This is a genomic window from Ruegeria sp. BHSC037, assembly GCF_059613045.1.
The window spans coordinates 110,932-223,451 of sequence record NZ_JBXWRT010000002.1; the positions used below are offsets into that span (position 1 = coordinate 110,932).

At 63.1% G+C, this 112,520-nt stretch carries 101 protein-coding genes and 3 tRNA genes (1 of these 104 running past the window's edge); 63 read left to right on the forward strand and 41 right to left on the reverse strand.

The features are described 5' to 3' along the window. The 6 genes from AC2FMN_RS02360 to AC2FMN_RS02385 all read left to right on the forward strand — a co-directional run. Window positions 1-13: the final stretch of a quaternary amine ABC transporter ATP-binding protein gene (locus tag AC2FMN_RS02360; protein ID WP_496685945.1), read on the forward strand. Its footprint begins 1,040 nt before the window's first position; 13 of the gene's 1,053 nt are visible here — the last part of the coding sequence; its start codon lies beyond the left edge, outside the window; its stop codon occupies window positions 11-13. Then, window positions 10-2,076, forward strand: a complete 2,067-nt coding sequence (locus tag AC2FMN_RS02365; protein ID WP_496685948.1) for an ABC transporter permease — start codon at window positions 10-12, stop codon at window positions 2,074-2,076. The genes AC2FMN_RS02360 and AC2FMN_RS02365 overlap by 4 nt, the downstream gene beginning before the upstream one ends. A 103-nt stretch (window positions 2,077-2,179) precedes the next feature. Continuing rightward, entirely contained in the window at window positions 2,180-2,845 is a 666-nt protein-coding gene (locus AC2FMN_RS02370) for an NnrU family protein (RefSeq protein WP_496685950.1), read from the forward strand. Window positions 2,846-2,916: 71 nt separating this feature from the next. Continuing rightward, window positions 2,917-3,438 (forward strand): DUF2478 domain-containing protein, encoded by a 522-nt coding sequence (locus tag AC2FMN_RS02375; RefSeq protein ID WP_496678947.1) that lies wholly within the window; start codon window positions 2,917-2,919, stop codon window positions 3,436-3,438. A 90-nt stretch (window positions 3,439-3,528) separates the two neighbouring features. Then, window positions 3,529-4,776: a D-arabinono-1,4-lactone oxidase gene (locus tag AC2FMN_RS02380; protein WP_496685952.1), complete on the forward strand. Its 1,248-nt coding sequence runs from the start codon at window positions 3,529-3,531 to the stop codon at window positions 4,774-4,776. Further along, entirely contained in the window at window positions 4,773-5,894 is a 1,122-nt protein-coding gene (locus tag AC2FMN_RS02385; protein WP_496685954.1) for an alanine racemase, read from the forward strand. The genes AC2FMN_RS02380 and AC2FMN_RS02385 overlap by 4 nt, the downstream gene beginning before the upstream one ends. A 4-nt stretch (window positions 5,895-5,898) precedes the next feature. Here the strand turns inward: AC2FMN_RS02385 and AC2FMN_RS02390 are convergent, their stop codons facing one another. The 6 genes from AC2FMN_RS02390 to AC2FMN_RS02415 form a co-directional block, all read right to left on the reverse strand. Next, window positions 5,899-6,654, reverse strand: a complete 756-nt coding sequence (locus tag AC2FMN_RS02390; protein WP_093964811.1) for an ABC transporter ATP-binding protein — start codon at window positions 6,652-6,654, stop codon at window positions 5,899-5,901. Between the two features lie 9 nt (window positions 6,655-6,663). After that, on the reverse strand, window positions 6,664-7,419 hold the full coding sequence (locus AC2FMN_RS02395; protein ID WP_496685956.1) for an ABC transporter ATP-binding protein: 756 nt from the start codon (window positions 7,417-7,419) through the stop codon (window positions 6,664-6,666). A gap of 12 nt (window positions 7,420-7,431) precedes the next feature. Further along, window positions 7,432-8,637 carry a branched-chain amino acid ABC transporter permease gene (locus tag AC2FMN_RS02400; protein WP_496678790.1) on the reverse strand — a complete coding sequence of 402 codons (1,206 nt, stop codon included), beginning with the start codon at window positions 8,635-8,637 and terminating at the stop codon, window positions 7,432-7,434. Between the two features lie 3 nt (window positions 8,638-8,640). Beyond that, window positions 8,641-9,672 carry a branched-chain amino acid ABC transporter permease gene (locus AC2FMN_RS02405; RefSeq protein WP_170340251.1) on the reverse strand — a complete coding sequence of 344 codons (1,032 nt, stop codon included), beginning with the start codon at window positions 9,670-9,672 and terminating at the stop codon, window positions 8,641-8,643. 104 nt (window positions 9,673-9,776) lie between these two features. Then, window positions 9,777-11,123 (reverse strand): substrate-binding protein, encoded by a 1,347-nt coding sequence (locus tag AC2FMN_RS02410; RefSeq protein WP_496678792.1) that lies wholly within the window; start codon window positions 11,121-11,123, stop codon window positions 9,777-9,779. A gap of 406 nt (window positions 11,124-11,529) precedes the next feature. Then, a tRNA-Tyr gene (locus AC2FMN_RS02415) sits at window positions 11,530-11,613 on the reverse strand. Window positions 11,614-11,729: 116 nt separating this feature from the next. On the opposite strand from AC2FMN_RS02415, the gene rlmB reads away from it, so the two are divergent. The 4 genes from rlmB to AC2FMN_RS02435 all read left to right on the forward strand — a co-directional run bounded on the left by rlmB (window position 11,730) and on the right by AC2FMN_RS02435 (window position 14,031). After that, a complete protein-coding gene (rlmB, locus tag AC2FMN_RS02420) occupies window positions 11,730-12,503 on the forward strand; it encodes a 23S rRNA (guanosine(2251)-2'-O)-methyltransferase RlmB (protein WP_496685959.1) in 774 nt (257 codons plus the stop codon). A 12-nt stretch (window positions 12,504-12,515) separates the two neighbouring features. Then, window positions 12,516-12,806 (forward strand): hypothetical protein, encoded by a 291-nt coding sequence (locus tag AC2FMN_RS02425; RefSeq protein WP_496678949.1) that lies wholly within the window; start codon window positions 12,516-12,518, stop codon window positions 12,804-12,806. A 145-nt stretch (window positions 12,807-12,951) separates the two neighbouring features. Further along, entirely contained in the window at window positions 12,952-13,359 is a 408-nt protein-coding gene (locus AC2FMN_RS02430; RefSeq protein ID WP_496678798.1) for a YHS domain-containing (seleno)protein, read from the forward strand. A 201-nt stretch (window positions 13,360-13,560) separates the two neighbouring features. Then, window positions 13,561-14,031 (forward strand): CoA-binding protein, encoded by a 471-nt coding sequence (locus AC2FMN_RS02435; RefSeq protein WP_496678799.1) that lies wholly within the window; start codon window positions 13,561-13,563, stop codon window positions 14,029-14,031. Between the two features lie 4 nt (window positions 14,032-14,035). On the opposite strand, the gene AC2FMN_RS02440 is transcribed toward AC2FMN_RS02435, so the two are convergent. The 4 genes from AC2FMN_RS02440 to hisA form a co-directional block, all read right to left on the reverse strand. After that, complete coding sequence (locus AC2FMN_RS02440) at window positions 14,036-14,611, reverse strand: hypothetical protein (RefSeq protein ID WP_496678800.1); 576 nt, start codon at window positions 14,609-14,611, stop codon at window positions 14,036-14,038. An 85-nt stretch (window positions 14,612-14,696) separates the two neighbouring features. Then, the gene (locus tag AC2FMN_RS02445) at window positions 14,697-15,014 is read right to left on the reverse strand and encodes a phosphoribosyl-ATP diphosphatase (RefSeq protein ID WP_496685961.1); all 318 of its coding nucleotides are present in this window, start codon (window positions 15,012-15,014) and stop codon (window positions 14,697-14,699) included. Further along, on the reverse strand, window positions 15,011-15,772 hold the full coding sequence (gene hisF / locus AC2FMN_RS02450; RefSeq protein WP_496678803.1) for an imidazole glycerol phosphate synthase subunit HisF: 762 nt from the start codon (window positions 15,770-15,772) through the stop codon (window positions 15,011-15,013). Before hisF ends, AC2FMN_RS02445 begins: the two co-directional genes overlap by 4 nt. Window positions 15,773-15,895: 123 nt before the next feature. After that, complete coding sequence (gene hisA / locus AC2FMN_RS02455; RefSeq protein ID WP_496678804.1) at window positions 15,896-16,618, reverse strand: 1-(5-phosphoribosyl)-5-[(5-phosphoribosylamino)methylideneamino]imidazole-4-carboxamide isomerase; 723 nt, start codon at window positions 16,616-16,618, stop codon at window positions 15,896-15,898. Window positions 16,619-16,753: 135 nt separating this feature from the next. Here hisA and AC2FMN_RS02460 point away from each other — a divergent pair, with 135 nt between their 5' ends. Beyond that, complete coding sequence (locus AC2FMN_RS02460) at window positions 16,754-17,161, forward strand: DUF2147 domain-containing protein (RefSeq protein ID WP_496678805.1); 408 nt, start codon at window positions 16,754-16,756, stop codon at window positions 17,159-17,161. A 4-nt stretch (window positions 17,162-17,165) separates the two neighbouring features. On the opposite strand, the gene hisH is transcribed toward AC2FMN_RS02460, so the two are convergent. Both hisH and hisB read right to left on the reverse strand, forming a co-directional pair. Beyond that, window positions 17,166-17,804, reverse strand: a complete 639-nt coding sequence (gene hisH / locus AC2FMN_RS02465; protein WP_496685963.1) for an imidazole glycerol phosphate synthase subunit HisH — start codon at window positions 17,802-17,804, stop codon at window positions 17,166-17,168. Continuing rightward, window positions 17,805-18,392 (reverse strand): imidazoleglycerol-phosphate dehydratase HisB, encoded by a 588-nt coding sequence (hisB, locus tag AC2FMN_RS02470; RefSeq protein WP_496685966.1) that lies wholly within the window; start codon window positions 18,390-18,392, stop codon window positions 17,805-17,807. A 155-nt stretch (window positions 18,393-18,547) separates the two neighbouring features. Here hisB and AC2FMN_RS02475 point away from each other — a divergent pair, with 155 nt between their 5' ends. Next, window positions 18,548-18,787, forward strand: coding sequence for an Lrp/AsnC ligand binding domain-containing protein (locus AC2FMN_RS02475; protein WP_149774720.1), 240 nt, complete (start codon window positions 18,548-18,550; stop codon window positions 18,785-18,787). Between the two features lie 70 nt (window positions 18,788-18,857). On the opposite strand, the gene AC2FMN_RS02480 is transcribed toward AC2FMN_RS02475, so the two are convergent. After that, a tRNA-Gly gene (locus AC2FMN_RS02480) sits at window positions 18,858-18,932 on the reverse strand. A 34-nt stretch (window positions 18,933-18,966) separates the two neighbouring features. After that, window positions 18,967-19,041: transfer RNA gene (locus AC2FMN_RS02485), tRNA-Gly, on the reverse strand. A 413-nt stretch (window positions 19,042-19,454) separates the two neighbouring features. Between AC2FMN_RS02485 and AC2FMN_RS02490 the strand changes: the two genes are divergently transcribed. Then, a complete protein-coding gene (locus tag AC2FMN_RS02490; protein WP_496685969.1) occupies window positions 19,455-20,435 on the forward strand; it encodes a hypothetical protein in 981 nt (326 codons plus the stop codon). Between the two features lie 58 nt (window positions 20,436-20,493). Here AC2FMN_RS02490 and AC2FMN_RS02495 read toward each other — a convergent pair whose 3' ends face one another. Continuing rightward, a complete protein-coding gene (locus AC2FMN_RS02495; RefSeq protein WP_496685972.1) occupies window positions 20,494-23,931 on the reverse strand; it encodes a pyruvate carboxylase in 3,438 nt (1,145 codons plus the stop codon). Window positions 23,932-24,051: 120 nt separating this feature from the next. After that, entirely contained in the window at window positions 24,052-25,212 is a 1,161-nt protein-coding gene (locus AC2FMN_RS02500; protein ID WP_496685975.1) for an alpha-hydroxy acid oxidase, read from the reverse strand. A 161-nt stretch (window positions 25,213-25,373) separates the two neighbouring features. Between AC2FMN_RS02500 and AC2FMN_RS02505 the strand changes: the two genes are divergently transcribed. Continuing rightward, window positions 25,374-27,776, forward strand: coding sequence for an ATP-dependent helicase (locus tag AC2FMN_RS02505; RefSeq protein ID WP_496685977.1), 2,403 nt, complete (start codon window positions 25,374-25,376; stop codon window positions 27,774-27,776). 54 nt (window positions 27,777-27,830) lie between these two features. Beyond that, window positions 27,831-28,196, forward strand: a complete 366-nt coding sequence (locus AC2FMN_RS02510; protein WP_496685979.1) for a hypothetical protein — start codon at window positions 27,831-27,833, stop codon at window positions 28,194-28,196. Between the two features lie 94 nt (window positions 28,197-28,290). Here the strand turns inward: AC2FMN_RS02510 and AC2FMN_RS02515 are convergent, their stop codons facing one another. Then, the gene (locus AC2FMN_RS02515) at window positions 28,291-28,515 is read right to left on the reverse strand and encodes a DUF1127 domain-containing protein (protein ID WP_496685980.1); all 225 of its coding nucleotides are present in this window, start codon (window positions 28,513-28,515) and stop codon (window positions 28,291-28,293) included. A gap of 159 nt (window positions 28,516-28,674) precedes the next feature. Here AC2FMN_RS02515 and AC2FMN_RS02520 point away from each other — a divergent pair, with 159 nt between their 5' ends. The 10 genes from AC2FMN_RS02520 (at window position 28,675) to AC2FMN_RS02565 (ending at window position 39,122) form a co-directional block, all read left to right on the forward strand. Beyond that, window positions 28,675-29,040 (forward strand): hypothetical protein, encoded by a 366-nt coding sequence (locus AC2FMN_RS02520; protein ID WP_496685983.1) that lies wholly within the window; start codon window positions 28,675-28,677, stop codon window positions 29,038-29,040. Between the two features lie 388 nt (window positions 29,041-29,428). After that, window positions 29,429-29,932, forward strand: coding sequence for a division/cell wall cluster transcriptional repressor MraZ (gene mraZ / locus AC2FMN_RS02525; protein WP_496685986.1), 504 nt, complete (start codon window positions 29,429-29,431; stop codon window positions 29,930-29,932). A 4-nt stretch (window positions 29,933-29,936) separates the two neighbouring features. Continuing rightward, window positions 29,937-30,932, forward strand: a complete 996-nt coding sequence (gene rsmH, locus AC2FMN_RS02530) for a 16S rRNA (cytosine(1402)-N(4))-methyltransferase RsmH (protein WP_496678950.1) — start codon at window positions 29,937-29,939, stop codon at window positions 30,930-30,932. Beyond that, window positions 30,929-31,297 carry a cell division protein FtsL gene (gene ftsL, locus AC2FMN_RS02535; RefSeq protein ID WP_496685989.1) on the forward strand — a complete coding sequence of 123 codons (369 nt, stop codon included), beginning with the start codon at window positions 30,929-30,931 and terminating at the stop codon, window positions 31,295-31,297. The genes rsmH and ftsL overlap by 4 nt, the downstream gene beginning before the upstream one ends. Further along, window positions 31,294-33,081 (forward strand): peptidoglycan D,D-transpeptidase FtsI family protein, encoded by a 1,788-nt coding sequence (locus AC2FMN_RS02540; protein ID WP_496678824.1) that lies wholly within the window; start codon window positions 31,294-31,296, stop codon window positions 33,079-33,081. The genes ftsL and AC2FMN_RS02540 overlap by 4 nt, the downstream gene beginning before the upstream one ends. 21 nt (window positions 33,082-33,102) lie before the next feature. Beyond that, the gene (locus tag AC2FMN_RS02545; protein ID WP_496685992.1) at window positions 33,103-34,584 is read left to right on the forward strand and encodes a UDP-N-acetylmuramoyl-L-alanyl-D-glutamate--2,6-diaminopimelate ligase; all 1,482 of its coding nucleotides are present in this window, start codon (window positions 33,103-33,105) and stop codon (window positions 34,582-34,584) included. Continuing rightward, the gene (locus tag AC2FMN_RS02550; RefSeq protein WP_496685994.1) at window positions 34,581-35,975 is read left to right on the forward strand and encodes a UDP-N-acetylmuramoyl-tripeptide--D-alanyl-D-alanine ligase; all 1,395 of its coding nucleotides are present in this window, start codon (window positions 34,581-34,583) and stop codon (window positions 35,973-35,975) included. Before AC2FMN_RS02545 ends, AC2FMN_RS02550 begins: the two co-directional genes overlap by 4 nt. 34 nt (window positions 35,976-36,009) lie before the next feature. Beyond that, window positions 36,010-37,092 carry a phospho-N-acetylmuramoyl-pentapeptide-transferase gene (mraY, locus tag AC2FMN_RS02555; protein ID WP_496678829.1) on the forward strand — a complete coding sequence of 361 codons (1,083 nt, stop codon included), beginning with the start codon at window positions 36,010-36,012 and terminating at the stop codon, window positions 37,090-37,092. 150 nt (window positions 37,093-37,242) lie between these two features. Further along, entirely contained in the window at window positions 37,243-38,637 is a 1,395-nt protein-coding gene (murD, locus tag AC2FMN_RS02560) for a UDP-N-acetylmuramoyl-L-alanine--D-glutamate ligase (RefSeq protein ID WP_496678830.1), read from the forward strand. A gap of 110 nt (window positions 38,638-38,747) precedes the next feature. Then, window positions 38,748-39,122: a glycine zipper family protein gene (locus AC2FMN_RS02565; RefSeq protein WP_496678832.1), complete on the forward strand. Its 375-nt coding sequence runs from the start codon at window positions 38,748-38,750 to the stop codon at window positions 39,120-39,122. On the opposite strand, the gene AC2FMN_RS02570 is transcribed toward AC2FMN_RS02565, so the two are convergent. After that, window positions 39,119-40,300, reverse strand: a complete 1,182-nt coding sequence (locus tag AC2FMN_RS02570; protein WP_496678833.1) for a BaiN/RdsA family NAD(P)/FAD-dependent oxidoreductase — start codon at window positions 40,298-40,300, stop codon at window positions 39,119-39,121. The two genes, AC2FMN_RS02565 and AC2FMN_RS02570, sit on opposite strands and share 4 nt — an antisense overlap. 129 nt (window positions 40,301-40,429) lie before the next feature. Here AC2FMN_RS02570 and ftsW point away from each other — a divergent pair, with 129 nt between their 5' ends. The 9 genes from ftsW (at window position 40,430) to ftsA (ending at window position 49,004) form a co-directional block, all read left to right on the forward strand. Then, window positions 40,430-41,593 (forward strand): putative lipid II flippase FtsW, encoded by a 1,164-nt coding sequence (gene ftsW, locus AC2FMN_RS02575; protein WP_496685996.1) that lies wholly within the window; start codon window positions 40,430-40,432, stop codon window positions 41,591-41,593. Further along, the gene (locus AC2FMN_RS02580) at window positions 41,593-42,690 is read left to right on the forward strand and encodes a UDP-N-acetylglucosamine--N-acetylmuramyl-(pentapeptide) pyrophosphoryl-undecaprenol N-acetylglucosamine transferase (protein ID WP_496685998.1); all 1,098 of its coding nucleotides are present in this window, start codon (window positions 41,593-41,595) and stop codon (window positions 42,688-42,690) included. The genes ftsW and AC2FMN_RS02580 overlap by 1 nt, the downstream gene beginning before the upstream one ends. Next, a complete protein-coding gene (gene murC / locus AC2FMN_RS02585; protein WP_170371540.1) occupies window positions 42,687-44,096 on the forward strand; it encodes a UDP-N-acetylmuramate--L-alanine ligase in 1,410 nt (469 codons plus the stop codon). The genes AC2FMN_RS02580 and murC overlap by 4 nt, the downstream gene beginning before the upstream one ends. 75 nt (window positions 44,097-44,171) lie before the next feature. Beyond that, window positions 44,172-44,420: a DUF2484 family protein gene (locus AC2FMN_RS02590; protein ID WP_496686001.1), complete on the forward strand. Its 249-nt coding sequence runs from the start codon at window positions 44,172-44,174 to the stop codon at window positions 44,418-44,420. Further along, window positions 44,417-44,659 (forward strand): DUF2484 family protein, encoded by a 243-nt coding sequence (locus AC2FMN_RS02595; protein ID WP_170357288.1) that lies wholly within the window; start codon window positions 44,417-44,419, stop codon window positions 44,657-44,659. The genes AC2FMN_RS02590 and AC2FMN_RS02595 overlap by 4 nt, the downstream gene beginning before the upstream one ends. 55 nt (window positions 44,660-44,714) lie before the next feature. Further along, a complete protein-coding gene (gene murB / locus AC2FMN_RS02600; RefSeq protein WP_496686003.1) occupies window positions 44,715-45,641 on the forward strand; it encodes a UDP-N-acetylmuramate dehydrogenase in 927 nt (308 codons plus the stop codon). A 104-nt stretch (window positions 45,642-45,745) separates the two neighbouring features. Further along, entirely contained in the window at window positions 45,746-46,666 is a 921-nt protein-coding gene (locus AC2FMN_RS02605; protein ID WP_496686006.1) for a D-alanine--D-alanine ligase, read from the forward strand. Beyond that, entirely contained in the window at window positions 46,654-47,661 is a 1,008-nt protein-coding gene (locus AC2FMN_RS02610) for a cell division protein FtsQ/DivIB (protein ID WP_496686009.1), read from the forward strand. Before AC2FMN_RS02605 ends, AC2FMN_RS02610 begins: the two co-directional genes overlap by 13 nt. Window positions 47,662-47,669: 8 nt before the next feature. Next, a complete protein-coding gene (gene ftsA / locus AC2FMN_RS02615; protein WP_496678843.1) occupies window positions 47,670-49,004 on the forward strand; it encodes a cell division protein FtsA in 1,335 nt (444 codons plus the stop codon). A 6-nt stretch (window positions 49,005-49,010) separates the two neighbouring features. Here the strand turns inward: ftsA and AC2FMN_RS02620 are convergent, their stop codons facing one another. Continuing rightward, on the reverse strand, window positions 49,011-49,889 hold the full coding sequence (locus tag AC2FMN_RS02620; protein WP_496686011.1) for a LysR family transcriptional regulator: 879 nt from the start codon (window positions 49,887-49,889) through the stop codon (window positions 49,011-49,013). 152 nt (window positions 49,890-50,041) lie between these two features. Between AC2FMN_RS02620 and AC2FMN_RS02625 the strand changes: the two genes are divergently transcribed. The 6 genes from AC2FMN_RS02625 to AC2FMN_RS02650 all read left to right on the forward strand — a co-directional run bounded on the left by AC2FMN_RS02625 (window position 50,042) and on the right by AC2FMN_RS02650 (window position 57,888). Continuing rightward, window positions 50,042-50,305, forward strand: a complete 264-nt coding sequence (locus AC2FMN_RS02625; RefSeq protein ID WP_068347630.1) for a DUF4242 domain-containing protein — start codon at window positions 50,042-50,044, stop codon at window positions 50,303-50,305. Window positions 50,306-50,685: 380 nt separating this feature from the next. Beyond that, window positions 50,686-52,293 (forward strand): cell division protein FtsZ, encoded by a 1,608-nt coding sequence (gene ftsZ / locus AC2FMN_RS02630; protein WP_496686013.1) that lies wholly within the window; start codon window positions 50,686-50,688, stop codon window positions 52,291-52,293. Window positions 52,294-52,504: 211 nt separating this feature from the next. Further along, window positions 52,505-53,425 (forward strand): UDP-3-O-acyl-N-acetylglucosamine deacetylase, encoded by a 921-nt coding sequence (gene lpxC / locus AC2FMN_RS02635; RefSeq protein WP_496686016.1) that lies wholly within the window; start codon window positions 52,505-52,507, stop codon window positions 53,423-53,425. A 125-nt stretch (window positions 53,426-53,550) separates the two neighbouring features. Further along, on the forward strand, window positions 53,551-54,414 hold the full coding sequence (locus AC2FMN_RS02640; RefSeq protein ID WP_149774745.1) for an outer membrane protein assembly factor BamD: 864 nt from the start codon (window positions 53,551-53,553) through the stop codon (window positions 54,412-54,414). A 36-nt stretch (window positions 54,415-54,450) separates the two neighbouring features. Beyond that, window positions 54,451-56,100: a DNA repair protein RecN gene (gene recN / locus AC2FMN_RS02645; protein ID WP_496686018.1), complete on the forward strand. Its 1,650-nt coding sequence runs from the start codon at window positions 54,451-54,453 to the stop codon at window positions 56,098-56,100. A 102-nt stretch (window positions 56,101-56,202) separates the two neighbouring features. Continuing rightward, a complete protein-coding gene (locus AC2FMN_RS02650) occupies window positions 56,203-57,888 on the forward strand; it encodes a chloride channel protein (protein WP_496686020.1) in 1,686 nt (561 codons plus the stop codon). Between the two features lie 13 nt (window positions 57,889-57,901). Here the strand turns inward: AC2FMN_RS02650 and AC2FMN_RS02655 are convergent, their stop codons facing one another. From AC2FMN_RS02655 to cobS, 4 genes are all read right to left on the reverse strand, one after another. Continuing rightward, the gene (locus AC2FMN_RS02655; protein WP_496686022.1) at window positions 57,902-58,246 is read right to left on the reverse strand and encodes a DUF427 domain-containing protein; all 345 of its coding nucleotides are present in this window, start codon (window positions 58,244-58,246) and stop codon (window positions 57,902-57,904) included. Window positions 58,247-58,322: 76 nt separating this feature from the next. Further along, window positions 58,323-60,113 (reverse strand): aminopeptidase P family protein, encoded by a 1,791-nt coding sequence (locus AC2FMN_RS02660; RefSeq protein WP_496686024.1) that lies wholly within the window; start codon window positions 60,111-60,113, stop codon window positions 58,323-58,325. 85 nt (window positions 60,114-60,198) lie between these two features. Beyond that, window positions 60,199-62,076: a cobaltochelatase subunit CobT gene (gene cobT / locus AC2FMN_RS02665; RefSeq protein ID WP_496686027.1), complete on the reverse strand. Its 1,878-nt coding sequence runs from the start codon at window positions 62,074-62,076 to the stop codon at window positions 60,199-60,201. A 113-nt stretch (window positions 62,077-62,189) separates the two neighbouring features. Further along, window positions 62,190-63,176, reverse strand: a complete 987-nt coding sequence (gene cobS / locus AC2FMN_RS02670; RefSeq protein ID WP_496678859.1) for a cobaltochelatase subunit CobS — start codon at window positions 63,174-63,176, stop codon at window positions 62,190-62,192. A gap of 367 nt (window positions 63,177-63,543) precedes the next feature. Between cobS and AC2FMN_RS02675 the strand changes: the two genes are divergently transcribed. Next, window positions 63,544-64,329, forward strand: coding sequence for a Hint domain-containing protein (locus AC2FMN_RS02675; protein ID WP_496686030.1), 786 nt, complete (start codon window positions 63,544-63,546; stop codon window positions 64,327-64,329). Window positions 64,330-64,564: 235 nt separating this feature from the next. Beyond that, the gene (locus AC2FMN_RS02680; protein ID WP_496686032.1) at window positions 64,565-66,019 is read left to right on the forward strand and encodes an arylsulfatase; all 1,455 of its coding nucleotides are present in this window, start codon (window positions 64,565-64,567) and stop codon (window positions 66,017-66,019) included. Window positions 66,020-66,085: 66 nt separating this feature from the next. On the opposite strand, the gene AC2FMN_RS02685 is transcribed toward AC2FMN_RS02680, so the two are convergent. Continuing rightward, the gene (locus tag AC2FMN_RS02685; protein WP_149774752.1) at window positions 66,086-66,706 is read right to left on the reverse strand and encodes a J domain-containing protein; all 621 of its coding nucleotides are present in this window, start codon (window positions 66,704-66,706) and stop codon (window positions 66,086-66,088) included. 107 nt (window positions 66,707-66,813) lie between these two features. Between AC2FMN_RS02685 and AC2FMN_RS02690 the strand changes: the two genes are divergently transcribed. Then, a complete protein-coding gene (locus AC2FMN_RS02690) occupies window positions 66,814-67,068 on the forward strand; it encodes a BolA family protein (protein ID WP_490360767.1) in 255 nt (84 codons plus the stop codon). Window positions 67,069-67,165: 97 nt separating this feature from the next. Here AC2FMN_RS02690 and AC2FMN_RS02695 read toward each other — a convergent pair whose 3' ends face one another. Continuing rightward, a complete protein-coding gene (locus AC2FMN_RS02695; protein WP_496678864.1) occupies window positions 67,166-67,603 on the reverse strand; it encodes a DUF4177 domain-containing protein in 438 nt (145 codons plus the stop codon). Window positions 67,604-67,961: 358 nt separating this feature from the next. Here AC2FMN_RS02695 and AC2FMN_RS02700 point away from each other — a divergent pair, with 358 nt between their 5' ends. Beyond that, window positions 67,962-68,876: a calcium-binding protein gene (locus tag AC2FMN_RS02700; RefSeq protein WP_496686035.1), complete on the forward strand. Its 915-nt coding sequence runs from the start codon at window positions 67,962-67,964 to the stop codon at window positions 68,874-68,876. A gap of 234 nt (window positions 68,877-69,110) precedes the next feature. On the opposite strand, the gene gatB is transcribed toward AC2FMN_RS02700, so the two are convergent. From gatB to pepN, 4 genes are all read right to left on the reverse strand, one after another. Beyond that, on the reverse strand, window positions 69,111-70,622 hold the full coding sequence (gene gatB / locus AC2FMN_RS02705; RefSeq protein ID WP_496686037.1) for an Asp-tRNA(Asn)/Glu-tRNA(Gln) amidotransferase subunit GatB: 1,512 nt from the start codon (window positions 70,620-70,622) through the stop codon (window positions 69,111-69,113). 90 nt (window positions 70,623-70,712) lie between these two features. Then, complete coding sequence (locus tag AC2FMN_RS02710) at window positions 70,713-71,966, reverse strand: hypothetical protein (protein WP_496686038.1); 1,254 nt, start codon at window positions 71,964-71,966, stop codon at window positions 70,713-70,715. 143 nt (window positions 71,967-72,109) lie between these two features. Continuing rightward, on the reverse strand, window positions 72,110-72,553 hold the full coding sequence (locus tag AC2FMN_RS02715; protein ID WP_496686041.1) for a hypothetical protein: 444 nt from the start codon (window positions 72,551-72,553) through the stop codon (window positions 72,110-72,112). Further along, on the reverse strand, window positions 72,550-75,102 hold the full coding sequence (pepN, locus tag AC2FMN_RS02720) for an aminopeptidase N (protein WP_496686042.1): 2,553 nt from the start codon (window positions 75,100-75,102) through the stop codon (window positions 72,550-72,552). The genes AC2FMN_RS02715 and pepN overlap by 4 nt, the downstream gene beginning before the upstream one ends. A gap of 207 nt (window positions 75,103-75,309) precedes the next feature. Here pepN and AC2FMN_RS02725 point away from each other — a divergent pair, with 207 nt between their 5' ends. The 4 genes from AC2FMN_RS02725 to AC2FMN_RS02740 all read left to right on the forward strand — a co-directional run bounded on the left by AC2FMN_RS02725 (window position 75,310) and on the right by AC2FMN_RS02740 (window position 80,687). Next, window positions 75,310-77,445, forward strand: coding sequence for a malate synthase G (locus AC2FMN_RS02725; RefSeq protein WP_496686045.1), 2,136 nt, complete (start codon window positions 75,310-75,312; stop codon window positions 77,443-77,445). 36 nt (window positions 77,446-77,481) lie between these two features. Continuing rightward, complete coding sequence (locus tag AC2FMN_RS02730; protein ID WP_496678876.1) at window positions 77,482-77,907, forward strand: GlcG/HbpS family heme-binding protein; 426 nt, start codon at window positions 77,482-77,484, stop codon at window positions 77,905-77,907. Window positions 77,908-78,096: 189 nt separating this feature from the next. Continuing rightward, entirely contained in the window at window positions 78,097-78,876 is a 780-nt protein-coding gene (locus AC2FMN_RS02735; RefSeq protein WP_490360757.1) for a gamma-glutamyl-gamma-aminobutyrate hydrolase family protein, read from the forward strand. 179 nt (window positions 78,877-79,055) lie between these two features. Next, a complete protein-coding gene (locus AC2FMN_RS02740; protein WP_496686047.1) occupies window positions 79,056-80,687 on the forward strand; it encodes an autotransporter outer membrane beta-barrel domain-containing protein in 1,632 nt (543 codons plus the stop codon). 60 nt (window positions 80,688-80,747) lie between these two features. Here AC2FMN_RS02740 and AC2FMN_RS02745 read toward each other — a convergent pair whose 3' ends face one another. Beyond that, window positions 80,748-82,988, reverse strand: a complete 2,241-nt coding sequence (locus tag AC2FMN_RS02745) for a xanthine dehydrogenase family protein molybdopterin-binding subunit (protein ID WP_496686050.1) — start codon at window positions 82,986-82,988, stop codon at window positions 80,748-80,750. Window positions 82,989-82,991: 3 nt separating this feature from the next. Then, window positions 82,992-83,456: a (2Fe-2S)-binding protein gene (locus AC2FMN_RS02750; RefSeq protein ID WP_496686053.1), complete on the reverse strand. Its 465-nt coding sequence runs from the start codon at window positions 83,454-83,456 to the stop codon at window positions 82,992-82,994. 99 nt (window positions 83,457-83,555) lie between these two features. On the opposite strand from AC2FMN_RS02750, the gene AC2FMN_RS02755 reads away from it, so the two are divergent. Further along, window positions 83,556-84,134, forward strand: a complete 579-nt coding sequence (locus tag AC2FMN_RS02755) for a TetR/AcrR family transcriptional regulator (RefSeq protein WP_496686055.1) — start codon at window positions 83,556-83,558, stop codon at window positions 84,132-84,134. Here AC2FMN_RS02755 and kynU read toward each other — a convergent pair. After that, complete coding sequence (gene kynU / locus AC2FMN_RS02760) at window positions 84,127-85,320, reverse strand: kynureninase (RefSeq protein ID WP_496686057.1); 1,194 nt, start codon at window positions 85,318-85,320, stop codon at window positions 84,127-84,129. The genes AC2FMN_RS02755 and kynU overlap by 8 nt on opposite strands. Before the next feature lie 200 nt (window positions 85,321-85,520). Here kynU and AC2FMN_RS02765 point away from each other — a divergent pair, with 200 nt between their 5' ends. The 6 genes from AC2FMN_RS02765 to AC2FMN_RS02790 all read left to right on the forward strand — a co-directional run bounded on the left by AC2FMN_RS02765 (window position 85,521) and on the right by AC2FMN_RS02790 (window position 92,182). After that, entirely contained in the window at window positions 85,521-85,970 is a 450-nt protein-coding gene (locus AC2FMN_RS02765) for a methyltransferase family protein (protein WP_496686059.1), read from the forward strand. A 130-nt stretch (window positions 85,971-86,100) separates the two neighbouring features. Next, on the forward strand, window positions 86,101-87,669 hold the full coding sequence (locus AC2FMN_RS02770; protein ID WP_496686216.1) for a Re/Si-specific NAD(P)(+) transhydrogenase subunit alpha: 1,569 nt from the start codon (window positions 86,101-86,103) through the stop codon (window positions 87,667-87,669). Window positions 87,670-87,682: 13 nt separating this feature from the next. Further along, window positions 87,683-89,137 carry an NAD(P)(+) transhydrogenase (Re/Si-specific) subunit beta gene (locus AC2FMN_RS02775; protein ID WP_496678892.1) on the forward strand — a complete coding sequence of 485 codons (1,455 nt, stop codon included), beginning with the start codon at window positions 87,683-87,685 and terminating at the stop codon, window positions 89,135-89,137. A 98-nt stretch (window positions 89,138-89,235) separates the two neighbouring features. After that, window positions 89,236-89,592, forward strand: a complete 357-nt coding sequence (locus tag AC2FMN_RS02780) for a VOC family protein (RefSeq protein WP_496678893.1) — start codon at window positions 89,236-89,238, stop codon at window positions 89,590-89,592. A gap of 106 nt (window positions 89,593-89,698) precedes the next feature. Further along, complete coding sequence (locus tag AC2FMN_RS02785) at window positions 89,699-90,976, forward strand: DUF3422 family protein (protein ID WP_496686061.1); 1,278 nt, start codon at window positions 89,699-89,701, stop codon at window positions 90,974-90,976. Window positions 90,977-91,045: 69 nt separating this feature from the next. Next, a complete protein-coding gene (locus tag AC2FMN_RS02790; protein ID WP_496686063.1) occupies window positions 91,046-92,182 on the forward strand; it encodes an MFS transporter in 1,137 nt (378 codons plus the stop codon). A gap of 7 nt (window positions 92,183-92,189) precedes the next feature. Here AC2FMN_RS02790 and AC2FMN_RS02795 read toward each other — a convergent pair whose 3' ends face one another. The 3 genes from AC2FMN_RS02795 to AC2FMN_RS02805 all read right to left on the reverse strand — a co-directional run bounded on the left by AC2FMN_RS02795 (window position 92,190) and on the right by AC2FMN_RS02805 (window position 95,963). Beyond that, window positions 92,190-93,161, reverse strand: a complete 972-nt coding sequence (locus AC2FMN_RS02795; RefSeq protein ID WP_496678899.1) for an ABC transporter permease — start codon at window positions 93,159-93,161, stop codon at window positions 92,190-92,192. Next, window positions 93,154-94,161: an ABC transporter permease gene (locus AC2FMN_RS02800; protein WP_496678900.1), complete on the reverse strand. Its 1,008-nt coding sequence runs from the start codon at window positions 94,159-94,161 to the stop codon at window positions 93,154-93,156. Before AC2FMN_RS02800 ends, AC2FMN_RS02795 begins: the two co-directional genes overlap by 8 nt. Window positions 94,162-94,256: 95 nt before the next feature. Beyond that, a complete protein-coding gene (locus AC2FMN_RS02805; protein WP_496686066.1) occupies window positions 94,257-95,963 on the reverse strand; it encodes a peptide ABC transporter substrate-binding protein in 1,707 nt (568 codons plus the stop codon). A gap of 283 nt (window positions 95,964-96,246) precedes the next feature. On the opposite strand from AC2FMN_RS02805, the gene AC2FMN_RS02810 reads away from it, so the two are divergent. The 4 genes from AC2FMN_RS02810 to AC2FMN_RS02825 are packed head-to-tail and all read left to right on the forward strand — an operon-like array spanning window position 96,247 to window position 101,650. Beyond that, the gene (locus AC2FMN_RS02810; RefSeq protein WP_496678903.1) at window positions 96,247-98,067 is read left to right on the forward strand and encodes an ABC transporter ATP-binding protein; all 1,821 of its coding nucleotides are present in this window, start codon (window positions 96,247-96,249) and stop codon (window positions 98,065-98,067) included. Window positions 98,068-98,072: 5 nt separating this feature from the next. Continuing rightward, window positions 98,073-99,239: an acetylornithine deacetylase gene (gene argE, locus AC2FMN_RS02815; RefSeq protein WP_496686068.1), complete on the forward strand. Its 1,167-nt coding sequence runs from the start codon at window positions 98,073-98,075 to the stop codon at window positions 99,237-99,239. 57 nt (window positions 99,240-99,296) lie between these two features. After that, a complete protein-coding gene (locus AC2FMN_RS02820; RefSeq protein WP_496686071.1) occupies window positions 99,297-100,460 on the forward strand; it encodes a M20 aminoacylase family protein in 1,164 nt (387 codons plus the stop codon). Window positions 100,461-100,486: 26 nt separating this feature from the next. After that, window positions 100,487-101,650: a M20 aminoacylase family protein gene (locus AC2FMN_RS02825; protein ID WP_496686073.1), complete on the forward strand. Its 1,164-nt coding sequence runs from the start codon at window positions 100,487-100,489 to the stop codon at window positions 101,648-101,650. Window positions 101,651-101,689: 39 nt separating this feature from the next. Here the strand turns inward: AC2FMN_RS02825 and AC2FMN_RS02830 are convergent, their stop codons facing one another. Both AC2FMN_RS02830 and moaA read right to left on the reverse strand, forming a co-directional pair. Beyond that, window positions 101,690-103,000 (reverse strand): 3-deoxy-D-manno-octulosonic acid transferase, encoded by a 1,311-nt coding sequence (locus tag AC2FMN_RS02830; protein WP_496686075.1) that lies wholly within the window; start codon window positions 102,998-103,000, stop codon window positions 101,690-101,692. A gap of 1 nt (window position 103,001) precedes the next feature. Continuing rightward, window positions 103,002-104,009 carry a GTP 3',8-cyclase MoaA gene (gene moaA / locus AC2FMN_RS02835; protein ID WP_496686078.1) on the reverse strand — a complete coding sequence of 336 codons (1,008 nt, stop codon included), beginning with the start codon at window positions 104,007-104,009 and terminating at the stop codon, window positions 103,002-103,004. A 91-nt stretch (window positions 104,010-104,100) separates the two neighbouring features. Between moaA and AC2FMN_RS02840 the strand changes: the two genes are divergently transcribed. Beyond that, a complete protein-coding gene (locus tag AC2FMN_RS02840; protein ID WP_496686081.1) occupies window positions 104,101-104,514 on the forward strand; it encodes a hypothetical protein in 414 nt (137 codons plus the stop codon). Here AC2FMN_RS02840 and AC2FMN_RS02845 read toward each other — a convergent pair. Genes AC2FMN_RS02845 through glmU form a run of 3 tightly spaced genes read right to left on the reverse strand, consistent with a single transcriptional unit; the run spans window position 104,502 to window position 108,375 of the window. Next, window positions 104,502-105,188 (reverse strand): DNA alkylation repair protein, encoded by a 687-nt coding sequence (locus AC2FMN_RS02845; RefSeq protein ID WP_496686084.1) that lies wholly within the window; start codon window positions 105,186-105,188, stop codon window positions 104,502-104,504. The two genes, AC2FMN_RS02840 and AC2FMN_RS02845, sit on opposite strands and share 13 nt — an antisense overlap. Before the next feature lie 6 nt (window positions 105,189-105,194). Next, a complete protein-coding gene (gene glmS / locus AC2FMN_RS02850) occupies window positions 105,195-107,018 on the reverse strand; it encodes a glutamine--fructose-6-phosphate transaminase (isomerizing) (protein WP_496686086.1) in 1,824 nt (607 codons plus the stop codon). Between the two features lie 4 nt (window positions 107,019-107,022). Then, window positions 107,023-108,375 carry a bifunctional UDP-N-acetylglucosamine diphosphorylase/glucosamine-1-phosphate N-acetyltransferase GlmU gene (gene glmU, locus AC2FMN_RS02855; protein WP_496686088.1) on the reverse strand — a complete coding sequence of 451 codons (1,353 nt, stop codon included), beginning with the start codon at window positions 108,373-108,375 and terminating at the stop codon, window positions 107,023-107,025. Window positions 108,376-108,508: 133 nt separating this feature from the next. On the opposite strand from glmU, the gene AC2FMN_RS02860 reads away from it, so the two are divergent. The 3 genes from AC2FMN_RS02860 (at window position 108,509) to AC2FMN_RS02870 (ending at window position 111,732) form a co-directional block, all read left to right on the forward strand. Beyond that, window positions 108,509-109,180 (forward strand): HAD-IA family hydrolase, encoded by a 672-nt coding sequence (locus tag AC2FMN_RS02860; protein WP_496686090.1) that lies wholly within the window; start codon window positions 108,509-108,511, stop codon window positions 109,178-109,180. A gap of 40 nt (window positions 109,181-109,220) precedes the next feature. Then, the gene (locus AC2FMN_RS02865; protein ID WP_496686092.1) at window positions 109,221-110,411 is read left to right on the forward strand and encodes a DegT/DnrJ/EryC1/StrS family aminotransferase; all 1,191 of its coding nucleotides are present in this window, start codon (window positions 109,221-109,223) and stop codon (window positions 110,409-110,411) included. Between the two features lie 157 nt (window positions 110,412-110,568). Continuing rightward, a complete protein-coding gene (locus tag AC2FMN_RS02870; RefSeq protein WP_496686095.1) occupies window positions 110,569-111,732 on the forward strand; it encodes an isovaleryl-CoA dehydrogenase in 1,164 nt (387 codons plus the stop codon). 51 nt (window positions 111,733-111,783) lie between these two features. Here AC2FMN_RS02870 and AC2FMN_RS02875 read toward each other — a convergent pair whose 3' ends face one another. After that, window positions 111,784-112,389, reverse strand: a complete 606-nt coding sequence (locus tag AC2FMN_RS02875) for an OmpW/AlkL family protein (RefSeq protein ID WP_496686097.1) — start codon at window positions 112,387-112,389, stop codon at window positions 111,784-111,786. Window positions 112,390-112,520 lie beyond the last annotated feature (131 nt).

The following is a 112,520-nucleotide window of genomic DNA, read 5'->3' on the forward strand; positions in this document are numbered from 1 at the left end:
GGATGACGCATGACCGTTGCAGTTGATGTTCGCACGCCCGCGCGGGCGCACCTGACGGCAGGGGCACAGGCGGCGCTGATCACGCTGATCGTCGGAGCGCTGTGCCTGGCGCTTGAGCCGCACGCGCCCTGGCTGGTCAAATGGCCCGCGTCGTGGGAGGTCCCGGCCACGCAATGGGTGGGCGCCTTCCTCGACTGGTTTCTGAACGCAATCAAACCTGCGGCCCGGCTGTTTTCCGACCTGATGGCCTATCCGATGAACTGGGCCAATTTCGTGCTGGGCCACACGCCCTGGCCGATCCTGATCGGGCTGGTGACGGCACTCGGCTGGTATCTGGGTGGGTTGCCCATGGCGGCGCTGGGCTTTCTGGGCCTCAGCTTCGTGCTGGCCTCGGGCTATTGGGCCGAGAGCATGAACACCTTGGCGCTGGTGGCTGTTTCGGTCCCGGTCGCGCTGATCGTTGGCAGTGCAATTGGCATTCTGGCCAACGAAGTGCCTCGGGTGAAATCAGTGGTTCAGGCGGTGTTGGACATCATGCAGACTGTACCGACCTTTGCCTATCTGACGCCGTTGCTGCTGCTGTTCGGGTTTGGCCCGGTGGTGGGGCTGATCGCCTCGGCCATCTACGCGGCGCCGCCGATGGCGCGCAACGTGATGCTGGGGCTGGAGCGCGTGGAGCCCGAGATCAAGGAAGCCGCCATCATGTCGGGCGGCACTCGGTTCCAGCAGCTGTTCCAGGTGGAAATCCCGGCGGCGGCGACGCAGATCATGGTGGGTGTGAACCAGTGCCTGATGGCGGCCCTGTCGATGGTGATCATCGCCGCGGTCATCGGCGGGTTCAATGACATCGGTTGGGAGGTCCTGCTGACCATGCGCAAGGCGCAGTTCGGTGAATCTCTGCTGGCCGGCATGGTGATCGTTGTCTTTGCCGTGGTGATTGACCGCATGAGCGGCACCCTCGCCACTGAACGCAATCGTCACGACAACCGCGTTGTCTGGGCGGTTATTGGCTTTGCGGTCCTGTTTACGCTGCTGTTCTGGGCGCGGCTGCCCAACCCGTCCGAGCTGACGCTGCTGGATCCGGTCGCGCAGGCGGTGGACACCGGCCTGACAGCCTTTACCCAGGATAACGGGCCGTGGCTGGATTCGCTCAAGAACAACTCGATGTTCTATGTGCTGCTGCCGCTGCGGATCGGTCTGAGTCAGGCGGTTCTGCCCTTTACCTGGGGGTTCCAGTGGACCCCGGGCATGAGCTATGGCCTGTTCGCCGCCGGTGCGGTGATCACCTTGCTGATGGCGTGGCGTGGGCACCTGACCGGCGGTCTGGTCACGCTGATCCTGATCGGCATGCTCGAGACGGGCATCGCGAATCTGCCATGGCCCTTCGTCCTGACTGGCGCGGCGGCGTTGGGCTGGGTGGCGGGCGGTTGGCGTCTGGCGGCGCTGTCTGTGGCGCTGCTGAGCACGATCCTGATCTCGGGCCTGTGGGAGAGGGCGCTGCTGTCGCTCTATCTCAGCGGTGCGGCGGTGTTCTTCTGCGCCGTTGTCGGCGGGCTGATCGGCCTCGCCAGCGCGGTCTGGTCGCCAGTCTGGAGGATCGTGCGCCCGATCTGCGACATGCTGCAGACGATTCCCCTGTTCGTGTTCCTGATCCCGGTGCTGATGGTGTTCCAGATCGGCGAGTTTTCGGCCTTTCTGGCGATCTGCGCCTATGCGATCGTGCCGATGATCCGCTACACCCGTCACGGGCTGGTCAACACCCCGGACGAGATGATGGAGGCCGCGATCGCCAGTGGAGCGACCGAGTGGCAGATCATGCGCGACGTGCGTGCGCCCTATGCTGCGCCCACGATCCTTCTGGGGCTGAACCAGACCATTCTCTATGCCTTTGCTATGCTGGTGATCGCGGCGTTGATCGGCACGACCGGTCTGGGCCAGTCGATCTATCTGGCGTTGGGGCAGGCGGATGTGGGGCTGGGCATTTCGGCCGGGGCAGCGATGGCCATTCTGGCGCTGATCGCCGACCGCATGGTTCAGGGATTTGCCGAGGAACGCCGCAAGGCGCTGGGCCTGTAACCCCGGATCGGGGGCGGCGCAGCTGCCCCCGACCACACTTGATTTCGGACAAGGCGGGGCCGTTTTCCCCGGTATTCCGGGTGCAAAACAGGCGGATATGACCATGGCCGGTTGGGGCGCTTTTGTTGCTGCACTTCTGATCTTTCTGCTCAGCCACGCCATTCCGGCGCGTCCGGCAGTGCGCGGGCGGCTGATCGGGTTGATGGGGCGCGGACCCTATTTCGCGGTCTATTCCGCGCTGTCGCTGGCGGTTCTGGCCTGGCTGATCGTGGCCGCGGCCAGCGCGCCCTATGTCGAGGTCATCCCGCCGCTGGCGATCCTGCGCTGGGTGCCTCTGCTGGTGATGCCCGTCGTCTGCTGGCTGGCGGTGGCCGGGCTGGCGGCGACCAACCCGTTTTCCTTCGGCGGGCTGGGAGGTCGCCCGTTCAACCCCGAGCTGTCCGGTCTCCTGCGGACCACCCGCCACCCGATCCTGTTGGCGATAGTGTTGTGGGCGCTGGCGCATCTGCTGGCCAATGGCAGCTTGGCACATGTGGTCCTGTTCGGCCTGTTCGCGGGTTTCGCCCGGATGGGCATGGCCCTGATCGACAGGCGCAAGGCGCGCGAGATGGGGGCTGATTGGCCGCACCTGTCGCGCAACACAGCACGCCTGTCGCTGCGGCTGCCGCGCCCCTGGCCGAGGCCCTGGGTCTGGTTGGTGGCAGGGCTGGCCTATGCCGCGCTGTTGCACCTGCACGCGCCGGTGATCGGGACGTCTCCTCTGCGTTGATGCGGGTGCTGGAAGGGGCGCCCCATGCGTGCTAATTGGAACAACACGATGAAACCCAGAAAGGTCTGCCGATGCACCTGGCCTATGTCACCACTACCGATCGCGGCGCAACCGACCGCCTGCTGAGCGCGGTTGCCGAACGTCTGCTGGCCAAGGGCGCCCGTCTGGCCGGTGTGGTTCAGACCAACTCCGAATGCGCCGACAGCAGCAAATGCGACATGGACCTGCGCGTGCTGCCGGATGGCGAAACCATCCGTATCTCGCAGTCGTTGGGCAGCCAGTCGCGCGGGTGCCGGCTGGACCCGGCGGCGTTGGAGCAGGCGGTGGGCTATGTGACGGCGTCTTTGGCCAACCGTCCGCAATTGCTGATCGTCAACAAGTTCGGCAAACACGAGGCCGATGGCCGCGGGTTCCGCCCCGTCATCGCCGAGGCGCTGTCGCTTGACATCCCGGTGCTGGTCGGGGTCAACGGCCTAAACCGTGACAAGTTCGTGGAATTCACCGATGGTGCGGCGCAGGCGCTAGAACCCGATCTGGACGTCATCGAGGCCTGGTTCGACAGCGTCGCCAACCTGCGGCCTGCGGCCGAATAACAGTTTTCCCGACGTAACGTCCTGAAAACCGGTATTGTTCGGTTTCGCCCCGGCTGCAATCCTCTGCTCCGGATGGGAGGAGGATCAGCCATGTGGCAGAACTGGGCAGGCAACCAGGCCAGCCAAATACGGCCCAAGCGGCCGACCACGACCGAAGACCTTCAACAGTTGATCGCCTCGGCCGAAACCCTGCGTCCGGTCGGGGCAGGGCATTCCTTCACGCCGCTGGTTCCGGGCGCGCAGCATATCATTGACCTGACAGCCTTGAACCTGCCCCCCGTGACGCGGGTCGACGGCGAACGGGCTTGGGTCAACGCCAATGCCCGGCTGCGCGATCTGTCGCCGGCACTGGCCGAGCACGGCAGGGCCTTCCGCAATCTGGGTGATATCAATGTGCAGACCCTGGCCGGCGCGGCAGCCACGGCGACCCACGGCACCGGTCGCACCCTGCCGTGCCTGTCTGCCGAAATTACCGCGGCCCGGCTGATCGGCGCTGGCGGGCAGACCCTGACCACCGACGATATTCCGCTGAACATGGTGCAGGTTTCGCTGGGTCTGCTGGGCATCGTGACCGAGGCACAGATCAACGTCGTGCCGAAATACAATCTGCGCCGTCGGGTGCGTCTGTCCGACCTGCAGGACACACTGGAGCGCATGCACCAGCATTGGGACGAGAACAGGAATTTCGAGTTCTTCTACATCCCTTTCACCGGCAAGACCGTTGAAATCCGGCACGATATCACCGACGCGCCCAAGACCCGCGCGCCGCGCGATCTGGACATGATCGCCGTCAAGGTTCTGAAGCTGGCGCGCAATGCAGGTCGGTTCAGCCCCGGCTCGCGGCGCGCCCTGCTGCGTCTGCTGACGCTGGCCCAGTCCGACGAGGACTACGTCGGTGAAAGTTGGCGCGTTCTGTGCAGCGACCGGCACATCCGGTTCAAGGAAATGGAATACCACCTGCCGTCCGAAACCGCGGGGGACGTGCTGTCCGAACTGATCCGACGGTTGGAGTGCGACCATGGCAACATCTATTTCCCGATCGAGGTGCGGCAGACCGCAGGCGACGACGCCTGCCTGTCACCTTTCCAAGGGGGGCCGCGCGTATCGGTTGCCATCCACACCGATGCGAAGGAAGGCCATCTGCGCTATTTCGAGGCGATGGAGCCGCTGTTCCTGCAGGCTGGCGGCCGCCCCCATTGGGGCAAGCTGCACAGCCTGACCTATTCCGATCTGTCGCGCCTCTATCCCGATTTCGATGCCTTCTGCACATTGCGTGAACGGCTGGATCCAAAGGGCAAGTTCCTGACGCCCGCACTGGCCCGGATGTTCCGCCCATGACCGCAGAGTATTTCGAACATCTCACCCAAGCGCTGCGCGATCATGGCGTCGACCGGCCGGTGGCCGTCGTAGATCTGGACCGGGTCGAGGCGAATTGCGACGCTGCCCGCGCGGGGTTGGGCCACGGCTTGCAGGCCCGGCTTGTGGCCAAATCGCTGCCGTGCCTGCCTCTGCTGGACCATATTCGCGCCCGGATTTCTACAACGGGCCTGATGAGCTTTTCCGAATCCATGCTGTCGGCCCTGCTGGCCGCCGAGCCGGACACCGATCACCTGCTGGGCAAACCGCTGCCGGTCACCGCCGCCCGGCGGATTCTTGAGACGCACCCCGACGCCGCCCGGCGGGTGCAGTGGCTGATCGACACGCCACAGCGGCTGGACGCGTATCTGTCGCTGGCCGCTGACACGGACCAAACCCTGCGCCTGTCGCTCGAGATCGACGTGGGCCTGCACCGCGGTGGCTTGGCCGCCGATCAGGTCGCAGGCGTTGCGGCGCGGATCGCGGGTCATGCCCCTGCCGCTCTGTCGGGGCTGATGGGGTACGAGGTGCATTTGGCCAAACTGCCTGCGTTGCTCCGACGCCGCGCGCGGCGAGCCAGTGCGAAAGTCTATGAGCAGGCGGTCGCTGCGCTTGGGCAGGGGGCGCAGGGGCTGTGCCTGAACACCGGCGGCAGCCTGACCTTCCAAGATCCGGCCACGCGGAGCCTGGCGACCGAGGTCGCCTTTGGGTCGGTTTTGGTGAAACCTTCGGATTTCGACCACGCATCGACGCAGGCGTTTTCGCCCGCTCTGTTCCTGGCCACGCCGGTTCTCAAGGTGATGCCGCGCAACCCGGTGCCGGGGATCGACCTGCCCGGACTACGCCGGACCAACCTCGCCATTTCCGGTGGGCACTATCTGGCCAGCCCCGTCTGGCCCGACGGGTTCGGCTATTCCGGCGTGTTAGGGCGTTCAAGCAATCAAGAGGTCTGGGTGGGTCCCAAAACAACCAAGGCGCAGCCCGGAGATATCGCCTTGCTGCGCCCCAGTCAGAGTGAAGCGGTTTTGAACCAGTTCGGCACGGTTCTGGCCCTGCGGCAGGGGCAGGTCGTGGCCGAATGGGCCTGCCTGCCCAATTGACGGGTCAGATCGCCAGATATTCCTCCCGCAGCTGGGTGTTTTCCAGCACTTCGTCCGCGGTGCCGTCAAACACGATGCAGCCGGTGTCCAGAATGATTGCCCTGTCGGCCAGTTGCAGCGCGCGCACCGCGTTCTGTTCGACGATGATGGTTGTCATGCCCTGCTGCTTGATGTGGATCAGCGTCTTTTCGATCTCGTCCACGATCACCGGGGCCAAGCCCTCATAGGGTTCGTCCAGCAGCAGCACCTTGATGTCCCGGGCCAGCGCGCGGGCGATCGACAGCATCTGCTGTTCGCCGCCCGAAAGAGTCACACCCTCTTGCTTGCGCCGTTCGCCTAGACGCGGGAACAGCTCGTAGATCCGTTCCAGCGACCAGCCGATCGGGGGGGCGATCTGGGCCAGCTGCAAGTTCTCCTCGACCGTCAGGCCTGGGATGATCCGCCGATCTTCGGGCACAAGACCCAACCCGGCGGCGGCGGCCTCGTAGCTGGTCATGTTGTGCAGCGGCTTGTGGTCCAGCCAGATTTCGCCGTGGCGCACCTCGGGCTCGCCCACGCGCGCGATCGAGCGCAGAGTCGAAGTCTTGCCGGCCCCGTTGCGCCCCAGCAGGGCGAGGATCTCGCCCTCGTGGACGTTGAAGCTGACGCCTTGGACGATGTAGCTTTCGCCGTAGTACGAATGCATGTCCCACACCGACAGGAACGCGGGCGCGGTGCTGGCCATGTTGGCGTTTTTCGAAAAGTCAGGTTTCTCGTTCATAGCTTTTCCTCACGCCGCCTCGCCCAGATAGGCTTCTCGGACCTTGGGGTTTCCGCGGATGTTTTCGGGGGTGTCTTCGACCAGCGGCGTGCCCTGCGCCAGAACGGTGATCCGCTCGGCCAGACTGAACACCACATGCATGTCGTGCTCGATGATCGCGATGGTGATGTCGCGCTCATCCTTGATTTGCTTCAGCAGGTCGATGGTGTTGTTGGTGTCGGCCCGTGCCATACCGGCTGTGGGCTCGTCCAGCAGCAGCAGGCGAGGCTTCTGGCTGAGACACATGCCGATCTCGAGCCGCCGCTTGTCACCGCGCGACAGCGAGGCTGCATGCATGTGCCGTTTGTCGGCCATGTTCATCTCTTCCAGCATGACCTCTGCCTGTTCGACCACCTCTTTCTCGTTGGCGATGGTCTCGTAGGCGTGCATGCGGAATGCCCCGTCTCGCATCGCGAAGATGGGGATCAGCATGTTCTCCATTACGGTCAGTTCGCCAAAGATCTCGGGGGTCTGGAACACCCGGCTGATGCCCATCTGGTTGATCTGGTACGGCTCGCGCCCCAGCACAGACTGGTTGTCGAACAAGACCGAACCGGTATCCGGGATCAGCTTGCCCACCAGGCAGTTCAGCAGGGTGGACTTGCCCGCCCCGTTGGGGCCGATGATCGCATGGACCGAGTTCTCCTCGACGCTCAGGTTCACGTCCGTCAGGGCCTTGAGGCCGCCGAAGCGCTTGCTGACATCTTTTACTTTCAGAATTGCCATTGACGCGTTCCCTTATTCTGCCGGCTCGGTTTTGCCTTCGCGGGTGTCGTCCCCGCCAACGCTTTTGCGGCGGATCCAGTTCAGCAACCGCTGACCGCCCTCGACCAGCCCGCCGGGCAGGTAGATCACCACCAGCATGAACAGGATGCCCAAGGTCAGGTGCCAGCCCTTGCCGATGAACGGGTGGATGATGAACACCACCGCGTCCTCGAGCCCGTCGGGCAGGAAGGCGAACCAGCCGTGCAACACGTTGTCGTTGATCTTCGAGAAGATGTTCTCGAAATACTTGATGAAGCCAGCACCCAGAACCGGTCCGATCAGAGTACCGGTGCCGCCCAGGATGGTCATCAGAACGACCTCGCCCGAGGCGGTCCATTGCATCCGCTCGGCGCCGGCCAGCGGGTCCATCGCGGCCATCAGGCCACCGGCCAGGCCGGCATACATGCCCGAGATCACAAAGGCTGCCAGCGTGTAGGGCTTGGAGTTCAGCCCGGTATAGTTCATCCGCTGCTGGTTCGACTTCACCGCTCGCAGCATCATGCCGAAGGGCGAGCGGAAGATGCGGATCGCCAGGTAGAACACCACCATCATGATCACCGCGCACAGATAGTAGCCCGCGTTGAAGTCAAAGCTCCACGCGCCGACATCCATCGTGTAGGTCGCGCGCATCGGCAGGCCGAACAGATGCGGCAGATCGGGCGCATTGGCCCCCTGCAGGATCTGCGGGTCATCGGCATAGACCTGCAGGCCGGTTTCCCCGTTGGTCAGGTTGAACTTGGGGTTCGACAGCACCGAATAGGCCAGCGCAAAGCTCATTTGCGCGAAGGCCAGCGTCAGGATCGAAAAGTAGATCCCCGACCGGCGCAGGCTGACATAGCCGATCAGAACCGAGAACAGCCCGGCGACCACGACGCTCAGCGCGATGGCTGGAATGACGTTGTAGCTGAGCAGCTTGAACATCCACACGGCCGAGTAGGAACCCACACCCAGAAAGGCCGCGTGGCCGAAGGACAGGTATCCGGTCAGGCCGAACAGGATGTTGAACCCGATGGCAAAGATGCCGAAGATCACGAACCGCTGCATCAGGTCCGGATAGCCCGCGTTGAACTGCGCCATGGCGCTGTCAGTGGGGAAGGGGTTCAGGATGAAGGGGGCCAGCAGCGTCAGGATTGCGACGACGATCAGCAGGCTTGTGTCTTTCTTGTTCAGTCCCAGCATGGGTTATTCCTCCATCACGCCTTTGCGGCCCATCAATCCCCGCGGACGGGTCAGAAGAACGATGATCGCGACCAGGTAGATGATAATCTGGTTGATGCCCGGGATCGTGGTGGTCGCCCAGGTGGTCGAGGCAAAGCTTTCAAGGATGCCCAGAAGGAACCCGGCCAGAACCGCACCGGGTAGCGAGCCCATGCCGCCGACGACCACGACCACGAAGCTGAGCACAAGGAAATCCATTCCCATGTGATAGTTGGGCGGGTTCAGCGGCCCGTACATCACGCCCGCGAGGCCAGCCACCGCGGCGGCGATGCCGAACATGATGGTGAACCGGCGGTCGATGTTGATGCCCAAGAGGCCCACGGTTTCTCGGTCGGCCATGCCGGCGCGCACCACCATGCCGAAGGTGGTGAACTGCAGGAAAGAGAACACGCCTCCGATGATCACGACCGCGAACAGGAAATAGACCAGTCGCCAGATCGGATAGATGATGGCATTCGGGTCAAAGCCAAGCGCCACGCCCAGATCGACGGACCCGCTCAGCGCGGCAGGCGGCGGGGTCTGGATCGGGTTGGCGCCGAAGAAATACTTGATGATTTCTTGCAGAACGATGGCCAGGCCGAAGGTCACAAGGATCTGATCTGCATGGGGACGCTTGTAGAAATGCTTGATCAGGCCGCGTTCCATCACGTAGCCGACCATCAGCATGATCGGGATCGCGAACAGGATGGCCAGTGGCACGGACCAGTCGATGATGGTCGCGCCCAGCTCGGGGCCGAACCAGCTTTCTACATAGGGGGTCTTCACCTTCAGCGGGTTGCCCAGAAAGTCGGTCTGGGTCTCATCGACCACCTCGTAGCTGAGGTTGAAGATCTTCTGAAGCGTGACGGCACAGAAGGCGCCGATCATGAACAAAGCACCGTGGGCGAAGTTCACCACGCCGAGCGTGCCGAAGATCAGCGTCAGCCCCAGCGCGATCAGCGCATAGGCCGAGCCCTTGTCCAGCCCGTTCAGAATTTGCAGTAGGATTGCGTCCATTGTCCTTACCTTTGACTGGTCCCGGCAGCTCTCCCCGGTCGTCTGACCGGAGAGAGCCGTTTTGAGGACTCAGGGGTTTTCTTGCGAAAAACCGAGTGTCGGGATTACGCGCCCGGGTTGCACTTGCCCAGTTCGCCGCCGGCGAACATCGGGTGGTCGGGTGCGTATTCCACCTGCGCGCGCGGCGTGATCTCGACGATCTCGAGCGTGTCATAGGCGTTGGTCGGGTTCATATTGCCACGCACGACCAGCACGTCCTTGAAGCACTGGTGGTCGTCGGCGCGGTACAGGGTCGGACCATTGCCCAGCCCGTCGAACTCAAAGCCTTCCAGGGCCTCGACGACGCCGCAGGGGTTGAAGGTGCCGGCGCGCTCGCACGCATCCGCGTACAGCAGAACCTGTGCATAGCAGGTCTGGGCCGAGTTCGACGGCGGTTTGCCGTATTTCTCGCCGAAGGACTTCACGAAGGCCTTGGTGCCCTCATCCTGCAGCTGCCAGTTCCAGTTCATCGAACCCAGCACGCCTTTGATGTTCTCGCCCGCACCGGCGGCCATCAGTTCCGAATACAGCGGAACGACGATCTTGAAGTCCTTGCCGTTCACGACCTTGTCGAGCAGGCCGAACTGGATCGCGTTGGTCAGCGAGTTGACCATGTTGCCGCCGTAGTGGTTCAAAACCAGCACGTCCGCGCCCGAGTTCAGAACCGGCGCGATGTAGGACGAGAAGTCGGTCGATGCCAGCGGGGTCTTGACGGTATTGACCGTCTCCCAGCCCATCGCCTCGGTCGAGGCCACGATCGACTCTTCCTGGGTCCAGCCCCAGTTGTAGTCGGCGGTCAGGTGATAGGCCCGACGGTCGGAACCCATTTCCTTGGCCAGCACCGGCGCCAGCGCCGCGCCCGACATGTAGGCGTTGAAGAAGTGACGGAAGCCGTTCGCCTTCTTGTCCTTGCCGGTGGTGTCGTTGGCGTGGGTCAGGCCGGCCATGAAGATCACGCCCGCCTCTTGGCAGAGGCCCTGAACGGCCACGGCCACGCCCGAGGACGAGCCGCCGTTGATCATGATCGCGCCATCTTTTTCGATCATCGACTTGGCCGATGCGCGCGCCGCGTCCGACTTGGTCTGCGTATCGCCGGTGACGAACTCGACCTTCTTGCCCAGGATGCCGTTGCCTTTCAGCGCCTTCGACGTGAAGGTGTTCAGGCAGCCGCCGTCGCCTTCGCCGTTCAGATGCTCGACCGCCAGCTGCTGCGCCAGCAGTTCGTCATTGCCTTCTTCGGCATAGGGGCCGGTCTGCGGCACGTTGAAGCCCAGCGTGACCGATCCGCCCGTGGGTTCGTTGGTATAGGCCGCGGCCGACGAGGCGGTGAAGATCGTCGGCAGAGCCAGACCGGCGCTTGTGACGGCACCAGATTTCAGCACGCCGCGACGCGTGACAGATTTGTTTGACATGAATTCCTCCCATTTAGCGGGTTGCGCCCTCGGGCTCCTCTTCCGTCGGGTAAAACACAACCTCGCAAGCCGAGTATGGGGGGCAGAAGGAAAATTCCCCAACAAGTGGCTGGAAAGGAAATATTATTTTGTAAAAAAGTGAACTGTCCATCGAGGGGAGTTGTAAAGATCGGCAAGAGGATCCGGATTATCCCGCTGTTGCAAATCGGTTTCCTCGAAAACTTTTGTGCCGTCCGGCGACAGAACCGTCGGTGCCTTCCTACAAGCTTGGCAGGCATTTTGCGGTGTGCAACTGCATGCTTTGCCGCGGCGCGCATGTTTTCCCAGCCATTGACGCAATGTCGGGCGGATTCGCGTCATCCAGACGCGCGCCCCGGACACCATTTCCAACAAGCTCGAGTGGAGATGGTGGGCGACCCTGGAATCGAACCAGGCGTGCGTCTCCGCGAGGGAGTTACAGTCCCCTGCCACACCTTGCGGCCTGTCGCCCACTGTCAGGCGTTGCACCTGACGTGGAGGCGTGATTACTAGCGCTCAAAAGCAGCGTCAACAGGAAAATTTCGCGTTGGCGCAGGAAACATCCTTCCCGGCCCGGAGGCCAGCAAAATGAAGAAACCGAAGTGGGTGATCGAGAAAGAACAGGCGCGCAAAGCGGCGGCGTCCGAAACCGTCTGGTTGTTCGGATTGCACGCCGTGCGCGATGCGCTGATGAACCCCAAACGGCAGAAACTGCGCCTAATCGTGACCCGCAACGCGCAGGACAAGCTGGCGGATGCGATCTCGGAGGCCGGACTGCAGCCCGAGGTCGTCGACCCGCGCAAGTTCACGGCACCAATCGACCCGGGCTCGGTGCATCAGGGCGCGGCGCTTGAGGTCAAGCCGCTGGAATGGGGTGGCCTTGCCGAGAATTGCATCGGGCGCAAAAACCCTCGGGTGCTGCTGCTGGACCGCGTGACCGATCCGCACAATGTGGGCGCGATTCTGCGCTCGGCCGAGGTTCTGGGCGCCAGCGCGGTCGTCGGCACACGCCATCACTCGGCGCCGGAAACCGGTGCCCTGGCCAAGACCGCCAGCGGGGCGCTGGAGCGCCAACCCTATCTGCGGGTGCGAAACCTGGCTGACGCGATCGTCGAGTTGCAGAATATGGGGTTCCTGGTTCTGGGCTTGGATGGTGAGGCCGATCAGACCATCGAGGCGGCGCTGGACGGCCGGCGCGATCAGCCCGTGGCCCTCGTGCTGGGGGCCGAGGGGCCGGGGTTGCGGCAAAAGACCAAGGAAACCGTGGATGAACTTGTCAAAATCGATGCGGCGGGCGGTTTTGGTTCGCTGAACGTCTCAAATGCTGCGGCGATTGCCCTATATGCGTCTCAGCCGCACTGAAAGGAGACAGCCATTCCCGCCCCGTCCAAGATTGCCACATGCTGTTACTGCGGCACCCGCGCCGCACTGGTCCTGAAAGGCCGCGAGCGGCATGAGTTGAGCTGTTCCAGTTGCGGCGCCCCGCTGCATGAGCTCAAGATGCTGCCGCGCAAGAAAGCACCGGAACCCGAGCCGCGCAAGACGGACAGCGTGGCAGTGCGGCGCAACGTGCCGATCAAAAACAAGCGCCGAAAAAAGAAAAAAGGCCTGCTGTATCGTGTGCTCGACGAAGCCTGGGATGTTATCGAGGACGTTTTCGATTGAACGCAGCGTGACACGCGGCTTCACAACTGCGTCAAGGGGGTTTCGCGGCGCGAAAAAAGTTGCATCTTGAAGCGCCTATTGCCCTCAAACTGTGACTGCTATGCTGACTCGACGCTCTGTCCTTACCGGTCTTTCCCTAGCCTGCATGGCCCCGACCACGCTGTGGGCGCAAAAGCGACCGGTGTTCTTTGAAACTGCAAGCGGCGCGATGGCGGGCTTTGATACCGTGTCCTATTTCCGGGATGGTCGCCCCGTACGGGGCAAGCCAGACATCGTGGTGATGTGGAAGGGAGCGGCGTGGCATTTTGTTTCTCAAGAGAATCGAGAGGCGTTCGAAAGCAATCCACGGGCCTTCGCTCCGCGGTTTGGCGGCTATTGCGCCTTCGCCATGGCACACGGTCAGCTTAGCAGCACGGACCCGACAGCCTGGAAAATTGTGGACGGGCGCCTGTACCTTACACATTCACCCGAGATCGAGAGGGTATGGGAGGCGAACATGGCGGAATACATCCGCAAGGCCGAAGTGAACTGGCCTGACATCTTGTATCGATGACTGGAGAACGTGCGCCGAGATCAAGCTGTCATCACAAAGTTGCTCGCAGCCCCTTTTTTTTCCTCAACTCGTGCCTAAATGTCACAGTGACCGCGGAATGGAACTGCCGCGGGTCATTTCACTGTCCCTCGTTCCAACAACTGGCGCTCAAGGTATCCTTGGGCGCTTTTTTCTTTTCCGAGTCACGGCTAGGCTGCAGCCATGACTGACTATTCCGATGACTTCCTCAGATCCGTCCTGAAACGCACCAAGGTGGTAGCGGTCGTTGGCGTGTCGATGAATCCGGTGCGGCCCAGCTATTACGTCGCGCGCTACTTGTCGCTCAAGGGGTACAGGGTGATTCCAGTCAATCCCGGCCATTCCGGAGCTGATCTTTTCGGTGAAACCGTTCGGGCTTCGTTGGCCGAAATCTCGGAACCTGTTGACATGGTGGACATTTTCCGCAGGTCCGAAGCCGTTCCCCCGATCGTGGACGAGGCATTGGCCACTTTTCCCGACTTGCGCACGATCTGGATGCAGATCGGTGTCGAAAACGCCGAGGCCGCCGCGGTGGCGCAGGCGCGCGGGGTTGATGTGGTGATGAACCGCTGCCCCAAGATCGAATATCAACGCTTGTTCGGAGAGCTGCGTATGGGCGGGTTCGCCACGGGGATCATCTCGTCCAAGCTCTAGCTGCTCAGTTGACCGCCGCCGGTCTCAGCCGGGCCACCTGCTCTTGCCGTCGTTTCTCCAGCACGATGTCGCGCGGGACCCATTCGTACCGCGAGTCCTTGCGCAAGGGCGCCCAGAAAAGAATCCCGCCATAGCGCCAGGGGTCCAGGACGACTCCATCATACATCGAAGTGCCGCGGCGGCTGATGATCGCCGTGCTGTGATCTATTCGGAACGGGTTGTCGGCATTGGCGATCGCGCGGTGGAGGGTCAGCGTGTGAAACTTCTCTTGGTTCAGGCGGCGTTCCATGTCCTCGGCCCAGTGCCAGCACAGCCCGCGCGGCCGCAGCCCCTTGTTGACCTTGGCATTGTGGATCAGCGGCGGATCGGTGATCTGGTATTCCTGCGCCAGCTGCGCGGTGTAGGCGTAGGCGATTCGAGCCGCGCGCTGGGCCTCTTCGGGGTCCACCTCGGGCCCCAGCGCCCGGATCTGGGCTGCCAGACGCGCGACATCGTCGCTGCGGGCGGGCGGCGCGGACGTGCATGCGCCAAGCCCCAGAATGGCCAGCATCGTCATTGTCCAGATCATGGGTTTGAACATGCCTGCGTCCCTTGTCGACCCTGCGCCCGACAGGCGCTTCGGTCAACCAGTATAGGGCGCGGACGCTATTGGTGAAAGCCGGGTGTCAGCCCCGGTCGCGTGCGGCCTTTTCGGCGATGCCGCTGGTGCCTTGCCGCCTGGCAAGCTCGGCCAGAACGTCCTCCAGCGCCACGTCGCGCGCGGCCAGCATGACCAGCAGGTGATACAGCACGTCGGCGGCCTCGGATGTCAGCCGGTCGCGGTCGCCCTTCACGGCTTCGATGATCGCCTCCACGGCTTCCTCGCCGAACTTCTCGGCGCATTTCTCGGGGCCTTTGGACAGCAGCTTGGCGGTCCAGCTTGATTCGGGGTCGACGCCTTTGCGGGACGCGATCGTGGCGGCCAGATCATCCAGTATGCTCATGTCAGCCTCATGGGGATACCCGCAGCGGCCATGTGTTCCTTGGCCTCGCGGATCGTGTATTCGCCGAAATGGAAGATCGACGCCGCAAGCACCGCGCTGGCCCCACCTTCGGTCACGCCTTCGACCAAGTGGTCCAGATTACCCACGCCGCCCGAGGCGATCACCGGCACGTCGACCGCGTCCGAGATCGCGCGGGTTAGGGGAATGTTGAACCCCGCCTTGGTGCCGTCGCGGTCCATCGATGTCAGCAGAATTTCGCCAGCGCCCTTGGCGACGACGGTTTTGGCAAATTCGACGGCGTCGATGCCGGTAGGTTTGCGCCCGCCGTGGGTGAAGATCTCCCATTTGCCGGGGCTGACGGTTTTGGCGTCGATGGCGCAGACGATGCACTGGCTGCCGAACTGGTCGGCAGCTTCGGCGATCACGTCGGGGTTGGACACGGCGGCCGAGTTGAAGCTGACCTTGTCGGCCCCCGCCAGCAGCAGCGCGCGCACGTCATCCTTGGTACGCACGCCTCCACCCACTGTCAGCGGTACGAAGCACTGCTCGGCCGTGCGCTGAACCACGTCGAACATGGTGCCGCGGTTTTCGTGGGTGGCGTGGATGTCAAGAAAGCAGATCTCGTCAGCGCCGGCGGCGTCATAGGCCTTGGCCGATTCCACCGGGTCGCCCGCATCGCGCAGGCCGACGAAGTTCACGCCTTTGACCACGCGGCCATCGGCCACGTCGAGGCAGGGGATGATGCGGGTTTTCAGCATGGGGTGGTTATAGCCCTGGGGATTCTGTCGGCGCAATTTGTTTTGGAGGGGCAGGGGGCTGTCTGCCCCCTCTTGGCCTGCGGCCAATTCACCCCCGAGGATATTTCGGGCCAGATGAAGCGGTCAGTCGCGCAATGCTGCCAGCGCTTGGCGCAGATCCAGCGCTCCGTCATAAAGCGCGCGACCTGAAATCGCGCCGTTCAAGTTTGCGCCGCAGTCGCGCAGCGCGATCAGGTCGTCCAGCGAACTGACCCCACCGCTGGCGATCACCGGGATCGAGACTGCCCGGGCCAGGTCGGCCGTGGCCTCGACATTGGGGCCTTGCATCGCGCCGTCGCGGTTGATGTCGGTGTAGATGATCGCCGCCACGCCCGCGTCTTCAAAGCTGCGCGCCAGGTCGGTCACCATCACGTCGGTTTCCTCGGCCCAGCCCTTGGTGGCGACGCGTCCATTGCGTGCGTCGATGCCGACGGCGACCTGGCCGGGAAAGGCCTTGGCCGCCTGACGGACCAGATCGGGGTTTTCCACCGCAACCGTGCCCAGAATCACCCGGGCCAGCCCTTTGTCCAGCCAGGTCTCGATCGTGGCCATGTCGCGGATGCCGCCGCCCAGCTGGGCCGGTACCTCGCAGGACTTCAGGATCGCCTCGACCGGGGCGGCGTTCACGGGTTCCCCGGCGAAAGCGCCATTCAGGTCCACCAGATGCAGCCATTCGCAGCCGGCTTCGACAAACGCGCGGGCCTGGGCGGCGGGGTCTTCGTTGAAGACTGTGGCCTTGTCCATCTCGCCGCGCAGAAGGCGCACGGCCTGGCCGTCTTTCAGGTCGATTGCGGGGTAGAGGATCATGTCGGGCGGCCTTCTCGTGACTGGTACTGGCGCGGCATATGGCACAGGCGGGGCAGGGGATGCAACGCGACGCAAAGTCAATCTTGCCGGAACGGGTGCCGGCGGTCAGACTGCCTGCAAAACAGGGAGGACACCATGAACAAACTTGCTCTGGCCGCTGCTGCGGCGCTGGTCACCATGGCCACTGGCGCACGTGCCGATGACCCGGTCGACGGGCTTTGGAAAACCCAGCCGGGGGATACCGGCGGATATCTGCACGTTTCGATCAGCCCTTGCGGCAGCGCCGTTTGCGGCATCATCGACAGCGCGTTCGACAAGGACGGAAACCAGCAGCTGGATTATGAGAACCTGGGCAAGAACATCATCTGGGACATGGTCGCGGATGGCGGAGGCAGCTACAGCGGCGGCAAGATCTGGGCACCGGACCGGGACAAGACCTACAACTCCAAGATGTCGCTGGACGGTCAGAACAAGCTGACGGTCAAGGGTTGCGTTGCGGGCGGCCTGATCTGTCGCGGCCAGGCCTGGACCCGCGTGCAGTAACCGGTCAGGGGGCCCAAGTCAGGAAGTTTCCGATCATCCTCAGGCCCACATCCTGGCTTTTTTCAGGGTGAAACTGCATCCCGATCATCGTGTCGCGGCCGATTACGGCCGTGACCGGCCCGCCATAGTCCACATGGGCCAGACGTTGCGCCGGATTGGCGACGCGGAAATGGTAGGAGTGGACGAAATAGACGTGATCGCCTGAGTTGACGCCGTCGAACACCGGGTGCTCGCTCTCGATCACCAGATCGTTCCACCCCATATGCGGAACCTTAAGCGCTCGGTCCGTGGGCTCGATCCGCACCACGTCTCCGGTCACCCAATTCAGGCCTGGCGTGTCGGTATATTCGCGGCCCGTGGTCGCCATCAGCTGCATGCCGACGCAGATACCTAGGAATGGGCGGCCTTTCTGCTCGACCGCTTCGACCATCGCATCGTGGATGCCCTTGTGCCCGCGCAGCTCGGCCGCGCAGGCGGGAAAGGCGCCGTCGCCGGGCAGCACCAGCCGATCGGCGCGCGCCACCACATCGGCGTCCGAAGTCACGACGACCTCGCCCGCGTCCAGCTCGCGCGCCATGCGTTGAAACGCCTTTTCCGCCGAGTGCAGGTTGCCGCTTTCGTAGTCGATGATCGCGGTCAGCATCTAGAGCGCGCCTTTGGTGGACGGAATCGCATCCCCTTTGCGCGGATCGGTCTCGACCGCTTGGCGCAGGGCGCGGGCGACGGCCTTGAACGCCGCCTCGGCGATGTGGTGGCTGTTGAGGCCGTGCAACTGGTCGATATGGAGGGTGATGCCGCCATGGGTGGCCAGCGCCTGAAAGAACTCGCGCACCAACTCGGTGTCGAAACTGCCGATCTTGGGTGTCGGCAGGTCCACGTTCCAAACCAGAAACGGTCGGCCCGACAGGTCCAGCGCGCAGCGCACCTGCGCGTCATCCATCGGCAGGTGGCACTCGCCATACCGCCGGATGCCTTTCTTGTCCCCCAGCGCCTGCGTCAGCGCCTGACCCAGCGCGATGCCGGTGTCTTCGACGGTGTGGTGGTCGTCGATGTGATAGTCGCCCTTGGCCCGGATCGCCATGTCGATCAGGGAATGCCGCGCCAACTGGTCCAGCATGTGATCGAAGAACCCCACGCCGGTCTGGTTGTCATAGGTGCCGGTGCCGTCGAGGTTGACCTCGACCGAAATCGCGGTCTCGGCGGTCTTGCGGCTGATCGAAGCTGTGCGCATTGGCGAAATCCTCTTGCTACAGGGGCGCTTATAGACGGGGACGGGCGGGGGATTCCAGTCAGATCGTTTCGGTCGCGGCCAACTGTTGCAAGGGATTGCACCCGGCTGCCCGGCGTGCCAGCTTGCGCGCAAGGAAACAAACAAGGTCATTGCAAATGTCCACCTGCGTCTTCATCCAGATCCGCTGCAAACCCGGCACCACCTACAAGGTCGCCGAAGAAATCGCCCTGCGCGAGATTCATTCGGAGCTGTATTCGACCAGCGGAGAATGGGACTTGCTGCTCAAGCTCTATATCCCCAAGGACCAGGACGTGGGGCATTTCATCAACGAACGGCTGCTGGACATTCCCAACATCGAACGGTCGCTGACCACTATGACGTTCAAGGCGTTCTGAAAACGCACACCGATCCGGCCGATATGCGGCTGGGTCGGACCCGACTTTGTGTTCGGAAAAAGCTGACATCTGGAGCGGGCGATGAGATTCGAACTCACGACCCTTACCTTGGCAAGGTAATGCTCTACCCCTGAGCTACGCCCGCAAACAGATATCTTGTATGACCTTTCGGTCCTCGTTGGAGCGGGCGATGAGATTCGAACTCACGACCCTTACCTTGGCAAGGTAATGCTCTACCCCTGAGCTACGCCCGCGCCGTCGAGTGAGGCGTGAACTATAAATTCTGGCGGAAAGCTGCAAGAGGAAAAACGCACGAAAACCGAAAAAATTTTCCGACGGAACAGCGCCGCGCGGCCGTTCAAAACCTGAAACACCCGGCTGAGACGATAGTGGAGGCGAAATGAGGGGCAGGGTCGAGAATTTGAAGCTTGTGGCCTTGGCAGGCGCAATCCTGCTGGCGTTGATGGCCGGTCAGCCGGACAAACACCGCCAAGAGCACAGGGAGTCAATGGTTGTGATGCAAGTCCGGACACTGGCGTCCAACGGCTGACAGGGTTTCGTCGTCAGACTTTTGCCACTTTCTAAATTTAGTGTATTCGTTAATCTCTATTTGTCCGCAATCCGTGTCGTGATGCGTTCGTCCCGGATAGCTCGGAAGGAGTTAGTGATGCATAAGATTTCTTCAATTTCGCGGGTCGTGGCGACATCGATATTGCTGGCCGGGGCGGTCGGCTTCGTTGCGGTTGTGGCCACGCCTGACATTGCGATTGCCAAGAACGGAAATGGCAACGGCAACGGTGGGGGCAAAGGCGGCGGCAACGATGGCGGCAAGGGCAAAGGAGCCGACAAGGCCGGCGACCGCGGAAGCGCCAAGAGCGGCAATTCCGGGCGCAGCAACGCCAGCAAAGGCAAATCGGGTCAGGGCAAAGGTTTCTTGTCCGGATTGGGGCTGTCCAAGCCCAAAACCGAGCGCAAGTCAGCCAAATCGAATAACCGCAGCACCGGGCAGAACGGGTTCGTGGCGAAACTGGACAACCTGTTCAAAGGGAAAAAGAAGGCCGAGACACCGGTCCGGAAGGCAAGGGTCGCGCCCGTGACTACGGTGGTGGAAGAACCCTATGTCAAACCCAGCAAACACGGCAAGATCGCGTCCGAACTCAAGGGATTGAATGCTGCTCATGCCAGCCAGACGGCTTTGATGAACGCGGCCCCGAACAGCATGCCGGGCAAGCTTTACAGCTATCAGCAGACCATACTCGGTTTCTCGGGCGCGGCCGAGGATCTTGAACAGCGCGAACGGGAATTGGCCGACCTGCAAGGCTTGACCGACTCCGAGATCGAAGACCAGTTCGCGCCGACCGAGGAAGAAGCCGCCGAAGGCATCACCGCGCAGGAAAAGTATGAAGCCGCCGTGGCCGAGGCCGAACAGGCCGTGACCGAGGCCGAAGACGCGCTGGCCGAGGCTGATGATCCGCGAGAGGCGCTGGACACGCTGACCGGCGGCCGCGACCTGTCGGATCCGGCGTTGCATGAACTGCACGACCTGTTGGGCCTGCCGGCGCCGATCGAGCAGGACGACGAGGTTTCGATCGACGACACGCCGGACCAGTTGCCGCAACAGCCCGTCGCGGAAACCAGCGACGGCTGAACGGGTAGAAACGAAAAAAGGCGCGCCGTGGGGCGCGCCTTTTTTGTGGCGATACTGGTCACTCCAGTTCGATCAGCAGGTCCTTGGCGTCGATCTGGCCGCCGGGCTGGACATGCACCGCCTTCACGGTGGCGTCGCGCTCGGCATGGATGCCGGTTTCCATTTTCATCGCCTCGATGGTCAGCAGAAGGTCGCCTTCCTTGACTTCCTGGCCTGCGGTCACGGCCACGGTCGACACCACGCCCGGCATTGGTGCGCCGACATGGTTGGCGTTGCCCGGCTCGGCCTTGGGCCGCTGAATGGTCGAGGCCTGGACCATCCGGTTGGGCACCCGGATCACGCGGGGCTGACCGTTCAGTTCGAAGAACACCTTCACCTCACCTTTTTCGTCGGTCTCGCTGATCGCCTGGCACCGGATTTCCAGCGTCTTGCCGGGGTCGATCTCGGCCGAGATCTCCTCGCCCGGCTCCATGCCGTAGAAGAATGTCTTGGTCGGCAGGGTGCGCACCGGGCCATAGATCCGGTGACGGCCCATGTAGTCCAGGAACACCTTGGGATACATGAGGTATCCGTTCAGGTCCTCGTCATCGACCTCCTTGCCCTCCAGCAGTTTCGATAGCTCGGCGCGGGTAGCCTCCAGATCGATCGGCGGCAGGTGTTTGCCGGGGCGTTCGGTATTGGGTTTTTCACCCTTCAACACCTTCTTGACGATCTTCTCCGGGAAGCCGCCGGGCGGCTGGCCCAGGTTACCGCGCATCATGTCGATGACCGAGTCGGGGAAGGCGACATCGACATCGGGGTCTTCGACCTGCTCACGGGTCAGACCCTGGCTGACCATCATCAGCGCCATATCGCCCACCACTTTCGAGGACGGCGTCACTTTGACGATGTCGCCGAACATCTGGTTCACGTCCGCATACATCTGCGCCACCTCGTGCCAGCGTTCCTCCAGCCCCATCGACCGCGCCTGCGCTTTGAGGTTGGTGAACTGGCCGCCCGGCATCTCGTGCAGATAGACCTCGGAGGCGGGGGCCTGCAGCCCGGATTCGAAGGCCGCGTATTGGCCGCGCACCGCCTCGAAATAATCGCTGATCTCGCGGATCGCCTTGATGTCCAGCCCGGTGTCGCGGTCGGTGTGGCGCAGGGCCTCGACCACGGTGCCCAGCGTCGCCTGGCTGGTATTGCCTGAGAAGCTGTCCATCGCGCAGTCCACCACGTCCACGCCCGCTTCGCTGGCCGCCAGGATAGTGGCGCTGGCGATGCCGGCGGTGTCGTGGGTGTGGAAATGGATCGGCAGGCCGACCTCTTCTTTCAGTGCGCGGATCAGAACCCGCGCGGCGGCGGGTTTCAAGAGACCGGCCATGTCTTTAAGGCCCAGAACATGGGCACCGGCATCGCGCAGTTCCTTGGCCATGCCGACATAGTATTTCAGGTCATACTTGGCGCGGTTCGGATCAAGTATATCGCCGGTATAGCAGACGGTGCCTTCGCATATCTTGCCGTTCTCGATCACCGCGTCCATCGCCACGCGCATGTTCTCGACCCAGTTCAGAGAGTCGAACACGCGGAACACGTCGATGTTCTTGGCGGCCTGGCGCACGAACTCCTGCACCACGTTGTCGGGATAATTGGTATAGCCCACCCCATTGGCGCCGCGCAGCAGCATCTGGGTCATCAGGTTGGGCATGGCCTCGCGCAGGTCGCGCAGGCGCTGCCACGGGCATTCCTGCAAAAAGCGATAAGCCACGTCGAACGTTGCCCCGCCCCAGCATTCGACAGAGAACAGCTGCGGCAGGTTCGCGGCATAGCTGGGTGCCACGCGGATCATGTCGATCGAGCGCATGCGGGTGGCCAGAAGCGACTGGTGCCCGTCGCGCATGGTGGTGTCGGTGATCAGCAACTGGCGTTGGGCCTTCATCCAGTCGGCCACGGCCTGCGGGCCTTTCTGTTCCAGCAGGTTGCGTGTGCCCATCAGCGGTTCGGCCTTGGGCGCGGGGGGCTTCGGTTCTTTCAGGTCGGCACGCGGGCGCGGGCGATCCTTGGTCTCGGGATGCCCGTTGACCGTGATGTCGGCGATATAGGTCAGAACCTTGGTGCCCCGGTCGCGGCGCTTCTTGAACTGGAACAGCTCGGGCGTCTCGTCGATGAACTTGGTGGTGTATTCGTTCGACAGGAAGGTCGGATGCTTCAGCAGGTTCTCGACGAAGGCGATATTGGTGGAAACACCGCGCACGCGGAACTCGCGCAGGGCGCGGTCCATGCGGGCGATCGCCTTTTCCGGCGTGGGCGCCCAGGCGGTGACCTTGGTCAGCAGCGAGTCATAATACCGCGTGATCACCCCGCCGGCATAGGCCGTGCCGCCATCCAGCCGGATGCCCATGCCCGTGGCCGAGCGATAGGCCGTGATGCGCCCATAATCGGGTATGAAGTTGTTGAGCGGATCCTCGGTGGTCACACGGGTCTGCAGCGCGTGGCCGTTGAGGCGGATCTCGTCCTGGCTGGCCTTGCCGGTGGCTTCGGCCAAGGTCTTGCCCTCGGCGATCAGGATCTGCGCCTGCACGATGTCGATGCCGGTGACCTCTTCGGTCACGGTGTGTTCGACCTGGACGCGGGGGTTCACCTCGATGAAGTAGAACTTGCCGGTCTCCATATCCATCAGGAATTCCACCGTACCGGCGCATTCATAGTTCACATGCGCGCAGATGCGGCGGCCCAGGTCGCACAGTTCGACGCGTTGTTCTTCGGTCAGATATGGGGCAGGGGCGCGTTCCACGACCTTCTGGTTGCGGCGCTGGACCGAGCAGTCGCGTTCATACAGGTGATAGATCTGCCCGTGCTTGTCGCCCAGGATCTGCACCTCGACATGGCGGGCGCGAGTGATCATCTTTTCCAGATAGCCCTCACCATTGCCGAACGCGGCCTCGGCCTCGCGGCGGCCTTCCAGAACCTTCTCCTCCAACTCGTCTTCGGAATAGATCGGGCGCATCCCGCGGCCGCCGCCGCCCCAGGACGCCTTGAGCATCAGCGGATAGCCGATCTCGGCCGCTTCCTTGCGGATCGCGTCCATGTCGTCGCCCAGAACCTCGGTCGCCGGGATCACCGGCACGCCGGCGGCAATCGCTACCTTGCGGGCGCTGGCCTTGTCGCCCAGGGCGCGCATGGTTTCAGCTTTGGGGCCAATGAAGGTGATGCCGTTTTGCACGCAGGCATCCACGAAATCGGGGTTTTCCGACAGCAGGCCATAGCCCGGGTGGATGGCGTCAGCGCCGCTTTCCTTGGCGACGCGGATGATCTCGTCGATCGACAGATAGGCCGCGACCGGGCCCAGACCCTCGCCGATGCGATACGCCTCGTCCGCCTTGAACCGGTGCAGGCCCAACTTGTCCTCCTCGGCATAGACGGCAACGGTGCGTTTGCCCATCTCGTTCGCGGCGCGCATTACGCGAATGGCAATCTCACCCCTGTTGGCGATCAGGATTTTCTTGAAGTCAGTCATGGCAAGTCCCGGTCTTTTGCATTTGGCCGTGTTAATAGACCGAGTTTGCACGCAGATATATCTGTAGTTCTGGGTAGAACCGGCATGTTATCGCTCGCAAACGCCGCCTATTGCGGCGTTTTATGGCACGTGCTGCATCGCGGCATCAATGTTTGCGGTAACATCCGGAAGATCTTTTAGCGTTGCGGCGCCCAATTGTCCCATATTTGCAAGCATATCCTGCCGCAGAATGTCGATGACATGGGCCGGGCCGCGCGCGCCCAATGCTGCAACGCCATAGAGGAAAGCCCGCCCCAGCATGACCAGATCGGCGCCCAAGGCGCGCGCCCGCAGAATATCCAGCCCGCCCGAAACGCCGCTGTCGAAGATCAGCGGCAGGTCGGTCGCAGCGCGGATTGCGGGCAGCATGTCGATGCTGGCCGGCGCGCCATCGAACTGGCGGCCACCGTGATTCGACACCCACAGAGCGTCGATCCCGGCCTTCTTCAGCCGCTCGGCATCATCGGGGCGCAGCACGCCCTTTATGATGAGCGGCCCCTGCCAGTGGTCGCGCAACCACTTGACATAATCCATGCCCGGAGAGGTCCTGAGCAGGTATCCGATATGCGCCGTGGGCGGCAGGTTGGCGGTGCCGTCGATATATTTGTCCAGCGTGCGCATCCGGGGCTTGCCGTGACGCGCCATGCCCCAGGCCCAAGCCGGGCGGGCGGCGATCTGCGCCAGCAGGCGCGGCGTCAGGCGCGGCGGATGGGTCAGGCCCGAGCGGGTCTGCCGTTCCCGGCGCGAGGCCACGGGCACATCGACCGTCAGCACAAGAGTGCCGAACCCGGCGGACCGGGCGCGGTTCAGCAGGTCGGTACGAGTCTCGGGGTCCTTGGGCGGGTACAATTGGAACCAGGCGTCTGGGCCGATATGCGGGGCCATGTCCTCGGGGCTTTGGCTGGCGACAGTGGACAGAACATAGGGAATGCCCGCCTGCGCGGCGGCGCGCGCCATCAGCGCTTCGGCCCGAGGCCAGACCAGCCCGCACATCCCGATCGGAGCCATGCCGAAGGGCAGGGGGTAGTCGCGCCCCGAAAAGCGGGTGCCGGTGTCGAATTCCAGCGGGCCTTTCAGGATAGCGGGCAGAAACCCGACCCGGTCCAGCGCCGCCCGGTTGCGTCTGAGCGCGGTCTCAGCCCCGGTGCCGCTGTCGACATAGTCCCAGACAAAGCGCGGCAGCCGACGGCGTGCGCGGCGCTTCAGATCCTCGATCCCCGGATAGGTGCTGTGCAGGTCCATGTCGATTGATCCGACCTGAGGCCCGATTCGGCAAGGGTTTCAGACAGATGCACCCCAAGCCCCGCAGCAATGCAGCCATCGGGTGGAAAATCTGAAAGATCGTGCGAACAAGCCGTGAACAAACCCTTTCCCTCGGCGCGCTTCCGGCTTAGTTTGGGCGCATGAGCAGTTTCGATGAAAATGACGCCTTCGAAGGCGCTTCGCTGTCGGCCCGCGCCATGGCCGCGCTTCGGCCCGAGGCGGACTACTTGAATGAATTGAACCCGGCCCAGCGCGAGGCGGTCGAGCTATTGGATGGCCCAATCCTGATGCTGGCCGGGGCGGGAACCGGCAAGACCAAGGCCCTAACCACCCGCATCGCACATCTGCTGAACACCGGGCGGGCTCGCCCGAACGAGATTCTGGCCGTGACCTTCACCAACAAGGCCGCGCGCGAGATGAAGGAACGGGTCGGCCGCCTGCTGGGCCAGCCCGCCGAGGGAATGCCGTGGCTGGGCACCTTCCACTCGATCTGTGTCAAGCTGCTGCGCCGCCATGCGGAACTGGCGGGGCTGAAGTCGAACTTCACCATTCTGGATACCGACGATCAGCTGCGCCTGCTCAAGCAGCTGGTGCAGGCGGCGAACATTGACGACAAACGCTGGCCCGCGCGGATGCTGGCCGGCATCATTGACGACTGGAAGAACCGCGCCCTGACGCCCGACAAGGTCCCCACCGCCGATGCCGGGGCCTACAACAATAAGGGCGTCGAGCTTTATGCCCAATACCAGACCCGCCTGCGTGAGCTGAACGCGGTGGATTTTGGCGACCTGCTGTTGCACATGGTCACCATCTTCCAGACCCACGCGGACGTGCTGGAGCAATACCAGCGCTGGTTTCGCTACATCCTCGTGGACGAATACCAGGACACCAACATCGCCCAATACCTGTGGCTGCGGCTGCTGGCGGGCGGGCACAAGAACATCTGCTGCGTGGGCGACGACGACCAGTCCATCTATGGCTGGCGCGGGGCCGAGGTGGGCAACATCCTGCGGTTCGAAAAGGACTTTCCCGGCGCCCATGTGGTGCGGCTGGAACAGAACTACCGCTCGACCCCGCACATTCTGGCTGCCGCCTCGAACGTCATTCGCGGCAATGAAAGCCGCTTGGGCAAAGAGTTGTGGACCGACAAGCCTGAGGGCGAAAAGGTCCGCCTGATCGGCCATTGGGATGGCGAGGAAGAAGCCCGATGGATCGGCGAAGAGATCGACGCCATGCAGGGCGGCACCCGCGGCGTGCGGCCGATGAACTTGGACGAAATCGCTATCCTCGTGCGCGCCAGCCACCAGATGCGCGCCTTCGAGGACCGCTTCCTGACCATCGGCCTGCCCTACAAGGTGATCGGCGGCCCGCGATTCTATGAACGAATGGAGATCCGGGATGCCATGGCCTATTTCCGGCTGGTGGTTTCCCCCGAGGACGATCTGGCCTTCGAGCGGATCGTGAACACCCCCAAGCGCGGCCTGGGCGACAAGGCGCAGCAGACGATCCAGCGCACCGCGCGGGATCATGGCGTGTCACTGGTTCAGGGCGCGCGGATCGCGGTTGAACAAGGGCTGATCAAGGGCAAGGGCGCCGCGGCCCTGCGCGAACTGGTCGACGGGCTGGCGCGCTGGAACGCGATGACCCGCGGCCCGCGGATCGAGATCGAGGATGATGCGGTCATCGACGACGGCACTGCACCTGTTCGCTACGGCCCGCCCGAGGTGTCGCATATCGAACTGGCGCAGATCGTGCTGGACGAATCCGGCTATACCGCGCACTGGCAGAACGACAAGACGCCCGAGGCGCCGGGCCGGCTGGAAAACCTCAAGGAACTGGTCAACCAGCTGGACAATTTCGAGAACCTGCAAGGATTCCTGGAGCATGTCAGCCTGGTAATGGACAACGAACAGGACAGCGGTGGGCCCAAGGTCTCGATCATGACCCTGCATGCCGCCAAGGGGTTGGAGTTTCCGGCCGTGTTCCTGCCGGGGTGGGAGGACGGGCTGTTCCCCTCGCAACGGTCGATGGACGAAACCGGCCTCAAGGGGCTCGAGGAAGAACGGCGGCTGGCCTACGTCGGCATCACCCGCGCCGAAGAGGTCTGCACCATTTCCTTCGCCGCCAACCGGCGCGTGTTCGGGCAATGGCAGAACGCGATGCCCTCGCGCTTCATCGACGAGTTGCCCGAGGATCATGTCGAGGTTCTGACGCCTCCGGGCCTATATGGCGGCGGTCAGATGTCGGCAGGCATCGAAACGCGCGCGGCGCAGGCCAACGTCTACAACTCGCCCGGCTGGAAACGGATGCAGGCGCGGCAGGGCCAATACGGCATGTCGCAGCCGCGCGAATCCCGCAACACCGTGATCGACGTGACGGCCGTGGCCAGCTTCACGCTGGGCGAGCGGGTGTTCCACCAGAAGTTCGGCTATGGCGGCGTGGTCGGGATCGAGGGGGACAAGGTTGAGGTCGAGTTCGACAAGGCCGGGACAAAGAAGGTCGTCGCCCGCTTCCTCTCGGCCAAGGACGACGTCCCGTTCTGATCCAGCGGAATGTGCCTGCCGGCACATGCTAGATTTGTTGTTTTGCGCCCGGGCATGCCCGTGGCGCCTTTTTCATACCCGAAAGAAAAAACGGCGGTTCCCAGGGAGGAGGAGGGGAACCGCCGTTCTTGGCAACATCAGAGCAGGGAGGAGGAGAGCCCTGATGCATCCGAACCCGGGTTTTGCCCGGTATCTGAAGCGCGCGGTGACACCAGGGAGGAGGAGGGGTGCCACCGCGCTCTTTTCACATCGGGAAGGGAGGAGGAGAACCCGATGCATCCGTTCCCGGGTCTTGCCCGGTATCTCGAAGTGCGCGGCGACGTCAGGGAGGAGGAGGACGCCGCCGCGCGCTTTCAACATCAGGGCAGGGAGGAGGAGAGCCCCGATGTATCGGCTTCCGGCAGGTTGGGGCCGGTATAGGGTGCGGCAGCACCAGGGAGGAGGAGAGATGCTGCCGCTGAAATACAGGTCCTATGGGAGGAGGAGTGGACCTGATCTCGGTATTTCGTTGCGCTCAGCGCGCGTACTGTTCCTCGGCGGCCTGCATGGCCAGGCGACGGATCATCGAGCGGTGCAGGCCCAAGTCGGCCAGTTCGCGATCCGACAGCTCGGACAGTTCGTTCAGAGTTTGGCGGTACAGGCGGTACCGTGCGAAACGGGTTTTTGCAGCTTCGATCAGCGACGCGAAGCGGAATGCCGAGGCGCTTTTGACTGCGCTGTTGGTGGATGCGACTGCCATGTTCGTTACCTAATCCGTTTGAGTGACTGCCGCGTGTCCACGGCGTTTTCTTGAAACCGAAAATAAGCGAATGCTGCGGGTGCACAATACCGAGCGCCCTCAATGCCGCTATGCAGCAAATGCATAGATTGACGGGAGAATCCTCACTGCAGCCCAAAGATGCCAATAAAATATGGGTTTTCCGCAGATGACCTGTGTGTGTCACGACGTGGGGCAAAAGCCGCCTTGTCAGTTTTGCCAAAAATTTACGCGCGAAAAGTTGAGATTTCAGCGTTCTTGAGATGCCTTGAACTCGGGCAGGTCACATCAATGGGTGTGCATGGGATCAAACGGGAGATGCGGGATTTCGTGGGATCGACCTGGAAAACGGCTTGGTCTGCCGGGCTGAGAGGTGCAGTGATTCGGGTCGATCAGGGAGATTTCGCTAAAAAATCCGGTTTTGGTGATGAGCATCCGAAAAAAGTTGGGAATTCATGGGAAAAAGTCTTCAGTGAAGAAATGGTCTATATATTGTGTGCGTTTTGAAGATAGATACAACTAGCGGTGCAAATGAGCTGTTTGTAGATTGGCGGAATGAGTGGTATTCCAGTGTGGATCTGGATTCGGGGAAAATTTCTCATTGATTTCCATGAATTCCCATGGCATCCCTTATTCATCCGATGAGGACGAGGCACATGGGGCGCCAAACGACCCCGAACCAAATAACAAACAGGTTTCATACAGGCATCTCGCTTTCATCACTCAACAGATCCGGCGCGCGGGCGAGCAGACATCCCCCCAGGTGGCGCGCGCAGCTGGACATCCCGCAAAGCGGGTCAATGCGGCGGGTTGATCAGTGGCAGCAGATCAACCCGCCGTTTTTCATCCGGGGGATGCGATTTTTGGTGGGGCGCAAGCGAAAGGGACAGTCGTCTTGGCGCGCAGGTTCAGAGGTGAAAGCCACCACAAGGTGGACGCGAAGGGCAGGGTGTCGATCCCGGCCTCATTTCGCCGCGTGCTCGAGGCCTCGGACCCCAACTGGCAGCCCGGCGGCAATCCCGAACTGGTGATCGTCTATGGCGACCATCGCCGTAAATACCTTGAATGCTATACGATGGAGGCGATCGACGAGGTCGATGCCAAGATCGACGCGCTGCCGCGCGGTTCGATGCAGCGAAAGATGTTGCAGCGCCTGTTCCACGGACAGTCCTTCCCGACCACAGTCGATGAAACCGGACGCCTTGTTCTGCCGGCCAAGCTGCGCAACAAGATCGGGCTTGAGGGCGAGGCGTTCTTCATCGCCGCGGGCGACACGTTCCAGATCTGGAAGCCCGAGACTTACGAGGCCGAGGAACTGGCCGCTACCGAAGAATGGCTGGACGACCTGCCCGAGGATTTCGATCCGATGCAGTTCCTTGATGGCATCGAAGGTGCGTGACGGCATGGCCGGCGCGGATCACACTCCCAGCGACAAGCCCCATATTCCCGTTCTGCTGCGCCCCTTGCTGGACGCGGTCCAGCCGGTTTCGGGCACTTGGCTGGATGGTACCTTTGGTGCGGGCGGATACACGCGAGGGCTGCTTGAGGCCGGCGCCGACAAGGTGATCGGTGTCGATCGGGACCCCTTGGCGTTTGAAATGGCGGCGGATTGGGCAGCGGAATATGGCGACCGGCTGGTGATGCAGCCGGGTGTTTTCTCTCGAATGGATGAATATGCCAGCGACCTTGACGGCGTGGTACTGGATCTCGGCGTCTCGTCCATGCAGCTGGACCAGGCCGAGCGTGGCTTTTCCTTCATGAAGGACGGCCCGCTGGACATGCGCATGAGTCAGGAGGGCGAAAGCGCAGCCGATCTGGTCAACACCGCCACCGAGGCGCAACTGGCCGACATCCTGTTCCACTATGGCGAAGAGCGCGCCAGCCGTCGCATCGCGCGCGCCATCGTCAAAGCCCGTGCCGAGGCACCCATCACCACCACCCTGCGTCTGGCCGAAATCGTCGAATCCTGTCTGCCGCGCGCCAAACCCGGGCAGTCCCACCCGGCCACGCGGTCATTCCAGGCGCTGCGCATTGCGGTGAATGCCGAATACGAGGAACTGTTTCAGGGCCTGATGGCCGCCGAGCGCGCGTTAAAGCCGGGCGGGCAACTGGCCGTTGTTACCTTCCATTCGGTCGAGGACCGCATGGTCAAACGTTTTTTTCAATCGCGCGCGGGCAAGACCGGCCGTGCCAACCGCTATGCGCCCGAGATCCGGCAGGATCAGCCGCAATTCACGTTGAAGACCCGCAAGGCCATCGGCCCCGATGCGCAGGAGTTGCAGGACAACCCGCGCGCGCGCTCGGCCAAGTTGCGGGTTGCTGTTCGTACCGATGCTCCGGCGGGGGAAATTGATGCTCGCGCCATTGGCATGCCCATAATCGGGGGAAAGGCAAGATGAAGAGTATTCTGTTTGCGTTGACTGCCTTGGGCGTTTTCGGGTTGGCCCTGTGGGCCTATCAGGAAAACTACCGCACCCAGCAAGTATTGAAGGAAACCCAGTCCTTGCAGCGCCAGATCGGCGCGGCGCAGGCGCGACTGGCAATATTGCAGGCCGAATGGGCCTATCTGAATCGCCCCGACCGCCTGCGTGAATTGGCCGACTTGAATTTCGAGCGTCTGGGCCTGCTGCCGCTGCGCGCCGAGCAATTCGGGCGCGCCGACCAGATCGCCTATGCCGAGGATCCCGACCTACCCATCGCCGACCCGATCGAACTGCAGGCGATCACCGACACTCAGGCCCTGGGCGAGGTGCAAATCCCATGACACGCACACCCCTCCGCCCGCTTGCCCGCATCCTTGAGGCCCGCGCCCGCGGTGAAAACCCCAAGGTGATCGAGCGCGAGAACATCCGCCGCCGCCATGAAGAGATGAAAGACCGCGCCCGCGCCCGCGCCGAGGGGCGGTTGTTGGTTCTGGGCGTGTTCTTCTTTTTGGCCTTCGGTGTCGTGGGGTTTCGCATGGGCGTTCTGGCGACGTCCGAGGCGCAGGAGCCCGTCGCCAGCGCCCCCGGCGCCTCGATCGCCATGCAGCGGGCCAATATCGTAGACCGGCACGGGCGGATCCTGGCCACCAATCTGGATACCTACTCGGTTTATGCCCAGCCGCCGCTGATGATCGACCCGATCGGCGCCGCGGAAAAGCTGGCCGCGATCTTTCCCGATCTGGACAAGGACCGCCTGATCAAGGACTTCACCGGCAAGCGCAAATTCCTCTGGATCAAGAAACGCATCTCACCGGAACAAAAGCAGGCAGTTCATGACATCGGCGATCCGGGCATCCTGTTCGGCCCGCGCGAGATGCGTCTCTATCCCAACGGCCGGCTGGCCGCGCATATTCTCGGCGGGTCGGGTTTTGGGCGCGAAGGCGTCTCGGCCGCCGAGGTGATCGGTGTGGCCGGGGTGGAAAAACAGTTCGACGACTATCTGCGCGACCCGGCCAACGGCAACAAACCGCTACAGCTGTCGCTGGACCTGACCGTTCAGGCGGCGGTGGAACAAGTTCTGGACGGCGGCATGAAGATCATGAACGCCAAGGGCGCTTCGGCCGTGCTGATGAACGCCCATACCGGCGAAGTGATCGCTGCTGCGTCGCTGCCATCGTTCGACCCGAACGACCGTCCGCGCCCGCCGACCTCGGGGTTCGATCCTTCGGACAGCCCGCTGTTCAACCGCTATGTGCAGGGTGTTTACGAGCTGGGCTCGGTTTTCAAGATCTTCACTGCCGCGCAAGCGGTCGATCTGGGTCTGGTCAATGCCGACACGATCATCGACACCTCCGGTCCGATGAAAATCGGGCGTTTCCCGATCGGCGAATTCAACGGCAAGAATTACGGCAAGATCAGCGTCGCCGATGTGATCGTGCACAGTTCGAACCGCGGCACGGGGCGGTTGGCGCTGCAGATCGGTGCCGAGCGCCAGCAACAGTTCCTGGACGCGCTGGGCATGTTCGACCCCACGCCGTTCGAGATCGTCGAGGCCAAGGGCGGTGTACCGCTCAAGCCCAAGAAATGGGGTGAACTGAGCACCGTCACCATTTCCTACGGCCACGGCCTGTCGACCAGCGCGATGCATCTGGCGGCGGGCTATGCCGCAATCGCCAATGGCGGGCATTATGTCAGCCCCACGATCCTGCGCCGCAATGGGCCGCAATACGGGCCGCGCGTGATGTCGGAAAATGCCGCACAGCAATCGCTGATGATGCTGCGCAGGGTGGTAACGGACGGAACCGCCAGCTTTGGTGACGTGCCGGGTTATGCCGTGGCCGGGAAAACCGGAACCGCCGACAAGCCCAAGCCGCGCGGCGGTTACTATGATGACAAGGTGATCGCTACCTTCGCCTCGGTCTTTCCGGCCTATGATCCGAAATATGTACTGATCGTTGCGCTGGATGAACCGTCGATCCTGGCCTACGGCGAAAAGCGCCGCACGGCAGGCTGGACGGCGGTGCCCGTGGCGGCCGAGCTGATCGGCCGCATCGCGCCGCTGCTGGGCTTGCGTCCGCGGCTTGAGCCTGAGGATCGCGCTGCTATAACGCTGACCTCGAATTAGGCAGTCCGACAGAGGTGGGTCATGGGCGCAAGGTCAAAGAAACTCAGCCAGCTGGCCCTGACCGCGCGCGGCGGTGCCGACCCGGAGATTACCGGGCTGGCCGTGGACAGCCGTCAGGTCAAGGACGGCTTTCTGTTCGCGGCGCTGCCGGGGACGCGCGTGCATGGGGGCGAATTCATCCAATATGCCCTGCGTATGGGGGCTGCCGCCATCCTGACCGATGCCGAGGGCGCGCGGATCGCCGCTGATGAACTGGCCGGCTCGGACGCCGCCCTGGTGGTGGTGCAGGACCCGCGCCAGACGCTGGCATACAGCGCCGCATTGTGGTTCGGAGCGCAGCCGCGCACCATGGTGGCGGTCACCGGCACCAACGGCAAGACCTCGATTTCAACCTTCGTGCGCCAGATCTGGACCGAGCTGGGCCATATGGCCGTAAATCTCGGCACTACAGGGGTCGAAGGCGCCTGGACGGCACCGCTAGCCCATACCACGCCCGAACCCATCACCCTGCATCGCTGTCTGGCCGAGGCCGCGGTGGCGGGCGTGACCCACGCCGCGATGGAGGCCTCGTCGCATGGGCTGGACCAGCGCCGGCTGGACGGCGTGCATCTGACGGCGGCGGGGTTTTCGAATTTCACCCAGGATCACCTGGACTATCACGCGACGTTCGAGGCGTATTTCGCCGCCAAGGCCGGCCTGTTCGACCGGGTTCTGCCGCAGGACGGAACGGCGGTCATCAACATGGATGACCCGAAAGGGGGCGCGATCCGTGATATCGCGCAAGCACGCGGTCAGACAGTTCTGACCGTGGGCAGCGGGGATGTCGACCTTTGCCTTTTGAATCAAAGGTTTGACGCCACCGGGCAGGATTTGCGCTTTGCCTGGCGCGGCAAGACCTTCCAGACCCGGCTGAACCTGATCGGCGGGTTTCAGGCGGAAAACGTTCTGCTGGCCTGCGGATTGGTCATCGCCAGCGGAGACGAGGCTGAACATGTCTTCGACACCCTGCCGCATCTGACTACGGTGCGGGGGCGGATGCAGTTGGCGGCGACCCGCAGCAACGGGGCGGCGGTATTCGTCGATTACGCGCACACGCCCGACGCCGTAGCCACCGCGTTGCAGGCGCTGCGCCCGCATGTGATGGGCCGGTTGATCGCCATCGTCGGCGCGGGCGGCGACCGGGATGCGACCAAGCGCCCGCTGATGGGCCGCGCCGCGGCCGAGAACGCCGATATCGTCTTTGTCACCGACGACAACCCGCGCTCGGAAGACCCCGCCGCCATCCGCGCCGCGGTGATGGCCGGGGCCCCCGACGCGACCGAGGTTGCCGACCGGGCCGAAGCCATCCTGCGCGGCATAGATGCATTGCAACCGGGCGATGCGCTGCTGATCGCGGGCAAGGGGCACGAGACCGGGCAGATCGTGGGTGACCAGGTTCTGCCGTTCGATGACGTGGAACAGGCTAGCATCGCCGTGGCCGCACTGGACGGGAGGGTCGCATGACACTCTGGACTGCATCCGAGGCCGCCGCCGCGACGGGCGGACGGGCCACGACCGATTGGCAGGCGCGCGGCGTGTCCATCGATACGCGCACGCTGCAACCGGGCGACCTGTTCGTGGCGTTGAAAGCTGCGCGCGACGGGCATGATTTCGTGGCGCAGGCGCTGGAAAAGGGGGCCGCCGCCGCGCTGGTCTCGCGGGTGCCCGATGGTGTGGCCCCCGATGCGCCACTGTTGATCGTCAATGACGTACAGACCGCGCTCGAGGCGCTGGGCCGCGCCGCCCGTGACCGGTGCAAGGCCCGCGTGGTCGGGGTGACGGGCAGTGTCGGCAAGACCTCGACCAAAGAGATGCTGGCGACCATCCTGTCGGATCAGGGCCGCACCCATGCCAGCGTCGCTAGCTACAACAACCATTGGGGTGTACCGCTGACTCTGGCCCGGATGCCGCGCGACACCGAATATGCGGTGATCGAGATCGGCATGAACCACCCCGGCGAAATTGCACCCCTCGCGCGGCAGGCCCGCCCGCATGTGGCGCTGGTCACCACGGTCGCCGCGGTTCACCTCGAGGCGTTTGAGTCGGTTGCCGGCATAGCCCACGAAAAGGCCGCCATCTTCGAAGGATTGGAGGCCGGCGGCGCCGCAATCGTAAACGCCGACCTGGATCATACCGACATCCTTCGCACCTGCGCCGCCCGACATGGCGCTGTGATCGTGGATTTCGGCCGCACCGCGTCGGATTACCGTTTGATTGACGTGACCCAGTCGCCCGCAGACATCCACGTGACCGCCGAGGCCTTCGGCCGACCTATTTCCTTCGACGTGCAATCGGCGGGGACGCATTTTGCCATGAACGGCCTGGGCGCGCTTGCCGCCTGTGTCGCGCTGGGTATCGATCTGGACGCGGCCATTGCCGGCCTGGCCAAATGGGCGCCGGTTACGGGGCGGGGCGTGCGCGAGATGGTGGCATTGCCGGACGGCGGGCAGATCGAACTGCTGGATGACAGTTACAACGCCAATCCGACTTCGATGGCGGCGGCGCTGGATGTGCTGGCGGCGGCGCAGGGCGCACGGCGCATCGCCTTTCTGGGCGACATGAAGGAGCTGGGATCACAAGAGCGCGCCATGCACGCAGGGCTGGCGGATGTGCCTGCTATGGTACGGATCGACAAGGTGCATTGCATCGGGCCGCTGATGCAGGCGCTGCACGAGGCCTTGCCCGAGGGCAAGCGTGGCCTGTGGTTCGAAACCAGCGCCGAAATGGCCCGGCATCTACCGGGTCTGGTTCAGGCGGGCGATGCGGTTCTGGCGAAGGGCTCGCTCAGCATGGCGCTGGCACGGATTGTTGACGGGCTGCGGAAAATGGGGCAAGTGGGCGCGCTTGACGCATGACCACCCATGACCGCCGTGTGAGAAAGGCTTTTGGATGCTGTATTGGTTGACCGCCCTGTCGGATGGAGGGGATTTTTTCAACCTCTTCCGCTATATCACGTTCCGCGCAGGCGGCGCCTTTCTGACGGCACTGATCTTTGGCTTTCTGTTCGGCAAGCCGTTGATCAACGTCCTGCGCCGGAAACAGGGCAAGGGCCAGCCGATTCGCGATGATGGCCCCGAAGGGCATTTCTCCAAGGCCGGCACACCCACGATGGGCGGGCTGCTGATCGTGGGGGCACTGGTGACGTCGACCCTGTTGTGGGCGCGTTGGGACAACCCCTATGTCTGGATGGTTCTGTTCGTCACGCTGGCCTATGCGGCCATCGGATTCGCGGACGACTATGCCAAGGTGTCCAAGCAGAATACCAAGGGCGTTTCCGGCAGGATGCGCCTGGCTTTGGGCATCATCATCGCCGCGCTGGCCGCGCTGTGGGCGACTCTGCACCACCCGGAGATGCTGCAGAACCAGTTGGCCGTGCCGATCTTCAAGGACACGCTGATCAATCTGGGTATCTTCTACATTCCGTTTTCGATCGTGGTGATCGTGGGGGCGGCGAATGCCGTGAACCTGACCGACGGTTTGGACGGGCTGGCCATCATGCCCGCGATGATTGCGGCCTCGACCTTGGGCGTGATCGCCTATGCGGTGGGTCGCGTCGACTTTACCGAATATCTGGACGTGCATTATGTCCCCGGCACGGGCGAGATCCTGATTTTCACCGCCGCGCTGTTTGGCGGCGGGCTTGGGTTTCTGTGGTACAACGCGCCGCCCGCCGCGGTGTTCATGGGGGATACCGGATCACTGGCCTTGGGCGGCGCACTGGGCGCCATCGCGGTCGCCACCAAGCACGAGTTGGTTCTGGCCATCGTCGGCGGCCTGTTCGTGGTCGAGGCGCTGAGCGTTATCATCCAGGTGCTGTATTACAAACGCACCGGGCGGCGGGTGTTCCTGATGGCGCCGATCCATCACCACTATGAGAAAAAAGGCTGGGCCGAACCGACCATCGTGATCCGATTCTGGATCATCTCGCTGATCTTGGCGATGATCGGTCTGGCGACGCTGAAAGTACGGTAAGGCTCCCGCCGGGCGCAGCAGGCCTGCGGCCCGCCTGTACCCGTTGGGCCCGGCTCGCGCCAAGGGCGCGAGCCTGACGCCGCCCTTGCCAAGGGTCAATTCTTCGGTACAGGGTGGCGGCGCATTGGCAGATGGAAGAAGGTGCGCGGCATGATCCCGGTCAAAGGGTTTTCAGGACATAAGGTTGCGGTTCTGGGGCTGGGGCGGTCGGGCCTGGCCACGGCGCGCGCATTGCGGGCGGGCGGAGCCGAGCCAGTGTGCTGGGATGACAACCCTGCCGCGCGCGAAAAGGCCGAGACCGAGGGGTTCATGTGTCAGGACCTGCGACGGCAGGGCGCCTTTGACGCGATCGCCACCTTGATCGTTTCGCCCGGCATTCCCCATCTTTATCCCGAACCGAACCCGGTTGTTGCCGCCGCACTGCAGGCTGGCGTACCGGTCGACAATGACATTGGTCTGTTCTTCCGCTCGTTGGGCGGTGCCGAATGGGACAAGTTCGATGTGCCGCCGCGTGTGGTCGCCGTCACCGGTTCGAACGGGAAATCGACCACGGCCGCGCTGATCCACCACATCCTGACCCAGTCGGGGCGCGAGGCGCAGCTGGCGGGCAATATCGGGCGCGGGGTGCTGGATATCGAGCCCGGCGGCGATGGATCGGTGGTGGTGCTGGAACTTTCCAGCTATCAGACCGAACTGGCGCGTGCGCTGACGCCCGACGTGGCGGTGTTCACCAATCTCTCGCCCGACCATCTAGACCGGCACGGGGGCATGGGCGGCTATTTCGCCGCCAAACGCCGCCTGTTCTCCGAAGGTGGCCCTGACCGTGCCGTGATCGGCGTGGACGAGATCGAAGGCGCGTTTTTGGCAGGGCAACTGGCCGAAGGGCCCGGCGACGACCGGGTGATCCGCGTCTCGGTGGCGCGCAAATTGGCCGGCCCGGGCTGGCAGGTCTTTGCCCGCAAGGGATTCCTGTCGGAATATCGCAAAGGGCGGCAGGCCGCTTCGATCGACCTGCGCGGCATCAAGGGCCTGCCCGGCACCCACAACCATCAAAATGCGTGTTCGGCCTATGCTGCCTGCCGCGCGCTGGGGCTGGCGCCCAAGATGATCGAGGACGCGATGCACAGCTATCCGGGTCTGCCGCACCGCAGCCAGATCATCGCTGAGGCGAATGGCGTGACCTTCGTAAACGATTCCAAGGCCACCAATGTCGACAGCGCGGTCAAGGCGCTGGGCGCGTTCAAGAAGATCCGCTGGATCTGCGGCGGGCTTGAGAAAGAGGGCGGCATTGCCGCGCTGAACGACGCGACCGACGAGGTTCTGTGCGCCTATGTGATCGGGCGGGAGGCGGCCGCGTTCGCCATGCAGTTGTCGGTCGAAACCCGCGTCTGCACCACCATGGCCGAGGCGGTGGAGCAGGCCATGTGCGACGCCGCGCCGGGTGAAACTGTACTGCTAGCCCCCGCGGCGGCCAGTTTCGACCAGTACGACAACTTTGAACAGCGCGGCGATGATTTCGTGGCGCAGGTGAAACAGCGGTTGTGATCCCGGCATTTGCAATGAACCGCCGATTGCGCCAAGGTGAACCGCCATCGGCTTGACGCGCCTCAAAAATCCAGATTTGCGTCAGGCGAAACAGACACGAGGTCAAAACGATGCCGAACCGTAAGCTTTCCCTGATCCTGCCCGCGCTTCTGACTGTGGCGGCCTGCGCCGATGTCGGCGCGAACTACCAGCCTATCGTCGATGGTCCGGTCAGCCCCAACTACAACGCTGACCTGGCCCAGTGTCAGGCCCTTGCGCGCCAGCAGGGCACCGTCGACGCCAATACCGCGCGCAGTGCCGCGGTCGGTGCGGCCGGGGTGGCCGGCACCAAGGCCATCATCGACGACAGCGCCAGCGATCTGGGCCGTGCGGCCGTGGCCGGTGCATTGGTGGGCGCGGGCGCCAGCGCCATCTCGAACACGCAAAAGCAGGAAGTCATCGTGCGCAACTGTATGCGCGGCCGCGGCTACAACGTCGTTGGCTAAACGCGAGCGGCGATTGCTTTTCCGGCGGCGTGGCCCGAGGACCACGCCCACTGAAAATTGTATCCGCCTAGCCATCCGGTGACATCCACCGCTTCGCCAATCGCAAAGAGGCCGGGGACATCCCTGGCCTCCATCGTTTTGGACGACAGGCCATCCGTGTCGATGCCGCCCAAGGTGACCTCGGCGGTGCGGTACCCCTCGGTGCCCGAGGGGGTCAGCACCAAGTCGGACAGCGCATCGGTCAGTGCCTGCAGTGCCGCATCCGATTGATCGGCCAGGTTGCCGGGCATCGGGATGTGGGTGCTCAGATACTCGACCAGGCGGGCGGGCAGGTGACGTGCCAGTTCGGTGGTCAGTGCCTTGCGGCCCGCGCTTTGCCGCCGCGCGCGGAGCAGGTCCAACAGGGACAACTCGGGGATCAGGTTGACCCGGATCGCCTCGCCCTCGCGCCAGTACGAGGAGAGTTGCAGCACCGCTGGCCCGCTCAGGCCGCGATGGGTGAACAGCAGCGCCTCTTCGAAACTTGCGCGCGTATTCGACAGTCGCGCGGGGACGGAAACTCCGGACAGGTCCTTGAACCGCCCATCCGGAAAGGTGAACGGCACCAAGGCCGCGCGGGTTTCTGTCACGCGCAGGCCGAACTGTGCAGCAATGTCATAGGCCAGCCCAGTCGCACCCATCTTGGGGATGGATTTGCCCCCTGTGGCCACCACCAGGTTGGCACAGCTCAGGTCGTGCCGCGCGCCCTCGCGCTCGACCGATAGGGAAAATCCGGTTTCGGTCTTTCGCAGATCGCGCAGCGACGTATGCAACCACAGCTCGGCGCCCGCGCGGTCCATCTCGGCCAGCAGCATGGCGATGATCTGCTTCGATGAGCCGTCGCAGAACAGCTGCCCCAGCGTCTTTTCATGCCAGGCGATGCCGTGGCGGCCTACGAGGTCGATGAAGTCCCACTGGGTGTATCGTGCCAGGGCCGATTTGCAGAAATGCGGGTTCTGCGACAGAAAGTTCTGCGGCCCGGCGTGGAGGTTGGTAAAGTTGCACCGCCCACCGCCCGAGATGCGGATCTTTTCCCCCGGCGCCTTGGCGTGGTCGATCACCAGAACACGACCGCCGCAATGGGCGGCGCACATCATGCCGGCGGCTCCGGCGCCCAGTATGATCGTGTCAAATCGCATCCCCCGCCCTTGGCGCGGATTGACGCCAATGACAAGAGGAAGAGGCTGGCCTGAGGTGCATTTTCCCTGTAGACTCTTGAACAGATCCCGAAAACGGGACGGTAACGAGGCAGATAGTGGCGGTATCTCATGACTGAGATGGTGTATGGCGCAGTCCAGGACCAGCGCGGTGAACCGATCCTTCCGAAATGGTGGCGGACGATTGACCGCTGGACGATGTCCTGCGTGCTGATCCTGTTTGCGATCGGGCTTTTGCTGGGGCTGGCCTCATCGCCGCCGCTGGCGCAGCGAAACGGGTTCGATCCGTTCCACTATGTCGAGCGGCAGGCGTTGTTTGGATCGCTGGCGCTGATCGCAATGCTGCTGACCTCGATGATGTCGCCCACGTTGGTGCGACGGCTGGCGGTTCTGGGCTTTCTGGCGGCCTTCGTGGCGCTGGCCTTTCTGCCGATCTTCGGGACCGATTTCGGCAAGGGGGCGGTGCGCTGGTATTCGCTGGGCTTCGCCTCGGTCCAACCGTCCGAGTTTCTGAAGCCCGGCTTCATCGTCGTGGCCGCCTGGCTGCTGGCCGCGGCGCAAGAAATCAACGGTCCGCCGGGGCGGCTGTGGTCCTTCGCGCTGTGCCTGTCGATCGTGGGCATGCTGGTGATGCAGCCTGATTTCGGTCAGGCCTGTCTAATCCTGTTCGGCTGGGGCGTGATGTATTTTGTGGCCGGTGCGCCGATGTTTCTGCTGTTGGGTATGGCGGGGGCGGTCGTCTTGGGTGGCATGTTCGCCTACGCCAATTCCGAACATTTCGCCCGGCGCATCGATGGTTTCCTGAACCAGGAAGTCGATCCCACCACCCAGTTGGGTTATGCCACCAACGCCATCCGAGAGGGCGGCCTGTTCGGCGTTGGCGTGGGAGAGGGGCAGGTGAAATGGTCGCTGCCCGATGCACATACCGATTTCATCATCGCCGTGGCGGCCGAGGAATACGGCCTGATCCTGGTGCTGATCATCATCGCGCTTTATGCGCTGATCGTCGTGCGCTCGCTGCTGCGGCTGATGCGCGAACGTGACATGTTCATCCGTCTGGCGGGCACCGGTCTGGCCTGCATGTTCGGTGTGCAGGCGATGATCAACATGGGCGTCGCCGTGCGCCTGCTGCCGGCCAAGGGCATGACGCTGCCCTTCGTCAGCTATGGCGGCTCGTCGCTGATCGCGGGCGGCATCGCGCTGGGCATGCTTCTGGCCTTCACCCGCACCCGCCCACAGGGCGAACTGGGCGACATTCTGCGCGGACGGAGCTGATGACGAACCCTTATTTGCTGATCGCGGCTGGCGGAACCGGGGGCCACATGTTCCCCGCTCAGGCGCTTGCTGAGGCCATGCTGAACAAGGGTTGGCGCGTGCGCCTGTCCACCGACGCGCGCGGCGCGCGCTATACGGGCGGTTTCCCGCATTCTACCGAGATTGTCGAGGTGTCCTCGGCCACATTCGCCCGCGGCGGGCTGGCGGCCAAGGCGCTGGCCGGTCCCCGGATCGCGGCCGGAGTTGCCGGGATGACGGTCCAGTTGCTGCGCAACAGGCCGGACGTGGTGGTGGGGTTCGGCGGCTACCCGTCGATCCCGGCGCTGAGCGCGGCGGTGATGCTGCGTCTGCCCCGCATGATCCACGAACAAAACGGCGTTCTGGGGCGTGTGAACCAGCTGTTCGCCACCCGCGTTGCGCATGTGGCCTGCGGCGTCTGGCCCACCGACCTGCCCGAGGGCGCCCACGGTATCCACACCGGCAACCCCGTCCGGGCCGCCGTGCTGGAGCGCGCCGCCGCGCCTTACATCCCGCCCGGAGATTACCCGATGTCGGTGCTCGTGATGGGCGGCAGCCAGGGCGCCCGCATCCTCAGCGACGTGGTGCCCGGCGCCATCGTCGCACTGCCCGAGAGCCTGCGCCAGTATATCCGTGTTTCGCACCAGGCGCGCGAAGAGGATGTCGAGCGGGTCACCGCCTTCTACGCCGAACACGGGATTCTGGCCGAGGTCCAACCCTTCTTCCACGACGTCCCCCGCCGCATGTCCGAGGCGCAATTGGTGATCAGCCGCTCGGGTGCGTCGAGCGTGGCTGACATCTCGGTGATCGGGCGGCCCTCGGTCCTGATCCCCTTTGCTGCCGCAGCAGGCGATCACCAGACCGCCAATGCGCGCGGGCTGGTACAGGCGGGCGCGGCGATCATGATCCCCGAAAAGGCCCTTGACGTTCCCGCCCTGACCGAGCAAATCGCACTGGTTCTGACCAACCCCGAAGCCGCACAGAAAATGGCCCATGCCGCCCTGTCTGTCGGGGCGCCCGACGCGACCGAGCGTCTGGTGGCCCTTGTCGAACAGCTGGCGCAGAAGGAGACCCCATGAATCCAGCAACCAAACTGCCGCAGGATGTCGGACCGATCCATTTCGTGGGCATCGGCGGCATCGGGATGTCGGGCATTGCCGAAGTGCTGCTGAACCTTGGGTATCAGGTGCAGGGATCCGACCTTAAAGCCTCGAAGATCACCGACCGTCTGGCGTCGCTGGGGGCTGAGATTTTTGTGGGTCAGCGGGCTGAAAACCTCGACAATGCCGCCGTGGTTGTCGTTTCGACGGCGATCAAGCCGGGCAACCCAGAACTGGACGGCGCCCGTGCATTGGGCCTGCCGGTGGTGCGCCGTGCCGACATGCTGGCCGAGCTGATGCGGCTGAAATCCAACATTGCCATCGCCGGTACCCACGGCAAGACCACGACCACCACGATGATGGCCGAGCTGATGGTGGCGGGCGATTTCGACCCAACCGTCATCAACGGCGGCGTAATCCATGCTTACGGCTCGAACGCGCGGATGGGGCAGGGCGAGTGGATGGTGGTCGAGGCTGACGAATCCGACGGCTCGTTCAACCGGCTGCCCGCGACCATCGCCATCGTGACCAATATCGACCCTGAGCACATGGAGCATTGGGGCGATTTCGACCGGCTGCGCGCGGGCTTTCACGATTTCGTCTCGAACATCCCGTTCTACGGTCTAGCGGTGTGCTGCACCGACCATGCCGAGGTTCAGGCACTGGTGGGCCGCATCACCGACCGCCGCGTGCGCACTTATGGGTTCAACGCCCAGGCCGACGTGCGTGCGGTCAACCTGACCTACAAGGGCGGCATTGCGCATTTCGACATCCACCTGCAATACGAGGACACGGTGATCGAGGGTTGCACCCTGCCGATGCCGGGCGATCACAACGTCTCGAACGCGCTGTCGGCCGTGGCCGTGGCCCGTCATCTGGGCATGAAGACCGCTGAAATCCGCGATGCGCTGGCCAATTTCGGCGGCGTCAACCGCCGCTTTACCAAGGTGGGCGAGGTGAACGGCGTCACCATCATCGACGATTACGGCCACCACCCGGTGGAAATCGCGGCGGTGCTCAAGGCTGCGCGTCAGGCGACCGAAGGCCGCGTGATCGCCGTGCATCAGCCGCACCGCTATTCGCGCCTGTCCAACCTGTTCGACGATTTCTGCGCCTGTTTCAACGACGCCGATGTCGTGGCCATTGCCGAGGTCTTCTCTGCCGGTGAGGATCCGATCGAAGGCGCCAGCCGCGATGATCTGGTGCAGGGCCTGATCCGTCACGGCCACCGCCACGCGCGCGCGCTGCTGGACGAAGGCGACCTGGAGCGTCTGGTACGCGAGCAGGCCCGGCCCGGCGACATGGTCGTCTGCCTGGGCGCGGGCACCATCAGTGCCTGGGCCAATGCGCTGCCTGACCGGCTGAAGGTAAAACAAGCCGTTTGACGTTAGCAGGCATTTGGGTGCACAACTTGCGGATGTGTTCCTGCCCTGGCATGTGACTCATTTGCGGAGAGAGCCATGGATTATTCCGTTTTCTTTGCCGCCCTTTGGGTGATCTGCGCCACTGTCGTGGCGCTGTTGCCGATGCGCCTGCAATTTCCGCCGGGCATCGTACTACTGATCTTCGCACCAGTTCTGATCGTCTGGCTTGGCGTGGCCCATGGCTGGTTGATCGGAGCGCTGGCCTTTGCCGGGTTCGTATCGATGTTCCGCAACCCCATCCGGTATTACTGGCGAAAATGGTCGGGCCGCGAGGTGGGGCAATGAGTTGGTCGATCGCACTGGCCGCCCTGTGGGGCGTCGCCGCCAATGTGCTGGCCATGATCCCCAGCAAGGACAACCACTGGACCCGCGCCTATGCGCTGATCGCGGTGGGCATCCCGATCCTGGGCTATGTCACTTACGAAAACGGCCCGTGGGTCGGCCTGTTCGTTCTGGCCGCCGGCATGTCGGTGCTGCGTTGGCCGGTGATCTACCTTGGGCGGTGGCTGCGGCGGCGGATTTGAACCTGCGTCTTGGAACGGGCTTGCCACGCCCCACCGAATCCGCGATCTAGCCTCAATGACCACTTTGCCAACGCCTCAAGGCCGCCTGACGCCGAACCGACCTCTGAACGACCTCACCTGGCTGCGTGTTGGCGGCCCGGCGGATTATCTGTTTCAGCCGGCTGACCTTCAGGATTTGCAGGCTTTCCTGCGCGATCTTCCGTCCGAGGTGCCGGTGTTCCCGATGGGCGTCGGCTCGAATCTGATCGTCCGCGACGGCGGGCTGCGGGCCGTGGTGATCCGACTGGGGCGCGGCTTCAACGGCATCTCGGTCGAAGGCACCACAGTCACCGCAGGGGCGGCCGCACTGGATGCGCATGTCGCGCGCAAGGCGGCGGATGCGGGGGTGGACCTCACCTTTCTGCGCACCATCCCCGGTTCCATCGGTGGGGCCGTGCGGATGAACGCCGGTTGCTATGGCAGCTACACGGCCGATGTTCTGAAATCGGCCACCATCGTCACCCGGCAGGGCGAGTTGGTCGAGCTGACACCCGCCGACCTGAACTTCCGCTATCGCCAGTCCGACCTGCCTGAAGGTGCGGTGCTGGTGTCGGCCACGTTCCAGGGCCCGGCTGGCAATCCGTCAGACCTGCACGCCCGGATGGAGGCGCAGTTGAAAAAGCGCGACGAGACCCAGCCCACCAAGGACCGCAGCGCAGGGTCGACCTTCCGCAATCCGGCCGGGTTTTCCTCGACCGGGCGGGCCGATGATGTGCACGACCTGAAGGCCTGGAAGGTGATCGAAGACGCCGGAATGCGCGGCGCCCGGCGCGGGGGCGCACAGATGAGCCCCAAGCATTCGAATTTCCTGATCAACACCGGAAACGCCACCGCCGCCGACCTCGAAGGGCTGGGCGAAGAGGTGCGAAAAAAGGTTTACGAAACAAGCGGGATCACGCTAGAGTGGGAAATCATGCGGGTCGGTGATCCGCTGACAGACTAAAGCCCCGACCGTCAGACCAAAACAGGCAAATTCAGGCGACGGATCAAAGGCATAACGAAATACGGACCACCAGATAAGGTCCGGGGACATTGAGGCGCACGAACGTGGGTAGGTCGAGCAGGACAAACCCCAAAGTGGCGGTATTGATGGGCGGCCCCTCGGCGGAACGCGAGGTGTCTCTCAGCAGTGGGCGCGAATGCGCAGCCGCCCTTGTGGGAGAAGGGATCGAGGTCGTCGAACTGGACGCCGGTCCTGACCTTTGTGCGCGCTTGCAGGACATCAAGCCCGACGTTGTCTTCAACGCCTTGCATGGCCGCTGGGGCGAGGATGGTTGCGTGCAGGGTCTGCTGGAGTGGCTGCGAATTCCCTACACGCATTCAGGCGTGTTGGCTTCGGCGTTGGCCATGGACAAACAGCGCAGCAAAGAGGTCTTCCGCGCGGCCGGCCTGCCGGTGGCCAACAGCTTGATCGTTCCGAAATCGGACGTGATGGCGGGACACGTCATGCCCGCGCCATATGTGGTCAAGCCCAACAACGAAGGATCGAGCGTCGGGATCTACCTTGTTTTCGAGGGGTCGAACGGCCCGCCGCAGCTGTCGGATGACATGCCCGAACAGGTCATGGTCGAGCAATACGTGGCCGGGCGCGAGCTGACGGTCACCGTGATGGGCGACCGCGCCCTGACCGTGACCGAGATCCTGACCGACGGCTGGTATGACTACGACGCCAAATACAAGCCCGGCGGGTCGCGCCACGTGCTGCCCGCCGATATCCCGCCGCGTATCTTCGAGCTGTGCATGGATTATGCCCTGCGCGCGCATCAGGTTTTGGGGTGCCGGGGCGTCAGTCGCACCGACTACCGCTGGGACGACGCCAAGGGCGAAGACGGCCTGTTCCTTCTGGAGACCAACACCCAGCCGGGCATGACCCCCACCTCGCTGGTGCCTGAACAAGCCGCGCATCTGGGCATGACCTTCGGTCAGCTCTGCGCCTGGATGGTCGAGGACGCTTCATGCGATCGTTGACTGCCTCGCGCGCGCCAGACGTATATCGGCCCAAACCCCTTGCGGGGCCGGATGCAACATTTCAGGCGGGCGGCAATGCAAAGGCCCAGTCTGATCCCAAGCTGCGCCTGCGCGGTGGGCGTCTGTTCCGCCGTCGCACCGGGCGTGCCGATCCCGCCCCTTCGCGCCTCAGCTACCGTCTGCAGCGCTGGATGCTGACTCCAGGCATCCGGCGCGGCCTCAAGATCGGTCTGCCTCTGGGCGCTCTGGCCGCCGCCGTTGGTCTGTTCTTTGCCGACGAGACCCGGCGCGAAGCACTGACTGCGCAAGTCGACGGTGTAATCACCGCTTTCCAGGAACGTCCCGAATTCATGGTCAAGCTGATGGCGATCGACGGCGCGGGTTCCGACCTGTCCGATGACATTCGAGAGGTGGTGCCGCTCGATTTCCCCATCAGTTCGTGGGATCTGGATGTCGAGCAGATCCGCGAAACGATCACCGGGCTGGATCCGGTGAAGTCGGCCAGCGTGCGGATCCGGCCGGGCGGTATCCTGCAGGTGGACGTGGTCGAGCGTCAGCCGGTCGTCGTATGGCGCACGCGCGAAGGCCTCGAGCTGCTGGACGAAACCGGCGCGCATGTGGCGTCGATCGCTCGCCGGACGGAGCGGCCCGATCTGCCGCTGATCGCGGGCGAGGGTGCTGACAAGCATGTGGCCGAGGCGCTGGAACTGCTGCGCACCGCGCGCGGCCTGGGCGACCGTGTGCGCGGCCTGCTGCGGGTGGGCGAACGGCGCTGGGATCTGGTTCTGGACCGCAACCAGCGCATCATGCTGCCGACCGAGCGCCCGGTGCGTGCGCTGGAGCGGGTTCTGGCAGTGAACGAGGTTCAGGATCTTCTGGAACGGGACGTGGCCATGGTCGATATGCGGCTGGGGTCGCGCCCGACCATTCGGATGACCGAAGCCGCCAGCGCAGACTGGTGGAATACAAAAGTGACAACGGGTAACGGGCAGTGAATACGATGATGACCGATCTTTATCAGTCTCAGCGCGCGATGCGCCAGATGCGCCAGCAGGCCATGCAGCGGGGGGTGGTCGCGATCCTCGATGTGGGGACATCCAAGATTGCCTGCCTCGTGCTGCGGTTCGACGGGACCGGTCGGCTGAGCGAGGACAATTCGATCGGCTCGCTGGCCGGGCAGACCGGGTTTCGGGTCATCGGCGCGGCCACCACCCGGTCGCGTGGGGTGCGGTTTGGCGAAATCACGGCCATGCAGGAAACCGAACGCGCCATCCGTACAGCGCTGCAGGCGGCGCAGAAGATGGCCGACATCCGGGTCGATCACGTGATCGCCTGTTTCTCGGGGGCCAATCCGCGCTCGTATGGACTGGACGCGCAGGTGGACCTAGACGGGCACGAGGTCACCGAGGCCGAGATCGGTCGCGTTCTGAATGCTTGCGATGTGCCCGACTATGGGGCGGGGCGCGAGGTGCTTCATGCCCAGCCGGTGAATTTCGCGCTCGACAACCGCTCGGGCTTGATCGACCCGCGCGGGCAGATGGGGCAGACGCTGGCCGTGGACATGCACATGCTGACCGTCGATGCGGTCGCCATCCAGAACCTGGTGCGCTGCATCAAGCGGTGCGATCTGGAGTTGGCGGGCATTGCCAACTCGGCTTATGTGTCGGGAATTTCGGCGCTGGTCGAGGACGAGCAGGAACTGGGCGCCGCCTGTATCGACATGGGCGGTGGATCGACCGGCGTGTCGATCTTCATCAAAAAACACATGATCTATGCCGACAGCGTACGCATGGGCGGCGATCACGTCACCAGTGACATTTCGATGGGGCTGGGGGTCTCGACCACCATCGCCGAACGGATCAAGACCTTCAATGGCGGCGTTCATGCCACTGGCGCCGATGACCGCGACATGATCGACATCGGCGCGGACACCGGCGACTGGGAACACGACCGACGCACCGTCAGCCGTGCCGAACTGATCGGCATCATGCGCCCCCGCGTCGAAGAGATTCTGGAAGAGGTCCGCCTGCGGCTGGACGCCGCCGGGTTCGACCACATGCCCAGCCAGCAGATCGTGTTGACCGGAGGAGGCAGCCAGATTCCCGGCCTCGATGGGCTGGCCAGCCGCATTCTGGGTCAGCGGGTCCGCCTGGGGCGGCCTCTGCGGGTGCACGGCCTGCCGCAATCGGCCACGGGGCCCGGCTTTTCCTCGGCGGTCGGATTGGCCCTGTTTGCCGCGCATCCGCAAGACGAATGGTGGGATTTCGAAACCCCGGTCGACAGCTCGGCCGTGCGCCCGTTCCGCCGTGCCGTGCGCTGGTTCAAGGACAACTGGTAAGGATGCTCAGCCCGGCCAGGCAAAGCTTCTGGCCGAGCGCATCATAGCCTCCATCGGGGGCGAGAATTTGCGGCCGGGAACGGTGATCATCGCCACCTCCCGGCTCACCTCGGGCTCAGTCAGCGGGCGCTGGACGAGGCCGGGCAGGGTCACCGAATATTCCGGCATGAAGGCAAAACCGATCCCGGCCAGAACCATCGCCTGCACCCAGTCCTCGCGTTCCGAACGAAACCGGGCATACAGCTCGACCCCCTTCGAATCGCAGACCGACATGACCATTTCGCGCAGTTCGCAGGCCAGCCGGTCGACGTAGTCCTGCCCCGAAAGCTCGGCCAGCGTTATGGCGTTCTTGCGCTGCAGCCGGTGCTCGGGCGGCAGAACCACCACGTAGCGTTCGAAATAGAGAGGGTGGACGCGGAACCTGTCGCGGATGTCGTCGCCCGCCGTCATCACCACCGCGTCCAGCTCGTCATCGGCCAGAAGGCTCTCCAACTCCGATACCGGGGCTTCCCTGACCGCCAGTTCCATGCCGGGGTGGTCGTGCTTGAAGGCGGCCAGAAATCGCGCCAGCCGCACATGCCCGATCGTCGGCATCACGCCAAGGCGGATCGGTGTCTTTTCCAGCAGGCGAAAGTTGCGGGCCAGAACCCGCGTGGCCTCGGTCTCTTCGAGGATGTGTTCGAGATGCGGCAGCATCGAACGGCCGAACTCGCTGAGCAGGATGCGCCGCCCCTCGCGGTGAAATACCGGCGCGCCCAGCTCCTCCTCCAGCGCCTTGATGCCCTTGGTCAGCGCCGGTTGCGACACGTCGCATTCCTCGGCCGCCTTGGTGAAATTAAGCGTCCGCGCCGCGGTCAGGACATAGCGGATCTGGGACATCTCCATGGCAACCCTCCCCTTGAAAACCACAGGGCAAGGATACAACACCCGGGCCAAACCGTCAGTTATCGAATGATAACGGTGCGCCCATAGTCCCGTGCGCCGGGTTCTGTTGAAATGCCCTCATTGACAGAAACGGTTTGTGAGAGGAGCACGAAATGCCTGTATTCATGGTGGAAAGAAATCTCAAGGGCATCAGCATGGAGGACCTCGCAGGCGCGCAGAAGGCAGCGATCGGGACGGCCGAGACCATGCGCGCCGGCGGTGACCAGATCCGCTATATCCGCTCGACCTTCTCGCCGGGCGACGGCCGTTGCATGTGCCTGTTCGAAAGCGACACGCCCGCCCAGGTGGCGCGGCTCAACGACACTGCCGGCCTGCCATATACCCAGATCGTCGAGGCGCTGGACCTGACTCCCTGAAAAATCAACGATGTGCGGCGGTTTTCGCCGCGCATTTTACCCGATTGCACGGTGACAGGATCAAGAGGCCGTGTTAGAGATTCACTCAGCACCCGGACAAGAGGTGCAGACCGAAGGCCGAGCAGGCTTTCTGAGAGTTCGGATACGTGACCTCCCCCCGCAACCCGGCGTTGCGGGCCGTTGGCGTGTTGTGTTGCCTCAGCTTCAACCCGCAACATCTGCCAGAGTCGGCGAAATACTGCAAGCGCGGGTCTGTTTTCTTCCATATTTTGTGGCAATTTTGCGTTTTTGGCGTGACGTTTGCCAATTCGGATTGTAGGATTGCAGGTGGATAGGCAAGAAAATCCCGCATTGGCGGACATATAACAGGCGGACAGAGCATGACATTAAATCTTTCGATGCCCGGGCAGGATGAACTGAAGCCACGGATCACGGTATTTGGCGTTGGCGGGGCAGGCGGCAATGCCGTCAACAACATGATTGAAAAGCAACTCGACGGCGTGGATTTCGTGGTGGCCAACACGGACGCGCAGGCACTGCAGCAAAGCCGCTCTTCGGCGCGGGTGCAGTTGGGCATCAAGGTGACCGAGGGGTTGGGCGCGGGCGCCCGGGCTTCAGTGGGTGCCGCCGCCGCCGAAGAGAGCATCGAGCAGATTGTCGATCACCTGGCCGGCGCGCATATGTGCTTCATCACCGCCGGTATGGGCGGGGGCACCGGCACCGGCGCCGCTCCGATCATCGCGCAGGCCGCGCGTGAACTGGGCGTACTGACCGTGGGCGTGGTGACCAAACCCTTCCAGTTCGAGGGCGCCAAGCGCATGCGTCAGGCCGAGGACGGCGTCGAGGCGCTGCAGAAGGTTGTTGACACGCTGATCATAATCCCCAACCAGAACCTGTTCCGTCTGGCCAACGAAAAGACCACGTTCACCGAGGCTTTCTCGATGGCCGATGACGTGCTGTACCAGGGCGTCAAGGGCGTGACCGACCTGATGGTACGTCCGGGCCTGATCAACCTCGACTTCGCCGACGTCCGCGCGGTGATGGACGAAATGGGCAAGGCCATGATGGGTACCGGCGAGGCCGAGGGCGAAGACCGCGCCATTCAGGCCGCCGAAAAGGCCATCGCCAACCCGCTGCTGGACGAAATCAGCCTCAAGGGCGCCAAAGGTGTTCTGATCAACATCACCGGCAGCCATGACCTGACCCTGTTCGAACTGGACGAGGCCGCCAACCGCATCCGCGAGGAAGTGGACCCAGAGGCCAACATCATCGTCGGCTCCACTCTGGACCCCGAGATGGAAGGCAAGATGCGCGTATCGGTCGTGGCCACCGGCATCGACGCCAGCGACAGCGCCGCCGAGGCTCCGGCGCCGCGCCGGTCGATGGCAGCGCCGCTGAGCCGCGCCACCTCGGCCGAGCAGGAAGTCCCTGAAGTCGAGGCCCAGCCGCGTCCGGCCGAAGTTGTCGAGGCGGCCGAGAACATCGCGCCGACCCTGTTCGAGTCGATCGAGGAAGTAGAGTTCAAAGAGAGCTTCTACGACACGGGCACCGAAACCGCGTCGGATGACGATGATCTTCCGCCGCCGGCCTATCAGCCAAGCGCAGCCGAAACCGGGTCGGTGCCCCAGCCGGTCGAAGCCGCAGCCGATCCGGTGCATTCACATGCGCCGGGCACTCCTTCGCCGCAGGCCATGCAGCGGTTGCAGGCCGCGGTCCAGAAAGTGCCGAGCGAGTCGCAGCGCCTGAACGCGCAGCGTCCGCAGGCGTCGGCACAACCGCCGCGCCCTGCGGCTGAGGAACGGCCGCGTTTCGGCTTCAACCGCCTGATCGATCGGATGACCGGACATGCCTCGGACACCCCCGCGCAACCTGTCCGTCAGCAGCCCGCATTGCGCCAGACTGACGCCACGGCACCTGCGCAAGACGCGGCCGACCCGGATCAGGAACGGATCGAGATACCGGCCTTCCTGCGGCGTCAGGCCAACTGATCGCGGTAACAAATTCTGAGGAAGGGTCGCCGGTTGGCGACCCTTTATTATTTGTTTTCAGATATTTACATGCGGATCGGCAGGCTTTTGCCGATCGTTCGCAAAACTGTTTCATTCGGTTACAAAGAGTGAGTTGAGGTGCCTCCGGTGCTTCCTTAACTGAGTGGCAACACGGCCGTTTTGGGTCGGACACCGCTCACAGAGGTCCCATTTGCAACAGACGCTCAAATCTTCGGTCACGTTCAAAGGCGTGGGTTTGCATAGCGGCAAGCCCGCGACGATGGTTCTTAAGCCGGCTGCCGCCGGGCACGGTATTTGGTTCAAGCGGACCGATATCGAACTGGGCAATGCAATGATCCCGGCGATCTATGACGTTGTTGAGCGGACCCAGCTGTGCACGCGGTTGGTCAATGATGCGGGCGTCTCGGTGTCTACTGTTGAACATATCATGGCAGCCTTGGCCGGATGCGGCATCCACAATGCCCTGATCGAGATCGACGGCCCCGAAGTCCCGATCATGGATGGCTCGTCGATTGAATTCGTGCGCGGCATCATGTCCAAGGGTGTACGCCGCCAGGCCAGCCCCGTTCTGGCTTACGAGGTGCTCAAGCCGGTCGTCGCCGAGCGCGAGGGCGCGCGGGCGTCGATCCGTCCGGCGGACGGCTTGATCATCGAGTTCCACATCGATTTCGAAGACGTGGCCATCGGACGGCAGACCAAGATTCTTGACATGCGCAACGGTGCCTTTGCCCGCGAACTGTCCGATTGTCGAACGTTCTGCCGCCGCTCTGATGTCGAAGCGATGCGCGAAAGCGGTCTGGCTCTGGGTGGCACGCTGGACAACGCTGTCGTGGTGCAGGGCGACTCGGTTCTGACTCCGGGCGGCTTCCGCCGTGCGGACGAAGCCGTGCGTCACAAGATGCTGGATGCGCTGGGGGATCTGTATCTGGCCGGCGGCCCGATCTTCGGCCATTTCGTCGGCGAGAAATCCGGCCACGCGATGACCAACACCCTACTCCGCAAACTGTTCGAAACGCCCGGCGCGGTGCGCCCGGTTCTGTGCACGCCGGAACAGGCAATGCAATTGCCGGGGCAGGGTCTGGCCTTTGCGGAAATCCCGCAGGTGGCCTGATCTGTCCCGTCTTGGCGACAATTCCGTCGCGGGTCGTTAAAGGCGTTTTGCACCGGAATTTTATATGCTAGACCAAAGCCCAATCCGGGGTTACCCAAAGAGACAAGACGACTAGGATGGGCGGTATGGTTGGCTTCAAGGCGGCAGTCAGGCTTGCGGGCGTGATTCTTCTGGCGGCTACTTTGACGGCATGCGGCAATGCGGGCGGCTTGTTTGGAAACAAGGGGGCCGACCGGTCCCAAAACCTAGAAGGCTATACCCCCGAACAGATTTTCACCCGTGGCGAATTCGAGTTGTCGCAGAATAGGCCGGATGACGCCGCCTGGTACTTCTCGGAAGTGGAGCGCCTGTACCCCTATTCCGAATGGGCCAAGCGGTCGCTGATCATGCAGGCCTTTGCGTTCCATTCGGACAAGAATTATGAGGAAAGCCGCGCCGCCGCGCAGCGGTATATCGACTTCTACCCCACCGACGAGGACGCGGCCTATGCGCAATACCTTCTGGCGCTCAGCTATTATGATCAGATTGACGAGGTCGGCCGCGACCAGGGCCTGACCTTCCAAGCGCTACAGGCCCTGCGAACGGTGATCGAGGTCTATCCCGACAGCGAATATGCAACCTCGGCGGTTCTGAAATTCGATCTGGCTTTCGACCATCTGGCGGGCAAGGAAATGGAGATCGGGCGCTATTATCTGCGTCAGGATCACTATACCGCCGCAATCAACCGCTTCCGAGTAGTGGTCGAGGATTTCCAGACCACCACCCACACCGCCGAGGCGCTGTACCGCCTTGTCGAGGCCTATCTGGCCCTGGGGCTGGTTGACGAGGCGCAGTCGGCTGGTGCGATCCTTGGCTACAACTACCAGTCGTCCGAATGGTATGATGCGGCTTACAAGCTGCTGACGTCGCGCGGGCTTGAACTCAAGAGCCGCGGCAACAACTGGCTCAGCCAGATCTACCGCCAGACGATCAAGGGCCAGTGGTTGTAATCGCCATGGTGACAGGCTTGGGACGCTGACGACCCGATGCTGCGCGCCCTTGATATCCGCGACATGCTGATCATCGACCGGCTGGAACTGACCTTTCAGCCGGGCCTGAACGCGCTGACCGGCGAGACGGGCGCCGGCAAGTCGATCCTACTCGACTCTCTGGGCTTCGTGCTGGGCTGGCGCGGGCGGGCCGAACTGGTCCGGCAAGGGGCCGCGCAGGGCGAGGTCGTGGCCGAGTTCGAACTGCCCGAGGACCATCCCGCCCATGCGATCCTGGCCGAGGCTGGTTTGCCCGGCGGGTCGGAACTGATCCTGCGCCGCGTCAACACTGCCGATGGGCGCAAGACCGCTTGGGTCAACGACCGCCGCTGCTCGGGCGAGGTGCTGCGCGCGCTGTCGGAAACCTTGGTCGAACTGCACGGCCAGCATGATGACCGCGGCCTGCTGAACCCGCGTGGTCATCGCGCTATGCTGGACGCCTATGCCGGGGCCGAGCCGCAATTGACAGCTGTGCGCGCCGCCTGGGCTGAGATGGCGCGCGCCCGCAAAGCCCTGGCCGAGACCGAGGCCGCCGTGGCCGCCGTGCGCAGCGAAGAGGAATTTCTGCGGCATTCCGTTGCCGAACTCGACAAGCTTGATCCGCAGCCGGGCGAGGACGCCGAACTCGACGCCCGCCGCCGGATGATGCAGGGGGCCGAGCGCATCCGCGACGACGTGGCCCGTGCCTTTGCCCTGCTGGGCGGTGACGGGGCCGAAGGGGCGATGGCGGATGCCGTGCGCTGGCTGGAAGGTGTCGCCGACCGGGCCGAGGGCCAATTGGACGAGCCGATCGCCGCCCTGGGGCGTGCCCTGATCGAATTGGGCGAGGCGCAGGATGGCGTAACCTCCTGCCTCGAGGCGCTGGATTTCAACCCTGTCGAGTTGGAGCAGACCGAGGAACGTCTGTTCGCCATCCGCGCGCTAGCCCGCAAACATGACGTGGCGCCAGATGACCTGAGCGGTTTCGCCGACACGCTACGCGCCCGTCTGGGCCAGCTTGAGGCCGGAGACGCCGACCTGGCCGACCGTCGCGCTGCGGTTCAGGCCGCGCAGGCAGCCTACGACGCGGCCGCCGAGGCACTCAGCGCTCTGCGGCGCGAGGCTGCCGGCCGGCTGGACGCGGCGGTAATGGCCGAGCTTGCGCCGCTCAAGATGGAGCGTGCGGTGTTCCAGACCCAGATCACACCCACCGAGCCCGGACCCGAGGGGCAGGACGCCGTGGCCTTTACCGTCGCCACCAACCCGGGCGCGCCGTCGGGTCCGCTCAACAAGATCGCCTCGGGTGGGGAGCTCAGCCGCTTTCTGCTGGCTCTCAAAGTGTGCCTGTCGGGCGACGACAGCGCCCGCACCATGATCTTTGACGAAATCGACCGCGGGGTGGGCGGCGCCACCGCGGACGCCGTGGGCCGCAGGCTTGCGGCGCTGGCGCAGGGCGGGCAGGTGCTGGTGGTAACCCATTCGCCGCAGGTTGCGGCTCGCGCGGCTCATCACTGGCGGGTTCAGAAACACGTGACAGACGGGCAGACCCTGTCCACTGTCCTACCGCTGTCCGAGCCGGACCGGATCGACGAGATTGCCCGCATGGTCTCGGGCGACACCATAACGCCCGAGGCCCGTGCCGCCGCCCGCGCGCTGCTGCAGGCCTGATGCCATCCTGCCGCTGTGTGCCGCGGGCTTCACCAGCTTGCGACTTTTCTCTGCGCAGTGCGTGCGTTACCAAGGGTCATCACCCAACCCCGCCGAGGGACAATGACCCAGTCCACCCGTTCCGTGCTGCACTACCAGCTCCAACAGGCCTTGGCCGCGCTCAAGGACGCCTGGCGGGTCATGCGCCGTCGTGGTCCCAGCCAGGTCCAGTTCTGGTTCATCGCGCTGGCCATCGGCATCGCCGCAGGGTTCATGGCGTTGGGGTTTCGCAAGGGCATCACCGCCTTGCAGGCCTATGTCTACCAGACAGAGGACATCCTGCGCCTGCACAGCCATGCCGAAGGGCTGCCATGGGTCATGATCCTGGTCATTCCCATCGTAGGTGGACTGGTGGTGGGGGTAATCCTGCACCTGTTTACCGATGACGGCCGCGTGCGCTCGGTTGCCGACGTGATCGAAGGCGCCGCCGTCAACGATGGTCGGGTCGAAACCAAGGCCGGCATCGCCTCTTTCCTCGCCTCGCTGATCACGCTCAGCACCGGAGGTTCGACCGGACGGGAAGGGCCGGTGGTGCACATGGCCGGCGTGATCTCGACCTGGGTCAGCAACCGCATCCATGCCGACGGCATCACCGGGCGCGACCTGTTGGGCTGTGCCGTCGCTGCCGCCGTCTCGGCCAGTTTCAACGCCCCTATCGCCGGGGCGCTGTTCGCGCTCGAGGTGGTGTTGCGCCATTTTGCCGTCCATGCTTTTGCGCCGATCGTGATCGCCTCGGTGGCGGGCACGGTCATCAACCGGCTGGAATATGGCGACGTGACCGAATTCATTCTGGAAACGCCGGGATCGTTGCAATTCTACGTCGAGCTGCCGGCCTTCCTGATCCTCGGGCTGGTTTGCGGGCTGGTGTCTGTGGTGCTGATGCGCGCAATCTTCTTTGCCGAGGATTTCGGTAACCACGTCCAGACGCGCCTGTCACTGCCGCGCTGGTTGCGCCCGGCGGTGTCCGGGGCGATGCTGGGGGTTATTGCCATCTGGTTCCCGCATATCATCGGCGTGGGCTACGAAACCACGATCCGCGCCCTGACCGGCGATCTGGTGCTGACCACCGCCATCCTGTTCGCGATGGTGAAAACCGCCGCCGTCGCCATTACCATGGGCGGACGCATGGGGGGCGGTGTGTTCTCGCCCTCGCTGATGATTGGGGCGCTGACTGGTCTGGCCTTCGGGCTGATCGCGACCGGCCTGCTGCCGGACGTGTCCGGCACGCACACGCTCTATGCCTTCGCGGGCATGGGGGCGGTGGCGGCGGCGGTGCTGGGGGCGCCGATTTCGACCACGCTGATCGTGTTCGAGCTGACCGGAGACTGGCAGATCGGGCTGGCTGTAATGGTATCGGTTTCGATGTCCACCGCGCTGGCTTCGCGGCTTGTCGACAGGTCGTTCTTCCTGACCCAGTTGGAGCGCCGGGGCGTGCATCTGGCGGCCGGGCCGCAGGCCTATCTGCTGGCGATGCTGCGGGCCGGTTCGGTGATGCGCCCGCTGGGTGATCCGCGCTCGATCACCGAAAAACAGGCGCGGGAGCTGATGGATCAGGGGCTTTGCATTCCGGCCAGCGCCACGCTCGAGGCGGCGATGCCTTATTTCGACCGTGACGAGATCGCTTGTCTACCGGTGGTGGTGCCCGAAGACGACGGATCCGAAACCCCGGTTGGCGCGCTTTATCATGTCGATGCACTCAAGGCGTACAACCGCGCGCTGGCCGCCACGGCAGCCGAGGAACATTCGTGACCCTGCGTGGGTGTCAGATTTGCTCGACCTTCACCGATTCGAGCCGGTAGAACGCGATGTAGTCCTTGATTTCGGACACGGCCGGGATCGGGTTCTCATAGCTCCAGGCCGCGTTTTCGGTGACCGAGGATTTGTTGACGATCGAAAAATGCGTGGCGTCGCCCTTGTGCGGGCAGTGGGTCACCCTGTCGGTCTTGTCCAGAAAGGCCATCGCGATGTCGTCGCGTGGGAAATAGATGACCGGCGGCAGATCGCCCTCCGACAGCTCCAGTGCGTTGGTGGTCTCGCCCAGAATGGCGCCGCCTGAACGGACGCACCATTTTCCGAGCGCCTTGCGGATCGTGATATCTGCGGTCATTTCTGCTCCTTCCCTCGTCGTCGCGGCCTTTGATCATTCCGGCCTGAAGTCTACCCGTCCATGTAACACTGTCATGTCACAACGGTGCGGTCGCGGCATCCAACCACAGTTGCGCGTCGGGCGACAGCCTTGGGCGGATCTTTTCCGCAACGTCCCGATGGTAGGCGTTCAGCCAGTCGCGTTCTGCTGCGGTCAGCATGTCGGACACGATCAGGCGCCGGTCGATCGGGACATAGGTCAACGTACGCCAGCACAGCATCGCCCGTTCGCCGTCACCGCCGGGCAGGGCGGGCGCTTCTTCCACGACCACCAGGTTTTCCAGCCGGATGCCGAACGCACCCTCGCGGTAATAGCCCGGTTCATTGGACAGGATCATGCCGGGCTGCAGCGGCACATGGCTGACGCGCGACAGGCGCTGCGGGCCTTCATGAACGCTGAGATAGGCACCGACACCGTGACCGACGCCGTGGTTGAAATCCTGACCCGCCTGCCACAACGGAATACGCGCCACACATTCGATGTCACGCCCGGCCAGCCCCACCGGCCAGCGCAGCATCGACATGGCGATCATTCCTTTCAGCACGCGGGTAAAGCAGGCCTTCTCCTCATCGCCGACGCTTCCGATGGCAATCGTGCGGGTGATGTCGGTGGTGCCGTCCAGATATTGCCCGCCGCTGTCCAGAACCAGCAGATGCCCGTCTTCAAGCCGGCTGTCGGTGTCCTCGGTCACCCGATAGTGCATGATGGCGCCATTCGGCCCGGTGCCCGCGATCGTGTCGAACGAGATGTCCTGCAGCGCGTTGTCGCGCCGCCGGTTTTCCTCGAGCCGGGTGACGACCTGGGTCTCGGTCACACTGCCCGGTGCCTGCGCATCCAGCCAGCACAGGGTCTCGATCACCGCCACGGCGTCGCGCAGATGCGCGGCGGCACTGCCCGCGATTTCAGCCGCGTTCTTGCAGGCCTTGGGCAGGGCGCATGGGTCGCCGCCATCCACGGCGCGCTCGGCCAGCACGTCGATCACGGCCTGAGGCACGGTGCCCATGTCCACCTGAACCGCGCCTTCCAACGCGCCGACGGCCTCCAGAAACGCTTCGGGCGGGTGCACCGACACCTGCGGCCCCAGATGTTGGTCCAGCCCGGTCAGCTTCTGCGCCGCCATGAACAGGTCCACCCGCCCATCGGCGTGCAGAATGGCAAACCCGTGCGCTACCGGATTGTAGGCGATGTCAGACCCGCGAATGTTCAGCAGCCACATGATCGAATCCGGCAAGGTGATCACGGCTGCGCTGCGCCCCGCGTCCGCCAGGCTTTTTGCCAGGCGCGTGATCTTGCTCTCGGCGCTTTCGCCCGCGAAGTCCAGCGGATGTGGCTTTGCCGGGTTCATCGGCGGCGCTGGCTGGTCCACCCAGATGCGGTCGACAAGGTTGTCACAGCGCACCAGCTCGATCCCGCTGCCGGCCAGCGCGGCTTGCGTGTCGTGGATCTGTCCCGCCGCGTGCAGCCACGGATCGAACCCCACCTTGCCGCCCTCGGGTAGGTGCCGTTTCAGCCAGTCGGCCAGAGATACTTCGGGCCAGGGCACCGGCGTGAACTCCTCGGCCACCTGCGCCTTGACCTGGGTACGGTAGCGGCCGTCGACGAACACCCCGGCAACTTCGCGTAATGTCACGCAGAACCCAGCTGTTCCAGTGAATCCGGTCAGCCAGGCCAGCCGCTCGTCATGAGGGGCCACATATTCGCCCTGATGCGCATCGGCGCGCGGCACAAGGAACCCGTCCAATCCTTCGCGCACCAACTCAGCTCGCAACGCCGCCAGTCGCGGTGGCCCCTGTTCCGGCCGCGCCGTCACTTCGAAGGATTGGAACATTTGCATCTCCCTCAATCCGAGGCGGGCCATGGCCCACCTCAGTTTGGTTTTTTCAAGAAGGGTCCCGCCCGGGGCAAGGCCTGGCTCAGCCGGCCTTCCGAATGCCCATCACGCGGGCCCGCGCGCGCGGATCGCTGTCGAACAGGGCGGCCAATTGCTCGGTCATCGCCCCGGCCAGCTGTTCCACATCGGTGATCGTCACCGCGCGGTCGTAATACCGGGTCACGTCATGGCCGATCCCGATGGCCAGCAATTCGACCATCTTGCGCTTTTCGACCATGGCGATCACGTCGCGCAGGTGTTTTTCCAGGTAATTCGCCGGGTTTACGCTCAGCGTAGAATCATCCACCGGAGCCCCGTCCGAAATCACCATCAGGATCTTGCGCTGCTCGCGCCGGGCCAGCATCCGCCGATGCGCCCATTCCAGCGCCTCACCGTCGATGTTTTCCTTCAGCAGGCCTTCTTTCATCATCAAGCCCAGATTGGCCCGCGCCCGCCGCCAGGGCGCATCCGCCCCCTTGTAGACGATATGCCGCAGATCATTCAGGCGGCCGGGCTGCTGTGGGCGGCCATCGTTCAGCCACGCCTCGCGCGCCTGTCCGCCTTTCCAGGCCCGGGTGGTAAAGCCCAGAATCTCGACCTTCACGTTGCAGCGTTCCAGCGTGCGTGCCAGAACATCGGCACAGATCGCCGCGATGGAAATCGGGCGCCCGCGCATCGATCCCGAGTTGTCCAGCAGCAGCGTCACCACGGTGTCGCGGAATTCGGTGTCTTTCTCGACCTTGAAGCTCAGCGGTGTCGTCGGGTTCGCAACAACCCGCGCCAGCCGACCGGCATCCAAAATGCCTTCCTCGCGGTCGAACTCCCAACTGCGGTTCTGCTGCGCCTGCAGTCGGCGCTGCAGCTTGTTGGCCAACCGGCTGACGGCGCCCTTCAGCGGCTCCAGCTGCTGATCCAGATAGGCCCGTAGCCGCTCCAGCTCCGCGGGTTCGGCCAGCTCCTCGGCGGCGATCTCCTCGTCATGAGTGTTCAGATAGACCTTGTAGTCCGGGTCGGCCTCGGACGCCGGCGGAGGGGCGGGCGGCTCCAGCGGCGCTTCGCCCTCGGGCATCTCGGCCTCTTCGCCCATCTCGTCCTCGGCCATCTCATCCATCGAGACCTGCGCCTGCGACTGGTCTTGCTGCTCTTCCTGCGTCTGTTCAGGAGTGGCGTCGGCGTCCTGCTCGTCCTGTTCGTCCTGGCCGGTGCTGTCGGGGTCGGGCTGTTCCTCGGCCTCTTCCTCGGCCTGGTCCTCCTGATCCTCGTCCAGTGCGTCCGGGTCTTCGCCCAACTGATCGCCATAACCCAGATCGTCGATCACCTGGCGGGCGAATTTGGCAAAAGCGGTCTGGTCCGACAGAATTTCGTTCAGGTTCTCCAACGTGCCGCCGGCCTGTTCCTCGATAAACCCGCGCCACAGTTCCATGACATTCGAGGCCGCCGGCGGGAGATCGCGCCCCGTGGCCAGGTGCCGGATCAGATAGCCCGCGGCGACGGCCAGCGGAGCCTCGGACGGCTGCTTGCACTGGTCATAGCCCCGCCGCAGCGCCTCGTGGTTGATCTTGACGTCGATATTGCTGGCGGTGCCCGGCATGTCGCGGGCGCCCATGGCTTCGCATCGGGCAGTTTCCATCGCCTCGTACAGATCGCGGGCCATGTCGCCCGGCGGGGCGTAACGGGCATGGGTGGCCTCGTCATGGTACCGGCGCTGCAACGCCAGCGCATCCGCCGTGCCGCGCGCCAGCAAAACCTCTTCGCGCGTCATCCGGCGCGACACTTGAGGCAAGCGCATCGTCTCGCCCGACAAACCCGACGGATCGACGGTGTAGCTGACCGACAGGTCTGGGTCGTCAGCCATCACCTTGGTGGCCTCGGCCAAGGCCTTCTTGAAGGGATCAGCGGGGTTGTCGTTCTTCTGCACCATCTCTCTCAGCCCTCATTCAAGCGCCGCCCGACCGCGACGACCGGCCCCGCCTTCATCTGGCCCAAAATATCCCCGCCGGAGGCATTGCGCCCGGCACGGGCGCAAATCCAGCATTACCCCAAGCTGACGCTTGCGGCGCTTTCCGGCAGTTCCTCATCAAAACACCGCTGATAGAACTCGGCAACCGTCTCGCGCTCCAACTCGTCGCACTTGTTCAGGAACGACAGGCGGAAAGCATAGCCCACGTCGCGGAAGATCTCGGCATTCTGGGCCCAGTTGATCACGGTGCGCGGGCTCATGACCGTGGACAGATCGCCATTCATGAAAGCGGTCCGGGTCAGGTCGGCCACGGTGACCATCTGGCTGACGGTCTTGCGGCCCTTCTCGGTGTTGTAATGCGGCGCCTTGGACAGCACGATCATCACCTCGGCATCGTGACTTAGATAGTTCAGCGTCGCTACCAGCGACCATCGGTCCATCTGCGCCTGGTTGATCTGCTGCACGCCGTGATACAGGCCGGTGGTGTCGCCCAAACCCACGGTGTTGGCGGTGGCGAACAGGCGGAAATAGGGGTTCGGTGTGATGATTTCGTTCTGGTCCAGCAAGGTCAGCTTGCCGTCATGCTCCAGAACCCGCTGGATCACGAACATCACGTCGGCGCGGCCGGCGTCGTATTCATCGAACACGATGGCCACCGGGTTGCGCAGCGCCCAGGGCAGGATGCCCTCGTGGAACTCGGTCACCTGTTTGCCGTCGCGCAGCTTGATCGCATCCTTTCCGATTAGGTCGATCCGGCTGATGTGGCTGTCCAGGTTGACGCGAACTGCAGGCCAGTTCAGACGCGCGGCGACCTGTTCGATATGGGTCGATTTGCCGGTCCCATGATAACCTTGGATCATTACCCGCCGGTTGTGCGAGAAACCGGCCAGAATGGCCAGCGTCGTCTCGGGGTCGAACTTGTAGGTCGGATCGATCGCCGGCACACGGTCGCTTTGCTCGGCAAAGCCCTTGACGACCATGTTCGTGTCAATGCCGAACACGTCCCGGACCGAGATCTCTTCGGTCGGTTTTGCGTTGATGTCGATTGATCCGTCAGCCATGCGCTTTGTCCTCATTCCTTGGCCCGTTCACCGGGGTCGAACCCGTGTGTGGTGCAACATATTGCGGGCAAGGGCAAGGGAAAGCCGAGTTTGCCGAAAGAGAACCGGGCGATTGCCTTCGGCGGCCTTCGCGGCTGCATCGCGAACCCGGAAATCTGCACCATGCAGCGGCGGCATGGCGCTATTTGTTGACTCGTCAAAAGGAATATCGTGCAGTATGTGCGTTTGTTAGCGAGGTTTCGCCGTGTCATTGGTCATTACTGGCCCGTCGGTCATTAATTTCCCGTCGGGAGCCGATACGTTTGCCGTCGATTACAATGCGTCACGATCTGTTTCCTGGAGCGTCACAGTGCTTGGTGACGGGCCATTGGATCCGTCCGATTATTCCGTTTCCATCGACGCCAACGGTTTGTTGACCATCGACTTGACACCGGGGGTCGACATTCCTCCGGGTACATCGCTGTCGCTTCGGATCGACGCGACCACCGGCCGCCCCGGAAACGGGAACAATGCAAGCCTTAGCGTGACCGTGAACCTCCCTGCTGGGGTCGTGCCCTGTTTCGTTGCCGGAACCCTGATCGAGACCGCGCACGGACCACGCCCAGTCGAAGATCTTGCCGTTGGCGATCTCGTGCGCACCTCACGTGGAGAATTGCTGCCGATCCTCTGGATCGGGCAACGAACATTGTCAGCAAACCAGCTGGAACTGAGCCCGAATTTCAGACCGATCTGCATAAGCAAGGACGCTTTGGGGCCCGGCAGGCCGTCGCGCGATCTCTACGTCTCACCGCAGCATCGCATCGTGCTCGAAGGGTGGATGGCCGAGCTTCTGTTCGGCGAAGCTCGGGTTTTTGCGGCGGCGGTCCATCTGGTCAACGATGGGACCATTCGCCGGACCCTGCCCAAATCGCCGGTCACCTATTACCACGTCGCCTGTCCGCGCCACGCCGTTCTGATCTCGAACGGGTTGCCGACCGAAAGCCTTTATCCCGGCGATATGGTGCTTGAGGCGTTTGAGATAGGGGCGGCGGCCGAGCTGTTGGCCTTGTTCCCTGAATTGGCCCACCCAACCCCTACAGCCGCGTTGCGGTCCCGGTTGCCCTGCCTCAAAAGGCGCGAAGCCTCGGTGGCGGGAAAAGCGCTGATCCAGTAGGTCGGCCAGACCTGTCCCGACAAAAAAACCAAAATTAATGCCAACGTGCGCGCTTCGCGGTATGCTTGCAGAGGTTTCAGTGCCGCCCGGACAACGAACGGCCGTGGAATCCACTTTGCTTGAACATTTGAATTAAGGGAGTGAGAACTTGAGAACCTTGAATTGGAAGCGGCGCTTTGCCGGCGCAGTTTTGGGGGTCAGTCTGGCGCTGCCGGCTGCGGCCCAGGACAAGCCTATGAATTTTCTCATCATCTGGGGCGATGACATCGGGTACTGGAACGTTAGCGCCTATAACCAAGGCATGATGGGCTACGAAACGCCCAACATTGACCGGATTGCAAATGAAGGCATGTTGTTCACCCATGCCTATGGGGAACAGTCCTGCACGGCGGGGCGCGCCAGCTTCGTGACCGGCCAGTCCGGGTTCCGGACCGGGCTTCTCAAGGTCGGGTTGCCGGGCGCCAAGGAGGGGATCAGCGAAAAGGACCCCACCATTGCCGAATATATGAAGTCCAAGGGCTACATGACGGGTCAATATGGCAAAAACCATCTGGGCGACCTGGACGAACACCTGCCCACCAATCACGGTTTCGATGAATTTTTCGGCAATCTCTACCACCTGAACGCGGAAGAAGAGCCCGAGAATGTCGATTATCCCAAGGATCCCGCCTTCCGCGAGCAATTCGGCCCCCGCGGCGTCATCAAGTCCAGCGCCGACGGCAATATCGAAGATACCGGCCCGCTGACACGCAAGCGGATGGAAACCATCGACGAAGAGGTGACCGCCGGTGCGCTCGACTTTATCGACCGGGCGGTTGAACAGGATAAGCCTTTCTTTTTGTGGTACAATACGACGCGCATGCACATTTTCACGCACCTCAAAGAGGAAAGCCAGGGCGTGACCGGGCTGGGGGTCTACCCTGATGGCATGGTTGAGCATGACAAGATGGTCGGCCAGATGCTGGACAGGCTCGACGAGCTGGGCATCGCTGACAACACGGTGGTGATGTATTCCACCGACAACGGAGCCGAGGTTTTCAGCTGGCCCGATGGCGGTACCACTCCGTTCCGGGGTGAAAAGAACGACAACTGGGAAGGCGGTTATCGCGTTCCGCTGCTTTTGAAATGGCCGGGTGTGATCGAACCGGGGCGCAAGTCGAACCAGATCATCAGTCACCTGGACTGGTTCCCGACGTTCATGGCCGCGCTGGGGGATGCCGACATGAAAGAGGTCATGCTGACCGAAGCACCCTTTGGGGAAGGCAACGAGCCGGTGCACCTGGACGGCTACAACTTCCTGCCGTACTTCAAGGGCGAGACCGAAGAAGGCCCGCGCAAGGAGTTTCTCTATTTTTCGGATGGCGGTGACCTGGTGAACCTGCGGTACGGGCCGTGGAAGGTCGTGTTCGCCGAACAGCGGGCACATGGGTTCGATGTTTGGCAGGAACCGCTGACCTTCCTGCGGTTGCCCAAGCTCATAAACCTGTATTCGGACCCGTTCGAACGGGCCGAGCACGAGTCCATCGGCTACTCGCAATGGCGGCTCGAGCGCGCCTTTGCTCTGGTGCCGGCTCAGGCTTTCGTGGCTCAGTTCCTCGAAACCTTCAAGGACTACCCGCCGCGCCAGAAACCTGCCAGCTTCTCGATCGATCAGGTTCTGCAGACGTTGCAGACCAATCAGGGCGGCTGACCCAATTCACAGAAAACATGAAGGGCGCCCAATCGGGCGCCCTTTTTTCATTGAAAGGCTGAGGCTTTACTTGAAATTGCGGCTGTCCTTGATCTGGTCCCAGGCCCAGACCACTTCCTGCAATTGTTCTTCCTGACTGCGGTCGCCGCCGTTCATGTCGGGATGCAGAACCTTGATCAGCTTCTTGTAGGCCTTGCGCACCTCGGCCTTGGTCCAGGTGTCCTTGGCTTCGAGGATCTCGATCGCCCGGCGTTCGGTGGGCGGTAAGCGGCGGCCCGTGGCTTCGCGGCCCCGGTTCTTGGTGGCCTTTTCGCCCAGCACCTGATGCGGGTCCTCGATCCCAAGGCGGGCCCAGGCGCGCGCCTCGGGGTCGCCCATCGGTTTGGTCTCGCGCTCCCACACCTTGTCCTTGGACCGCTGCGCGTTCAGCTCGGCCTCGGTCGTGCCGTCGAAGAAATTCCACTTCTGGTTATACTCGCGCACATGCTGCTGGCAGAACCAGAAATAGTCATCCAGCACGTCGGGCGCCTTGGGCGCGCGGTATTTCCCCGGTTCGTTACAGCCTTCGTGATCGCAGACGCGGGTCGATGTTTCGGATGCGCCCGACATGCCCCGGCGGCCGCGCGGGTTTTTCTTCTTGGCACTGGACACCGAGATGTCGAAACCGAAGGGATCAGGTTTTACCATGTGCTCATCCTCACGAACGCGTCTTTTCGACTCGGAGGCAGCAGTTTAATCTAAGTGACCGAAAGTAGAAGAGGGGCGCGGCAAATTATTTGTCCACGAGCACGAAAATGACCATGACCGAGGAAATTCGCACCCGCCTGCAGGCGGCTTTCGACCCCTATGAGCTTGAGGTCGTGGACGACAGCGAAAGCCATCGCGGCCATGCCGGGTTTCGCGAAGGCGGCGAAAGCCATTTCAACGTCCGCATCCGCGCCGCGGCCTTTGCCGGTCAGTCCCGTGTGGCCCGCCATCGTGCCGTGCACAAAGCGCTAGGAGACGTCGTGCCGCGCATCCACGCGCTGGCGCTGGACATTGGCGACTGATTGCGCCACGGCCCGCGGAAGGCGATCAGAGCGCTGGCAAGCAACTGGCGCATGCCCGAAATCCGCGCATCCAGCCAGGCGGTGTGGCGGTAATGGTTCAGTTGCCCCGGGTATCTTTTTCGGCCTCGTCCGGCTTGGCCTCGGGGGTGTCTTTGTCCGGCTTCGACGTCAGCGGCGGGTCGTCATTATCCTGCGCGATCGGGGCCGGTGCGTCGGGGCCGGGAACCGGACGCGCCAAGGGAGTATCGTCCTGTTCGGGCGGGGTCAGAAAGGCCTCGGCTTCATCGGCCGGCACTTCGGTCTCGACCGCCCGCCGGAACACCAGAACATTGCGCCAGTTCGTGGTGCTGCCGGTCAGTCCGACCCGCTCTTCGCTGGGCAGCAGTTCGGCGCTCTGATATTCCCAACCTTCCGCGCCCATCTCATTCAATAGCTGCTCGATGGTGACGGCAAACCGGCCCTCGGGCGTTTTGACCCCTTTAGCCTTGGTGCCTTTCTTGGGGGCCGGGACGACCTTGTATTCGTAACGCTGCATACTCGACCTCAAAATTGTTGAAGGGGTTATAGCAGCGTGTTCCCCAAACGCCATAGCACCACTTGTATGACAACCGTACCAAATAGGCAGATTTTTCCATTCGGATACACGGTAAAGGTGCATCGATTGACATATTCAGCTGACACGCGTCTATTAATTGACGTTGGGTTAATTAGTTTGGGGGGGTGTTATGGCTCGAGCGATTGCGTATCGCGGCGTTGATATACCGAACACATCTGTATGGTTTGGTTTTGTGCAGGTCGCAAACTCGGGGAGGATCGTTATTTCGGATGGGTTTCGGAAAACGATCTACGAAGGCAGTTTCAGGTATGATGCGGCAGGGCGCGTGTCCGGAACTATGAATAAGATCACCGAGTTTGCGGGTGGTCAGAAACTATACACTGTGACTGGAATTGGCGCGAGTGCCGCAGCGCTGTACAATGCAATCCAGATACAAGCGAACTTTCAAAAAGCGGCAGCAATTGTTCTTGCAAAAAGCGATAGCCTAACCGGTTCGTTGTTTGCTGATAGTATTAAGTCATTTGCCGGAAATGACATCGTCAACGCTCGGGATGGAGACGACACGGTGTGGGCCGGAAGTGGTAACGATGTCGTCCGAGGTGGACTAGGAAACGACACCGTTTTTGGCAACCAAGGCAATGACAGACTAATTGGTCAGGGTGGAGTGGACAAACTCGTCGGACAGTCCGGGAACGATGTCCTTTCCGGCGGCAGTGGCGACGACGTACTGATCGGTGGCGGCGGCAGCGACCGAGTTTATGGCGGTGCCGGCAACGACATTCTGAACGGCGGGAGCGCCGCGGATATTTTGAGAGGCGGCGGCGACAATGATACTCTCATTGGTGGATCTGGTAACGACAACCTAGCTGGGGGTTCGGGAGACGACATCCTGCAGGGCGGTGCCGGTCGTGACATCCTTGCCGGAGGTGCCGGTGCGGACCAGTTCGTATTCAAAGCTGTTTCCGAGTCGCGTGTTGGAGGAACGAAACGGGACGTCGTTACAGATTTCGTTCAAGGGGAAGATGTTATTGATGTTTCCGCTATCGATGCAACGTCGCAACCTTTGGATCAGGCTTTTACGTTTATTGGAGAAGCCGCGTTCTCTGGCACCGAAGGTGAATTGCGTTTCGTCAAAAACACGACAAGCGGAGTTACAGTCGTGAGCGCGGATATCGATGGGGATGGCTCTGCCGATTTCCAAGTTCAATTGACTGGTATCTTCGATCTGAACCAGACGGATTTTATTCTGTAGGGATGTTTCCGCAGCCGCCAGCATCATTCTTGTTGCAGCGAGAATCATAGACCGCCAACAATGACCGCCCTGACCGACGGTTTTCGTCGCCTATCAGCGCCGAAGGCGATGCCACGATCAAGAACCGTTCGGTAACGGGTAGCTTTCGTTCAATCGAGCCGGGCCCGTGTTTGCAAGACTGTTGACTACAAACCGGACAAACCCAGTTGCCCGGCCTGTACAAACCGAAAGACCTTATTGGCCCAGCTTCTGCGCAACCAACTGGTTGACTGCCTTGGGGTTGGCCTTGCCGCCGGTGGCCTTCATCACCTGTCCGACGAACCAACCGGCCAGTTTCGGGTTCACCTTGGCCTTCTCGACCTGGGCGGGATTGGCCGCGATGATCTCGTCCAGCGCAGCCTCGATGGCACCGGTGTCGGTCACCTGCTTCATGCCGCGCTCTTCGACGATCTGCGCCGGGTCGCCGCCTTCTGTATAAACGATCTCGAACAGCTCCTTGGCGATCTTGCCCGAGATGGCGTCCGAGGCGATCAGGTCGATGATGCCACCCAGCTGTGCGGGCGAAACCGGCGAGTCGGTGATGTCGCGGTCGTCTTTCTTCAGGCGGCCAAACAGCTCGTTGATGACCCAGTTCGCGGCCAGCTTGCCGTTGCGGCCCTTGGCGACCTCTTCGAAGTACACCGCCGATTCAACCTCGGCGGTCAGCACTGATGCGTCATAGTCGGTCAGGCCAAAATCGTTGATGAAACGGGCCTTTTTCTCGTCCGGCAGCTCGGGCAGCTTGGCGGCGATGTCATCGACCCAGGCCTGCTCGATTTCCAGCGGCAGCAGGTCGGGATCGGGGAAGTAGCGATAGTCATGCGCCTCTTCCTTGGACCGCATCGAGCGCGTCTCGCCCTTGTCGGGATCATACAGGCGGGTTTCCTGCTCGACCTTGCCGCCGGCCTCGACGATGGCGATCTGGCGACGCGCCTCGACCTCGATGGCCTGCTGGATGAACCGCATCGAGTTCATGTTCTTGATCTCGCAACGCGTGCCCAGGTACGAAAAGTCCTGCGTTTCCATGTATTTCTCATAGTCGCCGGGGCGGCAGATCGACACGTTCACGTCGGCCCGCAGGTTGCCGTTCTGCATGTTGCCGTCGCAGGTGCCCAGATAGCGCATGATCTGGCGAAGCTTGGCGATATAGGCGGCGGCCTCTTCCGGCCCGCGGATGTCGGGACGGCTGACGATCTCCATCAGGCAGACGCCGGTGCGGTTGAGGTCGACGAAGGACATGTTCGGATCCATGTCGTGGATCGACTTGCCCGCGTCCTGCTCCATGTGGATTCGCTCGATCCGCACCTTGCGCGCGGTGCCGTCGCCCATCTCGACCAGCACTTCGCCTTCGCCCACGATCGGGTGATACAGCTGGGAAATCTGGTAACCCTGCGGCAGGTCAGGATAGAAATAGTTCTTGCGGTCAAAGGCCGACCACAGGTTGATCTGCGCCTTCAGGCCCAGGCCTGTGCGCACGGCCTGTTCCACGCAGAACTCGTTGATCACCGGCAGCATCCCCGGCATGGCCGCGTCCACGAAGGACACGTTCGAGTTCGGCTCGGCCCCGAACTTGGTCGATGCCCCCGAGAACAGCTTGGCATTGGACGAGACCTGCGCGTGCACCTCCATCCCGATCACCAGTTCCCAGTCGTGCTTGGCACCGGCGATGGTCTTGGGTTTGGGCAGTTCATAGGTCAAGTCGAGCATGGCGCGCCTCATTTCCGCAGAAGTCTAGGCCTGCGTATTAGGCCCGGACCGTCCAAGGGGCAAGGGGCAAAGGCGCGGGGAGCGCGAATCTCAGGGGGTGTTCAACTGCAGGCCCGAGGGGGTGAAGGTCACGACAGTCCCGTCGCGCAACTCGTCGCTGAACAGGTCGCTGATGGCGTGCAGGGCGGCGCGGTGTCCCCGCGCGGCGTACCGTTCGGGCGATTGCACTCGGACCGAGTTGTTGAACCCGTTCGCGGCGTGCGCCCAGATCAGCGGGTGCAACTCGGTCAGGTGGTCGCGGATCAACCATTGGGCGGCGTCGGCGATGCGGCTGCGCACCAGATCGGCCTGTTCGTTCAGACATTGGCCACTTTGCATGGTCAGGGCGCAATAGGACGCCAGCAGGTTGACCGTCTGCTGGTCGGGCCTGCGGGCGACGATGTCGGACAGGCCCTGCAGGAAATAGTCGGTGTCCAGGCGGGCACAGGCGATCTCGTCCATCGCGATGGCGTCGAACTGGACCCAGGCGTATCCGCCTGCGCCCCAGATTGATTGCGTGTTGGCTGCGGCGCGCAGGGCCCGCAACTCCAGTTCCTCGTAGCTGCCGAACCAGCGGGGCAGCAGATGGCAGCCCATCGCGCGCATGTGCCGGGGGTTGTACGGATCCAGCGCGATCAACCGTTCATACCGGTCCGCGACGCGTCGGGTGCCGGCCGGTTGCCCGCCCAGCAGGGCACAGTCGGCCGCAGCCATGATCGGGCTGTCGGCTGTTGCTGGCCGCCATCGCGACAGGATGGCACCGGCGCGATCGAAATGCGCCGCGCAGCGGGCCCGGTTCAACGGCGGAAGCGTCGAAACCTGTGCGGTTCCCCGCCATGCCCATGCAAGATCGATATGGGCAAGGGCTACGATCAGCGCGATGATCGGGTCGCCGGGGTGGTCCTGCATCACGCCTTCCAGTTCCGAAATTCCGGCCAGCACATCATACTCGGCAAATGCCTTGCCGTCGGATAACGCATGTTCAACCGCCAGAACCACATCCGAACGTGCGCCGAAGGCCAACAGGTCTGCCACGGGAGCCCCGTCGGGTGCCGTGGCGCGGGTTTGGTCGGCCGTTCGGATTTCGGCGGACAGCTCGGCCCAGCGATCTTGGCGGGCCAGATGGCGGCCCCGATCGATCCGATCCTGTCCGGTTGGCACGTCAGTCTGCGCGACGGGAATGTTCAGCCGGCCGACATGGTGTAGGCAGTCCGCAGCGGGATCGACCTGCGCGACGCGCTGATGCGGCGTAGATTGGAGAAATCCTTTGAGGGGCGCAAGCCCCGCCCTGAAAGACCGGAACATGAGGAACACTCGGACTATTTGAAACTCGTAAAAAACCAAGTCCCAGTCTGCTGGGGAATTGTGCAAAATTCAAGATGTCGGGCGCAGGTGCGCAAAAACGGCGATGGATCAGGTTCAATGGGCCTGGAAACAGCGGTATCGTTTCAGAAAACCGTGAAATGATGCCGGTCGACCCGGAAACCGGCCTGTTGCAGCGCCTGTTCCAGCTGTTTGTGCGGCGGAAGGGCCTCGTCCGGCAGGCGCAACCGCTTGCCGTTGGTCAGCACCATCGAAACGCGCACCGAAAAGTCCCAGCGTGTGTCGAAGCGGAAGAAGTCGATCTCGGTCAGGTCGATCTCGCCCTGCCGTGCGCCCGAATGCCAGCGCAGTTTTGCAGGCTCCAGGTTCAGCCCGGCATCGGTGTCGCGCAGCACGTCCCACAGCGCGGGCAGGGTGCCCAGCGCCAGCAACCCAATCAGCCACCAAGCCGCGTCGAAAACCAGCACAAGTGCCAGCAGCCCCGCATAGACAGCGGCCAGAATGGCGATGCTGCGGGGCGACCGGTTGTGGCGGGTAAAGCGGAACCCAGAGCCTTCGGGCGCCGTCATGCCCCGAGGATGCGCGAGATCATCTCGGTCGTGTCGCGCGACAGGTTCGGGGTTTCGGCGATGCGAGTCAGGTGGGCGCGGATCAGGTCCTGACGGTCGGCGTCATAGCGTTTCCAGGTCTGGAAGGCGGTGCACATGCGCGCAGTGGTCTGCGGGTTGACCGGGTCCAGCCGGATCAGCCAGTCGGCCAGCAAGGCGTAGGACGCGCCGCTGGCATGGTGGAACCCGGCGTGGTTCATTGCCAGTCCACCCATCAGCGCACGGAACCGATTGGGGTTCTTCCAGTTGAAATCGGGATGCTCGGACAGGGCGCGGGCGATCCGCGGCGCATCGTCCGGTGCGGCCAGCGAGGCTTGAAGCCCGAACCATTTGTCCAGAACCAGCCGGTCGTGGTGCCACTGGTCGTAGAATGCCGCCAGTTCCGCCTGACCTTTGCCGGCCCGCAGCAGGCAAGACAGGGCGCTGAGCTGCAGGGTCATGTTGTCGGCCTTGGCATAGACCTCGGCCGCCATGGCGCCGCCGTCCAGCCGGGTGGTCAGCGCCAGCGCGGCGCTGCCCAATGCGCGCTTTCCAGCCTGTTCGGCATCGGGCGAATAGGGGCCGTCCACCAGCGCCTCGGAGTGCAGGCGGGGCAACAGGTCCTGCATATGTTGGGCGGTGGCTTGTCGTAGGGTCTCGACCCCGCGCCAGATCGCCATCGGGTCGGGCGTTTTGCCCTGTTCGTGCAGCGCGGCGGCCAGTTCGGATTGGGTCGGCAGACCCAGCATCAGTGCACGATAGGCCGGGTCCAGATCGGCGTCGCGCAGAACGGCCAGCAAGCCATCCAGATATTCGGCATCGGGGGCCGCGTCCTGTGTGATCATGCGCAGCAAGGTGTCCTGCGCCAGCGTCCGTCCGGCCTCCCACCGGTTGAACGGATCGGTGTCATGGGCCAGCAAAAACGCGCGTTCGGCGTTGGGGCGGTCATGCTCCAGGATCACCGGCGCCGAGAACTCCCGCAGGATCGAGGCGACGGGTCGCGTGGCCAGCCCCTCGAAGGTGAAGCGCTGGCGCGCTTCGGTCAGTTCCAGCACCTCGGTGCCGCGCACCTCGCTGCCATTGGGACCCAGCAGGCCCACGGCCACGGGGATCACCTGCGGCAGCTTCTCGGGTTGGCCGGGCGTGGGTGGGGTGCTCTGGGACAGGGTCAGGGTATAGGTGCCGTCGGCCCAAACCTCCTCGACCTTCACCCGGGGCGTGCCGGACTGGCTGTACCACCGCTTGAACTGGGTCAGGTCGCGGCCGGTCGTGTCCTCGAACACTTTCAGCCAGTCCTCGATCGTACAGGCCTGCCCGTCGTGGCGTTCAAAATACAGGTCCAGCGCCTTGGAATAGGCCTCGTCCCCCACCAGCGTTTTCAGCATGCCGATCACCTCGGCACCTTTCTCATAGACGGTCGCGGTGTAGAAGTTGTTGATCTCCTGAAAGCTTTCGGGGCGCACGGGGTGCGATAGCGGCCCGTTGTCCTCGGGGAACTGGCGCGCGCGCAGGTCGATCACGTCATGGATGCGCTTGACCGGGGCCGAGCGCATGTCAGAGGTGAACTGCGCGTCGCGGAACACGGTCAGCCCCTCTTTCAGGCACAGCTGGAACCAGTCGCGGCAGGTGATGCGGTTGCCGGTCCAGTTGTGGAAATACTCATGCGCGATGATCGCCTCGATCCGTTCGAAATTGGCATCGGTCGAGGTTTCAGGGCTGGCCAGCACCGCAGACGAGTTGAAGATGTTCAGCCCCTTGTTCTCCATCGCGCCCATGTTGAAGTCATCCACGGCGACGATGTTGAACACGTCCAGATCGTATTCGCGGCCATAGACGTCCTCGTCCCATTTCATCGACCGCTTCAGGGCCTCCATGCCAAAGGCGCATTTGCCCTCATCCCCGGGGCGGACCCAGAGGTTCAGATCGACATGCCGCCCCGAGCGGGTGGTGAAGCTGTCGGAATGGGCAACCAGCTCTCCGGCGACCAGAGCGAACAGATAGGCGGGCTTGGGCCAGGGGTCGGTCCATTCGGCCCAGCCTTCGCCCTTGCCCGTGGGGTTGCCGTTGGACAGCAGCACCGGCAGGTCACCGTTGATGCGAACGGTGAAGGTGGACATCACGTCGGGCCGGTCGGGGTAGAAGGTGATCTTGCGGAATCCCTCGGCCTCGCACTGGGTGCAATACATGCCGTTGGACATGTACAGCCCTTCGAGCGCGGTGTTGTTGCCGGGGTCGATCTCGACCTCGGCCTCCCAGATGAACGGCGCGTCGGGGACGCTTGCGGTCAGGCCCTTTTCGGTGACATCGGGGGTGATCGGGGTGCCGTCGATACTGGCGCGGATCAGCTTCAGCTCTTCACCATGCAAAAAGAACGTGCGGTCGGTGGCCTGCGGATTGGGGCGGAACGCGATGCGCGATGTCACGCGCGTTGCATTCGGCGCCAGATCGAAGATCAGGTGAACGCTGTCGACGATGTAACCGAACGGCGAGTAGTACTTGAGGTAAATCGTTGTGGGGGCGGCGTCACGCATCGGGGGCCTCTGGTGTATGGATGTTGGGCGCGAAGTTAGGTGGATCATGAATTGGCTGCAAGGCGATCGAAGCCATGGGTGGCCCGGGGATGTCGATTTTTGGTAAAAAAATTTTACCAAAAATTGAACGCAGAAGTTGCCTATCGGAAACGCTCGGCTTATTTGGTGAACTAGACCAATGTTACGACAGGGCGGGAGATTCGATTCATGAGCGGCAGACAAGACCGGCACGGGCTGAACGTAGACACGGTTCTGGCCGAATTCATTGAGCAGCAGGCGCTGCCGGGAACCGGGGTGGCCCCCGATGCGTTCTGGGCGGGCCTCGCGCGGATGGTGGCCGAGCTGGGGCCGCAGAACCGCGAATTGCTGGACAAGCGCGCCGAGATCCAAAGCCGGATCGACGCATGGCACCTGGCCCGCAAGGGGCAACCCATCGACATGGCCGAGTACCAAGCCTTTCTGCGCGAAATCGGCTATCTGCTGGATGAAGGCCCCGATTTCCAGATCGACACGGCGAATGTCGACCCCGAGATCGCCGCGACGCCCGGCCCGCAGCTGGTGGTGCCGATCACCAATGCGCGTTTTGCCCTGAACGCGGCCAACGCCCGCTGGGGCAGCCTGTATGACGCGCTCTATGGCACCGACGCGATGGGCGACCTGCCGCAAGGGGGTGGCTATGACGCGGCCCGCGGTGCGCGGGTCATCGCTTGGGCCAAGGCGTTTCTAGACGAGGCAGCACCGCTTGCCCAAGGCAGCTGGGCCGATGTATCCGGTCTGAAGGTCGAAGGCGGCGCATTGGTTCCGGCGCTGGCCGAGCCCGGGAAATTCGTGGGCTTCGGCGGCCGAGCCGAGGCCCCGGACTTCTTACTGCTGAGGAATAACGGCCTGCACATCCAGATCATGATCGACCCGTCCAGCACCATTGGGGCCTCGGACCCGGCGGGCATTTCCGATGTGCGCCTGGAGTCGGCCCTATCCACCATCATGGACTGCGAAGATTCGGTGGCTTGTGTCGATGCCGAGGACAAGGTCGTGGCCTATGGCAACTGGCTGGGCCTGATGAAGGGCGATCTGACCGAAGAGGTCACGAAGGGCGGCCATACATTTACCCGCAAACTGTCCGAGGACATCGCCTTTACCCGGCCCGACGGATCGGCCGGCAGCCTCAAGGGCCGGTCGCTGATGCTGGTGCGTAATGTGGGCCACCTGATGACCAACCCAGCCGTGCTGGACGCCGAGGGCAACGAGATCGGCGAGGGGCTGATGGACGCGCTTTGCACCACGCTGATCGCGATGCACGACCTGCAGCGTGATGGCGGCAACTCGGTCCACGGTTCGGTCTATGTGGTCAAGCCCAAGATGCACGGACCCGAAGAGGTGGCGTTTTCGGTCCGGATCTTCGACATGGTCGAGGACATTCTGGGCCTGCCGCGCAACACCGTGAAACTGGGCATCATGGATGAGGAACGCCGGACTTCGGTAAACCTCAAGGAATGCATCCGCGCCGCGAAATCGCGGGTGGCCTTCATCAATACCGGATTCCTCGACCGGACGGGGGATGAAATCCATACCTCGATGGAGGCCGGGCCGATGCTGCCCAAGGGCGACATGAAGAATACGCCATGGATCCAGTCCTACGAGGATCGCAATGTCGATATCGGGCTGGCCTGCGGTCTGAAGGGGCGGGCGCAGATCGGCAAGGGCATGTGGGCCATGCCCGACCGGATGGGCGAGATGCTCGAGGCCAAGATTGGCCACCCCATGGCCGGTGCGACCTGCGCCTGGGTGCCGTCGCCCACCGCAGCGACCCTGCACGCGACTCATTACCACAAGGTGGACGTCTTGGCCCGTCAGGACGAGATCGCTGCCGGAGGCCCGCGCGGCACGCTCGACGATCTGCTGACCATCCCGCTGCTTGGCGGCCGCAACCTCAGCGACGACGAGATCACCCGCGAGATCGAGAACAACGCACAGGGCATCCTGGGATACGTCGTACGCTGGGTCGATCAGGGCGTCGGCTGCTCGAAGGTGCCCGATATCAACGACGTGGGTCTGATGGAGGATCGCGCCACCTGCCGGATCTCGAGCCAGGCGCTGGCCAACTGGCTGCATCACGACGTGATCAGCGCCGATCATGTGATGGCCGCGATGAAGAAGATGGCCGCAGTGGTTGACCGTCAGAACGCGGAGGACCCGGCCTATCGGCCCATGGCACCGGGTTACGACGGCATCGCCTTCCAGGCCGCCTGCGACCTGGTGTTCAAGGGGCGGGTGCAGCCCTCGGGCTATACCGAGCCGGTCCTGCATGCGCGACGGCTGGAACTGAAGGCCCGTCAGGGCTAGAACCGGGACAGACCACCGCAGACAGAGGACAAGATCATGTCGGTTTCACTCAGAAAGGCCCGCACCATCATTCGCAAAACCCTTGAGAAAGGGCGCGAGATGGACCTGAAACCCCTGTCGGTGGTGGTGCTGGACGCTGGCGGCCATGTCATCGCCTTCGAGCGCGAGGACGGCGCGGCCCCCGGCCGGTTCGCGATTGCCCATGGCAAGGCCTATGGATCGGTCATGCTGGGTATGGCAGGCACCGCCCAGATGCAGCGGGCCGAGGCGCAGGCCTATTTCATGGCCGCGGTGAATGGGGTCTATGGCGGTCAGGTCGTGCCGGTGCCGGGCGGCGTGCTGTTGCGCGACCGCAAGGGCGCGGTGATCGGGGCCGTCGGCGTCACCGGCGACACCTCGGACAACGACGTGGTTGCAGCCATGGCCGGGATCGATGCCGCTGGGCTGACCGGCGAGACCTGATCGGTTGGTGCTGCCGTCACGCACACGGCAGATCGTTCGGGAAATCCGTCCAGCGCTCTGCGGAAATCGGAAACGAAATGTGCGTATCTGAACACGTCCTTGCGCCATGGTGCAGGGCGTGTTTTCTTGCACGTTACTGAAGGGGCGGATAATTTCCGACCAGTGCATGTAAAACAGCAAGGTAGCGGAATGTCCCGACCCGTCGTTGGCATCATCGGCAATTCGTATCTGATGAACGACCAGTATCCCACCCATGCCGGTGGAACGATGAATTCGGACGCGGTCGCGAATGTTTCGAACTGTCTGCCGCTGCTGATCCCAGCCGACCCGCGCTATGTCGACGTGGCCGAGCTGCTTGAGGTTTGCGACGGTTTCTTGCTGACCGGTGGCCGCCCTAACGTTCACCCCGAGGAATACGGCGAGCCGGCAACTGACGCGCATGGTGAATTCGACCGGGCGCGTGATGCAATCACCCTGCCGCTGGTGCGGGCTTGCGTGGAACGCGGCCAGCCCTTTCTGGGCATCTGCCGAGGGTTCCAAGAGGTCAACGTGGCCATGGGCGGCACTTTGTACCCGGAAATCCGCGATCTGCCCGGCCGGATGAACCACCGCATGCCGCCCGATGGCACGCTGGAAGAGAAATTCGCCCTGCGCCATGTGGTCAAGCTGACGGAGGGCGGGGTTTTTCACCGACTGTTCGGCGCCAGTGAGGTGATGACCAATACGCTGCATGGGCAGGGCATCAAGACGGTGGGCAAGGGCGTGGTGATCGACGGCCACGCGCCGGATGGTACGCCCGAGGCGATCTATATCCAAGATGCGCCCGGGTTTACCCTGTCGGTGCAATGGCACCCGGAATGGGATGCCGCCAATGACCCGGTGTCGCGGCCCCTGTTTCAGGCCTTCGGCGACGCCGTTCGGGCCTGGGCTCGGGGAAACAAGGCTGCACCCTATCAAATGACGGCCTGATTGCCTTCCGGGCTCGTGCTAGGCGACGGTTGTCCGCCAGCTGTTGTTATTTGGGCATGGTGTCAGGAGTATTTTGGCAAGCGACCCCATGGGCGTTGCGAATTCCTTGATGCAACAGCAGGCTGTTGCTGACGTCAGCCCTGTTTCGGCGCAGGCGGCGGTTTTGAGGGAATTTACCGATGTCAAACCTTGGACAATTTGCCTTCCCGGTAGGGCGCTGGGTGGTGCCGATGTTCACGGCGGCAGTCTTGTCGTCGGAAGCGTTTGCGCAACAATGCGGTTCTTTGGGCGATTTGGTGTATATTGGACGAACCCGGGATTCCGCCTCTTCGGTTTGGTTGTCTGCAACGGGGCAGGGAAATTTCCGACTGGAAGCCGCCCAAGGCAATTCGACGGTCGACACGTGGAGCAGTTCGCGGAAGGGTGTTCATCTTTCGCTTTCGCCCTTTGTTTCCAATGGTAACGGTGGCGTTCACCGGCTTTTCAAGCAAGGTGGTGCGCCAAATGGCAAAGACTGCCTGATTGATACGCAAAACCAGAAACGTGATTGGACCTTGCCGGGTGGGGGTGGGGGTAACGGTGGCGGCAACGGCGGCTCGGGTGGCGGCTTTGGCGGTGGCGGCAACGGCGGTTCGGGCGGCGGTTTTGGCGGTGGCGGCAACGGTGGCTCGGGCGGCGGCTTTGGCGGTGGCGGCAACGGCGGTTCGGGCGGCGGTTTTGGCGGAGGCGGCAACGGCGGCTCGGGCGGCGGTTTTGGCGGTGGCGGCAACGGCGGTTCGGGCGGCGGTTTTGGCGGTGGCGGCAACGGCGGCTCCGGCGGCGGCTTTGGCGGAGGCGGCAATGGTGGCTCCGGCGGTGGTGGTGTCGCCACGACAGCGGTGCCGCGCACGAGCAGTGGCAATGGCCGACGTGACTACTACCCAAGGTCTGCATGCGTTCAGGAGGCGTCGGGTAAGCTGGACCCGGCGCTGTGCGACCCGGTCGTGGGTCCACCACTGACGCCGGGACGGGAATGGGCGCCGCCCACCCCCTGGAACGTGTGGTCTGATTTCACCTATACCGAAACCCAAGACACTCGGGGCTTTCGGGACACGGATATTTCAGACAGTTATTTCGCAGCGGGTATCGATCGGCTTGTTCGCGAGGACTTGGTACTTGGCTTTCAGGTCGAATACGAAAACACGAACACGCAAGGCTTCAGTGGTCAGCTTGCGAAGGATGTGAGTGGGGTGTCTGTGGGCCCCTATTTTTCATGGCGCGCCAGCGAAACCTGGGTTTTGACCGGCGTTGCAACATATGGCCGGTTTACAACGGACGTTTCAGTGTTGCAGCTGGATGGCAGCTTTGATCGTTCGCGTTGGCGGGCAAACCTCGAGGCGATCGGCCAGTATGAAGCTGGGGCTTTTGTTTTGCGCCCCTCCCTTGCCTTTGACTACTATGACTATGGCGCCGCGGAATTTGAACTGAGCGGTAGCTTAGCGGGAAGTCCCACGAACATCATGAGCGAAGTCGGCGGCGCGCGGTATGGTGCCCTGACACCCGAGTTGGAGATTAGTCGGCCCTTCATGACCTCGAGATCCATCATGTCGCCTTACGTTTCAGTCAGCGCATCTTACTGGATAGACCGGGTAAATTTTGGTTTTGAAACGGCGGGGGCTGAATTAGACGATCTGACCTGGGCCACACGTCTGGGTGTGCGGGCGCAAGCCAGCGATGCCGTGTTTCTCGAAGCCTCGGTCGGATACCTGAGCCTGTTCGAGGCCGATCTCGATTCAACCGAAGCGTCCATCTATCTTTCTGTGAACTTTTAGCCCCTGTGCGGTCACGCTTGAAAAAGACCGGCCAGGGCGTCCGGGTCGGTCTTTTTCGTTTCATACCAGAAGGTTGAACTGTTTATTGAGCGGCAGGGATCGGGCGCGCTGGCCGGTCAGGTCAAACAGCGCGTTGCCCAGCGCCGGCATCGAGGGCGGCGTGCCGGGTTCGCCCGCTCCACCCATGAAGCGATTGGTTTCCAGAACCTGAACCTCGACCTGCGGCGCGGTGTGCATGCGCAGCGCGTCATAGTCGGGGAAGTTCATCTGCTCGACCTCGCCATCGGCAAAAGTGATTTCGCCATAGCAGGCCGCCGACAGGCCGTACATCATGCCGCCGAACATCTGCGCCTTGACGTTTTCGGGGTCCAGCGCCAGCCCCATGTCGCAGGCGATCCAGGCCTTGCTGATACGGATGGTGCCGTCTTCGTCCACCACCTCGATCACCTGCGCGACCGGGGTACCGAAGCTGTAGGTGAAGGCCACGCCGCGCCCCACGCCATCTGGGGTCTTGCCCGTCCAGCCGGACATGTCGCGCACGGCTTCCAGGCATCCGGCCGAAGGCGCGTGTTCGTCGCGCATCAGCTCCAGCCGGAACTCCAGCGGGTCGCGTCCGGCGGCATGGGCCATCTCGTCGATGAATGTCTCGTGGAAGAAGCCGTTGTGGCTGTTGCCGACCGAGCGCCAGAAACCTACAGGGATCTTCAGATCGGCGATGTGGCCGCTCATGCGATAGTTGGGCACCGCGTAGGGCTGGTTGAAGAACCCTTCGACCAGCACCTTGTCGGGGCCAGCGCCGGGCATGCCGGTATAGCGCTCGACGGCTTGCTGCGTGCAGGACTGCGCGGCGACCGCACCGTCGATAAGCACTGCCTTGCCATCCTGAACCGCGCCGCGCATCCGCGCCATCGCACCGGGGCGGTAGTAATCGTGGCGCATATCCTCTTCACGGCTCCAGGTGGTCTGGACAGGAGTGCCCGGCACCGCCATGGCAACCTTGGTTGCGATTTCGCCGAAATCCAATTCTCCGCGGCGACCGAACCCGCCGCCCAGATAGGTGGTGTGGATTTGGACTGCTTCGGTATCCAGACCCGCGGTGTTGGCAACGCGGAACTGGATCAGCGTGGGCGCCTGGTTCCCGCACCACAATTCCAAGGCGTCGCCGGTAAACAGCGCGGTGGCGTTCATCGGTTCCATCGTGGCGTGGGCCAGGTAGGGGACAGTGTATTCAGCTTCGATCACTGTTGCGCCTTCGGGAACGGTGCTGACATCGCCGTCATCGCGCATGGTCGAGTTCGGGTCCGTGTCGAAGGCCTTGGCGATCTCGGTAAAGATGGATTCGGTTTCAGGGGGATAGGGGGCCTCGCCCCAATCGACGTCGATGGCCTCGACCGCCTGGTTTGCCAGCCAGGTGTTGGTGGCAATCACCGCAACGCCATTGCCCAGATCGACAATCTTTTCGACGCCCGGCATCGCGCGGGCGGCGCTGTCGTCGAAGCCGTTCATCTGACCGCCCAGCCTGGGGTTCATCCGCACGCTGGCGAATTTCATGCCCGGAAGGCGCACGTCAACGCCGAACTGGGCCGTGCCGGTGGCCTTTTCCACCATGTCCAGACGCGGCAGGGTCCGACCCAGATAGCGCCATTCAGACGGGTCGCGCAGGGGCGCCTCAATCGGATCCATCTGCGCCACGTCGGCAGCCAGCTCGGTATAGGCGATTTTGCTGCCATCAGGCGCGATGACGTGGCCCGAGGCGGTTTTCAACTGGTCGCGGTCAATGCCCAGCCGGTCGGCAGCCGCCTGTTTCAACGTTTCGCGGGCCGAGGCGCCGGCCGCGCGCATCCGCTCGAACCCGTCCTTCATCGAGGTCGAGCCGCCGGTGACCTGCAGGCTGAGCGCCTTGCCGATCACGCCCAGGGCCTCTCCCAGGTTGTGCTGGAAGTTCGAGACGTCATAGCCCTTGTTGGGCAAGCTCTCGCCGATCAAGGCCGAGTTGTAATAGGCCGCCGCCGCAGGCCCGTGCAGAACGGTGACCTGATCCAGATCCACGTCCAGTTCTTCGGCGATCAGGGCGGCCCAGGTGGTTTTCACGCCCTGGCCCATCTCGGCGCGGGGCGCAAACAGGGTCACGCCGTTCTGATCGATCAGGATGAAGGGGTTCAGGGCCGCTTCGCCTTCGCCCGGTTTCAGCGGGTTTTTGGCAGGGCGATTGACGTAATAAACGCCGAAGGCCACGCCGCCGACGATGGCGGCAGACCCGATCAGGAAAGTGCGGCGCAGGATTTTTCCGATGCTGGCCATGAATCAGGCCTCCTTCATCTTGACGGCGGCGTCGTGGATCGCGGCGCGGATGCGGGGATAGGTGCCACAGCGGCACAGGTTGCCCTGCATCGCCTCGTCGATCTCGGCATCCGTGGGGGCGGGGTTTTCGGCCAGCAGCGCGGCGGCCTGCATGATCTGCCCCGACTGGCAATAGCCGCATTGCGCGACCTGATGGTCGACCCAGGCCTGCTGGATCGTGGCTAGGTTGTCGGGCGTTCCCAATCCTTCGATCGTGGTGACCTCGCCCCAGACATCCGAAAGGGCGACTTGGCACGAGCGGACGGCTTCGCCATCGATATGCACCGTGCAGGCTCCGCAGGCGGCCACCCCGCAGCCGAACTTGGTTCCGGTCAGGCCCACCTCATCGCGCAGCACCCACAACAGGGGCACGTCGTCTGGAAGATCGAACTGATGCGTCTTGCCGTTGATCGTCAGCGTGGTCGCCATGGCGCACCTCTTTTGGCTGTGGCTGGTTTATGACATAATTTATGAAAAATGTCAGTGCGTCAATTGACAATTTCGCGCGAAACTGTCAGAGGTCAATTCATGGCGGAAAAACTGGATGATACACGGGCAAAGGCGATTCTGACTTCGGCGTTTCAGGCCTTTTCCGCCTATGGGTTCCGCAAGACCTCGATGGATGACATAGCGCGTGGCGCGGGTATGTCCCGTCCGGCGGTCTATCTGCATTACAAGAACAAAGAGGCCATCGTTCGCAGCCTGACGCAGGCGCATTACGCCGAAAAGATCGCGGCGGTGACGCAGGCGCTGCAGGGCGATGGAGCGGTGTCCGACATTCTGGCGCGGGCGATTGACGCGCAAATCGCCGGGATGGCGGCCATACTGGCGTCGCCGCATGGGCTTGAAATGCTGGATACCAGCAAGTCCACCGCTGCCGACATCGTGGCCGAGGGTGAGGCGGCGCTGGCGGACCTTTACGCCGAATGGCTGAAGCGCGAACTGGCGGCGGGTCGAGTGCGACTGCCAGACGGTCCGGCCGAGACCGCGCGGACCATCACCGCCGCGCTGAAGGGGATCAAGATGACCGCCTCGAACGCCGAGGAGTTCGAGCAGCGCATCGCCCAGCTGACCGCGCTGATCGGCGCGGGGCTTGAGGTCAGGTAACCCGCTGCCGGATCTTGTATTCCGGTTTGTCCCACAAACGGTTTTGCATGATGTCCGCCAGGACCTCTACGGCGCGCGTCACGTCGCCTTCGTCGATATACAGCGGCGTGAAGCCGAACCGCATGATGTCGGGCGCGCGGAAATCCCCGATCACGCCGCGGACGATCAGGGCCTGCATCGCCGCGTACCCGTCGGCAAAACGGAACGAGACTTGGCTGCCGCGCATTGCGGGGTCGCGCGGGCTGGCCAGTTCCAGATCGGGGCAGGTGGCCTCGACCTGCTGGATAAACTGTTCGGTCAGAGCGATGGACTTCGCGCGCACATCATCCATGTCGGCCATGTCCCAGATATCCATCGCGGCGGCCAGCGCGGTCATCTGGATCACCGGCGGCGTGCCGACGCGCATGCGCTCGATGCCTGCGCCGGGGCGATAGTCCAGGTCGAAGGCGAAGGGGACCTCGTGTCCCAGCCAGCCCGACAGGGCCGGGCGCGCGGTGTCGGCCCATTTCGGCGCGACATAGATGAAGGCGGGGGCGCCCGGACCACCGTTGAGGTATTTGTAGGTGCACCCCACCGCGAAATCGGCGTTGCACCCGGCCAAGTCCACCGGGATGGCCCCGGCAGAGTGGGCAAGATCCCACACCGTGATGACGCCGCGTGCATGGGCCAGCTCGGTCAGCGCCTTCATGTCATGCATGCGGCCGGTGCGATAGTCGACCTCGGTCAGCATCAGCACGGCGACTTCATCGGTAATGTGCTCTGCCACGGCCTGGGGGTCCACGACCCGCAGCTCGTACTCCTCGCCCAGCGAGCGCAGCAGCCCGTCAGCCATGTAAAGATCGGAGGGAAAGTTGCCATTGTCGGACAGGACCACCTTGCGCCCCGGGTTCAGCTCCAATGCCGAGGCAACCGCCTGATAGACCTTGATCGACAGCGTGTCGCCCACCACGACCGTGCCGGACGCGGCGCCGATCAAGCGGCCGATCCGATCGCCCAGGTCGGTCGGCATACCCATCCATCCGGCCTTGTTCCACCCGGTGATCAGCATCTGGCCCCATTCCTCGGTCAGCATTTTCTGCACCTTTGCGGCCGCCGCCTTGGGCAGAGGGCCCAGCGAGTTGCCGTCCAGATACAGAACTCCTCCCGGCAGGTTGAACATGGCTTTGGTGGCGGCGAAATCGGTCATGCTGGATCCCTAGGGTTTTTCTTCTTCGATCTGGGGGTATCGGATCGACGCTGGACTGTCCATGATCGGGTGTTCAGGGGGCGATGGCCCGATTTCGGGTTGCGACACCTTGGGGTTTTGCCATCCTGTCCTGAAAACGGTAGGACGTAAGTCGGAAGCGACAATCTGCCCGTGATTGTCGCGACAACGAAGGGATGCGAATGCGCCGTATCGACTTACCGCCACTGTGGCTTGTGGGCTTTGCGGCACTGGCTTGGTTGCAGGGCCGCTATCTGTCGTTCGGCCTTTCGCTGGAAGGCTGGTTCACGGATCTGCTGAGCGGGCTGTTGATCGGTGCAGGCATCCTGCTGGCGGTTCTGGCAATCGTCGAATTCCGCCGCCACCGTACGACGGTCATTCCGCATGAAACACCCTCGGCGCTGGTGCAGTCGGGCATTTACAAGCGCAGCCGCAATCCGATCTATCTGGGCGATGTCCTGATCCTTGCCGGCTTGATCCTGCGCTTCGATGCCGTGTTGTCGATGGTGTTGGTTCCGGTCTTCGTCTGGGTGCTTGAACGGCGGTTCATCCTGCCCGAGGAAAACCGCCTTCGCCGCATCTTCCGTGCGGATTTCGCGCGCTACGAACGCAAAACCCGGCGCTGGATCTGAGATGCGCCGACCCGTGACACAACGTAATGAATGCTGCGCTTGCGAAATAATGTTGCGCGGGATACATGATTGCTTAACAGGAAATACCGATCAGCCGCTCGGACAGAGTGATAATTAGGGGGACATGCCGGTGAAAATAGGCACGCCAAAGGAAATACTAAAGGGCGAGAACCGGGTCGCGATGACTCCGGAGTCGGCCGTTCAGTTGCAGAAACTGGGCTACGACTGCGCGATCGAGAAAGGGGCCGGTGCGGCCGCCGGGTTCTCGGACGAGGCTTACGAGGCCGTCGGGGTCGAAATCGTCAAGACCGCCGCTTCTTTGTGGAAAACGGCCGACATCATCGCCAAGGTGCGCGTGCCCACCGAAACCGAACTCAAGCGTCTGACCAAGGGCAAGACGCTGATCTCGTTCTTCAACCCGGCCGGGAACGAAGAAGGGATGGAACTGGCCAAGGAAAAGGGCGCCAACGTCATCGCGATGGAGATGGTGCCCCGCATCAGCCGCGCGCAGAAGATGGATGCGCTGTCGTCGATGGCCAACATCGCCGGCTATCGCGCCGTGATCGAGGCGGGCAACAATTTCGGCCGGTTCTTCACCGGTCAGGTCACCGCCGCGGGCAAGGTGCCGCCGGCCAAGGTTCTGGTCGTGGGAGCCGGCGTGGCCGGTCTGGCCGCGATCGGCACGGCCGTCAGCCTGGGTGCTGTGGTCTATGCGTTCGACGTGCGCCCCGAAGTGGCCGAACAGGTCGAATCCATGGGCGCCGAGTTCGTCTATCTGGATTTCCAGGACGATCAGGACGGCGCGGAAACCGGCGGCTATGCCAAGCCTTCCAGCCCCGAGTTCCGCGAGGCGCAGCTGGCCAAGTTCCGCGAGATGGCGCCCGAAATGGACATCGTCATCACCACGGCGCTGATCCCCAACCGCGAGGCGCCCGAGCTGTGGACCGAGGACATGGTTCAGTCGATGAAACGCGGCTCGGTCATCGTGGACCTCGCGGCCGAGAAGGGCGGCAACTGCAAGCTGACCGTTCCGGACGAAAAGATCGTTACCGACAATGGCGTCACCATCATCGGCTATACCGACTTCCCCAGCCGCATGGCGACGCAGGCCTCGATGCTGTACGCCACCAACATCCGGCACATGATGACCGATCTGACGCCCAACAAGGACGGGCAGATCGTTCACGACATGGAAGACGACGTGATCCGCGGAGCGACCGTGACCCACGAAGGGCAGATCACTTTCCCGCCGCCACCGCCCAAGGTGCAGGCCATCGCGACCAAACCCAAGGCCGAGGTCAAGGAACTGACGCCCGAAGAAAAGCGCGCGCAAGAGGTCGCGGCCTTCAAGGCGCAGACGAAACAGCAGGTGACGCTGCTGGGCGTGGGCGGTGCGCTGATGCTGTTGGTGGGGCTGGTGGCTCCGGCCAGCTTCATGCAGCACTTCATCGTTTTCGTGTTGTCGGTCTTCGTTGGCTTCCAGGTAATCTGGAACGTCAGCCACAGCCTGCACACGCCGTTGATGGCGATCACCAACGCGATTTCCTCGATCATCATCGTGGGAGCGTTGATGCAGATCGGGTCGGGGTCTTTCCTCGTCATTCTGCTGGCGGCGCTGTCAATCTTCATGGCCGGGATCAACATCTTCGGCGGTTTCCTCGTAACCCGGCGCATGCTCGCCATGTTCCAGAAATCTTAAGGAGGCCGGGCACATGGAATTTGGCTTCACCACCGCCGCCTATGTCGTTGCGGCTGTTCTGTTCATCCTTTCGCTCGGCGGTCTGTCGAACCAGGAAAGCGCCAAACGCGCGGTCTGGTACGGCATCGTCGGCATGGCGCTGGCGGTGTTCGCCACGCTGGTCGGCCCCGGATCGGGCCTGTGGCCACTGTCGCTGCTGCTGATCATCGGCGGCGGCCTGATCGGTCAATACGTGGCGCAGCGCGTCCAGATGACTGAGATGCCGCAGCTTGTGGCCGCCATGCACTCGCTGGTGGGTCTGGCGGCCGTATTCGTCGGCTACAATGCCCATTTCGAGATCAAGAACGTCGCCGAAGTCTTTGCGATCGTTGACGCGGCCAAGGATGCCGACCTGTCGGATCTGGGGGCCTTCGCGAAACTGATCGCCAAGAAAACCCCGGCCGAGCTGGCCATTCTGCATGTCGAGCTGTTCCTGGGCATCTTCATCGGTGCGATCACCTTTACCGGTTCGGTCGTGGCCTATGGAAAGCTGGCCGGCAAGGTCACCTCGGCGGCAACCAAGCTGCCGGGCGGGCATGCGCTGAACGCGGCCGCGGCCGGCCTCTCGTTGATCTGTCTGATCTGGTACACCGCTTCGGGTGGCTTCTTCCCGCTGTTCCTGATGACGCTGGCGGCGCTGTTCATCGGTTATCACCTGATCATGGGCATCGGCGGTGCCGACATGCCGGTGGTAGTGTCGATGCTGAACAGCTATTCGGGCTGGGCTGCGGCGGCTATCGGTTTCTCGCTGGGGAACGACCTGCTTATCGTGGTCGGCGCGCTGGTTGGCTCGTCGGGTGCGATCCTGTCCTACATCATGTGCAAGGCGATGAACCGCCATTTTGTCAGCGTGATCCTGGGCGGCTTCGGCGGCCCGCAGGGCGAACAGATGGCCGTGGAAGGCGAACAGGTGGCCATCGACGCCGAAGGTGTCGCCGCAGCACTGAACGATGCCGACAGCATCATCATCGTGCCGGGGTATGGCATGGCGGTGGCACAGGCGCAGCAGTCGGTCAGTGAACTGGTGCGCAAGCTGCGCGCCAAAGGCAAGAACGTGCGCTTTGCCATCCACCCCGTTGCGGGCCGCCTGCCGGGCCACATGAACGTGCTGCTGGCCGAGGCCAAGGTACCCTATGACATCGTGCTGGAGATGGATGAGATCAACGATGATTTCCCGGACACGGACGCTGTCATTGTCATCGGCTCGAACGACATCGTGAACCCGGCCGCGCAGGAAGACCCGAACTCGCCCATCGCGGGGATGCCGGTGCTCGAAGTGTGGAAGGCCAAGCAGGTGATCGTCTCGAAACGCGGGCAGGGCACCGGGTATTCGGGTATCGAAAACCCGCTGTTCTACAAGGAAAACACCCGCATGTTCTATGGCGACGCCAAGCAGTCGCTGGACAAGCTGCTGCCAATGATCGACTGATCCGCGGCCCATATCCTTGGAAAAGGCGCCCCTCGCGGGCGCCTTTTTCCGTTTCAGGGTATGATGCCACAGCAACCCCCAACGGCACGAGGTGTTCCATGCAGAAGGTAAACGGCATTGGCGGTGTGTTCTTTCGCGCCCGTGATCCGAAGGCTCTGTCGCAATGGTACGAGGCCCATCTGGGCGTCAACCACTATGACCCTGTCCCGTGGAAGCAGCGCGAAGGCTACACCGTGTTTGCCCCTTTCGCCGAAGATACGGACTATTTCGGTGATGCGGCGCAACAATGGATGATCAATTTCCGCGTCGACGATCTGGCGGCCATGGTCGACCAACTGCGCGCGGCTGGAATCGCGGTGGAGACCCGAGACGAATGGAACAGCGAGATCGGAACATTCGCCCGCTTGAACGACCCCGAGGGCAATCCGATCGAGCTCTGGCAGCCAAATCAATGAGATAGCTGGCTTGTATACCGCGGTATCCATGTAAGTATATGAAATAAAAAGAGAATTGATGAAATCAGCCGGTGTCGTATAGTGCCCGGAACACAAGGAGCCGTTCATGACGCCAATCGAGGATCATCCGCTGCGCTATACGTTGGCCAATGAATTGCACGCGCGGCCGTTCCCCGTTGCGCAGGCCCCGTGCACGGTTGTCTTCCTTGCGATCAAAAAACCGGTCGCCGCGGTGGCGCGCGACCGAGCCGAAGATATGGCCCACCTTATCGACCTGTTGGACCGCCACGGGGCGCAGCATCCGCAACCCGATGCCACCCACTATGCCGGCCAGATCGGGCGACATTGGTTGAAGTGGGAACACCACACGGAATTTGTGACCTACACGGCCATCACTCAGAATGTCAGCGAGCGCGCCTTCAACCCCGCCGATTTCGAGGTATTCCCCCCCGACTGGCTGATGGCCAGTCCTGGGCAGCGTGTGACCTCGATCATGCTGCGGGTGGTGCCGCGCCCGGATGACGGGGCCACGCAAGCCGCACTGGCGGACTGGTTCGAACCCGAAAGCTTGGCTGTGTCACAGGTGCTGGACGACTCGGCGATCTGCGCCAGCGATTTTCGCATCGACCCGGCGGGCCACATGCGGTTTGCCCTGTTCGTGTCCGAGGGCACCGGGCGCAGGCGCACCGGCCGGATCATCCAACGCCTTTGCGAGATCGAGACCTACAAGGCGATGTCCATGTTGGGCTTTGCCCGGGTCAAGGCCCTGATGCCCCAGATCGGCGAGTTGGACCGGCAACTGACCCAGCTGATGGGCGAGATGACCAAGGACAAGACCCATCCTGACGATCTGTTGCCGCAATTGCTGGCCACGTCGACCGAGCTCGAGACGCTGTCGGCGCGTTCGGCTTTTCGCTTTGCCGCGACGGGGGCCTATGAGGCCATCGTGCACCAGAGAATCGAGGCGCTGCGCGAGGATCGCTTCCACGGGCGTCAGACATTCGCCGATTTCATGATGCGCCGCTATGACCCGGCCATGCGCACGGTCAAGGCAACCGAACGGCGGCTGCAGGCACTTTCGGACCGGGCCATTCGCGCCGGCGACCTGCTGCGAACGCGGGTCGATGTCGAGCGCAGCGCGCAGAACCAGGCTTTGTTGGAGAGCATGGACCGCCGGGCGGATCTGGCCCTGCGTCTGCAGCACACGGTCGAGGGTTTTTCAGTGGTGGCCATCAGCTATTATGCCGTGTCACTGGTCAGTTACCTGCTGTATCCGTTGACCAAGGCGGGGATCAGCAAGGGGATGTTGACCGCAGGCGTGACGCTGCCTGTTGTGGCGCTTGTCTGGTTGGCCGTGCGCCGTATCCGCCGCAAGCTGGAATAGGGCGGCTTGCCAACCCGCACGGCGCCTGTATTGCTGCAAGGCAGGCAATTCACAGGTGGGGCAGGGCAAATGATCGGATTGGTTTCAGCCTGGCGGGCCGTGGCCGCCATGTTCATCCTGAATGGCGCCCTGTTCGGGATCTGGGCCTCGCGCATTCCGGCCGTCCGCGACCGTCTGGGGCTGAGCCACGAGGAACTGGGCTATGGCCTGCTGTTCATGGCGGCCGGGGCGGTGTGTTCCTTTCCCGTCACCGGACGCCTGACCGACCGGTTCGGCGCGGTGACGGTGACTCGGGTGATCGCGGTCCTGTACACAGCCTCACTGATCCTTCTTGCGGCCGCCGACAGCTTCGCCATGCTCGCGGCGTTCCTTTTCATCTTCGGGGCCTTCCACGGCTCGATGGATGTGGCCATGAACGCCTGGGCTGCCGAGGTCGAGCAGGCCTATGCCAAACCGGTGATGTCCTCTTTCCATGCGATGTGGAGCCTCGGCGCCGGGCTGGGAGCGCTCAGCGGCTATGGCGCGGTTCAGATGCAACTTGCCGTTTTGCCACATTTTCTGCTGGCCGGCGGGGCAACCGTGGCGTTGGCGCTTGCGTTGTCCTGGGTCCGATGGACGTCGCGGCGGGTGGAGTCCGACGGCGCCGCGATCTTTGCTTTGCCCAGTGGCGTTCTGGTCCTGGTGGGGCTGACCGCGATGTGCGGCGCGTTGGGTGAGGGGGCAGTGGCTGACTGGAGCGCTATCTTTCTGCGGGATGTCACGGGTGTGGCTGAAAGCGTTGCGGCGTTGGGCTATGCCGTCTTTTCGGTGTCCATGGTTGCAGTTCGGCTCCTGGGTGGGCTCGTGATCGCCCGGTTCGGCCCGGTGCCGGTGGCTCGGGTCAGCGGAGCCTGCGCGGCCTTGGGTGTGTTCCTGGTGGTATCGGCTAGGGGGGCGGTCGGGGCGATGGCTGGATTCGCGATGATGGGCGTGGGCTATGCGGTGATCATGCCGCTGGCCTTCAGCCGAGCCGCGAACGACCCGCATGTCCCGCCGGGGCAGGCCATCGCCAGTGTCGCCACTTTGGGGTACGGAGGTCTTCTGATCGGTCCGCCGCTGATCGGGCTTCTGGCGGGGATCGTATCACTGCGGCTGGCCTTTGGCGTCCTGCTGCCGCTGGCAGTTGTGATCGTTGTGTTGGCCGGCGCGCTTAGGCGCGCCGACTGACTTTTGTTCAGCGTCCGCGGATCCGCGGATCGAGCGCATCGCGCAAGCCGTCGCCCAGATAGTTCACGCTGAGAACGGTAAGCGAGATCGCCAGGCCGGGCCAGAACACACGCTCGGGGTATTGCTGCAGATAATCAACACCATCGAACAGCAGCCGGCCCCAGGTGGGGAAATCGGGCGGGAAGCCCAGCCCCAGGAAGGACAGCGCGCTTTCGGTGATGATCGCCGTGGCTATGCCCAGCGTGGCCGACACCATGATCGGAGACAGTACGTTGGGCAGGATGTGCCGTGTGATGATCTGCGTGTTGCTGGTGCCGATCGAGCGGGCGGCCAGAACGAATTCGCGTTCCTTGATCGCCAGAACGTCGCCGCGCACGATCCGCGCCGTAGGCATCCACGAGGTGATGCCGATGGCGCAGACGATCAGGATGAAGATCCCACGCTCGAGCCCGAACGCAGCGGACAGAGGCTCGCGGAACAGCAACATCATCACCAGCAGCAGCGGCAGCAGCGGCAGGGCCAGGAACAGGTCGGTCAGGCGCATCAGCGGCCCGTCCAACCGTTTGAAGAACCCGGCGACCACGCCGATGAACGACCCAAGAAACAGCGCCAGCAGCATCGCGGTGATGCCGACCGAGACCGAGGTCTGCCCCCCCGACATCATCCGGGCCAAGATGTCCCGGCCCAGCTGATCGGTACCGAACGGATGGGCCCAGCTGGGCCCCTGGTTGCGGGCACGGATGTCGATCTGGGTCGGGTCGATGGTCCACAGGAACGGGCCAAGATAGACGGCCGCGACGATGAAGATGAACAGCATCGCGCCGATCATGGCGCCCTTGTGGGTCTTGAACTGGTCCCACACGTCGCGCCACTGGCTACGGGGCGGGGCGGTGAATTCCTCGACCACGTCCGCGGCGGGCAGAGCGGTCGAAGCGGGCGCAAGCCCTTCGTCGGGGACAAAGCGATCCTTGTCAGTCATAGCGGATCCTCGGGTCCAGAATGCCATAGAGAACGTCGGCGATCAGGTTGAACAGGACGATCAGCACGGCAAAGATGAAGGTCAGGGTCTGCACCATCGGCAGGTCGTTGGCCTGGATGGCGCCGATCAGCAGCTGTCCGATGCCGTTCACCTTGAATACCTGCTCGGTAATGATGGCGCCGCCGAAGATCGACGGAATCCCCAAGGCGATCACGGTGACCACCGGGATCATCGAGTTGCGCAGGACATGCACCATGACGACGGTGTACTCACTCAAGCCCTTGGCGCGGGCGGTACGGACGTAGTCCTGGTTCAAGTTGTCCAGCATCGAGGCGCGCATGAACCGGCTGAGCTGCGCGGTGATCTGCAGCGCCAGCACCATCACCGGCATGATCATCTGTTTCAGCTGAACGACGAAGCTGTCCCAGTCATTGACCACATGCGTCGTGTCATAGATCGACGGGAACCAGCCCAGCTGGACCGAAAAGATCACGATTACCAGCACCCCCGAGAAGAACGGCGGGACTGAGAAGCCGACCATCGACACGAAGGTGCCCATCTGGTCGAACCATGAATACTGGCGATAGGCCGAATAGATGCCGATGGGCAGCGCGATCAGGATGGCGACCACATAGGCGGTGCCGACAACCCACAGGGTCTGCGGGATGCGCTGAACGACGATGTCCATGACGGGCGAGCGGGTCTGCCACGAAATCACCCGCAGGTCACCTTCGGAAAAGGTAGTGCCAAAAATGTGATCGACCAGAACCTGAGGTTCAATCCAGAAGAACTGCACGATCCATTTCCAGAACCGGACATGCATCGGCTGGCCGAGGCCAAGCGCCTCGCGCATCTTCTCTTTGACTTCGGGCGGAACGGTCAGCGGAACCTGCGCCATCGGGTCGCCGGGGGCGAGTTCGAGCAGCAGGAAAATGACGAGACTGATGAACAACAGCGTCGGAACGGCCAGGATCAGTCGTCGAATGGTGAAGTTGAGCATTCAAAGGCGCCTTTGTGCATGCGTCTTTTCGTTGGGGTGGATGCAGGTAACCGCGCCCCGATAGACACCGGGGCGCGGCAGTGCAAGCCTGACGCTTAGGAACCGGTCTTGCGGTACCAGTCAGCGATGTTCCACAGCTCGCTGTCCCACACGTTCAGAACGACGCCACCCAGCGTGTTCGAATGTGCCGACAGGCGGCCACGGTGCACCAGCGGGATCATCGCGCCGCCCATTACGGCCATGTCGTTCAGCTTTTTCGCGATCTCGGCGCGGGCTTCCAGGCCGGCGGTCTGGGCCAGCTGGGCATGCAGCGCGTCATATTCCGGGTCGCACCAGCGCGAGATGTTCTCGCCCTGCCACTGAGTGTCCGGACGCGGAGCCTTGTCGCACAGCATGTTGCCCAGATACGACTGCGGATCTGTGCCGTTGAAGGTGTTGGCGTACATTTCAACGTCGGCATAGAACTTCTGGAACGTGTCGGGCGAGCCCGGATCACCACCGAAGAAGACCGAGGCGTTGATGTTGCGCAGTTCGGTTTCGATGCCGATCTGGCTCCACCATTCCTTGATCAGCGCCTGGAAGTCCTGACGGACGGCGTTGGTCGAGGTCTGGTATACAACTTTCAGCGGAACACCGTCTTTTTCGCGGATGCCGTCGCCGTTGGTATCGACGATCCCGGCATCATCCAGCAGCTTCTTCGCGCCTTCGATGTCCTGCTTGTCGCAGGTCATGGTGGTCGAGTTGAACGCGGCCGGAGCCGGCACCCAGTTGCAGGTAACTTTGCCTGCCTGGCCATAACCGATCTCAACCAGCAGCGGACGATCGATTGCCAGAGACATGGCGTTGTACACCGCCGGGTCGGTCAGGAACGGGTGCGGGTGCTTGGCCGTCGAACGTTCGCCTTCCGGCAGTTCGGGGGACGGGTTGGTCTGGTTCAGCATGATGCGCTCGACCAGCGGGCCAAAGCCTGCCACCGGAGTGCCCTTGCCGCCTTCTTGCATTTGCGCGATCACTTCGGGCGCCAGCTGCAGGTTCCAGGCATAGTCGAACTCACCGGTTTCCATCACGGCGCGACCCGCAGCGGTTGCATCGCCGCCGCCCTTGAACGTCACTGTCGCAAAGGCAGGCTTGTTCGGATCACGATAGTTGTCGTTGGCTTTGAAGGTGATCACGTCGTTCGGCTTGAACTCGGTGACGACAAACGGGCCGGTGCCGATCGGATTGAAGTTCTGTTCGGTGCATTCCGGCGCCTTGGCGCCCATGCAGTTTTCGAACTGGGCCTTTTGGATGATCGGGCTTTCCCCGCCAACGAACGGGCCATAGGGGAAGGGGGTCGGCTTGTCGAAGGTGACCTTGACGGTCAGATCGTCGAGCGCCTCGACGCTGGTGACGCCTTCGAACTTGGTCACCTGCGCACATCCGCCCTCAGGGTCCATGCAGTAGTCGGCGGTAAACTTGACGTCCGCCGCGGTGAAGGGCGAGCCGTCCGACCAGGTGATGCCGGGCGCGATCTTCCAGGTGATCGAGGTCAGATCCTCGCTGACACCGCCGTTTTCGACTGTGGGGATTTCGGCCGCCAGGTAGGGCACCATGTTGCCGTCCTGGTCATAGCGGGCCAGCGGTTCGATCACCAGCGAGGCCGCCTCGACATCCTTGGTGCCACCCGACAGGAACGGGTTCAGGATCGAGGGCGCCTGCCAATAGATGATGCTGACATTGCCGTCCGATCCGCGCTCGGCCATGGCCATCGGGGCCATCGCCGTGCTTGCAATCGCACCGAGCAAAAGGGCTTTGATTTTCATCATACACTCCATGTTGGACACATTCGTGTCTCGATTATTCCGCAAGGCCTGCGGACTTGGCGTTGCCGCGCGTGGGGCAAGCTGCTGTAACGAAAAGAAAAAAGGTTTCGCTTATTGCGGCCTGCACAGGTTTTCCGGCGCGGTTACGCGGGGTATCGAAACAGAGTTTTGGAAAATTGCAAGCCTTGCCGCAGCGAAATCGGGCAATGGGTTTGACTTTTCCCACTTCGCCGCCTTAGCGTTTGGCACTCAAATCGAACAAGCCCTCAAGGAGAGCGCGCGCGTGCTGGACCAGCCTATTGCCGATATCAGAAAACTTCGCGTCGAGTTTCAGACCAAGGATGGACCGGTCGTCGGGGTCGAGGATGTCTCGTTCGAGGTCCATCCGGGCGAAACCGTCTGCATCGTGGGCGAATCGGGGTCGGGCAAATCGGTGTCGTCGCTGTCGCTGATGCGGCTGGTGGAATTCGGCGGCGGCAAGATCGCGGGGGGCGAACTGCTGTTCGACCGACGCGACGGGCGCAAGCTGGATCTGGCCAAGTCCGATCAGGACCTGATGAAGCAGATTCGCGGCAACGAGATCGGGATGATCTTCCAGGAACCGATGACCGCTTTGAACCCGGTCTTCACCGTGGGCCGACAGCTGACCGAGGGCCTGCGGATCCACAAAAACATGTCCAAGGCACAGGCCGAGGCGCGCGCGCTGGAGCTACTCAAGCAGGTCCGCATCCCCGAGCCCGAGCGGCGCCTCAAACAGTACCCGCACGAATTGTCAGGCGGGATGCGACAGCGGGTGGTGATCGCCATGGCGATGGCCTGCGAGCCGCGCCTGCTGATCGCCGACGAGCCGACGACGGCACTGGACGTGACGATCCAGGCCGAGATCTTGGCCCTGATGGACCGGCTCAAGCGCGAAACCGGCACGGCGGTCATGTTCATCACCCATGACATGGCCGTGGTCGCCCAGATGGCCGACCGCGTCGTGGTCATGTATCGCGGCAACAAGGTCGAAGAGGGCACCGTCACCGAGATTTTCGAAAACCCCCGACACGACTACACCAAGGCCTTGCTGGCCGCGGTGCCCAAGCTGGGCGAGATGCGTGGCAAATCCGCGCCCGAACCGATGAAGCTGCTGGGAGTCGAGGGCCAGAACATCGCTCCGATTCCCGGAACCGAGGACGTGCTGCTGACGGTCCGCAACCTGACCACGCGCTTCCCCGTCAAGGGTGGGCTGCTGCGCCGCACGATCTCGAACGTGCACGCGGTCGAGGATGTATCGTTCACTCTGAACCGGGGTCAGACGCTGAGTCTGGTCGGTGAATCCGGCTGCGGAAAGTCCTCGGCGGGGCGGTCGATCCTGCGGTTGGTCGAGCCGCTGTCGGGCGAGGTGGACCTCGATGGCGTCGACATCATGAAACTGGACCAGAAGGGCCTGCGCAAGGCCCGGCTGGACATGCAGATGATCTTTCAGGACCCGTTCGCCTCGTTGAACCCGCAGATGCAGCTGGTCGATCAGGTCGCCGAGCCGATGCGCAATTATGGCGTGGCCTCGGGGTCGGAATTGCAGGACCGTGTGGCGCAGCTGTTCGACAAGGTGCACCTGCCGCGCAGCTTCATGCGCCGGTACCCGCACGAGATGTCGGGCGGCCAGCGCCAGCGTATCGCCATCGCGCGCGCCCTTGCGTTGAACCCCAAGCTGATCATCGCCGACGAGGCCGTTTCGGCACTAGACGTATCGGTGCAGGCGCAGGTGCTAAACTTGATGATGGAACTGCAGTCCGAACTGGGGCTCAGCTATCTGTTCATCAGCCACGACATGGCCGTGGTTGAACGCGTCAGCCACCATGTCGGGGTGATGTATCTGGGCCGGATCGTCGAACTGGGCCCGCGGGCGCGGGTGTTCGAGAACCCTCAGCATCCCTATACCCAGGCGCTGATGAAGGCGGTGCCGATCGCGGACCCGAACCAGCGGAAATCGGAAAAAGACCTGAATTTCAAACCGATCCCGTCGCCCATTCATCCGATCGACTATCAGCCCGCGCCGTCTGAATACCGTGAGGTCGAGCCGGGGCATTTCATTCTGACCACCGACAGCGGGTATTGATCCCGATGGCGCGGCGCCTGACACCGCTCGAGATCATGACGCGGCTGATTGCGTTCCCGACGGTCAGCCGCGACAGCAACCTGCCTCTGATCGACTGGGTCGGGGACTATCTGGCAAGTCATGGCATCGAAGCCCACCGCTGGCCCGATCCCGACCAGCCGCACAAGGCGGCTCTGTTTGCCCATGTCGGGCCTTGGGACGAAGGTGCCGTCGTTCTGTCAGGTCATACCGACGTGGTGCCGGTGGACGGGCAGGCCTGGGACAGCGATCCCTTCACGGTCACCGAGCGCGAAGGCAAGTATTTCGGGCGCGGCACCTGCGACATGAAAGGGTTCGACGCGCTGGCGATCTGGGCATTGGTCGAGGCGCATCACGCGGGCGTGGCTCGCCCGCTGCAACTGGCGTTGAGCTTTGACGAAGAGGTCGGCTGTACCGGCGCTCCGCCGATGATCGCGGCGATGCAGAAGGTTCTGCCCAGGGGCTCGGCGGTGATCGTGGGGGAACCGTCGATGATGCAGGCGGTGACCGGGCACAAAGGCAGCTATGGCTATGACACGCATGTGGTGGGCTACGAGGTCCACAGCTCGCGCCTGCACGAAGGGGTGAATGCCATCATGCAGGCGGCCCCCTTGATCGACTGGGCCAATCAGCAGAATGCGAAGAACATGGCCGCGCAACCCGGCGCGCTGGCGGCGGTGTTCGACCCCCCTTGGACGACGTGCCATGTGGGCATGATCCGGGGTGGGACGGCGCATAACATCACGGCCAAGGATTGCTGGTTCATGATGGATTTCCGCGTGGTGCCCGGCGAAAGTGCCGCCGCATGGCGCGACGCCTATTTTGCGCAGGTGCGCGCGGTCGAGGCGCGGATGCAGCAGGTCCGCCCCGAGACGCGGATCGACGTGACGCCCAGCTTTGCTGTTCCCGCGCTGGTCCCCGAACCCGAGGGCGAGGCCGAGGCTCTGGTCCGCTCGCTGACCGGCGACAACGCGACCCATGTCGTCAGCTATGGCACCGAGGCGGGGCAGTTCCAGGAGGCCGGCTATTCGGCCGTGATCTGCGGGCCGGGCGACATCGCCCAGGCGCACAAGCCCGACGAATTCATAACCGTTGCCCAGTTCAATGCCGGGCACCAATTCATGCAGCGGTTGGTTCAGAAACTGGCCGCCTGATTTTTTTGTCCCAGCCCAAGGCTTTAGGCTTGGATGCTGGTAGTGGAGGAAACGTGCATGCCCGTCAGAAACCGTTTTGCCGAATTGCATCCCGAAATCACCGCGTGGCGGCGTGACATTCACCAGAACCCAGAGATCTTGTACGACACCCACCGCACCAGCGCGGTGGTTGCGGAAAAGCTGCAGGAATTCGGCTGCGACGAGGTGGTGACGGGGATTGGCCGCACCGGCGTGGTCGGCGTGATCAAAGGCAAGGTCGACACCCAGGGCCGGGTGATCGGCCTGCGGGCCGACATGGACGCGCTGCCCATGCAGGAGCAGACCGGGCTGGACTATGCCTCGCAAACGCCGGGGGCCATGCATGCCTGCGGCCATGACGGACATACGGCAATGGTTCTAGGGGCCGCGAAATACCTGGCCGAGACACGCAATTTCGACGGCACGGCGGTGGTGATCTTTCAACCGGCCGAAGAAGGCGGGAACGGCGCCGAAGCGATGTGTCGGGACGGGCTGATGGACCGTTTTGGCATCCAGGAGGTCTATGCCATGCACAACGTGCCGGGCCTGCCCACGGGGCAATTCGCCATCCGCTCGGGGCCGTTGCTGGCGGCGGCGGACGAGTTCGACATCCATCTGGAAGGGCGCGGCGGGCATGCGGCCAAGCCGCACGAAACGGTGGACACCACCGTCATGCTGTCGCACCTTGTGGTGGCGCTGCAGACCATCGTGGCGCGCAACGCCGATCCGACTCTGCAGGCGGTGCTGTCAGTCACCTCGGTCGAGACATCTTCGACCGCGTTCAACGTGATCCCGCAATCGGCGCGCGTGCGTGGCACGGTGCGTACCCATTCCAATGAGATGCGCGACCTGATCGAGCGCCGCCTGACCGAGGTGACGCAGAGCGTCGCGGCCGCGATGGGCGGAACTGCGCAGGTAACCTATACCCGTGGCGTGCCGGTGACGATCAACGCCGAAGTGCCCACACAGCACGCCGAGGCAGCAGCCATCGCCGTGGGCGGCAGCTGCCTCGAGGCACCGATGGTAATGGGCGGCGAGGATTTCTCGTTCATGTTGCAGGAACGGCCGGGTGCGTTCATAGTTCTGGGCAATGGTGACAGCGCCGGGCTGCATCACCCTGAATACGATTTCAATGACGAAATCATTCCGATTGGATGCTCATGGTTTGCCGAAATGGTCGAAAGCCGGATGCCGGCGGCCTGAGGCTTTGAAGGAGAGAGAAGACGAAAATGCCAGTCAAGAACCGATTTGCCGAATTGCAGGACGAAATCACCGCATGGCGACGAGATCTGCACGAAAACCCCGAAATCCTGTTCGAAACACACCGCACCAGCGCGGTGGTGGCGGAAAAGCTGAAGGAATTCGGCTGCGACGAAGTGGTCACGGGGATTGGCCGCACCGGGGTGGTCGGCGTGATCAAAGGCAAGGCCGACACCAAGGGCCGGGTGATCGGCCTGCGGGCCGACATGGACGCGCTGCCGATCCACGAGGCGACGGGCCTCGACTATGCTTCGAAAACACCGGGGGCAATGCATGCCTGCGGCCATGACGGACATACCGCCATGCTGCTCGGCGCGGCGAAATACCTGGCCGAGACCCGCAACTTCGATGGCACCGTGGTGGTGATCTTCCAGCCCGCCGAAGAGGGCGGAGGTGGCGGCCGCGAGATGTGCGAGGACGGCCTGATGGACCGCTGGAACATCCAGGAGGTTTACGGGATGCACAATTGGCCGGGCAAGCCGGTCGGCAGCTTTTCGATCCGGCCGGGGGCTTTCTTTGCGGCGACCGACCAGTTCGACATCACTTTCGAGGGGCGGGGCGGGCACGCAGCCAAGCCGCACGAGACGGTGGACACGACCGTAATGGCGGCGCAGGCCGTTCTGGCATTGCAGACCATCGCGTCGCGCAATGCCGATCCGATCGATCAGGTCGTCGTCTCGGTCACCTCGTTCGAGACCTCGTCGAAGGCGTTCAACGTGATCCCGCAGAAGGTGCAGATCAAGGGCACCGTACGCACCATGAGCAGCGAAATGCGCGACCTGGCCGAAAAGCGGATCAAGGAAATCTGCGCGGGCGTCGCGGCCACGTTCGGCGGCACTGCCGACGTGACCTACATGCGCGGCTATCCCGTCATGGTGAACAGTGACGAACAGACCGATTTTGCGGCCCAAGTGGCCAAGTCGGTCTCGGGCGATTGCGAGGTCGCACCGTTGGTCATGGGCGGCGAGGATTTTGCCTACATGCTGGAAGAGCGCCCCGGAGCCTATATCCTGGTCGGCAATGGCGATACGGCGATGGTTCACCACCCGGAATACAATTTCAACGACGAGGCGATCCCTGCCGGGTGCAGTTGGTGGGCCGAGATCGTCGAACAGCGGATGCCCGCAGCCTGATTCCGTAGCGGGGGCGCAGGCCCCCGCTGCCGTTTGCGGTCAGGGGCCTGCGTCCTCGAGGCCCAGTTTGTCGCATAGCGTATCAACAACCGCATCCAGAGCCGATTTCTGGGTATTCACGCAGGACTGCGCCGCCGCTTGCGCTGCTGCCAGCGCCGATCTGTCCGACAGCCAAAGCGCGACTGCCCCGCTCAGGTCCGAGGCCGAGAACACTTCGACCGCGCCACCGCTGTCCACCAGCGGGGCAAATGTCTCGGCGAAATTGTAGTAACCCCGTCCGGTGATCACCGCGGCCCCGGCCTGTGCGGGTTCGAACGGGTTGTGGCCGCCAATCTCTTTCAGCGACCCGCCCAGAAAAACGATCGGGCACAATGCGTACCACGTTCCGGTTTCGCCCAGCGTATCGGCCACATAGACCTGTGTGTCGCGGGTGATCGGCTGCCCGGCGCTACGCAGGGCGTGGCTTTGACCCGCAGCATCAACAAGGGCGCAGACCTCGCCCCGCCGTTCAGGGTGACGGGGGATCAGCAGCAGCAGCAGATCGGGCCAGCGGTTCAGCAATTCGGCATGGGCGGCCAGAACGGTCTCTTCCTCGCCTGCATGGGTCGAGCTGGCGATCCAGACCGGCCGCGCGCCGATCTGGGCGCGGATCTGCGTCAGCATGTCTTGATCCACCGGCAGCGGATCGGACATGGCCTTGAGGTTGGTTCCGGGTTGCACCCGATCGACGGGCGCCCCCATGGCGATCAGGTTTGCGGCCGTGCGGTCGTTTTGCGTCAGGAACAGGCGGAACTGGCTCAGGACATAGCGGGCGGTGTCGGGGCGCTTCTTCCACCCGGCCACCGATTTCTCGGACAGGCGTGCGTTCAGCAGGGCCAGGGGCGTCCCGCGCCGGGCGGTCTCGACGATCAGTCGTGGCCAGATCTCGCTTTCGACAAAGACGCCGGCATCGGGCCGCCAGTGATCCAGAAACCGCGCCACCGGGCCGGCGCTGTCCAGCGGGGGGTATTGGTGGCGGGTGCGCGGCGGCAGACGTTTTTCCACCAGCGAAGCCGAGGTCGGGGTGCCAGAGGTGATCAGGAACTGCGCATCGTCGATCCGTTCGCTCATGCGCTTGATCAGGCTCAGAACCGACAGGCTCTCACCCACGCTGGCCGCATGAAACCAGATCAGCCGACCGTCGAGGCGGGGCTGGCTCGCATGGCCCAGCCGCTCGCGCTGACGGATTTCAGAAACACCCGCCGACTGCAGCTTGGCGCGAACGGTGCGCCAGGCCAGCGGCATGGCGAGGGATGTCAGCGCGCAGTACACGCGGTACAGCGCCGTGGGTCGCCCCGACAAGTCTGACATGTCAGCCGCCCGTGTGGCTCATGTGACGGCTCATCTGGCCATCGATCTTTTGGCGGGAATAGTCGAAATCATGGCCCTTGGGCTTGAGGGTGATCGCCGCCCGGATCGCCTGTTCCAACGGCTCTTCGCTGTCGGGGTGGTCGCGCAGGGGCGCGCGCAGGTCGGCCATGTCCTCTTGCCCCAGGCACATGTACAACTCGCCCGTACAGGTCAGGCGTACCCGGTTGCAGCTTTCGCAGAAATTATGGCTAAGCGGTGTGATGAAGCCGATCTTCTGCCCGGTTTCCTCCAACCGGACATAGCGCGCCGGGCCGCCCGTGCGCTCGGCCAGATCGGTAACAGTATAGTGGTTTTCGTACTCGGCCCGCACGTCTTTCAACGACCAGTATTGATCCAGCCGATCCTCGTTGCCGATGTCACCCATGGGCATGACCTCGATCCAGGTCAGGTCCATGTCGCGCTCGGCGCACCATCGTGTGATCTTGGGCAGTTCTTCCTCGTTGAACCCTTTCAGGGCCACCGCGTTGATCTTCACGCGCAACCCCGCCTTCTGCGCGGCATCGATTCCGCCCAAGACCTGTTTCAGCCGCCCCCAGCGGGTGATCTGGGCGAACTTGTCTTCGTCCAGCGTGTCGAGCGAGACATTCACCCGCCGCACCCCGGCGGCATACAGGTCGTCGGCGAACCGGGCCAGTTGCGAACCATTGGTGGTCAGTGTCAGCTCTTTCAGCGCGCCGCTGTCCAGATGCCGGGTCATCGAGTCGAAGAAACTCATGATCCCACGGCGCACAAGCGGTTCGCCCCCGGTGATCCGCAGTTTTTCCACGCCCAGCCGGATGAAGGTCGAGCACATCCGGTCCAGTTCTTCCAGCGTCAGCAGCTCTTTCTTGGGCAGAAAGGTCATGTTTTCCGACATGCAATAGACACAGCGGAAATCGCAGCGGTCCGTGACGGAGACGCGGAGATAGGTGATTGCGCGGGCAAACGGATCGATCAGCGGAGCAGTCATGCTCAATAGGTAAAGCGGGTAATGCGATACGGCAAGTCGCAACTGCGCTCGAGGGGTGGAACACGGGCGCGGGCAGGGGTAGGTTGGTTGCATGCGATACCTGTTTATCCTCCTTCCTGCGTTTCTGACCGGCTGCGATGCGGTGCGGCAGACCTTGGACCGGTCGCCAGAAACGCCGACCGTTAAACCGGATGCGGTGGTCACGGAAACCGAGGTCGTCGCGGCACAGCCCGTTGCGGCGGCGCAACCCGGTTGGAGCGGTGCGAAACGCACGATCGCGGGGCTAGGCGATCCGAACAAACCGGGGCGCTGGCTGGAAACGCCATTGGTGCGGGTCGAGCGGAATGGCAGGGTCGTGGTGACGAAGACCGGGGCGCAGGCCTATGTGACGCTGGTTCCCGCGTCGGGCCCCGAGGGCGGCGGCGGGCGGCTCTCGCTCGAGGCGATGCGCGCTCTGCTGGTACCGTTTGACGAGCTGGTCGAGCTGGACGTCTATTCCGATTGACTTTTCAGGTACTTGCCGGCCTCTTTGCGAGCAAAGGGCTTCATCGCATCACCGTGCGCGGCCAGAAACGCCCGGACCCGGTCGGGGTCATGTTTCGACAGGTCGCGCAGCCACCAGGCCACCGCCTTCTGGATGAACCAGTCGCGATCGGGGACATAGCCGGCGGCCCAACTCAGAATACGGTCGCGGCGCTGCAGATCTTCGGGCTTGGGGTGGTTCTGCTTGGTCCAGGGCAGGGTGGCGACCAGTGCCGCGCGTCGGGTCCACATGTGATCCGAGTTGGTCCAGCTTTCGACCTGATCCAGCCGCGAAGGGTCAGCCCACAGGCGCTTTTGCATGGCCATGCTGGCATGATCGGCGACCGCCCAGGCGTCGAAATCGGGCAGCCAGATTTGCAGCAGGTCCCAAACCGCCTGATCGGGGCGGATGCGCGCCTGCGTCAGCAGCTTGGCGGCGGCCAGCCGCGCCTCGTGGATGTTGGTCTGCCACAGCTGATCGGCCAGCGCGACACGGGCGTCTACGTCCATCTGCTGCCGCCAGCTTTTGGTCAGATCATTCAGCACTGGGTTCGGTACCCCAAGATAGGGGCGATCGACCTTGTGATAGGCCGCCATCTGGGTGGCCCGGTCCGGGTCGGCATGCGCCTTGATCTGGTCCAGAGGGCTTTCCGGCATGACGGCTTACTCGACCGTGACGGATTTCGCCAGGTTACGCGGCTGGTCCACATCGGTGCCCTTGGCGACGGCCGTGTGATAGGCCAGCAGCTGCGCGGGCACCGAATACAGGATCGGCGCGACCGAGGCGTGGGCATGCGGCATACGGATCGTGCTCCAGACCCCGTCTTTGGCATCGGCGATCCCGTCGTCGTCCGAGACCAGAATGACCTTGCCCTTGCGCGCCATGACCTCTTGCATGTTCGACACGGTCTTGTCGAACACCGCATCGCGCGGGGCCATCACCACCACCGGCATGTGCTTGTCGATCAGGGCGATGGGGCCATGCTTCAGCTCGCCCGAGGCATAGCCTTCGGCGTGGATATAGCTGATTTCCTTGAGTTTCAGCGCGCCTTCGAGGGCCAGCGGGTACATCAGGCCGCGTCCGAGGAACAAGACGTCGCGCGCCTCGGACAGGCGCTGCGCGGATTTCCGGATCGCCTCCTCCTGGTCCAGCGCGGCGTTCAGCAGCGTCGGCAGGCCGCGCAGCGCGGCGGCGTGATCGGCCAGCGCATCGTCGTCCAGCGTGCCCCGGTCGGCCGCGGCCTTGAGCGCCAGCATCAGCAGAACGCTCAGCTGGCAGGTGAAGGCCTTGGTCGAGGCAACGCCAATCTCGACCCCGGCATGGATGGGCAGCGCCACGTCGCTTTCCCGCGCGATCGAGCTTTCGGGGACATTGACCACCGACACGATCTTGTCAGCCTTGCCCTCGCAATAGCGCAGCGCGGCTAGGGTGTCGGCGGTTTCGCCCGACTGGCTGACGAACAGCGCCAGCGTGCGGTCAGTGATTGGCGGTTCGCGATAGCGGAACTCGCTGGCGATATCGACCTCTACGGGCATCCGGGCCAGTTGCTCGAACCAGTATTTGGCGGTCAGGCAGGCATAGAAGGCCGTGCCGCAGGCCACCATGGTCAGGCGGTCCAGCTTGGAGAAATCAAGATCCGCATCCGGTAGAACCACCCAGTCGCTGCCGGTGGGCAGGTACGAGCGGATCGCCTCGGCCACCACCACCGGCTGTTCGGCGATTTCCTTGGCCATGAAATGCTTGTGTCCGCCCTTGTCGGTTCGGGTCTGATCCAGCTGGATCTTGCGGATCTCGCGATTTGCGATTTCGCCCGCCTCGTTGCGGATCTCGATCGAATTGCGGGTGACCACGGCGCGGTCGCCTTCCTCCAGATAGGTGATCCGGTCGGTCAGCGGCGCCAGCGCGATGGCGTCCGAGCCGACGAACATCTCGCCATCCCCGTGCCCGATGGCCAGCGGCGAGCCCTTGCGGGCGGCGACGATCAGGTCATCCTCGCCGTCGAACAGGAAGGCCAGCGCGAAGGCGCCTTGCAGCCGGTCGATGGTCTTGAAGGCGGCCTCCACCGGGCCCAGCCCCGATTTCATGTAGAATTCGGTCATCAACGCGACGGTTTCGGTGTCGGTCTCGGTCTGGAAATCGATTCCGTTCTCAGCCAGTTCGGCCCGCAGCTCGCGATAGTTTTCGACAATGCCGTTGTGGACCACGGCAACCGGTCCGGCCTGATGCGGGTGCGCGTTGCTGACCGAGGGTGCGCCATGGGTCGCCCACCGCGTGTGCCCGATGCCCGACTTACCAGGCAGGGGGTCATGCACCAGCAAGTCGCTGAGATTGACCAGCTTTCCCACCGCGCGCCGACGGCCCAGCTTGCCGCCGTTTACGGTTGCGATGCCAGCACTGTCATAGCCGCGGTATTCCAGCCGTTTCAGTGCTTCGACCAGAATGGGCGCCGCTTCGTGCTTGCCCAATACGCCAACAATTCCACACATTTACTCAGGCTCCCTTGTCCCGGCGTGCCTTTTTCGACTTCAGCATCTCGAACAGTTTGCGGGCATAGCCCGGCTTGTTTTCCTGTTTGGCGCGACCCACCGCCAGGGCGTCGGGTTCGACGTCGCGGGTCACGATGGTGCCGGTGGCCGTCATCGCGCCGCTGCCCACGGTGACCGGGGCCACCAGCATAGTGTTCGAACCGACAAAGACGTTCTCGCCGATCGTCGTGCGGTGCTTCATCACGCCGTCATAGTTGCAGGTGATGGTGCCCGCGCCGATATTCGTGCCCGCGCCGACCGAGGCATCGCCGACATAGCTGAGGTGATTGACCTTGGCGCCCTCGTCGATCTGGGCATTCTTGATCTCGACGAAATTGCCGATACGCGTGTTCTCGGCCAGTTCCGCCCCAGGGCGCAACCGGGCATAAGGGCCGACTATGGCGCCGCGGCTGACATGGCAGCCTTCCAGGTGCGAAAACGCCCGGATCGTCGCGCCGCTTTCGACGGTGACACCGGGGCCGAAGACCACGTTGGGTTCGATCACCGTGTCGCGACCGATCACCGTGTCGGCCGCCAGATAGACCGTCTCGGGGGCCATCAGGGTGACGCCAAGATCCAGCAGCTCGGCCCGGGCGCGGGCCTGGAACACGGCGTCGGCGGCGGCCAGATCAGCGCGCGAGTTCACGCCCAGCGTCTGCGCCTCGTCGCACGAAACGGCGGTGACCTTCAGGCCGCGGTCGCGCGCGATCTCGACCACGTCGGTCAGATAGTATTCGCCCGAGGCGTTGTCGTTTCCGACCGCGTCGATCAGGTCGAACAGGGTGCCCGCGTCACAGGCCAGAAGGCCTGAGTTGCAGAAGGTTATGGCGCGTTCTTCATCTGAAGCATCCTTGAACTCGACGATCCGCTCCAGGGCGTCGCCGTTCATCACCAAACGGCCGTACCGGGCCGGGTCGGCGGCCTCGAAGCCAAGGATCACCAGATCGTTGTCAGCCCGCGCGGCGATCATGCGCTCCAGCGTGTCGGGCTGCAGAAACGGGGTGTCACCGTACAGAACGACCACGTCGCCGATGAACCCGTCCAGCGCCTCGCGCGCTTGGGCGACGGCATGGGCGGTGCCCAACTGTTGGTCCTGCACGACGATGCGCGCGTCTTCATCCTCGGCCTGCGCGACCTTGGCCACCGCCTGCGAGCCGTGGCCGGTGACGATGACCGTGCGTTCGGGTGCCAGGACCGAACCGGCGCGCATGGCGTGCACCAGCATCGGAACCTGGGCGATCGGGTGCAAAACCTTTGGGATGTCCGAATTCATCCGGGTGCCTTTTCCGGCGGCAAGGATGACAAGGGCAGTGCTCATGAATGCGTTTTCTCTTTTGTTTTGTCGCGGTCCGTTTTATCCGCTGGGGGCAGGGGCGCAAGCCGTTCGGCCATCAAACAAGATTGCCGTTTGCAACACGACATGGCGGAAAACTGCCGAGCAAGGAGACAAAATGCGCACGGTCATCTTCGATCTGGACGGGACTTTGGCCGATACGTCGGGCGATCTGCTGGCGGCGGCGAACCATTGTTTCCGGCAGATGGGGCATGGTGATGTGCTGGTGCACGGGCGGGATGCTGCGGTGGCTTTGCGCGGCGGGCGGATGATGCTGACCCATGGGCTGAAACGCGTGGGCGCCTATGACGAAGAGACCGTGAACGCCTATTACCCGGTCCTGCTCGAGGCCTATGGACAGGCTATCGACACCCACACCACCTTCTATCCCGGCGCGCTGCAGGCGGTCGAAGCGCTGAAAGCCGCCGGATACGGTGTCGGCATCTGCACCAACAAGCCCGAGGCGCTGGCCGAGCTGCTGATGACACGGCTGGGCGCGCGGGCGCTATTCGGCTCGCTGGTGGGGGCGGATACGCTGCCGGTGCGCAAGCCCGACCCCGCGCCGCTGCGTGAAGCCGCGCGCCGGGCCGGGGGACATCCCGACCACTGCATCCTGGTGGGCGACTCGGATACCGACAGGAACACGGCCCGTGCCGCCGGGGTGCCGTCGATCCTTGTGACCTTCGGCCCGTCAGGCGATGACATGGCTGCGCTGCAGCCCGAGGCGCTGCTGCACCATTTCGACGATCTGCCCGCAATCGTCGCCGAGCTTGTGGGCGCGGCGGCCTGATCTCTTGACCCGCGCTGCGACTGGCCCCACAAACGACGCCATGACCGAGCGATTTTCTGGCAGTTTCACCCAGCAGGAGCCAATCCCCGACGCGGCGATCGAGGCGGCGCTGGCCGTTCTGCGCCACGGGCGGCTTCACCGCTACAACGTGGCCCCCGGAGAGGTGAGCGAAACCGCCCTTCTGGAACAGGAATTTGCCGTGCAGATGGGGGCGAAATACTGTCTGGCCGTGTCGTCGGGCGGCTATGCGCTGGCCACGGCCCTGCGTGCCGTGGGTGTCCAGCCGGGGGACGCGGTTCTGACCAACGCCTTCACGCTGGCCCCTGTGCCGGGGGCGATTGCTTCGGTCAATGCGCGCCCGGTTTTTGTGGGCGTGACCGAGGGGCTGACCATCGATCTGGACGATCTGGCGGCCAAGCTGGACCGCGCCAAGGTTTTGATGCTCAGCCACATGCGCGGGCATCTGTGTGACATGGACCGGTTGATGCAGATGTGCGACGCAGCCGGGGTGACGGTGATCGAGGATTGCGCCCACACGATGGGCGCCGCCTGGCGTGGGCAGTTGTCCGGCCGGCAGGGAGCGATCGGCTGCTATTCCTGCCAGACCTACAAACATGTGAACTCGGGCGAGGGTGGTCTGTTGATCACCGATGACGAGATGCTGGCGGCCAAGGCCACGATGCTGTCGGGCTCTTATATGCTGTATGAACGCCACCTTGCGGCACCGGGCCCCGAGGTGTTCGAGCGGATCAAGTACACCACGCCAAACGTGTCGGGGCGGATGGACAATCTGCGCGCCGCGATCCTGCGCCCCCAGTTGCGCAATCTGGACCAGCAGGTACGGCGCTGGAACGAACGCTATGCCGAGATCGAGGCGGGCCTGCGCGGCACGCCCGGCCTGACCATCGTCGAGCGGCCTGCGGAGGAAAGATATGTAGGCTCGTCGATCCAGTTCCTTCTGCTGGATTGGGCGTCTGAGCAGATCGCCGAGGTTTTGAGGCGCTGCGCCGATCGCGGGGTCGAGTTGAAGTGGTTCGGCGGGGCCGAGCCAACCGGGTTTACCTCGCGCTATGACAGCTGGCGTTATGCCGAGTCGGAACGGATGCCCGAGACCGACCGGATTCTGCGCGGGATCATCGACATGCGCGTTCCGCTGACCTTCTCGCTGGACGATTGCCGCCTGATTGCCGGCATCATCCGCGCCGAGGTCGGCGCCGTTTTCCAGCAATAATTCAATCGAGTGCGCCATGCGGCGCACGCCTGAACCCTGCAAAAGCCACCCGAGGGGCGGCTTTTTCATTTGGGTCACGCGATGATTGACCGCGAGGGGAAAGGTCTGTATCAGTTTATTGAACACCTGTTCATTAACGCGAGAGAGGAGAGCGCGGATGTTCACGGCGACAATGCAATTCGATCTAGGTGAAGATGTGAACGCGCTGCGCGAGATGGTGCACCGCTGGGCGCAGGAGCGGGTCAAGCCGATGGCGGCCGAGATCGACAAGACCAACGCCTTTCCCAACGAACTGTGGAAGGAAATGGGTGACTTGGGGCTGCTGGGCATCACCGTGCCCGAGGAATACGGCGGGGCGGGCATGTCTTACTTGGCCCATGTCGTGGCTGTCGAGGAGATCGCGCGGGCCTCGGCCTCGGTTTCGTTGTCCTACGGGGCGCATTCCAACCTGTGCGTCAACCAGATCAAGCTGAACGGCAACGAAGAGCAGAAGACGAAATACCTGCCGCGCTTGGTTTCGGGCGACCATGTGGGCGCGCTGGCCATGTCCGAGGCGGGTGCCGGGTCGGACGTGGTCTCGATGAAGCTGCGCGCCGAAAAGCGCAATGACCATTACCGCCTGAACGGCAACAAATACTGGATCACGAACGGCCCGGATGCCGATACGCTGGTCGTCTATGCCAAGACCGACCCGGAGGCCGGGTCCAAGGGCATCACGGCCTTCCTGATCGAGAAAGAGATGAAAGGGTTCTCGACCTCGCCCCATTTCGACAAGCTGGGGATGCGCGGGTCGAACACGGCCGAGCTGATCTTCGAAGATGTCGAAGTGCCCTTCGAGAACGTTTTGGGCGAAGAGGGCAAGGGCGTCGCCGTGCTGATGTCAGGCCTCGACTATGAACGGGTGGTTCTGGCCGGGATCGGTACCGGAATCATGGCGGCCTGTCTGGACGAGATCATGCCTTACATGGCCGAGCGCAAGCAATTCGGCAAGCCAATCGGAACCTTCCAACTGATGCAGGGCAAGATCGCCGATATGTACACGGCGATGAACTCGGCGCGTGCCTACATCTATGAGGTGGCCAAGGCCTGTGATCGGGGCGACGTGACCCGGCAGGATGCGGCGGCGTGCTGCCTCTATGCGTCCGAGCAGGCGATGGTTCAGGCCCATCAGGCGGTGCAGGCGATGGGTGGGGCCGGATTCCTGTCGGATGCGGCGGTCAGCCGGATCTTCCGCGATGCAAAGCTGATGGAGATCGGCGCGGGCACCAGCGAAATCCGCCGGATGCTGATCGGCCGCGAGTTGATGAACGAGATGCTATGAAGAAAAACGCCTCGCCGACGAGGTCACGGCGAGGCGTATCCGATCGAAGGATCAGAAGCGATGGACGTAGGACACGCCAACCAGCCACGGATCGACCTCGGCCTTGCCGATGTTCGCGCCGTTCAGCGTGACGTCCGAGTCGATGTCGAACCAGCGGACGTTCAGGCGAACCGCGCCCTTGTCCGTGACCATGTAGTCCAGACCGGCTTGCAGCGACACGCCGAACGAGTCGTCGACCTTGAGATCGCCCAGCGGCGATTCCTCGTCGAAGAAGATGGTGTAGTTCAGACCGGCACCGACATAGGGCTTCCAGGCACTGTTGGTCGGGAAGTGATAGTTCAGCGACAGGGTGGGCGGCAGGTGCTTGACGCTGCCGGCATCGACGCTTCCGCCCAGCGTGACGTCATGCTTGAACGGGGTTGCGGCCAGCAACTCGATGCCCAAGTTGTCGCGGATGAAATACTCGGCGGTGAAGATCGGGCGGGTGTCCGAGTCGATGTCGGTGCTAAATCCGGCCAGCGTACCGTTGTCGGATTTCGGGTCCAGATACCCGACGCCGATACCCAAGGTCCAGTCGCCCTCCGACTGGGCGAAGGCGGGGGCCGACAGGGCGGCGACGGCGGTGGAAAGCGCGAGGATGGCGAGTTTCTTGTTCATTTTCATGCCTTTGGGTTAGTTGACGCGCCCAGTGTTTCAGGTCGGTCGGGTCGGGACACTGATCTGAGTCAAAATCTGCCTTTTGTTTTGTTTGAGAAAATACGTTCAAGGCATAAGAAATTAAGGGGTAA

Excerpts from the sequence above, each read along its gene's own strand:
- AC2FMN_RS02365 (WP_496685948.1), top strand. The coding sequence starts at position 10 with ATGACCGTTGCAGTTGATGTTCGCACGCCCGCGCGGGCGCACCTGACG.
- AC2FMN_RS02370 (WP_496685950.1), top strand. The coding sequence starts at position 2,180 with ATGGCCGGTTGGGGCGCTTTTGTTGCTGCACTTCTGATCTTTCTGCTC.
- AC2FMN_RS02375 (WP_496678947.1), top strand. The coding sequence starts at position 2,917 with ATGCACCTGGCCTATGTCACCACTACCGATCGCGGCGCAACCGACCGC.
- AC2FMN_RS02380 (WP_496685952.1), top strand. The coding sequence starts at position 3,529 with ATGTGGCAGAACTGGGCAGGCAACCAGGCCAGCCAAATACGGCCCAAG.
- AC2FMN_RS02385 (WP_496685954.1), top strand. The coding sequence starts at position 4,773 with ATGACCGCAGAGTATTTCGAACATCTCACCCAAGCGCTGCGCGATCAT.
- AC2FMN_RS02390 (WP_093964811.1), bottom strand. The coding sequence starts at position 6,654 with ATGAACGAGAAACCTGACTTTTCGAAAAACGCCAACATGGCCAGCACC.
- AC2FMN_RS02395 (WP_496685956.1), bottom strand. The coding sequence starts at position 7,419 with ATGGCAATTCTGAAAGTAAAAGATGTCAGCAAGCGCTTCGGCGGCCTC.
- AC2FMN_RS02400 (WP_496678790.1), bottom strand. The coding sequence starts at position 8,637 with ATGCTGGGACTGAACAAGAAAGACACAAGCCTGCTGATCGTCGTCGCA.
- AC2FMN_RS02405 (WP_170340251.1), bottom strand. The coding sequence starts at position 9,672 with ATGGACGCAATCCTACTGCAAATTCTGAACGGGCTGGACAAGGGCTCG.
- AC2FMN_RS02410 (WP_496678792.1), bottom strand. The coding sequence starts at position 11,123 with ATGTCAAACAAATCTGTCACGCGTCGCGGCGTGCTGAAATCTGGTGCC.
- rlmB (WP_496685959.1), top strand. The coding sequence starts at position 11,730 with ATGAAGAAACCGAAGTGGGTGATCGAGAAAGAACAGGCGCGCAAAGCG.
- AC2FMN_RS02430 (WP_496678798.1), top strand. The coding sequence starts at position 12,952 with ATGGCCCCGACCACGCTGTGGGCGCAAAAGCGACCGGTGTTCTTTGAA.
- AC2FMN_RS02435 (WP_496678799.1), top strand. The coding sequence starts at position 13,561 with ATGACTGACTATTCCGATGACTTCCTCAGATCCGTCCTGAAACGCACC.
- AC2FMN_RS02440 (WP_496678800.1), bottom strand. The coding sequence starts at position 14,611 with ATGTTCAAACCCATGATCTGGACAATGACGATGCTGGCCATTCTGGGG.
- AC2FMN_RS02445 (WP_496685961.1), bottom strand. The coding sequence starts at position 15,014 with ATGAGCATACTGGATGATCTGGCCGCCACGATCGCGTCCCGCAAAGGC.
- hisF (WP_496678803.1), bottom strand. The coding sequence starts at position 15,772 with ATGCTGAAAACCCGCATCATCCCCTGCCTCGACGTGGCCGATGGCCGC.
- hisA (WP_496678804.1), bottom strand. The coding sequence starts at position 16,618 with ATGATCCTCTACCCCGCAATCGACCTGAAAGACGGCCAGGCCGTGCGC.
- AC2FMN_RS02460 (WP_496678805.1), top strand. The coding sequence starts at position 16,754 with ATGAACAAACTTGCTCTGGCCGCTGCTGCGGCGCTGGTCACCATGGCC.
- hisH (WP_496685963.1), bottom strand. The coding sequence starts at position 17,804 with ATGCTGACCGCGATCATCGACTACGAAAGCGGCAACCTGCACTCGGCG.
- hisB (WP_496685966.1), bottom strand. The coding sequence starts at position 18,392 with ATGCGCACAGCTTCGATCAGCCGCAAGACCGCCGAGACCGCGATTTCG.
- AC2FMN_RS02475 (WP_149774720.1), top strand. The coding sequence starts at position 18,548 with ATGTCCACCTGCGTCTTCATCCAGATCCGCTGCAAACCCGGCACCACC.
- AC2FMN_RS02490 (WP_496685969.1), top strand. The coding sequence starts at position 19,455 with ATGCATAAGATTTCTTCAATTTCGCGGGTCGTGGCGACATCGATATTG.
- AC2FMN_RS02495 (WP_496685972.1), bottom strand. The coding sequence starts at position 23,931 with ATGACTGACTTCAAGAAAATCCTGATCGCCAACAGGGGTGAGATTGCC.
- AC2FMN_RS02500 (WP_496685975.1), bottom strand. The coding sequence starts at position 25,212 with ATGGACCTGCACAGCACCTATCCGGGGATCGAGGATCTGAAGCGCCGC.
- AC2FMN_RS02505 (WP_496685977.1), top strand. The coding sequence starts at position 25,374 with ATGAGCAGTTTCGATGAAAATGACGCCTTCGAAGGCGCTTCGCTGTCG.
- AC2FMN_RS02510 (WP_496685979.1), top strand. The coding sequence starts at position 27,831 with ATGCCCGTGGCGCCTTTTTCATACCCGAAAGAAAAAACGGCGGTTCCC.
- AC2FMN_RS02515 (WP_496685980.1), bottom strand. The coding sequence starts at position 28,515 with ATGGCAGTCGCATCCACCAACAGCGCAGTCAAAAGCGCCTCGGCATTC.
- AC2FMN_RS02520 (WP_496685983.1), top strand. The coding sequence starts at position 28,675 with ATGCCAATAAAATATGGGTTTTCCGCAGATGACCTGTGTGTGTCACGA.
- rsmH (WP_496678950.1), top strand. The coding sequence starts at position 29,937 with ATGGCCGGCGCGGATCACACTCCCAGCGACAAGCCCCATATTCCCGTT.
- ftsL (WP_496685989.1), top strand. The coding sequence starts at position 30,929 with ATGAAGAGTATTCTGTTTGCGTTGACTGCCTTGGGCGTTTTCGGGTTG.
- AC2FMN_RS02540 (WP_496678824.1), top strand. The coding sequence starts at position 31,294 with ATGACACGCACACCCCTCCGCCCGCTTGCCCGCATCCTTGAGGCCCGC.
- AC2FMN_RS02545 (WP_496685992.1), top strand. The coding sequence starts at position 33,103 with ATGGGCGCAAGGTCAAAGAAACTCAGCCAGCTGGCCCTGACCGCGCGC.
- AC2FMN_RS02550 (WP_496685994.1), top strand. The coding sequence starts at position 34,581 with ATGACACTCTGGACTGCATCCGAGGCCGCCGCCGCGACGGGCGGACGG.
- mraY (WP_496678829.1), top strand. The coding sequence starts at position 36,010 with ATGCTGTATTGGTTGACCGCCCTGTCGGATGGAGGGGATTTTTTCAAC.
- murD (WP_496678830.1), top strand. The coding sequence starts at position 37,243 with ATGATCCCGGTCAAAGGGTTTTCAGGACATAAGGTTGCGGTTCTGGGG.
- AC2FMN_RS02565 (WP_496678832.1), top strand. The coding sequence starts at position 38,748 with ATGCCGAACCGTAAGCTTTCCCTGATCCTGCCCGCGCTTCTGACTGTG.
- AC2FMN_RS02570 (WP_496678833.1), bottom strand. The coding sequence starts at position 40,300 with ATGCGATTTGACACGATCATACTGGGCGCCGGAGCCGCCGGCATGATG.
- ftsW (WP_496685996.1), top strand. The coding sequence starts at position 40,430 with ATGACTGAGATGGTGTATGGCGCAGTCCAGGACCAGCGCGGTGAACCG.
- AC2FMN_RS02580 (WP_496685998.1), top strand. The coding sequence starts at position 41,593 with ATGACGAACCCTTATTTGCTGATCGCGGCTGGCGGAACCGGGGGCCAC.
- murC (WP_170371540.1), top strand. The coding sequence starts at position 42,687 with ATGAATCCAGCAACCAAACTGCCGCAGGATGTCGGACCGATCCATTTC.
- AC2FMN_RS02590 (WP_496686001.1), top strand. The coding sequence starts at position 44,172 with ATGGATTATTCCGTTTTCTTTGCCGCCCTTTGGGTGATCTGCGCCACT.
- AC2FMN_RS02595 (WP_170357288.1), top strand. The coding sequence starts at position 44,417 with ATGAGTTGGTCGATCGCACTGGCCGCCCTGTGGGGCGTCGCCGCCAAT.
- murB (WP_496686003.1), top strand. The coding sequence starts at position 44,715 with ATGACCACTTTGCCAACGCCTCAAGGCCGCCTGACGCCGAACCGACCT.
- AC2FMN_RS02610 (WP_496686009.1), top strand. The coding sequence starts at position 46,654 with ATGCGATCGTTGACTGCCTCGCGCGCGCCAGACGTATATCGGCCCAAA.
- ftsA (WP_496678843.1), top strand. The coding sequence starts at position 47,670 with ATGACCGATCTTTATCAGTCTCAGCGCGCGATGCGCCAGATGCGCCAG.
- AC2FMN_RS02620 (WP_496686011.1), bottom strand. The coding sequence starts at position 49,889 with ATGGAGATGTCCCAGATCCGCTATGTCCTGACCGCGGCGCGGACGCTT.
- AC2FMN_RS02625 (WP_068347630.1), top strand. The coding sequence starts at position 50,042 with ATGCCTGTATTCATGGTGGAAAGAAATCTCAAGGGCATCAGCATGGAG.
- ftsZ (WP_496686013.1), top strand. The coding sequence starts at position 50,686 with ATGACATTAAATCTTTCGATGCCCGGGCAGGATGAACTGAAGCCACGG.
- AC2FMN_RS02640 (WP_149774745.1), top strand. The coding sequence starts at position 53,551 with ATGGTTGGCTTCAAGGCGGCAGTCAGGCTTGCGGGCGTGATTCTTCTG.
- recN (WP_496686018.1), top strand. The coding sequence starts at position 54,451 with ATGCTGCGCGCCCTTGATATCCGCGACATGCTGATCATCGACCGGCTG.
- AC2FMN_RS02650 (WP_496686020.1), top strand. The coding sequence starts at position 56,203 with ATGACCCAGTCCACCCGTTCCGTGCTGCACTACCAGCTCCAACAGGCC.
- AC2FMN_RS02655 (WP_496686022.1), bottom strand. The coding sequence starts at position 58,246 with ATGACCGCAGATATCACGATCCGCAAGGCGCTCGGAAAATGGTGCGTC.
- AC2FMN_RS02660 (WP_496686024.1), bottom strand. The coding sequence starts at position 60,113 with ATGTTCCAATCCTTCGAAGTGACGGCGCGGCCGGAACAGGGGCCACCG.
- cobT (WP_496686027.1), bottom strand. The coding sequence starts at position 62,076 with ATGGTGCAGAAGAACGACAACCCCGCTGATCCCTTCAAGAAGGCCTTG.
- cobS (WP_496678859.1), bottom strand. The coding sequence starts at position 63,176 with ATGGCTGACGGATCAATCGACATCAACGCAAAACCGACCGAAGAGATC.
- AC2FMN_RS02680 (WP_496686032.1), top strand. The coding sequence starts at position 64,565 with ATGAATTTTCTCATCATCTGGGGCGATGACATCGGGTACTGGAACGTT.
- AC2FMN_RS02685 (WP_149774752.1), bottom strand. The coding sequence starts at position 66,706 with ATGGTAAAACCTGATCCCTTCGGTTTCGACATCTCGGTGTCCAGTGCC.
- AC2FMN_RS02690 (WP_490360767.1), top strand. The coding sequence starts at position 66,814 with ATGACCATGACCGAGGAAATTCGCACCCGCCTGCAGGCGGCTTTCGAC.
- AC2FMN_RS02695 (WP_496678864.1), bottom strand. The coding sequence starts at position 67,603 with ATGCAGCGTTACGAATACAAGGTCGTCCCGGCCCCCAAGAAAGGCACC.
- AC2FMN_RS02700 (WP_496686035.1), top strand. The coding sequence starts at position 67,962 with ATGAATAAGATCACCGAGTTTGCGGGTGGTCAGAAACTATACACTGTG.
- gatB (WP_496686037.1), bottom strand. The coding sequence starts at position 70,622 with ATGCTCGACTTGACCTATGAACTGCCCAAACCCAAGACCATCGCCGGT.
- AC2FMN_RS02710 (WP_496686038.1), bottom strand. The coding sequence starts at position 71,966 with ATGTTCCGGTCTTTCAGGGCGGGGCTTGCGCCCCTCAAAGGATTTCTC.
- AC2FMN_RS02715 (WP_496686041.1), bottom strand. The coding sequence starts at position 72,553 with ATGACGGCGCCCGAAGGCTCTGGGTTCCGCTTTACCCGCCACAACCGG.
- pepN (WP_496686042.1), bottom strand. The coding sequence starts at position 75,102 with ATGCGTGACGCCGCCCCCACAACGATTTACCTCAAGTACTACTCGCCG.
- AC2FMN_RS02725 (WP_496686045.1), top strand. The coding sequence starts at position 75,310 with ATGAGCGGCAGACAAGACCGGCACGGGCTGAACGTAGACACGGTTCTG.
- AC2FMN_RS02730 (WP_496678876.1), top strand. The coding sequence starts at position 77,482 with ATGTCGGTTTCACTCAGAAAGGCCCGCACCATCATTCGCAAAACCCTT.
- AC2FMN_RS02735 (WP_490360757.1), top strand. The coding sequence starts at position 78,097 with ATGTCCCGACCCGTCGTTGGCATCATCGGCAATTCGTATCTGATGAAC.
- AC2FMN_RS02740 (WP_496686047.1), top strand. The coding sequence starts at position 79,056 with ATGTCAAACCTTGGACAATTTGCCTTCCCGGTAGGGCGCTGGGTGGTG.
- AC2FMN_RS02745 (WP_496686050.1), bottom strand. The coding sequence starts at position 82,988 with ATGGCCAGCATCGGAAAAATCCTGCGCCGCACTTTCCTGATCGGGTCT.
- AC2FMN_RS02750 (WP_496686053.1), bottom strand. The coding sequence starts at position 83,456 with ATGGCGACCACGCTGACGATCAACGGCAAGACGCATCAGTTCGATCTT.
- AC2FMN_RS02755 (WP_496686055.1), top strand. The coding sequence starts at position 83,556 with ATGGCGGAAAAACTGGATGATACACGGGCAAAGGCGATTCTGACTTCG.
- kynU (WP_496686057.1), bottom strand. The coding sequence starts at position 85,320 with ATGACCGATTTCGCCGCCACCAAAGCCATGTTCAACCTGCCGGGAGGA.
- AC2FMN_RS02765 (WP_496686059.1), top strand. The coding sequence starts at position 85,521 with ATGCGCCGTATCGACTTACCGCCACTGTGGCTTGTGGGCTTTGCGGCA.
- AC2FMN_RS02775 (WP_496678892.1), top strand. The coding sequence starts at position 87,683 with ATGGAATTTGGCTTCACCACCGCCGCCTATGTCGTTGCGGCTGTTCTG.
- AC2FMN_RS02780 (WP_496678893.1), top strand. The coding sequence starts at position 89,236 with ATGCAGAAGGTAAACGGCATTGGCGGTGTGTTCTTTCGCGCCCGTGAT.
- AC2FMN_RS02785 (WP_496686061.1), top strand. The coding sequence starts at position 89,699 with ATGACGCCAATCGAGGATCATCCGCTGCGCTATACGTTGGCCAATGAA.
- AC2FMN_RS02790 (WP_496686063.1), top strand. The coding sequence starts at position 91,046 with ATGATCGGATTGGTTTCAGCCTGGCGGGCCGTGGCCGCCATGTTCATC.
- AC2FMN_RS02795 (WP_496678899.1), bottom strand. The coding sequence starts at position 93,161 with ATGACTGACAAGGATCGCTTTGTCCCCGACGAAGGGCTTGCGCCCGCT.
- AC2FMN_RS02800 (WP_496678900.1), bottom strand. The coding sequence starts at position 94,161 with ATGCTCAACTTCACCATTCGACGACTGATCCTGGCCGTTCCGACGCTG.
- AC2FMN_RS02805 (WP_496686066.1), bottom strand. The coding sequence starts at position 95,963 with ATGAAAATCAAAGCCCTTTTGCTCGGTGCGATTGCAAGCACGGCGATG.
- argE (WP_496686068.1), top strand. The coding sequence starts at position 98,073 with ATGGCGCGGCGCCTGACACCGCTCGAGATCATGACGCGGCTGATTGCG.
- AC2FMN_RS02820 (WP_496686071.1), top strand. The coding sequence starts at position 99,297 with ATGCCCGTCAGAAACCGTTTTGCCGAATTGCATCCCGAAATCACCGCG.
- AC2FMN_RS02825 (WP_496686073.1), top strand. The coding sequence starts at position 100,487 with ATGCCAGTCAAGAACCGATTTGCCGAATTGCAGGACGAAATCACCGCA.
- AC2FMN_RS02830 (WP_496686075.1), bottom strand. The coding sequence starts at position 103,000 with ATGTCAGACTTGTCGGGGCGACCCACGGCGCTGTACCGCGTGTACTGC.
- moaA (WP_496686078.1), bottom strand. The coding sequence starts at position 104,009 with ATGACTGCTCCGCTGATCGATCCGTTTGCCCGCGCAATCACCTATCTC.
- AC2FMN_RS02840 (WP_496686081.1), top strand. The coding sequence starts at position 104,101 with ATGCGATACCTGTTTATCCTCCTTCCTGCGTTTCTGACCGGCTGCGAT.
- AC2FMN_RS02845 (WP_496686084.1), bottom strand. The coding sequence starts at position 105,188 with ATGCCGGAAAGCCCTCTGGACCAGATCAAGGCGCATGCCGACCCGGAC.
- glmS (WP_496686086.1), bottom strand. The coding sequence starts at position 107,018 with ATGTGTGGAATTGTTGGCGTATTGGGCAAGCACGAAGCGGCGCCCATT.
- glmU (WP_496686088.1), bottom strand. The coding sequence starts at position 108,375 with ATGAGCACTGCCCTTGTCATCCTTGCCGCCGGAAAAGGCACCCGGATG.
- AC2FMN_RS02860 (WP_496686090.1), top strand. The coding sequence starts at position 108,509 with ATGCGCACGGTCATCTTCGATCTGGACGGGACTTTGGCCGATACGTCG.
- AC2FMN_RS02865 (WP_496686092.1), top strand. The coding sequence starts at position 109,221 with ATGACCGAGCGATTTTCTGGCAGTTTCACCCAGCAGGAGCCAATCCCC.
- AC2FMN_RS02870 (WP_496686095.1), top strand. The coding sequence starts at position 110,569 with ATGTTCACGGCGACAATGCAATTCGATCTAGGTGAAGATGTGAACGCG.
- AC2FMN_RS02875 (WP_496686097.1), bottom strand. The coding sequence starts at position 112,389 with ATGAACAAGAAACTCGCCATCCTCGCGCTTTCCACCGCCGTCGCCGCC.